The sequence below is a fragment of the Streptomyces sp. NWU339 genome (assembly GCF_003143855.1).
Taxonomy (GTDB): Bacteria; Actinomycetota; Actinomycetes; order Streptomycetales; family Streptomycetaceae; genus Streptomyces.
In genome coordinates this window covers 169,263-282,223 of record NZ_QFRK01000003.1, presented here as the reverse complement: position 1 = coordinate 282,223, position 112,961 = coordinate 169,263, and the positions used below count along the sequence as shown (strand labels likewise).

General features: G+C 71.3%; 102 protein-coding genes, 1 tRNA gene and 2 pseudogenes (2 of these 105 cut by a window edge). 37 read left to right on the top strand and 68 right to left on the bottom strand.

All coding sequences use genetic code 11. The features are described 5' to 3' along the window. The 7 genes from topA to bldG form a co-directional block, all read right to left on the bottom strand. A protein-coding gene (topA, locus tag DIZ27_RS06125) for a type I DNA topoisomerase (RefSeq protein WP_109377246.1) crosses the window boundary here: on the bottom strand, positions 1-2,789 show its 5' portion. 79 nt of this gene lie to the left of the window's left edge; only the first 2,789 of its 2,868 coding nucleotides appear in the window; the start codon lies at positions 2,787-2,789; its stop codon lies off the left edge, out of view. Between the two features lie 256 nt (positions 2,790-3,045). After that, on the bottom strand, positions 3,046-3,243 hold the full coding sequence (locus DIZ27_RS06120) for a hypothetical protein (RefSeq protein ID WP_109377245.1): 198 nt from the start codon (positions 3,241-3,243) through the stop codon (positions 3,046-3,048). Between the two features lie 298 nt (positions 3,244-3,541). Then, positions 3,542-5,107, bottom strand: a complete 1,566-nt coding sequence (locus tag DIZ27_RS06115) for a class I SAM-dependent methyltransferase (RefSeq protein WP_258308261.1) — start codon at positions 5,105-5,107, stop codon at positions 3,542-3,544. A gap of 69 nt (positions 5,108-5,176) precedes the next feature. Further along, the gene (locus DIZ27_RS06110; RefSeq protein WP_181383403.1) at positions 5,177-5,749 is read right to left on the bottom strand and encodes a small secreted protein; all 573 of its coding nucleotides are present in this window, start codon (positions 5,747-5,749) and stop codon (positions 5,177-5,179) included. A 214-nt stretch (positions 5,750-5,963) separates the two neighbouring features. Continuing rightward, on the bottom strand, positions 5,964-8,369 hold the full coding sequence (locus DIZ27_RS06105) for a sodium-translocating pyrophosphatase (protein ID WP_109377243.1): 2,406 nt from the start codon (positions 8,367-8,369) through the stop codon (positions 5,964-5,966). 345 nt (positions 8,370-8,714) lie between these two features. Further along, the gene (locus DIZ27_RS06100; protein WP_109377242.1) at positions 8,715-9,152 is read right to left on the bottom strand and encodes an ATP-binding protein; all 438 of its coding nucleotides are present in this window, start codon (positions 9,150-9,152) and stop codon (positions 8,715-8,717) included. A 111-nt stretch (positions 9,153-9,263) separates the two neighbouring features. Continuing rightward, positions 9,264-9,605 carry an anti-sigma factor antagonist BldG gene (gene bldG, locus DIZ27_RS06095; protein WP_109377241.1) on the bottom strand — a complete coding sequence of 114 codons (342 nt, stop codon included), beginning with the start codon at positions 9,603-9,605 and terminating at the stop codon, positions 9,264-9,266. Positions 9,606-9,684: 79 nt separating this feature from the next. Here bldG and DIZ27_RS06090 point away from each other — a divergent pair, with 79 nt between their 5' ends. Next, positions 9,685-12,213 carry a DEAD/DEAH box helicase gene (locus DIZ27_RS06090; RefSeq protein ID WP_181383402.1) on the top strand — a complete coding sequence of 843 codons (2,529 nt, stop codon included), beginning with the start codon at positions 9,685-9,687 and terminating at the stop codon, positions 12,211-12,213. Here DIZ27_RS06090 and DIZ27_RS06085 read toward each other — a convergent pair. The 7 genes from DIZ27_RS06085 to ssd all read right to left on the bottom strand — a co-directional run bounded on the left by DIZ27_RS06085 (position 12,128) and on the right by ssd (position 17,406). Next, entirely contained in the window at positions 12,128-12,577 is a 450-nt protein-coding gene (locus DIZ27_RS06085; RefSeq protein ID WP_109377239.1) for an Rv3654c family TadE-like protein, read from the bottom strand. The genes DIZ27_RS06090 and DIZ27_RS06085 overlap by 86 nt on opposite strands. After that, entirely contained in the window at positions 12,574-12,975 is a 402-nt protein-coding gene (locus DIZ27_RS06080; RefSeq protein WP_109377238.1) for a TadE family type IV pilus minor pilin, read from the bottom strand. Before DIZ27_RS06080 ends, DIZ27_RS06085 begins: the two co-directional genes overlap by 4 nt. Next, positions 12,962-13,171: a DUF4244 domain-containing protein gene (locus tag DIZ27_RS06075; RefSeq protein WP_109377237.1), complete on the bottom strand. Its 210-nt coding sequence runs from the start codon at positions 13,169-13,171 to the stop codon at positions 12,962-12,964. Before DIZ27_RS06075 ends, DIZ27_RS06080 begins: the two co-directional genes overlap by 14 nt. Positions 13,172-13,234: 63 nt before the next feature. Further along, on the bottom strand, positions 13,235-14,032 hold the full coding sequence (locus DIZ27_RS06070) for a type II secretion system F family protein (RefSeq protein ID WP_109377236.1): 798 nt from the start codon (positions 14,030-14,032) through the stop codon (positions 13,235-13,237). Continuing rightward, a complete protein-coding gene (locus DIZ27_RS06065; protein WP_109377235.1) occupies positions 14,029-14,886 on the bottom strand; it encodes a type II secretion system F family protein in 858 nt (285 codons plus the stop codon). Before DIZ27_RS06065 ends, DIZ27_RS06070 begins: the two co-directional genes overlap by 4 nt. Positions 14,887-14,965: 79 nt before the next feature. Then, positions 14,966-16,168, bottom strand: a complete 1,203-nt coding sequence (locus tag DIZ27_RS06060) for a TadA family conjugal transfer-associated ATPase (protein ID WP_109377347.1) — start codon at positions 16,166-16,168, stop codon at positions 14,966-14,968. Positions 16,169-16,299: 131 nt separating this feature from the next. Further along, positions 16,300-17,406, bottom strand: coding sequence for a septum site-determining protein Ssd (gene ssd / locus DIZ27_RS06055; RefSeq protein ID WP_109377234.1), 1,107 nt, complete (start codon positions 17,404-17,406; stop codon positions 16,300-16,302). A gap of 564 nt (positions 17,407-17,970) precedes the next feature. On the opposite strand from ssd, the gene DIZ27_RS06050 reads away from it, so the two are divergent. Then, positions 17,971-18,816 carry an HAD family phosphatase gene (locus tag DIZ27_RS06050; RefSeq protein ID WP_109377233.1) on the top strand — a complete coding sequence of 282 codons (846 nt, stop codon included), beginning with the start codon at positions 17,971-17,973 and terminating at the stop codon, positions 18,814-18,816. Between the two features lie 378 nt (positions 18,817-19,194). Here the strand turns inward: DIZ27_RS06050 and DIZ27_RS06045 are convergent, their stop codons facing one another. Both DIZ27_RS06045 and DIZ27_RS06040 read right to left on the bottom strand, forming a co-directional pair. Continuing rightward, positions 19,195-20,058: an oxidoreductase gene (locus DIZ27_RS06045; RefSeq protein ID WP_258308258.1), complete on the bottom strand. Its 864-nt coding sequence runs from the start codon at positions 20,056-20,058 to the stop codon at positions 19,195-19,197. 96 nt (positions 20,059-20,154) lie between these two features. Then, entirely contained in the window at positions 20,155-21,420 is a 1,266-nt protein-coding gene (locus DIZ27_RS06040; RefSeq protein WP_109377232.1) for a hypothetical protein, read from the bottom strand. Between the two features lie 368 nt (positions 21,421-21,788). Here DIZ27_RS06040 and DIZ27_RS06035 point away from each other — a divergent pair. From DIZ27_RS06035 to DIZ27_RS46875, 6 genes and pseudogenes are all read left to right on the top strand, one after another. Then, positions 21,789-24,273: pseudogene (locus tag DIZ27_RS06035) on the top strand (bifunctional SulP family inorganic anion transporter/carbonic anhydrase). 220 nt (positions 24,274-24,493) lie between these two features. Further along, positions 24,494-26,449, top strand: coding sequence for an acetate--CoA ligase (gene acs / locus DIZ27_RS06030; protein WP_109377231.1), 1,956 nt, complete (start codon positions 24,494-24,496; stop codon positions 26,447-26,449). A 247-nt stretch (positions 26,450-26,696) separates the two neighbouring features. Further along, complete coding sequence (nhaA, locus tag DIZ27_RS06025; protein ID WP_109377345.1) at positions 26,697-28,133, top strand: Na+/H+ antiporter NhaA; 1,437 nt, start codon at positions 26,697-26,699, stop codon at positions 28,131-28,133. A 220-nt stretch (positions 28,134-28,353) separates the two neighbouring features. Beyond that, a complete protein-coding gene (locus tag DIZ27_RS06020) occupies positions 28,354-28,848 on the top strand; it encodes a phage holin family protein (RefSeq protein ID WP_109377230.1) in 495 nt (164 codons plus the stop codon). Beyond that, on the top strand, positions 28,845-29,810 hold the full coding sequence (locus DIZ27_RS06015; protein WP_109377229.1) for an alpha/beta fold hydrolase: 966 nt from the start codon (positions 28,845-28,847) through the stop codon (positions 29,808-29,810). The genes DIZ27_RS06020 and DIZ27_RS06015 overlap by 4 nt, the downstream gene beginning before the upstream one ends. Before the next feature lie 123 nt (positions 29,811-29,933). Then, a complete protein-coding gene (locus DIZ27_RS46875; RefSeq protein ID WP_109377228.1) occupies positions 29,934-30,116 on the top strand; it encodes a hypothetical protein in 183 nt (60 codons plus the stop codon). A gap of 135 nt (positions 30,117-30,251) precedes the next feature. On the opposite strand, the gene DIZ27_RS06005 is transcribed toward DIZ27_RS46875, so the two are convergent. From DIZ27_RS06005 to nth, 3 genes are all read right to left on the bottom strand, one after another. Continuing rightward, positions 30,252-31,451 (bottom strand): MarP family serine protease, encoded by a 1,200-nt coding sequence (locus tag DIZ27_RS06005; RefSeq protein WP_109377227.1) that lies wholly within the window; start codon positions 31,449-31,451, stop codon positions 30,252-30,254. Between the two features lie 118 nt (positions 31,452-31,569). After that, a complete protein-coding gene (locus tag DIZ27_RS06000; RefSeq protein WP_109377344.1) occupies positions 31,570-32,265 on the bottom strand; it encodes a CoA pyrophosphatase in 696 nt (231 codons plus the stop codon). A gap of 118 nt (positions 32,266-32,383) precedes the next feature. Further along, positions 32,384-33,361 (bottom strand): endonuclease III, encoded by a 978-nt coding sequence (gene nth / locus DIZ27_RS05995; RefSeq protein ID WP_375231931.1) that lies wholly within the window; start codon positions 33,359-33,361, stop codon positions 32,384-32,386. Between the two features lie 273 nt (positions 33,362-33,634). Here nth and DIZ27_RS05990 point away from each other — a divergent pair, with 273 nt between their 5' ends. Next, positions 33,635-34,309 carry a Crp/Fnr family transcriptional regulator gene (locus DIZ27_RS05990; protein ID WP_109377225.1) on the top strand — a complete coding sequence of 225 codons (675 nt, stop codon included), beginning with the start codon at positions 33,635-33,637 and terminating at the stop codon, positions 34,307-34,309. A gap of 93 nt (positions 34,310-34,402) precedes the next feature. Here DIZ27_RS05990 and DIZ27_RS05985 read toward each other — a convergent pair whose 3' ends face one another. From DIZ27_RS05985 to DIZ27_RS05970, 4 genes are all read right to left on the bottom strand, one after another. Next, a complete protein-coding gene (locus tag DIZ27_RS05985; RefSeq protein ID WP_109377224.1) occupies positions 34,403-35,233 on the bottom strand; it encodes an MBL fold metallo-hydrolase in 831 nt (276 codons plus the stop codon). Next, positions 35,230-36,111, bottom strand: a complete 882-nt coding sequence (locus DIZ27_RS05980; RefSeq protein WP_109377223.1) for an NUDIX domain-containing protein — start codon at positions 36,109-36,111, stop codon at positions 35,230-35,232. Before DIZ27_RS05980 ends, DIZ27_RS05985 begins: the two co-directional genes overlap by 4 nt. Before the next feature lie 225 nt (positions 36,112-36,336). Then, positions 36,337-36,807, bottom strand: coding sequence for a RidA family protein (locus DIZ27_RS05975; RefSeq protein ID WP_109377222.1), 471 nt, complete (start codon positions 36,805-36,807; stop codon positions 36,337-36,339). Beyond that, a complete protein-coding gene (locus tag DIZ27_RS05970; RefSeq protein WP_019355547.1) occupies positions 36,804-36,965 on the bottom strand; it encodes a DUF4177 domain-containing protein in 162 nt (53 codons plus the stop codon). The genes DIZ27_RS05975 and DIZ27_RS05970 overlap by 4 nt, the downstream gene beginning before the upstream one ends. Positions 36,966-37,122: 157 nt before the next feature. On the opposite strand from DIZ27_RS05970, the gene DIZ27_RS05965 reads away from it, so the two are divergent. Next, on the top strand, positions 37,123-38,100 hold the full coding sequence (locus DIZ27_RS05965) for an ArsA-related P-loop ATPase (protein ID WP_109377221.1): 978 nt from the start codon (positions 37,123-37,125) through the stop codon (positions 38,098-38,100). 154 nt (positions 38,101-38,254) lie between these two features. Further along, on the top strand, positions 38,255-39,676 hold the full coding sequence (locus tag DIZ27_RS05960) for an ArsA family ATPase (protein WP_109377220.1): 1,422 nt from the start codon (positions 38,255-38,257) through the stop codon (positions 39,674-39,676). Positions 39,677-39,772: 96 nt separating this feature from the next. On the opposite strand, the gene wblA is transcribed toward DIZ27_RS05960, so the two are convergent. Next, the gene (gene wblA, locus DIZ27_RS05955) at positions 39,773-40,111 is read right to left on the bottom strand and encodes a transcriptional regulator WblA (RefSeq protein ID WP_181383401.1); all 339 of its coding nucleotides are present in this window, start codon (positions 40,109-40,111) and stop codon (positions 39,773-39,775) included. 418 nt (positions 40,112-40,529) lie between these two features. Here wblA and DIZ27_RS05945 point away from each other — a divergent pair, with 418 nt between their 5' ends. Beyond that, positions 40,530-42,863 carry a transglycosylase domain-containing protein gene (locus DIZ27_RS05945; RefSeq protein ID WP_109377218.1) on the top strand — a complete coding sequence of 778 codons (2,334 nt, stop codon included), beginning with the start codon at positions 40,530-40,532 and terminating at the stop codon, positions 42,861-42,863. Between the two features lie 133 nt (positions 42,864-42,996). Here the strand turns inward: DIZ27_RS05945 and DIZ27_RS05940 are convergent, their stop codons facing one another. Continuing rightward, the gene (locus DIZ27_RS05940; protein ID WP_109377217.1) at positions 42,997-43,461 is read right to left on the bottom strand and encodes a GatB/YqeY domain-containing protein; all 465 of its coding nucleotides are present in this window, start codon (positions 43,459-43,461) and stop codon (positions 42,997-42,999) included. 153 nt (positions 43,462-43,614) lie between these two features. On the opposite strand from DIZ27_RS05940, the gene DIZ27_RS05935 reads away from it, so the two are divergent. Both DIZ27_RS05935 and DIZ27_RS05930 read left to right on the top strand, forming a co-directional pair. Continuing rightward, complete coding sequence (locus DIZ27_RS05935) at positions 43,615-44,541, top strand: metallophosphoesterase (protein WP_109377216.1); 927 nt, start codon at positions 43,615-43,617, stop codon at positions 44,539-44,541. Between the two features lie 132 nt (positions 44,542-44,673). Next, positions 44,674-44,747: transfer RNA gene (locus tag DIZ27_RS05930), tRNA-Pro, on the top strand. A 703-nt stretch (positions 44,748-45,450) separates the two neighbouring features. Here DIZ27_RS05930 and DIZ27_RS05925 read toward each other — a convergent pair. Both DIZ27_RS05925 and DIZ27_RS05920 read right to left on the bottom strand, forming a co-directional pair. Next, on the bottom strand, positions 45,451-46,335 hold the full coding sequence (locus DIZ27_RS05925) for a CPBP family intramembrane glutamic endopeptidase (protein ID WP_109377215.1): 885 nt from the start codon (positions 46,333-46,335) through the stop codon (positions 45,451-45,453). A 480-nt stretch (positions 46,336-46,815) separates the two neighbouring features. Continuing rightward, on the bottom strand, positions 46,816-47,229 hold the full coding sequence (locus DIZ27_RS05920) for a YrdB family protein (protein ID WP_109377214.1): 414 nt from the start codon (positions 47,227-47,229) through the stop codon (positions 46,816-46,818). Positions 47,230-47,606: 377 nt separating this feature from the next. Here DIZ27_RS05920 and DIZ27_RS05915 point away from each other — a divergent pair, with 377 nt between their 5' ends. Continuing rightward, positions 47,607-48,911 carry a sodium:proton antiporter gene (locus DIZ27_RS05915; protein WP_109377213.1) on the top strand — a complete coding sequence of 435 codons (1,305 nt, stop codon included), beginning with the start codon at positions 47,607-47,609 and terminating at the stop codon, positions 48,909-48,911. Positions 48,912-49,063: 152 nt separating this feature from the next. On the opposite strand, the gene DIZ27_RS05910 is transcribed toward DIZ27_RS05915, so the two are convergent. Then, positions 49,064-49,342, bottom strand: a complete 279-nt coding sequence (locus DIZ27_RS05910; RefSeq protein WP_109377212.1) for a hypothetical protein — start codon at positions 49,340-49,342, stop codon at positions 49,064-49,066. A 76-nt stretch (positions 49,343-49,418) separates the two neighbouring features. On the opposite strand from DIZ27_RS05910, the gene DIZ27_RS45605 reads away from it, so the two are divergent. Together DIZ27_RS45605 and DIZ27_RS05905 are read left to right on the top strand one after the other, a co-directional pair. Then, positions 49,419-49,592 carry a hypothetical protein gene (locus DIZ27_RS45605; protein WP_181383400.1) on the top strand — a complete coding sequence of 58 codons (174 nt, stop codon included), beginning with the start codon at positions 49,419-49,421 and terminating at the stop codon, positions 49,590-49,592. Between the two features lie 102 nt (positions 49,593-49,694). After that, on the top strand, positions 49,695-51,380 hold the full coding sequence (locus DIZ27_RS05905; protein WP_109377211.1) for a PA14 domain-containing protein: 1,686 nt from the start codon (positions 49,695-49,697) through the stop codon (positions 51,378-51,380). Between the two features lie 269 nt (positions 51,381-51,649). Here the strand turns inward: DIZ27_RS05905 and DIZ27_RS05900 are convergent, their stop codons facing one another. Both DIZ27_RS05900 and DIZ27_RS05895 read right to left on the bottom strand, forming a co-directional pair. Next, positions 51,650-52,057 carry a PIN domain nuclease gene (locus DIZ27_RS05900; protein ID WP_109377210.1) on the bottom strand — a complete coding sequence of 136 codons (408 nt, stop codon included), beginning with the start codon at positions 52,055-52,057 and terminating at the stop codon, positions 51,650-51,652. After that, complete coding sequence (locus tag DIZ27_RS05895; protein WP_109377209.1) at positions 52,054-52,281, bottom strand: type II toxin-antitoxin system VapB family antitoxin; 228 nt, start codon at positions 52,279-52,281, stop codon at positions 52,054-52,056. The genes DIZ27_RS05900 and DIZ27_RS05895 overlap by 4 nt, the downstream gene beginning before the upstream one ends. Before the next feature lie 566 nt (positions 52,282-52,847). Here DIZ27_RS05895 and DIZ27_RS05890 point away from each other — a divergent pair. From DIZ27_RS05890 to DIZ27_RS05875, 4 genes are all read left to right on the top strand, one after another. After that, a complete protein-coding gene (locus DIZ27_RS05890) occupies positions 52,848-53,510 on the top strand; it encodes a DedA family protein (RefSeq protein WP_109377208.1) in 663 nt (220 codons plus the stop codon). 172 nt (positions 53,511-53,682) lie between these two features. Next, positions 53,683-54,795 carry a sensor histidine kinase gene (locus DIZ27_RS05885; protein ID WP_109377343.1) on the top strand — a complete coding sequence of 371 codons (1,113 nt, stop codon included), beginning with the start codon at positions 53,683-53,685 and terminating at the stop codon, positions 54,793-54,795. Beyond that, entirely contained in the window at positions 54,795-55,430 is a 636-nt protein-coding gene (locus tag DIZ27_RS05880) for a response regulator transcription factor (RefSeq protein WP_109377207.1), read from the top strand. The genes DIZ27_RS05885 and DIZ27_RS05880 overlap by 1 nt, the downstream gene beginning before the upstream one ends. 190 nt (positions 55,431-55,620) lie before the next feature. Beyond that, positions 55,621-55,959, top strand: a complete 339-nt coding sequence (locus DIZ27_RS05875; protein ID WP_109377342.1) for a DUF4396 domain-containing protein — start codon at positions 55,621-55,623, stop codon at positions 55,957-55,959. 65 nt (positions 55,960-56,024) lie between these two features. Here the strand turns inward: DIZ27_RS05875 and DIZ27_RS05870 are convergent, their stop codons facing one another. Further along, positions 56,025-57,578 (bottom strand): PH domain-containing protein, encoded by a 1,554-nt coding sequence (locus DIZ27_RS05870; protein WP_109377206.1) that lies wholly within the window; start codon positions 57,576-57,578, stop codon positions 56,025-56,027. A 166-nt stretch (positions 57,579-57,744) separates the two neighbouring features. On the opposite strand from DIZ27_RS05870, the gene DIZ27_RS05865 reads away from it, so the two are divergent. Further along, entirely contained in the window at positions 57,745-58,047 is a 303-nt protein-coding gene (locus DIZ27_RS05865) for a zinc-ribbon domain-containing protein (protein WP_109377205.1), read from the top strand. 36 nt (positions 58,048-58,083) lie between these two features. Here the strand turns inward: DIZ27_RS05865 and DIZ27_RS05860 are convergent, their stop codons facing one another. Both DIZ27_RS05860 and DIZ27_RS05855 read right to left on the bottom strand, forming a co-directional pair. After that, positions 58,084-59,037: a M56 family metallopeptidase gene (locus DIZ27_RS05860; RefSeq protein ID WP_109377204.1), complete on the bottom strand. Its 954-nt coding sequence runs from the start codon at positions 59,035-59,037 to the stop codon at positions 58,084-58,086. Between the two features lie 6 nt (positions 59,038-59,043). Beyond that, positions 59,044-59,445 carry a BlaI/MecI/CopY family transcriptional regulator gene (locus tag DIZ27_RS05855; protein WP_109377203.1) on the bottom strand — a complete coding sequence of 134 codons (402 nt, stop codon included), beginning with the start codon at positions 59,443-59,445 and terminating at the stop codon, positions 59,044-59,046. Positions 59,446-59,580: 135 nt separating this feature from the next. Here DIZ27_RS05855 and DIZ27_RS05850 point away from each other — a divergent pair, with 135 nt between their 5' ends. Continuing rightward, the gene (locus DIZ27_RS05850) at positions 59,581-59,841 is read left to right on the top strand and encodes a twin-arginine translocase TatA/TatE family subunit (RefSeq protein ID WP_109377202.1); all 261 of its coding nucleotides are present in this window, start codon (positions 59,581-59,583) and stop codon (positions 59,839-59,841) included. A 69-nt stretch (positions 59,842-59,910) separates the two neighbouring features. Here DIZ27_RS05850 and DIZ27_RS05845 read toward each other — a convergent pair whose 3' ends face one another. Continuing rightward, complete coding sequence (locus DIZ27_RS05845; protein WP_258308256.1) at positions 59,911-60,687, bottom strand: TIGR03943 family putative permease subunit; 777 nt, start codon at positions 60,685-60,687, stop codon at positions 59,911-59,913. Then, on the bottom strand, positions 60,684-61,706 hold the full coding sequence (locus DIZ27_RS05840; RefSeq protein ID WP_109377340.1) for a permease: 1,023 nt from the start codon (positions 61,704-61,706) through the stop codon (positions 60,684-60,686). Before DIZ27_RS05840 ends, DIZ27_RS05845 begins: the two co-directional genes overlap by 4 nt. Before the next feature lie 222 nt (positions 61,707-61,928). Between DIZ27_RS05840 and DIZ27_RS05835 the strand changes: the two are divergent. Further along, positions 61,929-63,892, top strand: a pseudogene (locus tag DIZ27_RS05835) (potassium channel family protein). 96 nt (positions 63,893-63,988) lie between these two features. Here the strand turns inward: DIZ27_RS05835 and DIZ27_RS05830 are convergent. After that, complete coding sequence (locus DIZ27_RS05830) at positions 63,989-65,842, bottom strand: prolyl oligopeptidase family serine peptidase (RefSeq protein ID WP_109377201.1); 1,854 nt, start codon at positions 65,840-65,842, stop codon at positions 63,989-63,991. A 208-nt stretch (positions 65,843-66,050) separates the two neighbouring features. Between DIZ27_RS05830 and DIZ27_RS05825 the strand changes: the two genes are divergently transcribed. Next, the gene (locus DIZ27_RS05825) at positions 66,051-66,869 is read left to right on the top strand and encodes an SURF1 family protein (protein WP_109377200.1); all 819 of its coding nucleotides are present in this window, start codon (positions 66,051-66,053) and stop codon (positions 66,867-66,869) included. Positions 66,870-66,921: 52 nt separating this feature from the next. On the opposite strand, the gene DIZ27_RS05820 is transcribed toward DIZ27_RS05825, so the two are convergent. From DIZ27_RS05820 to DIZ27_RS05790, 7 genes are all read right to left on the bottom strand, one after another. Further along, complete coding sequence (locus DIZ27_RS05820; RefSeq protein WP_258308255.1) at positions 66,922-68,484, bottom strand: hypothetical protein; 1,563 nt, start codon at positions 68,482-68,484, stop codon at positions 66,922-66,924. Then, positions 68,481-69,155 (bottom strand): SigE family RNA polymerase sigma factor, encoded by a 675-nt coding sequence (locus tag DIZ27_RS05815; RefSeq protein WP_109377199.1) that lies wholly within the window; start codon positions 69,153-69,155, stop codon positions 68,481-68,483. The genes DIZ27_RS05820 and DIZ27_RS05815 overlap by 4 nt, the downstream gene beginning before the upstream one ends. 392 nt (positions 69,156-69,547) lie before the next feature. Next, entirely contained in the window at positions 69,548-70,603 is a 1,056-nt protein-coding gene (locus tag DIZ27_RS05810) for an aspartate-semialdehyde dehydrogenase (protein WP_109377198.1), read from the bottom strand. Beyond that, complete coding sequence (locus DIZ27_RS05805) at positions 70,603-71,880, bottom strand: aspartate kinase (protein ID WP_109377197.1); 1,278 nt, start codon at positions 71,878-71,880, stop codon at positions 70,603-70,605. Before DIZ27_RS05805 ends, DIZ27_RS05810 begins: the two co-directional genes overlap by 1 nt. 381 nt (positions 71,881-72,261) lie before the next feature. Next, a complete protein-coding gene (locus DIZ27_RS05800) occupies positions 72,262-72,921 on the bottom strand; it encodes a DUF5063 domain-containing protein (RefSeq protein ID WP_109377196.1) in 660 nt (219 codons plus the stop codon). Continuing rightward, positions 72,914-73,513: a recombination mediator RecR gene (gene recR, locus DIZ27_RS05795; protein WP_109377195.1), complete on the bottom strand. Its 600-nt coding sequence runs from the start codon at positions 73,511-73,513 to the stop codon at positions 72,914-72,916. The genes DIZ27_RS05800 and recR overlap by 8 nt, the downstream gene beginning before the upstream one ends. A gap of 59 nt (positions 73,514-73,572) precedes the next feature. Then, positions 73,573-73,914 (bottom strand): YbaB/EbfC family nucleoid-associated protein, encoded by a 342-nt coding sequence (locus DIZ27_RS05790; RefSeq protein ID WP_109377194.1) that lies wholly within the window; start codon positions 73,912-73,914, stop codon positions 73,573-73,575. 279 nt (positions 73,915-74,193) lie between these two features. Here DIZ27_RS05790 and DIZ27_RS05785 point away from each other — a divergent pair, with 279 nt between their 5' ends. Continuing rightward, positions 74,194-74,940 (top strand): SLATT domain-containing protein, encoded by a 747-nt coding sequence (locus tag DIZ27_RS05785; RefSeq protein ID WP_109377193.1) that lies wholly within the window; start codon positions 74,194-74,196, stop codon positions 74,938-74,940. Between the two features lie 27 nt (positions 74,941-74,967). Here the strand turns inward: DIZ27_RS05785 and DIZ27_RS05780 are convergent, their stop codons facing one another. Beyond that, positions 74,968-76,992 (bottom strand): serine/threonine-protein kinase, encoded by a 2,025-nt coding sequence (locus DIZ27_RS05780; RefSeq protein WP_109377192.1) that lies wholly within the window; start codon positions 76,990-76,992, stop codon positions 74,968-74,970. Positions 76,993-77,291: 299 nt separating this feature from the next. Between DIZ27_RS05780 and DIZ27_RS05775 the strand changes: the two genes are divergently transcribed. The 3 genes from DIZ27_RS05775 to DIZ27_RS05765 all read left to right on the top strand — a co-directional run bounded on the left by DIZ27_RS05775 (position 77,292) and on the right by DIZ27_RS05765 (position 80,336). After that, complete coding sequence (locus tag DIZ27_RS05775) at positions 77,292-78,647, top strand: aspartate aminotransferase family protein (protein WP_109377338.1); 1,356 nt, start codon at positions 77,292-77,294, stop codon at positions 78,645-78,647. 149 nt (positions 78,648-78,796) lie between these two features. Then, entirely contained in the window at positions 78,797-79,522 is a 726-nt protein-coding gene (locus DIZ27_RS05770) for a GntR family transcriptional regulator (protein WP_109377191.1), read from the top strand. A gap of 163 nt (positions 79,523-79,685) precedes the next feature. Further along, the gene (locus DIZ27_RS05765; protein WP_109377190.1) at positions 79,686-80,336 is read left to right on the top strand and encodes a hypothetical protein; all 651 of its coding nucleotides are present in this window, start codon (positions 79,686-79,688) and stop codon (positions 80,334-80,336) included. A gap of 110 nt (positions 80,337-80,446) precedes the next feature. On the opposite strand, the gene DIZ27_RS05760 is transcribed toward DIZ27_RS05765, so the two are convergent. Next, positions 80,447-81,730: an adenylosuccinate synthase gene (locus tag DIZ27_RS05760; protein WP_109377189.1), complete on the bottom strand. Its 1,284-nt coding sequence runs from the start codon at positions 81,728-81,730 to the stop codon at positions 80,447-80,449. 185 nt (positions 81,731-81,915) lie between these two features. Between DIZ27_RS05760 and DIZ27_RS05755 the strand changes: the two genes are divergently transcribed. Then, on the top strand, positions 81,916-82,773 hold the full coding sequence (locus DIZ27_RS05755) for a diacylglycerol kinase family protein (RefSeq protein WP_109377188.1): 858 nt from the start codon (positions 81,916-81,918) through the stop codon (positions 82,771-82,773). 9 nt (positions 82,774-82,782) lie between these two features. Here the strand turns inward: DIZ27_RS05755 and DIZ27_RS05750 are convergent, their stop codons facing one another. Next, entirely contained in the window at positions 82,783-83,373 is a 591-nt protein-coding gene (locus DIZ27_RS05750; RefSeq protein ID WP_181383399.1) for a Uma2 family endonuclease, read from the bottom strand. 86 nt (positions 83,374-83,459) lie between these two features. Continuing rightward, positions 83,460-83,957: a GbsR/MarR family transcriptional regulator gene (locus DIZ27_RS05745; protein WP_109377187.1), complete on the bottom strand. Its 498-nt coding sequence runs from the start codon at positions 83,955-83,957 to the stop codon at positions 83,460-83,462. Between the two features lie 103 nt (positions 83,958-84,060). On the opposite strand from DIZ27_RS05745, the gene DIZ27_RS05740 reads away from it, so the two are divergent. Next, positions 84,061-85,059, top strand: coding sequence for an ABC transporter ATP-binding protein (locus tag DIZ27_RS05740; protein WP_258308254.1), 999 nt, complete (start codon positions 84,061-84,063; stop codon positions 85,057-85,059). Beyond that, on the top strand, positions 85,056-86,717 hold the full coding sequence (locus DIZ27_RS05735) for an ABC transporter permease (RefSeq protein ID WP_109377186.1): 1,662 nt from the start codon (positions 85,056-85,058) through the stop codon (positions 86,715-86,717). The genes DIZ27_RS05740 and DIZ27_RS05735 overlap by 4 nt, the downstream gene beginning before the upstream one ends. A gap of 493 nt (positions 86,718-87,210) precedes the next feature. On the opposite strand, the gene DIZ27_RS05730 is transcribed toward DIZ27_RS05735, so the two are convergent. Both DIZ27_RS05730 and DIZ27_RS05725 read right to left on the bottom strand, forming a co-directional pair. Further along, complete coding sequence (locus DIZ27_RS05730; RefSeq protein ID WP_109377185.1) at positions 87,211-88,431, bottom strand: cytochrome P450; 1,221 nt, start codon at positions 88,429-88,431, stop codon at positions 87,211-87,213. Positions 88,432-88,531: 100 nt separating this feature from the next. Continuing rightward, complete coding sequence (locus DIZ27_RS05725) at positions 88,532-89,425, bottom strand: aminoglycoside phosphotransferase family protein (RefSeq protein WP_258308269.1); 894 nt, start codon at positions 89,423-89,425, stop codon at positions 88,532-88,534. 100 nt (positions 89,426-89,525) lie between these two features. Between DIZ27_RS05725 and DIZ27_RS05720 the strand changes: the two genes are divergently transcribed. Beyond that, positions 89,526-90,068 carry an MOSC domain-containing protein gene (locus DIZ27_RS05720; protein WP_109377183.1) on the top strand — a complete coding sequence of 181 codons (543 nt, stop codon included), beginning with the start codon at positions 89,526-89,528 and terminating at the stop codon, positions 90,066-90,068. A 51-nt stretch (positions 90,069-90,119) separates the two neighbouring features. On the opposite strand, the gene DIZ27_RS05715 is transcribed toward DIZ27_RS05720, so the two are convergent. Together DIZ27_RS05715 and DIZ27_RS05710 are read right to left on the bottom strand one after the other, a co-directional pair. Further along, positions 90,120-90,299: a DUF397 domain-containing protein gene (locus tag DIZ27_RS05715; protein ID WP_109377182.1), complete on the bottom strand. Its 180-nt coding sequence runs from the start codon at positions 90,297-90,299 to the stop codon at positions 90,120-90,122. Further along, positions 90,299-91,150 (bottom strand): helix-turn-helix transcriptional regulator, encoded by an 852-nt coding sequence (locus DIZ27_RS05710; protein WP_109377181.1) that lies wholly within the window; start codon positions 91,148-91,150, stop codon positions 90,299-90,301. The genes DIZ27_RS05715 and DIZ27_RS05710 overlap by 1 nt, the downstream gene beginning before the upstream one ends. A gap of 226 nt (positions 91,151-91,376) precedes the next feature. Here DIZ27_RS05710 and DIZ27_RS05705 point away from each other — a divergent pair, with 226 nt between their 5' ends. Continuing rightward, positions 91,377-91,835 carry an ATP-binding protein gene (locus tag DIZ27_RS05705; RefSeq protein WP_109377180.1) on the top strand — a complete coding sequence of 153 codons (459 nt, stop codon included), beginning with the start codon at positions 91,377-91,379 and terminating at the stop codon, positions 91,833-91,835. On the opposite strand, the gene DIZ27_RS05700 is transcribed toward DIZ27_RS05705, so the two are convergent. The 9 genes from DIZ27_RS05700 to DIZ27_RS05660 form a co-directional block, all read right to left on the bottom strand. Continuing rightward, complete coding sequence (locus DIZ27_RS05700; protein ID WP_109377179.1) at positions 91,805-92,470, bottom strand: response regulator transcription factor; 666 nt, start codon at positions 92,468-92,470, stop codon at positions 91,805-91,807. The genes DIZ27_RS05705 and DIZ27_RS05700 overlap by 31 nt on opposite strands. Continuing rightward, positions 92,467-93,825 (bottom strand): sensor histidine kinase, encoded by a 1,359-nt coding sequence (locus DIZ27_RS05695; RefSeq protein ID WP_375231930.1) that lies wholly within the window; start codon positions 93,823-93,825, stop codon positions 92,467-92,469. Before DIZ27_RS05695 ends, DIZ27_RS05700 begins: the two co-directional genes overlap by 4 nt. A 109-nt stretch (positions 93,826-93,934) precedes the next feature. Then, on the bottom strand, positions 93,935-94,597 hold the full coding sequence (locus tag DIZ27_RS05690) for a response regulator transcription factor (protein WP_109377178.1): 663 nt from the start codon (positions 94,595-94,597) through the stop codon (positions 93,935-93,937). Then, on the bottom strand, positions 94,594-95,961 hold the full coding sequence (locus DIZ27_RS05685; RefSeq protein WP_109377335.1) for a sensor histidine kinase: 1,368 nt from the start codon (positions 95,959-95,961) through the stop codon (positions 94,594-94,596). The genes DIZ27_RS05690 and DIZ27_RS05685 overlap by 4 nt, the downstream gene beginning before the upstream one ends. After that, positions 95,954-97,156 (bottom strand): acyltransferase, encoded by a 1,203-nt coding sequence (locus DIZ27_RS05680; RefSeq protein ID WP_109377177.1) that lies wholly within the window; start codon positions 97,154-97,156, stop codon positions 95,954-95,956. Before DIZ27_RS05680 ends, DIZ27_RS05685 begins: the two co-directional genes overlap by 8 nt. Next, a complete protein-coding gene (locus DIZ27_RS05675; protein WP_109377176.1) occupies positions 97,149-98,105 on the bottom strand; it encodes an alpha/beta hydrolase in 957 nt (318 codons plus the stop codon). The genes DIZ27_RS05680 and DIZ27_RS05675 overlap by 8 nt, the downstream gene beginning before the upstream one ends. A 177-nt stretch (positions 98,106-98,282) precedes the next feature. Next, positions 98,283-99,152: an alpha/beta hydrolase gene (locus DIZ27_RS05670; RefSeq protein WP_109377175.1), complete on the bottom strand. Its 870-nt coding sequence runs from the start codon at positions 99,150-99,152 to the stop codon at positions 98,283-98,285. Between the two features lie 210 nt (positions 99,153-99,362). Beyond that, complete coding sequence (kynU, locus tag DIZ27_RS05665; RefSeq protein WP_109377174.1) at positions 99,363-100,577, bottom strand: kynureninase; 1,215 nt, start codon at positions 100,575-100,577, stop codon at positions 99,363-99,365. Beyond that, complete coding sequence (locus DIZ27_RS05660) at positions 100,570-101,400, bottom strand: tryptophan 2,3-dioxygenase family protein (protein WP_109377173.1); 831 nt, start codon at positions 101,398-101,400, stop codon at positions 100,570-100,572. The genes kynU and DIZ27_RS05660 overlap by 8 nt, the downstream gene beginning before the upstream one ends. Positions 101,401-101,570: 170 nt before the next feature. Here DIZ27_RS05660 and DIZ27_RS05655 point away from each other — a divergent pair, with 170 nt between their 5' ends. Continuing rightward, on the top strand, positions 101,571-102,755 hold the full coding sequence (locus DIZ27_RS05655; RefSeq protein ID WP_258308253.1) for a PP2C family protein-serine/threonine phosphatase: 1,185 nt from the start codon (positions 101,571-101,573) through the stop codon (positions 102,753-102,755). An 18-nt stretch (positions 102,756-102,773) separates the two neighbouring features. Here DIZ27_RS05655 and DIZ27_RS05650 read toward each other — a convergent pair whose 3' ends face one another. From DIZ27_RS05650 to DIZ27_RS05640, 3 genes are read right to left on the bottom strand one after another with little or no spacing between them, the layout of a single operon-like run. After that, a complete protein-coding gene (locus DIZ27_RS05650; RefSeq protein WP_109377333.1) occupies positions 102,774-104,198 on the bottom strand; it encodes a sugar porter family MFS transporter in 1,425 nt (474 codons plus the stop codon). Continuing rightward, positions 104,195-105,667 carry a glucose-6-phosphate dehydrogenase gene (locus tag DIZ27_RS05645; protein WP_109377172.1) on the bottom strand — a complete coding sequence of 491 codons (1,473 nt, stop codon included), beginning with the start codon at positions 105,665-105,667 and terminating at the stop codon, positions 104,195-104,197. Before DIZ27_RS05645 ends, DIZ27_RS05650 begins: the two co-directional genes overlap by 4 nt. After that, entirely contained in the window at positions 105,664-106,497 is an 834-nt protein-coding gene (locus DIZ27_RS05640) for an SMP-30/gluconolactonase/LRE family protein (protein ID WP_258308252.1), read from the bottom strand. Before DIZ27_RS05640 ends, DIZ27_RS05645 begins: the two co-directional genes overlap by 4 nt. Positions 106,498-106,664: 167 nt before the next feature. On the opposite strand from DIZ27_RS05640, the gene DIZ27_RS05635 reads away from it, so the two are divergent. Together DIZ27_RS05635 and DIZ27_RS05630 are read left to right on the top strand one after the other, a co-directional pair. Beyond that, on the top strand, positions 106,665-107,867 hold the full coding sequence (locus DIZ27_RS05635) for an aromatic acid exporter family protein (RefSeq protein ID WP_109377170.1): 1,203 nt from the start codon (positions 106,665-106,667) through the stop codon (positions 107,865-107,867). Between the two features lie 222 nt (positions 107,868-108,089). Continuing rightward, on the top strand, positions 108,090-108,512 hold the full coding sequence (locus tag DIZ27_RS05630; RefSeq protein WP_109377169.1) for a DUF3151 domain-containing protein: 423 nt from the start codon (positions 108,090-108,092) through the stop codon (positions 108,510-108,512). Here DIZ27_RS05630 and DIZ27_RS05625 read toward each other — a convergent pair. The 5 genes from DIZ27_RS05625 to DIZ27_RS05605 form a co-directional block, all read right to left on the bottom strand. Next, positions 108,509-110,041, bottom strand: coding sequence for an MFS transporter (locus tag DIZ27_RS05625; RefSeq protein WP_109377168.1), 1,533 nt, complete (start codon positions 110,039-110,041; stop codon positions 108,509-108,511). The genes DIZ27_RS05630 and DIZ27_RS05625 overlap by 4 nt on opposite strands. Before the next feature lie 92 nt (positions 110,042-110,133). Continuing rightward, a complete protein-coding gene (gene fbaA / locus DIZ27_RS05620) occupies positions 110,134-111,165 on the bottom strand; it encodes a class II fructose-bisphosphate aldolase (RefSeq protein ID WP_109377167.1) in 1,032 nt (343 codons plus the stop codon). Between the two features lie 179 nt (positions 111,166-111,344). Continuing rightward, on the bottom strand, positions 111,345-111,893 hold the full coding sequence (pyrE, locus tag DIZ27_RS05615; RefSeq protein ID WP_109377166.1) for an orotate phosphoribosyltransferase: 549 nt from the start codon (positions 111,891-111,893) through the stop codon (positions 111,345-111,347). Between the two features lie 20 nt (positions 111,894-111,913). Next, on the bottom strand, positions 111,914-112,729 hold the full coding sequence (locus DIZ27_RS05610) for an aldose epimerase (RefSeq protein WP_109377165.1): 816 nt from the start codon (positions 112,727-112,729) through the stop codon (positions 111,914-111,916). Between the two features lie 70 nt (positions 112,730-112,799). After that, positions 112,800-112,961: the end of an SRPBCC domain-containing protein gene (locus DIZ27_RS05605; protein ID WP_109377164.1), read on the bottom strand. It continues 702 nt past the right edge of the window; only the last 162 of its 864 coding nucleotides appear in the window; the start codon falls outside the window, past its right edge; it ends in the stop codon at positions 112,800-112,802.

The window sequence follows — 112,961 nt, the reverse complement described above, 5'->3', positions numbered from 1 at the left end:
TGCGCGGTCGTGGTCTTCGCCGCGGTCTTCTTGGCTGCCGCCGTCTTCTTCGCCGGAGCCTTCTTGGCGGCCGTCTTCTTGGCCGGGGCCTTCTTGGCGGCCGTCTTCGCCGTCTTCTTGGCGGGCCCCTTGGCGCGCTTCTCGGCCAGCAGCTCGAACCCGCGCTCCTGGGTGATCGTCTCGACGCTGTCACCGGAGCGTAGGGTCGCGTTGGTCTCGCCGTCGGTGACGTACGGACCGAAGCGGCCGTCCTTCACCACGACCGGCTTCCCGCTGACCGGGTCCTCACCCAGCTCCTTCAGCGGCGGCTTGGCCGCGGCCCGGCCACGCTGCTTGGGCTGGGCGTAGATCGCCAGTGCCTCCTCCAGCGTGATCGTGAAGAGCTGCTCCTCGGACTGCAGCGACCGCGAGTCGGTGCCCTTCTTCAGATACGGCCCGTAGCGGCCGTTCTGTGCGGTGATCTCCACGCCCTCGGCGTCGGCGCCGACCACGCGCGGCAGCGACATCAGCTTCAGCGCGTCGTCGAGCGTCACCGTGTCCAGGGACATCGACTTGAAGAGGGAGGCCGTGCGCGGCTTGACCGCGTTCTTGCCGGTCTTCGGCGTGCCCTCGGGGAGGATCTCCGTGACGTACGGCCCGTAGCGGCCGTCCTTGGCGACGATCGGGCGGCCGGTCGCCGGGTCGGTGCCCAGCTCGAAGTCGCCGCTCGGCTTGGCGAGCAGTTCCTCGGCGAACTCCACACTCAGCTCGTCGGGCGCCAGGTCCTCGGGGACGTCGGCCCGCTGGTGGCCCTCCGCGTCCTTCTCACCGCGCTCGATGTACGGACCGTAGCGCCCGACCCGCAGCACGATGCCGTTGCCCACCGGGAACGACGACACCTCGCGCGCGTCGATCGCGCCCAGGTCGGTCACCAGCTCCTTGAGGCCGCCGAGGTGGTCCCCGTCGCCGTTGCCCGCCTCGGCCGCGTCGCCGTTGCCGGTGCCGGTGCCGGTGCCCTCGCCGAAGTAGAACCGCTTCAGCCACGGCACGGACTGCGCCTCACCGCGCGCGATGCGGTCGAGGTCGTCCTCCATCTTGGCGGTGAAGCCGTAGTCGACGAGCCGGCCGAAGTGCTTCTCCAGCAGGTTGACCACGGCGAAGGAGAGGAAGGACGGCACGAGGGCCGTGCCCTTCTTGAACACATAGCCTCGGTCGAGGATCGTGCCGATGATCGACGCGTACGTCGACGGGCGGCCGATCTCCCGCTCCTCCAGCTCCTTGACCAGCGACGCCTCGGTGTAGCGGGCCGGCGGCTTGGTGGCGTGGCCGTCGACCGAGATCTCCTCGGCGGTGAGGGCGTCGCCCTCGGCGACCTGCGGCAGCCGGCGCTCGCGGTCGTCGAGCTCGGCGTTCGGGTCGTCCGCGCCCTCGACGTACGCCTTCAGGAAGCCGTGGAAGGTGATGGTCTTGCCGGACGCGGTGAACTCGACGTCCCGGCCGTCGGACGCGGTGCCACCGATCTTCACGGTGACGGAGTTGCCGGTGGCGTCCTTCATCTGGGAGGCGACGGTCCGCTTCCAGATCAGCTCGTAGAGCCGGAACTGGTCGCCGGTCAGGCCGGTCTCGGCAGGGGTGCGGAAACGGTCGCCCGAGGGCCGGATCGCCTCGTGCGCCTCCTGGGCGTTCTTCACCTTCGCGGCGTAGGTGCGCGGCTGCGGCGGCAGGTAGTCGGCGCCGTACAGCTGCGTGACCTGGGCGCGGGCGGCGGCGACCGCCGTGTCGCTCAGCGTCGTCGAGTCCGTACGCATGTAGGTGATGTAGCCGTTCTCGTACAGCTTCTGCGCGATCTGCATGGTGGCCTTCGCGCCGTAGCCGAGCTTGCGGCTCGCCTCCTGCTGCAGCGTCGTCGTACGGAACGGGGCGTACGGCGAGCGGCGGTACGGCTTGGACTCGACGGAGCGCACGGAGAACCGCGTGTTCTCCAGGGCGGCGGCCAGGGCGCGGGCGTTCGCCTCGTCGAGGTGGAGGGTGTTCGCGCTCTTGAGCTGTCCCAGGGAGTCGAAGTCGCGGCCCTGCGCGACGCGCCTGCCGTCGACGCTCTGGAGGCGGGCGACCAGCGACGACGGGTCGGAGACCTCCCCCGCCCGGCCCGTGGAGAAGGTGCCCGTCAGGTCCCAGTACTCGGCGGAACGGAACGCGATGCGCTCGCGTTCCCGCTCGACCACGAGCCGGGTGGCGACGGACTGGACACGGCCGGCGGACAGCCGGGGCATGACCTTCTTCCACAGGACCGGCGAGACCTCGTAGCCGTAGAGACGGTCGAGGATGCGGCGGGTCTCCTGGGCGTCGACCAGCTTCTGGTTGAGCTGGCGCGGGTTGGCCACGGCCTCGCGGATCGCGTCCTTGGTGATCTCGTGGAAGACCATCCGCTTGACCGGGATCTTCGGCTTGAGGACTTCCTGGAGGTGCCAGGCGATGGCCTCGCCCTCGCGGTCCTCATCGGTGGCGAGGAAGAGTTCGTCGGACTCCTTCAACAAGTCCTTGAGCTTCTTGACCTGGGCCCTTTTGTCGGCGTTGACCACATAGATCGGCTGGAAGTCGTGTTCGACGTCCACACCGAGACGGCGGACCTCACCGGTGTACTTCTCGGGCACCTCCGCGGCGCCACTGGGAAGGTCGCGAATATGCCCGACGCTCGCCTCGACGATGTAGCCAGGGCCGAGATAGCCCTTGATCGTCTTCGCCTTGGCAGGCGACTCGACGATGACGAGTCGGCGGCCGCCCTTCGCGGTCTCGCTGGTCGGGGACAACTTCGCTCTTCTCTCCGGTCGACACTGGGGCCTCCCCGGGCTCTCGTCCCGGGGTCGGGTCTGCATTCACGGCTCGTGACGCTGCGGAGTGTGACGGTACCTCCCGCCCCCGTGTCAAACGGGAAAAGCCCGCAACGGCCACTCGAACGGTAACCCGACTTGCACCGTTCCTGCCGCCCGGACTGTCCAGACCCGGCCCGCTCCCCTGCGGAGCGCGACCTCTCGATTACTCGAACCCCCAGTTCGCCCGCGGTCCTCAGAAGCGGATGAGACACCACACGCCGAGGACGAGAGAGATCAACGAGACGAGGCTCGCGACGCCGGCCGATGCGACGGGGTTCACACCCTGGGTCACGGGGCGACGCAGGCGGACGCGCGTCACGGTCCAGGCCAGCAACCCGCCCCCGAACAGGCAGAACACCAGCCCCGCGAAGATCGCCGGTCCGCTCTCCATGGTTCCCTGAACCCCTTCCCCCGGCCGCTGACGCCGGCCCGGGGATGAGGCTGGCACGCGCGAGCGGCGCGCAGGCGAACCGAAGGTGAACGCAGGGACGACGGGGGCGGGTGGGACGGCGGCCGGGTGCGGCCCGGCTCCCGGTGGGGGTGTCCGGAACGACTCGAAAGTTGGCGAACCGAACACTCTTCCGAGCACCTGCCGGGTGCGTTCCCAGCACCGCGCGCGCCGCACCACCGGCACCCGCCGCCCTCGCTACCGCGTCACGGCACCCGCCCGTCCTCGCGGCCGCGCCCCGTCACCCCACCGGTTCCAGGAACCCCTGTTCCACCAGCAGCCGGATCTGGGCGGGCGTGCGGTCGCGCAGCAGCACCGGGTCCTCGCCGAGGAGCTGGGCGATGGCGTCGAGGATGCGGCCCGCGCTCATCGTGCCGTCGCACACGCCCGCGAAGCCCGCGCCGATCGTGTCCACCCTGGTGGCCCGGCGCATTCCGCGGTTCTGGCGCAGCACCACATGCTCCGGGTCCTCCGCGCCGGGCAGCCCGACCTGCTCCTGCACGACCTCGTCGGCCAACCGGAAGCTCGCCTCGAGCAGCGCCGCGTCGTCGTGCGTACGGAGGTAGTCGAGCCGCTCGAAGTGGGCCCGCACCGTGTCCCCGAGCGGCTGCTCGACCGGATGCGGCCACTCCTCCACCGTGACCGACGGCAGGGCGGCGCCCGACTTGCGCAGGGTGATCCAGCCGAAGCCGACGGCCTTCACGTCGCGCGCCTCGAACTCGTCCAGCCAGGCGTCGTAGCGTGCCTGGTAGTCGGCCGCGTCGCCGCGGTGGTCGCCGGCGTCCCGCAGCCACAGCTCGGCGTACTGAGTGACGTCCTGCACCTCGCGCTGCACGATCCAGGCATCGCACCCGCGAGGCACCCATGACCTGAGCCTGTCCTGCCAGTCCTCCCCTTCGACGTGCTGCCAGTTGGCGAGGAACTGCGCGAACCCGCCTTCACGCAGTCGGTCCCCCGCCTCCTGAACGAGCGTGCGGCACAGATCGTCCCCGCCCATCCCGCCGTCGCGGTAGGTGAGCCGCGCGCCCGGCGAGATCACGAAGGGCGGGTTGGACACGATCAGGTCGTACGTCTCGCCCTCCCGGACCGGTGCGAACAGCGACCCCTCGCGCAGATCGACGGCCGGGGCCCCGGAGAGGGCCAGGGTGAGCGCGGTGATGTGCAGCGCGCGCGGGTTGACGTCCGTCGCCGTCACGCGCGTGGCGTGCCGGGTGGCGTGCAGCGCCTGGATGCCGGAGCCGGTGCCGAGGTCGAGCGCGGAGGCGGCGGGCGTGCGGACGGTGATCCCGGCCAGGGTCATGGACGCCCCGCCGACGCCGAGGACGACTCCCTCCTCCCGGCTGCCGATGCCGCCGGCGCCGCCGACCGCGCACCCCAGGTCGGACACGATGAACCAGTCCTCACCCGCGGGCCCGCCGTACGGCCGTACGTCCACGGTCGCGGTGAGCTCGTCCGCGCCGACACGCGCCAGCCACCCGTCCTCCAGGCAGGCGTCGACCGGCAGGACGTCCGCCACGCGCGCGCGAGGCACGGGTTGCTGCAACAGGAACAGCCGTACGAGCGTCTCCAGCGGCGTGTCCCCGCGAGTCGCCCGGAACGCGGGCACGGTCTCGCTGCGGGCCAGCGCCGCGTACGCGGGAGCGCCGAGCAGTTCGAGCAGGCCGTCGGCGGTGAAGGAGGCTCCGAGCAGCGCGTCGCGGAGACGGGCGGCGGTGTCGGAGCGGCCGGACGGAGGAGCCGAGGGGGCCGAAGGAGCCGAGGGGGACAGGGGCAAGGGCGGCAGACCGGTGTTACTCACACCCTCCATTGTGGCCGCCGCCCTCGCCCCACGCGTGCCGTGACCCCCACGGCCGCGACGGCCTCGGCTGCCGCGCCGTCAGCTCTGCGTGGCCTGCCCCGGAGCGGTGGCCGTCTTGCAGCTGGGCTGGCGGGCCATCGCCTTGCCGACCTCGCCCTCCTCCAGTGTCTTGAGGGCGTTGTTGCCGCTCTTGCTGAGCTTGTCCAGCTCGGTGGCGATGTCCTTGAGGCCGTCGGCGAACTTCGCCTGGTCGTCCGTGTCGAGCTCGTCAACCTGCTTCTTCAGGGAGGCGTACGACGCGGAGATGCCGTTGAGCTCCTTGACCGCGTCCGCCTGCTTCTTCTCGCCGTTCTCGACGTCCGGAGCCCCCGCCTTGTTCACGGCCGCGCCGATCGCCTTGTAGGCGTCGGACATGTCCTGGAAGGCCTTCGAGTCGGTCTTCTGGACATCCTCCGGCGTGCTGTTGTCCGAGGTCTCCTTCTGGATCGCGGCGTTGGCGGCCGCGATCTTCTTCGCCTGCGGCTGCACCGCGTCACAGACCTGGTTCGCCCAGGAATCCAGCTTCTCGTTGCTGTCGTCGCCGCCGCATCCCGTCAGCGCCAGTACCAGTACCGCACCGCCGGACAGTGCGGCCGCGAGCTTCTTGTTCACCGGATTGGCCCCTTCCTTGGCTCCCGGCCCCGGAACATACACGCCAGATGGGCGACATCCCCCCGCCGAACGTCCGCTAAGACAATTTTTGAAGCCATTTGCACCAAGCGAGAGAAGGCTCACGGCAAGGGGGCGCGCACCACACGGCGCGGGCGGGCGACGCCTCAACTCGCGTCGCCCGCCCGCGCCTTGAGCAGGCCTTCGGTGACTGGACCTACGAAACCACCGCCGGGTCGACCGACTTGTGATCAGGTTCGGAGTTGCCTTCGTCACCCATGGCTATACCGCGCCGTTTGGACACGTACACCGAACCGACGATCACGGCCAGTGCCAGGACCGCGATCAGTATCCGCACGGCGACGCTCTTGTCCGCGCCGTAGGAGAACTGGATGACCGCGGGCGCGATGAGCAGCGCCACCAGGTTCATCACCTTCAGCAGGGGGTTGATGGCCGGCCCCGCGGTGTCCTTGAAGGGGTCGCCGACGGTGTCACCGATGACGGTGGCCTCGTGGGCCTCGCTGCCCTTGCCGCCGTGGTGGCCGTCCTCGACGAGCTTCTTCGCGTTGTCCCACGCGCCACCGGAGTTGGCGAGGAACACCGCCATCAGCGTGCCCGCGCCGATCGCGCCCGCGAGGAAGGCGCCGAGCGCCCCGACACCGAGCGTGAACCCGATGAAGATGGGTGCCATCACGGCCAGCAGACCGGGTGTGGCGAGTTCGCGCAGGGCGTCCCTGGTGCAGATGTCGACGACCTTGCCGTACTCCGGTTTCTCGCTGTAATCCATGATCCCGGGCTTCTCGCGGAACTGTCGCCGCACCTCGAAGACCACCGAACCCGCCGACCGCGAGACCGCGTTGATCGCCAACCCCGAGAAGAGGAAGACGACCGCCGCGCCCGCGATGAGCCCGACGAGGTTGTTGGGCTGCGAGATGTCCATCATCAGGCTCATCGGCGCGCCCTCGCCGCTGAGCCGTTCGCCCACGTCTCTCGCGCCGGTGGTGATGGCATCACGGTACGAGCCGAACAGTGCCGCCGCCGCGAGCACGGCCGTGGCGATGGCGATGCCCTTGGTGATGGCCTTGGTGGTGTTGCCGACGGCGTCCAGGTCGGTGAGCACCTGGGCGCCCGCGCCCTTGACGTCGCCGGACATCTCGGCAATGCCCTGCGCGTTGTCGGAGACCGGTCCGAAGGTGTCCATCGCGACGATCACACCGACCGTGGTGAGCAGGCCGGTGCCGGCCAGCGCCACCGCGAACAGCGCCAGCATGATCGACGTGCCGCCGAGCAGGAAGGCCCCGTACACGCCGAGGCCGATCAACAGGGCGGTGTAGACGGCCGATTCGAGACCGAGGGAGATACCGGCGAGGACGACGGTGGCCGGGCCGGTGAGCGAGGTCTTGCCGATGTCCTTGACGGGACGCCGGGTGGTCTCGGTGAAGTAACCGGTGAGCTGCTGGATCAGGGCGGCGAGCACGATGCCGATGGCCACCGCGACCAGTGCGAGGATCCGCGGGTCGCCGTCCATGCCCTGGATCGCCTCGTCGGTGACGCCGTCGAGGTCGGCGTACGACGACGGCAGATAGGTGAACACGGCGATCGCGACCAGGACCAGTGAGATCACCGCGGAGATGAAGAACCCGCGGTTGATCGCGCTCATGCCGCTGCGGTCGGCGCGTCTCGGGGACACCGCGAAGATGCCGACCATCGCGGTGAGGACGCCGATCGCGGGCACCAGCAGCGGGAAGGCCAGTCCGGCGTTGCCGAAGGCGGCCGAGCCCAGGATCAGCGCGGCCACCAGCGTCACGGCGTACGACTCGAACAGGTCGGCCGCCATGCCCGCGCAGTCGCCGACGTTGTCGCCCACGTTGTCGGCGATGGTCGCGGCATTGCGCGGATCGTCCTCCGGAATGCCCTTCTCGACCTTGCCGACCAGGTCGGCGCCGACGTCGGCGGCCTTGGTGAAGATGCCGCCGCCGACACGCATGAACATCGCGATCAGCGCGGCCCCGAGCCCGAACCCCTCGAGCACCTTCGGCGCGTCGGCCGCGTACACGAGCACCACGCAGGTGGCGCCCAGCAGGCCGAGCCCGACGGTGAACATGCCGACCACGCCGCCCGTGCGAAAAGCGATCTTCATCGCTTTGTGCGAGACGGCGGTGAGATCCTTTTCCGGCTCGCCCTGAGCCGGTGTGGCCTCGCGGGCCGCCGCGGCGACTCGCACGTTGGTGCGCACGGCGAGCCGCATGCCGATATATCCGGTGGCCGCCGAGAACGCCGCTCCGATCAAGAAGAACACCGATCGTCCGGCACGCTGATTCCAGTCGTCCGCGGGCAGCAGCATGAGCAGGAAGAACACGACGACGGCGAAAACGCCGAGTGTGCGCAGCTGACGGGCCAGGTAGGCATTCGCGCCCTCCTGGACCGCTGCGGCGATCTTCTTCATGCTGTCGGTGCCCTCGCCGGCCGCGAGTACCTGGCGCACCAGGACGCCCGCGACCACCAGTGCCGCCAGTGCCACGACCCCGATGACCACCACGAGCACACGGTTTTCGTCGGTCAGCACGGCTGCTGCGAGAGAGATGGGTTGGCCCGGCTGATGTGAGATGGAAAGCCCCGCCATTCGTCCTCCTTGACGCTTGGGCTGAGCTCAAGATGTGGACGGGATTCTAGGTACCCGGAACCTGATCGAAACAGAGCGCGTTAAATGTAAATCGCCGCACATACTCTTCACGCCATGATCACCTGTAATGCCTCTGGAGCATTCACCGATCGCCCGATGGATCGTGAATGAATTCACGCGGTGAACCGCACGGGAACGGCGGAACAGAAACCACAGTAAGCGCGGGCGGTGACACCCGCACATGCCGAAGGGCCCCACGGGTGGGGCCCTTCGGAAAAGAAGTCGCTGTTCGGGTGACTCGGGTCGGGCGGCCGGGTGACCGGCCGGGGCGAGCGGTCGGGCGGATCAGCCGTGGAAGGTGGCCGGCGGCGTGGTGGACCACCTCATGCGGATCGTTCCGCCGTGTTCCCCGGAACTGACCTCGACGTCGTCGACGAGTCCGCTGATGACCGCGAGGCCCATCTCGTCCTCCTCGATCTCGGCCTCGGCGCCTCCCGGCCCGTCGCCGGGCGTCCGCCCGCCGGGAGCCGGATGGGGCGCCTCATCACCGACCTCGATGGAGAACTGCTTCTCCTCCTCGGTCAGCAGCACCTTCACGGGGGCCGGGATTCCACCGTTCTGGTGGAGCCCGACGGCCCTGGTGCACGCCTCCCCGACGGCGAGCCGGACCTCGTCGAGGACCGTCTCGTCCACTCCGGCCCTGCGCGCCACCGCCGCCGCCACCAGCCGGGCGGTCCTGACATGCTCGGGCAGCGCGCTGAAGCGGAGCTCAACGGTGGCCATGCATCCCCCTCGCAGACTTCGGGCGTGCGGTGGAGAGGCCGGGCTGTCGAAGAGCCCGGTCCTCCTGGTACTTCACTGCTCTGCCCGGACGCGGACGCCCGGGCCCGATGATCAGTCGGTGGCCGCCACCGCTTCCTCGACCGAGGTGTGAATCGGGAACACCTTGGTGAGGCCGGTGATACGGAAGATCTTGAGAATGCGCTCCTGGTTGCAGACCAGGCGGAGCGAGCCCTCATGGGCACGCACCCGCTTCAGGCCGCCGAYCAGCACGCCGAGTCCGGTTGAATCGAGGAAGTCCACACCCTCCATGTCGACGACAAGGTGGAAACTGCCGTCATTCACCAGCTCGACCAGCTGCTCGCGCAGCTTGGGCGCGGTATATACGTCGATTTCGCCACCGACCCTGACGATCGTGCGATCGCCCATGGTCTCGGTCGACAGGGACAGGTCCACGGATCCTCCAGCACCTAGCTATCGAGCGGTCGCCCTTGGGGCATCTCGGCTCAGCCCCCGGGACGGTTCGCCAGCCGCGATGGCATTCAATCACTTACCGGCAGGCGTGCACGACGCCTTGGTCCCATTGTCCGTCATGCCGGTGACACACTCGGTGCCGATGGCCAAGAATCTCCGACCCGATCGGCCCCTGACGGACAGCGCTTCCCAGCCCGCGCCGGGGGCGCTCCTGTCCCGGCTCGCCGCCGGGCCGAGCCGGGCTTCGCGCATCACACATACGGAGCACTTGCCCCCGCGAGCGGGTCGCCATGCCCTCTGGCCGGACCGGATTCGCCCGGAGGTGCTCGCCGCCGTGCGGGCGGCGGGCATCGACCACCCCTGGGCCCACCAGGCACGGGCCGCCGAGCACGCCCTGGACGGCGAGTCGGTCGTGGTCGCCACCGGTACCGCCTCCGGCAAGTCCCTGGCGTACCTCATGCCCGTCCTGTCGGCGCTCCTGGACGGCTCCGAGGCCCCGAACGGCCGGGGCGCGACCGCCCTCTACCTCGCCCCCACCAAGGCCCTCGCGGCCGACCAGTGCCGCGCCGTGAAGGAACTTTCACAACCTCTGGGCCATTCGGTGCGCGCGGCGGTCCACGACGGCGACACTCCGTTCGAGGAACGCGAGTGGATCCGCCAGTACGCCAACTACGTGCTGACCAACCCGGACATGCTGCATCGGGCCGTGCTCCCGTCCCATCCGCGCTGGTCCTCCTTCCTGAAGTCGCTGAAGTACGTCGTCATCGACGAGTGCCACACCTACCGGGGCGTCTTCGGCTCGCACGTCGCCCAGGTGCTGCGCCGGCTGCGCCGCCTCTGTGCGCGCTACGGCTCCTCGCCCGTCTTCCTGCTGGCCTCCGCGACCGCCGCCGAGCCCGCGGTCGCCGCCCGCCGGCTCACCGGACTGCCGGTGGTCGAGGTCGCCGACGACGCCTCACCGCGCGGTGAACTGGTGTTCGCCCTCTGGGAGCCCCCGCTGACCGAGCTGCACGGCGAGAAGGGCGCCCCCGTCCGCCGTACGGCCACCGCCGAGGCCGCCGACCTGCTGACCGACCTCACCGTGCAGGGCGTCCGCTCGGTCACCTTCGTGCGCTCCCGGCGCGGCGCCGAGCTCATCTCGGTGATCGCGCAGGAACGCCTCGCCGAAGTGGCATCAGCGGCCGGCGCCGCGGGCGACCGCTCACTGGCCCGGCGCGTGGCGGCCTACCGGGGCGGCTATCTCCCCGAGGAGCGCCGTGCCCTCGAACGTGCCCTGCACTCCGGCGAACTCCTCGGACTCGCCGCGACGAACGCCCTGGAACTCGGCGTGGACGTCTCCGGCCTGGACGCCGTCGTGATCGCCGGCTATCCGGGCACCCGGGCGTCCCTGTGGCAGCAGGCCGGCCGCGCGGGACGCTCCGGGCAGGGTGCCCTCGCCGTCCTGGTCGCCCGCGACGACCCCCTGGACACCTTCCTCGTCCACCACCCCGAAGCCCTGTTCGACCGGCCCGTGGAATCCACCGTCCTCGATCCCGACAACCCCTACGTACTCGCCCCGCACCTGTGCGCGGCGGCCGAGGAACTGCCCCTGACGGACGAGGACCTGGAACTGTTCGGACCCGCCACCGGGGAACTCCTGCCGCAACTGGAGGCCGCGAAGCTGCTCCGCCGCCGGACGAAGGCCTGGCACTGGACCCGCCGGGAGCGGGCCGCCGACCTGACCGACATCCGCGGGGAGGGCGGCCGACCGGTCCAGGTCGTCGAGTCCGGCACCGGACGACTGCTCGGCACGGTGGACGCGAGCGCCGCGCACACGGCCGTCCACGAGGGCGCGGTCCACCTCCACCAGGGCCGCACGTATCTCGTCCGCTCCCTCGACCTGGACGACTCCGTCGCCCTGGTCGAGCAGGCCGCCCCGTCCTACACGACGGTCGCCCGCGACACGACGTCCATCTCCGTGCTGGAGACGGACACCGAGATCCCGTGGGGCGACGGCCGCCTGTGCTTCGGCTCCGTCGAGGTCACCAACCAAGTGGTCTCCTTCCTGCGTCGACGGGTCGTCACCGGTGAGGTACTGGGCGAGACGAAACTCGACCTGCCGCCTCGTACGCTGCGCACCCGCGCGGTGTGGTGGACGGTCACCGAGGACCAACTGGACCGGGCCGGGATCAACCCGGAGATCCTCGGCGGTGCCCTGCACGCCGCCGAGCACGCGTCGATCGGCATGTTGCCCCTCTTCGCGACCTGCGACCGCTGGGACATCGGCGGTGTCTCCGTCCCCCTGCACCCCGACACCCTGCTGCCCACCGTCTTCGTCTACGACGGGCATCCGGGCGGGGCGGGTTTCGCGGAGCGTGCCTTCCACACCGCCGGCGACTGGCTCACCGCCACCCGGCAGGCCATCGCGTCCTGCGAGTGCGAGGCCGGATGCCCCTCCTGCATCCAGTCCCCCAAGTGCGGCAACGGCAACGATCCTCTGCACAAGCGGGGTGCGGTACGGCTGCTCACGGTGCTGCTGGAGGGGGCCCCGGCGTCGGCGGGGGAATCGCCGGCGGAGGAGGCGGACCGGCAGGCCCCGCCCGTGCCCTGACCTCCGCCGCGAACGGCTCTCGTCCCGCGGCCACCGACACGTCCGAGACCTCACCGTCGACCGCGCACCGCACGAGGCGGGTGTTCTGCGCCCGCGCCACCCGGTCGGCCCGTGCGCAGGCCGCCGCCTCGCCGTCCATCCACCGGTCCGCCGCCGCCAGCGCGGCGAGGTCCGCGCCCCCGGCCGCCCGGTGCCGGACCACGACGGCCTGGCCGAGGGCGAGGACGACGCCGAAGACGACACACAGCACGGCGATCACCCCGACGCTCCAGACGGTCGCGGACCCGCGGTCACGTCCGCGGCCGCCGCCAGGGAGCCGGCCGTTCGGCCACCGGCGCCGGTCACGGAATCCTCCGCTCTTCATGTGCCCGCCCCCGCCGTCTCCTCCACGGCGGCCACCGCCTCCTCCCGTACGTCGAAGGGCAGCCCGCGCAGCACCGGGGGCCTGGCCACGACGACCACACGGACCCTCGCCGCCTCCCGGCGCACGGTGACCTCCGCCCCGGACGGCGCCGCCCGGCGGGCCACCTCGACGACCGCGCCGGGGGGATCCTGCCGGGCCGCCGCACGGGCACCCGTACGGGCCGCGTCCACGCACAGGATCCGCACCGCCACCACCAGCAGCCCCCACACCAGCGCCATCGCGAACATCACCAGCACAGGCAGCACCATCGCCGTCTCCGCCGTCACAAACCCCCGGTCCGCACGACGCGCACGCCACGCACGGGGACCATCGTCCGTCCGACGCTCACATCCGGCCATCGAGCGCCTGCTCCACGATCCTCGTCAGCGCCGCGTCGACCGGACCGCTCGTCACCACCTTGTAGAGCACCACGGCGAACGCCACCGCCGCCACGATGCCCATCGCGTACTCGGAAGTGACCATTCCGGTGTCCCTCCGCGCCGCCCGCATCCTGCACACCAGGGCACGCAGCCGTGCCCGTACCACCTGATACATCCCAACTCCCCTACAGATCCCCTACAGAAAAGCCCTGTTGAAACCACTCGGCTGTTCGTCCACTCACCGCCCCAGCGACTCACCCCCTCCCAGCACCCCGCCGGCGAGCCCGATCACCACGGGCAGCACGCCGACCGCGATGAAGGCGGGCAGAAAGCACAGCCCCACGGGTGCGGTGACCATGACGGCCGCCCGCCGCGCCCGTGCCGTCGCCGCGCGTGCCCACTGCGCACGGGACTCCGCGGCGAACCGGGTGACGGGCGCGGCCATGGGAAGCCCGGACACGTCGGCCCGTTCCAGCAGCCGGGCCAGAGCGGCGGCTCCCGGCACGGAGGCCAGCCGCCGCCAGGCCACACCCGGTTCACCACCGAGCCGTACCTCTGCCGCGCCCCGCATCAGCGCGTCCCCGACCGGCCCGCCCAGGGCCTCACCGACAGCCTGCGCGGCCGGTACCGGACCGGCGCCCGCCGCGATGCAGGCGGCCAGCAGATCGGCGGCGAGGGGTAGTTGCCGTGCCGCACCGACCGCCTCGCGCTCCCGCACGTGCGCTCCGGCAGCCGTCTGCCGCAGTCGCCACCGCCACAGTCCGACGGCGCAGGCCAGCCCCACCAGCACTCCGGTGAGGCCGCCCACCAGCGCCCATCCCGCGCACGCCACGCCCAGCGGGGGCAACCAACGCCGTGCGGTTCCCGGCACGGCGAGGCGCGGCCGGGCGGCCGGCGGCTCCACGGCCGACATCCCGGCCAGCCTTCGTCGCACCCGGTGCTCGCACCGCGTCCGGCGCAGCCACCAGACCGGCCAGCCGACCACCAGCGCCATCCCCGCGAAAACCCCCAGCCTGTGGACGACCTCGCCGCTCATCGCGCTGCCTCCTCGGCTCCCCGCATGATCCGCAGCACCCACCACAGCCCCAGGCCCTCCAGAACCCCGCCGACCACGAGGCAGCCGAACCCCGACGCGGTGTGCAGCAGGATGTGCAGCGGATCGGCCCCGAGGGCCGCGCCGAGTCCGAGCCCCAGGGCCGGGAGCCCGGCGAGCATCACCGCGGTGACACGGGCACCGGCCAGCTGGGCGCGCAGGTCCCCGCGCTGGTCCCGTTCGGCACGCAGCGCCGCTTCCAGCCGGTCGAGTCCGGCCGCGAGCCCTGCCCCCTGGTCGACGGCGACCCGCCAGCACGCGGCGAGCCCTCGAAGCCCCTCGGCGCCCGGCTGCCGTGCCGCCGCCGCGAGCCCGTCCGGGACGTCCCCGCCGAACCGCGCCGCCGCCAGTACCGCCGCCTGCGCTTCGCCGAGCCCGCCGGAATCACGCGCGGCCGGCGACAGCGCCTCACCCGGCTGCCGCCCGGCACGCACCTCACCGGCGAGCGCCCCGCACAGCGCGATCACCGCGTCGGCCCGGTTCTCCCGGACCCGGCGCTCCCGAGCGGCCAACCGCACCCGCCGCAGCAACGGCACCCCGGCCGCCCCCGCGACGACCGGCAACACCGACGAACCCAGCAGCGCCAGCACCACTCCGGCGGCCGGCGCCCACCATTCGGCCCGCAGCCGTCCACGGACCCGCCCCCACTCGCGGGCCACCCGGGGCCACCCCGGGGGCCCGCTCCCGACGGTCCCTCCGCCGGCCAGCAGCAGGCGCACCCGCCTGGCTCCGGCCCGGCTGCCGCCCAGCAGCCACGCGGCACCTCCGAGGCACGCCGTGGCCGCCCCGATCGACATCCCGGCAGTCCCGCTCACCCTCGCTCCCCTCTCACCCTCGACCGCTCCCACTCGCTCACCGTCCACCGCTTCGACCCGCTCACCGTCCGCCGCCCCCGCTCCCGTTCCGGAGCAGCTCCCGCAGCCGCTCCCACCCCGGCTCATGGGCGAAGGCGTCCGGGCCCCACCGCAGCGCGGGCACCGTCCGCACCAGCCCCGACGAGCCCCGTTCCAGCACGTGCACCTCCGCGATCCGCCTCCGGCCGCCCCGGTCACGTACGAGGTGCAGCACCACGGACAGGGCGGCCGCCAGTTGGCTGTGCAGCGCGAACCGGTCGAGCCCGGCCGCCGTGCCGAGCGCCTCCAGCCGGGCGGGCACGTCCGCGGCGGCATTGGCGTGGACTGTCCCCGAGCCTTCGTGTCCCGTGTTGAGGGCGGCCAGGAGATGGACCACCTCGGGGCCGCGCACCTCCCCCACGACCAGCCGGTCCGGCCGCATCCGCAGTGCCTGGCGCACCAGGTCCTCGAGCGTGACGAGTCCGGCGCCCTCCTGGTTCGCGGGCCTGCTTTCCAGGCGTACGACGTGTGGATGGTCGGGCCGCAGCTCGGCCGAGTCCTCGGCGAGGACGATCCGCTCGTCCGGCCCGACCAGCCCCAGCAGAGCGCTGAGCAGGGTCGTCTTCCCGGTCCCGGTGCCGCCGCTGACCAGGAAGGACAGTCGCGCGTCGAGCAGTGCGCGCAGGATCCGGTCGCCGCCCGGTGGTACCGTGCCCGCCGCCGTCAGTTCGTCCAGGGTGAAGGCGCGGGGCCGTACGACCCGCAGCGACAGGCAGGTGCAGCCGACGGCCACCGGGGGGAGCACCGCGTGGAGCCGTGTCCCGTCGGGCAGCCGCGCGTCCACCCACGGCCGGGCGTCGTCCAGGCGCCGGCCGGCCACGGCGGCGAGCCGCTGGGCGAGCCGCCGTACGGCGACCGCGTCCGGGAAGGAGACGCGGGTGAGCTCCAGCCCGCCGCCACGGTCCACCCAGACCCGGTCCGGTGCCGACACGAGCACATCGGTCACCGACCGGTCGGCGAGGAGCGGATCCAGCGGACCGCTGCCGATCAGCTCGGACCGCAGGTGTTCGGCGGCCCCCAGCACTTCGGCGTCGCCGAGGACTCGCCCCTGCTCCCTCAGTGCCTGTGCCACCCGCGCGGGCGTCGGCTCGGATCCGCTCTCCGCGAGCCACCGCCGTACCCCGTCGAGCAGGCCTGGCGGCGCCCCCGACCCGCCCACCGGTGTGCCGGACGCCCCTCCCCTCATCGGCGCCCCGACCGAGGTGACGCCCCGCAGGCCCGTCGGCGGCGCACCGCGTGTTCCGCCGAGGGCCGCGCTCTCCGGGCCGCCCACCGGCACGTGACGCGGCTGCTCCGCCCTCCTGGTGCTCCTGATGCTCATGTCGCCCTCGCCTCCACCAGCGCCCGCTCCCAGAACTCCTTGCAGAAGCGGGCCAGCGGGCCCCGGCCGGATGCCGCAGGTGGTTCTCCCGCCCCGGACGGACGCTGCAGGGCGGGCTCGACGGGTACGTCGCCGGCGAGGGGCAGTCCGAGCAGCCGGGCGACCTCCCGGTCGTCGAGGCCGGGCATGTACGGGCCGCGCACCGCCACTCGCAGGTCGCGCAGGACCATGCCGACGGCGGAGGCGACCCGTCCGGCCGCCGCGACGGCGCGCAGTTCCGCGGGGACGACCAGGAGCCCGAGGTCGAGCTGCGCGAGGGCCTCGGCCACCCCGCTGTCGACGCGGCGGGGCAGGTCGACCACGACCGCGCCGCCCCCGCGCCGGGCCGCGGCGAGCACCGCCCGTACAGCCTGGGGCGGTACGGCGACGCAGTCGCCCCGGTCCCAGCTGAGCACCCGCAGCGAGTGCAGCTCGGGCAGCGACTCCTCCAGGGCTCCACCGCCGACCCGCCCCCGTGAGGCGGCGAACGCGGGCCAGCGCAGCCCTTCCGCCGTTTCTCCCCCGAGGACCACGTCGAGTCCGCCGCCCAGCGGATCCGCGTCCACCAGGAGGGTGCGCAGACCCTCCCGCGCCGAGGTGACGGCGAGTGCGCATGCCAGGGTGGAGGCCCCGGCCCCGCCCCGGCCGCCGAGGACGCCGACGGTCAGGGCCGGCCGGCCGACGCCCTCGGCCACGTCGGCGATACGGTCGACCAGCCACTGCTCGCCGTCGGGCAGCATCAGCACATGGTCGGCGCCGATCTCCACGGCCCTGCGCCAGACCCCCGAGTCGTCCTGGTCGCGGCCGACCAGCACCACTCCTCGCCTGCGCGCGGCACCGCGTACACGCCGAGCGGCGTCGTCGCCGACGAGGACGAGCGGCGCGGCCTCCCAGCTGCCCCTCGGTTCCGGAACTCCGTGGTGGACCTCCGGGGTGGCACCGGCCGCGGCGCACAGACGCAGCAGATCGTCGAGAAGTCCGGGGTCCTCGGTGACGATCAGCGGTCCGCCCTGCCTGCCTCCTCCGGCGGCGGGCGGTGGATCGTGTGTGACAGTTCCTGCCATTTTCGTCCCCCTTCGCTGCATCTCACGGCGCCCCTGCGGCCCCGCGATTCCCAAACGTGTGAAGAACCGGCAAGCGGTCTCCATATGAACGGCCGCCAGAAACCGGCCTACGCGACTCGCCGAAACAGAACCGGCCATGAACTCGCCGCGAGCGGGACGCGTTGAAATCACGGTGCAGCGATCCGGGAAATCATGTGGATCTTGGTCGAAAACTGTGGACGGACCAACGGTTGTGAATATCTCCGTCACCCATACCGGCGAGCCCGGCACACCCCCGGACGACCTCCACAGAGCGATCCCACGACTACGCAGAGTTGAGAATCATGCTCATGTCAAATACTGACCGGTCCCGGTCGACCGATCACGCCTCGGCCATGGAGGGAAGGGGAAAAACCCACCCGGACATGCGACGACCCCCGCCGGGGGGGAGAGCGGGGGTCGTCCCCACGTCCGACTCGGGGGGGAGGAGCCGGACCGGGTTAGCACGGTCGCGAACGATCCGTGACTTCCATGGTGTACCCGAGAGGCCTCTCAGGCAAACCCACGCGCCACACCTTACGCCGAATGGGCTGCGCCTATGCTCAAGGCGTGGAAAACCACTCACTGCCCCGCACAGCCGCCTTCTTCGATCTGGACAAGACGGTCATTGCGAAGTCGAGCACGCTCACGTTCAGCAAGTCGTTCTACCAAGGCGGCCTGATCAACCGCAGGGCAGCCTTGCGCACCGCGTATGCCCAGTTCGTCTTCCTGGCCGGCGGCGCAGACCACGACCAGATGGAACGGATGCGCAAGTACCTGTCCGCGCTGTGCCGCGGCTGGAACGTCCAACAGGTCAAGGAGATCGTCGCAGAGACCCTGCACGACCTGATCGACCCGATCATCTACGACGAGGCCGCCACCCTCATCGAGCAGCACCACACCGCCGGCCGCGACGTGGTGATCGTGTCCACCTCGGGCGCCGAGGTGGTCGAGCCGATCGGCGAGCTGCTCGGCGCGGACCGGGTCATGGCCACCCGCATGGTCGTGGGCGACGACGGGTGCTTCACCGGGGAGGTGGAGTACTACGCGTACGGCCCGACCAAGGCCGAGGCGATCAGGGAGCTGGCCGAATCCGAGGGCTACGACCTCGCCCGCTGCTACGCCTACAGCGACTCGGCGACCGATCTGCCGATGCTGGAGTCCGTGGGCCATCCGCACGCCGTGAACCCGGACCGGACACTGCGCCGCGAAGCGGTCGCGCGCGAGTGGCCGATCCTGGACTTCCACCGGCCCGTCCGGCTCAAGCAGCGCCTGCCCGCACTCTCCGTACCTCCTCGCCCGGCCCTCGTGGCGGCTGCCGCCATAAGCGCTGCCGCGGCCACCGCGGGCCTGGTCTGGTACGCGAGCCGACGCCGGGCACCGGTGGTCTGACCGGCCACCCCGCACGACGCACCGACAGGCCGGTTCCCCTTCGCCGGACGGGCGCCCGATTAGCGCATATTTGAACCTAAAAGTAAAGAAGCGGGTCCAGCACTTCCGCTTGCTTCGGACCTGGAGTACAAAGGACTCAACGGCCCGCGAGACCAAGGACATCCGAGAGGATCCCCTTCAGAACGCATTTGGCCCCACGGACCGAGCATGGCCACAGGGCACCCACGCGACGTCGACCCGTCGATTACGGGCCAGCCGCACCAGGGACGGGCAAATGTTCCCGACCTGATGGGCATATATCGAGGACGCTTGGTAACCAGGTGGACATGCCAGCGGCGGTACGAGTTCTCGTACCGCCGCATCTCTGCGCGACCGCGGCTATGCCGCCCCGCGCTGCAGCGCCTCGCACACCGCCGTGGACTCGCGTGCCCCCAGTTCGACCGCGCGTCCGCAGTGGGCGATCCAGGAGGCCATGCCCTCGGGGGTGCCCGAGACATAACCCTCCAGAGCGGCCAGATAGGCCTCCTGACCCAGTTCGGCATGGCCGACCTCGGCCGGGCAGACCGACTTCGGGTCCAGCCCGCTGCCGACCAGCACGATGCGTTCGGCCGTACGCGCGAGAAGGCCGTTGTGGGAGGTGAAGGGGCGCAGTGCGAGCAGTTCACCGTGCACGACGGCGGCAGTCACCAGCGCCGGGGCGGAACTGCCCGCGATGATCAGTTCCGACAGCCCCTCCAGTCGGCCGTGTGCCTCCGCCGCGGCGGGCAGCGGAAGCCCGATCAAGGGCTCGTCGACCGGCTCGCCCTCCTTCCGCGGGCGCCCGACCTGGTCGGCCCGGTCGGCCGCCGCGACCAGATGCAGCCGGGCGAGCACCCTCAGCGGCGACTGGCGCCAGATGGACAGCAGTTGCCCCGCCTCGGCGGACAGCCGCAGGGCCGCACCCATCGTGCGCGCCTCGTCGCCGCTGCCGAAGTCGCTGCGCCGGCGCACCTCCTCCAGGGCCCAGTCCGCCCCGGACAGCGCCGCCGAGCCACGGGCGCCGCGCAGGGCCGCCTCGGAGGTGATCTCGTTGCTGCGCCGCCGCATGACCCGGTGCTTGTAGACCCGGTCCACGGCCTTGCGGACGGATTCCACGGAGTCGGGCACACCGGGCAGCGAGCCCAGGGCCGCGAGGGGGTCCCCGCTGCTCGAACTCTTCCGAGAGCTCGGGGGAGGATCGGCGGTCGCGCCTGTCGTACTCATGAGTACGACATTACGCACCCTGGGCGCCCGCCCTGTGCAGGAGTGGTCTTCCTCACTCCGGACCGCCCGCCGGAGCCGCGGTGAAGGCCGCCCCGCTCACCCCCTCGCCGCGGGCGCCCCGGGCACACCCTTGGGGGCCGGGGCGGGGGCGCCGGACAGGAAGGACTTCCAGCCCTGCTTCGGGGCTTCGCCCACGGTCAGGGTGCGCAGTTTCGCCAGGGTCTTCGGGTCCTGGACATCCAGCCAGTCCACGAGCTGCCGGAAGGAGACACAGCGCACGTCGGATTTGGCGCACACCTCCTTGACGACCTCCTCGACGGCCCGCATGTAGGTGCCTCCGTTCCAGGACTCGAAGTGGTTGCCGATGATCAGAGGTGCCCGGTTGCCGTCGTAGGCCCGCTCGAAGCCCGCGAGCAGGCCGTCCCGCATCTCGTCACCCCACCGTCCGTGCTTGGCGGGGTCGCCCTGGGTTTCGGTGCCGGACTGGTTGACCATGAAGTTGTAGTCCATGGCGAGCTGCTCGAAGGAGTGCCCGGGGAACGGGACGAGCTGCAGCGACAGGTCCCACAGCCCCTGCTTCCTCTCCGGCCACACCTGGTTGTTGACACCACTGGTGTCGTAGCGGAAGCCCAGCTCTCTCGCCGCCTCCATGAAGTTCTCCTGACCCTCCAGACAGGGGGTGCGGGCGCCGATGAGCTCCTTGTCGTAGTCGAAGGGGAGGGGGGCCTCGTTCTTCATGCCGGTGTGGGTCCTCCATGCCTTCACGAACGATTTGGCCTGGGCGATCTCGTCCTTCCACTCCGCCACCGACCATTCGCCGACCCCGCCGTCGGGGCCGCAGAAGTGACCGTTGAAGTGGGTGCCGATCTCGTTGCCCTCGAGCCACGCCAGGCGCAGTTGCTCCACTGTGGCGGCGATGCCCTCGACGTCGTTGAAGCCGATGTCGGACCGGCCCGGTGAGTGCTGCGGCGGGCGGTACAGGTCACGCTTCTCCTCCGGGAGCATGTACACGCCGCTCAGGAAGTACGTCATGGTCGCGTCGTTCTCCTTGGCGACCTTGCGGAAGTGGGAGAAGAGCTTCTGGCTGTCCTCACCCGCGCCGTCCCACGAGAAGACGACGAACTGCGGGGGCTTCTCGCCCGGCTCCAGCCGCTCGGGCTCGGGCAGGTGCGGCTGGGCCCCGGTGTACGCGGTGGAGCCGTCGCCGATCAGCCGGACCACGTTCTTCGGCGCCGGCTCCGCCTTCTTCGGATCCTGAGATTCCTCGTCGAAACCGTCGGCGCCGGTTCCGCAGCCGGCGAGCGGGACGGCACAGACCGCGGCGATCACGGTGCTCACGGCGATCCTTCGGGTGGCGGCCATGCCCGCCCACCTTCTTCCTTCTCTCGGGCCGACCCCGTGGGCGGCGCTGTCGGGTGCTTGCCGGTCCGCGCCGACAGCGCCGCCAAAGTCGCATGGGACTGAGAAGGAATTAATACGACAAGCCGATAAAACACATACTTCACACGCGAGAAGTAATCATTAGACCGTTTGCCCTAAAAGGGAAGACTCGCCCTTTACTCTGAATTACGATTCGTTTACTACTGGTTGGGATTCTTGCCGTCGAGGCTCCTCGCCGCCGTTGACCGATCCCGCCGTTCTGACGCCGTGACCCACGGCCGCGACCGCCCCGCCGCCGAGCGAGTCACCCCCACTTCCGCGACCACGCAGCCCCGGAGGAGACGGGAAGCATGCCAACCTGTGTTCCCACCACCCACGCCAGCGACCCGAACCGAACCGGGCGTGCCCACCCGCCCCACAGCCCGCCGCCGGCCGGGCCCCGTCGGCTCCGTATCGCGGGCGCCGATCTGTCGGCCGCCGTCGCGGTCTTCCTGATCGCTCTGCCCCTGTCCCTCGGCATCGCTCTCGCCACCGGCGCGCCGCTTCAGGCCGGCCTGGTCGCCGCCGCCGTGGGCGGCCTCGTCGCCGGACGGCTCGGCGGCTCCCCGCTCCAGGTCAGCGGTCCGGCCGCCGGACTCACTGTCGTCACCGCCGACATCATCCAGCAGTACGGCTGGCGGACGACCTGCGCCATCACCGTTCTCGCCGGACTCTCCCAACTCGGCCTGGGCTGTCTGCGGGTGGCGCGCGGCGCACTCGCCGTCAGCCCCGCCATCGTGCACGGGATGCTCGCCGGTATCGGCGTCACCATCGCCGTCGCCCAGGTGCACATCGTCCTCGGCGGCACCCCGCAGAGCTCCGTCCCCGACAACCTCCGGGCGCTTCCCGCCCAGTTGGCGAACCTGGACCCCGCTGCCGTCGCGGTGAGCGTGCTCACCCTGGCCCTGCTCCTGCTGTGGCCCCGGATCCCCGGCGGGGCGGGGCGCGTTCTGCGCAGGGTCCCGGCCGCGCTCGTCGCCGTCACCGGGGCCACCGCGGTCGCGTCCGCGGCCGGCCTCGTCCTGGCCGAGGTCGACCTGCCGTCCTGGCGCAGCCACGCGCTGGCCGGACTGCCCGAGGGGCCCGTGCTCGGTCTCGTCGCCGCTGTGCTCACCACCACGCTGGTGTGCAGCGTGCAGTCGCTGCTGGGCGCGGTCGCCGTGGACAAACTGGTCTCCCGCCGCCCCGGTCCGGGCCACGGTCCACGCTCCGACCTGGACCGCGAACTGCTCGGTCAGGGCACCGCGAACATCGCCTCCGGCTGCCTCGGCGGACTGCCCGTGGCCGGGGTGGCCGTGCGCAGTTCCGCAAATGTGAACGCGGGTGCCGTGAGCCGGAACTCCACGATGCTGCACGGCGTTCTCGTAGTGGTCGCCGCGTTGCTGATGGTCCCGATCCTGGAGTTCATCCCGCTCGCCTCACTCGCCGCCCTGGTGATGGCTGTCGGCATCCAGATGGTGTCACTGCACCACATCCGTACGGTGACCCGACACCGTGAAGTCCTCGTCTACGCCGTGACCGCCCTCGGCGTGGTGTCCGTGGGCGTCCTGGAGGGCGTCGCCCTCGGCATCGCCGCGGCCGTCGGCGTGGCCCTGCACCGCCTCACCCGCACCCGGATCACGCATGAGGCGAAGAAAGGAGTCCATCACGTACATGTCCGAGGGCAGTTGACGTTCCTCGCCGTACCCCGACTCAGCCGGTCCCTGCATCTCGTACCCCAGGGGGCCACCACCGTCGTGGCGCTGGACGGGTCGTTCATGGACCACGCGGCGTACGAGGCCTTGCAGGACTGGCAGAACACGCACACCGCCCGGGGCGGTGCGGTCGAGATCACCGGCCGCCGGCCCGGGACCGGAGTCCGGATAGCCGAGCCCGCGGTCCTCGCCGCCGCACCCGCTTCGGACGGCACCGACGCGGCGGGCCCGGCCACCGGCGCCGGGTGCCGTTGCCGGCCCTGGACCGCCTGGCGCAACCACCAGTGCGAGCCCTCACGATCCACACCCGACGGCGAGTCCGCACCTGACGGCGACTCCGTACCGAACGACGACCGCAGCGTCCACGACGTCCCCGACGTCCCCGGGGCTCCCGACGCCCCCGGCAGCCTGGGGATCCACAGCGGCTCGGACACACGGGCGATCCTCTCCGGCGCAGGGAGCCCACCCGGTGAGGACCACGCGTCCCGTGCGGCCGACGCGTCCCGTGCGGCCGACGCGCGAGGGACAGCGTCCGACCCGGCTGTTCCTCACCTGTGCCGACTCCCGGCTGGTCACATCGATGATCACTTCCAGCGGTCCGGGAGACCTCTTCGTGGTCCGCAATGTCGGCAACCTCGTGCCGCCGCCCGGCGAGGAGAGCGGTGACGACTCGGTGGCGGCCGCCCTCGAGTACGCCGTGGAGGTGCTCGCGGTGCGGTCCATCACGGTCTGCGGGCACTCGGGGTGCGGTGCCGTGCGGGCCCTGCTCGACCCGGAGCCGGACGGTGCCCGCACTCCGCTGAGACGGTGGCTGCGGCACGGGCTGCCGAGCCTGGAACGGGCCGGCGACGGGCACGAGCCCTGGGCACGCCTCGACGGACGGGCACCGGCCGACCCGGCCGAGCGGCTCTGCCTGGCCAACGTCGTCCAGCAGCTCGACCATCTGCGCGCCCACGAGCCGGTGGCCCGTGCTCTGAAGGACGGGAAGCTGACGCTCCACGGCATGTACTTCCATGCGGGTGAGGCGCAGGCGTATCGCCTCACCGAGACGGCGGGAGAGGGCATGTTCGACCGGGTGAGGGCGGCGGACCCGGCGCGATGAGGGGCCGTCGCGGGTATGAGTGGTGTGACGGAGGCTGAACCGCGTGCCCTCGGCGTCCGTGGGTACGGATGACCCCCGGGCCACGGAAGCGATCGGTTGACCTCAGAGAGCTGACCTCAAAAGGTCTAAACCACTTTGCCATCGGCCCTTGTCAGCCCACCCTCGGGTCTGATGAGCTGTGGCCCGGGACACAACGGACACTCCGGGAAAGGCAGATGCCGTGAGCAACGAAAGCCTGGCCAACCTGCTCAAGGAAGAACGCAGGTTCGCACCCCCCGCCGACCTGGCCGCCAACGCCAACGTCACCGCGGAGGCGTACGAACAGGCCAAGGCTGACAGGCTCGGCTTCTGGGCCGAGCAGGCCCGCCGACTGACCTGGGCCAAGGAGCCGACCGAAACGCTCGACTGGTCGAACCCGCCGTTCGCCAAGTGGTTCAAGGACGGCGAGCTCAACGTCGCCTACAACTGCGTGGACCGGCATGTGGAGGCCGGGCACGGCGACCGGGTCGCCATCCACTTCGAGGGCGAGCCCGGCGACAGTCGCACGATCACCTACGCCCAGCTCAAGGACGAGGTCTCCCAGGCCGCCAACGCCCTGCTGGAGCTGGGCGTCCACAAGGGCGACCGGGTGGCGATCTACATGCCGATGATCCCCGAGACGGCGGTCGCCATGCTGGCCTGCGCCCGGATCGGCGCCGCACACTCCGTCGTCTTCGGCGGTTTCTCGGCGGACGCGCTCGCGACCCGTATCCAGGACGCCGACGCCAAGGTCGTCATCACCGCCGACGGCGGCTACCGGCGCGGCAAGCCGTCCGCGCTCAAGCCCGCCGTGGACGAGGCGGCCGACCGCGTCGACACCGTGCGGCACGTCCTCGTCGTCCGCCGCACCGGCCAGGACGTCGCCTGGACCGAGGGCCGCGACCTGTGGTGGCACGAGGTGGTGGGCCGCCAGAGCACCGAGCACACCCCGGAGGCGTTCGAGGCCGAGCAGCCGCTGTTCATCCTCTACACCTCCGGCACCACGGGTAAGCCGAAGGGCATCCTGCACACCTCCGGCGGCTACCTCACCCAGACCGCTTACACGCACTGGGCGGTCTTCGACCTCAAGCCGGAGACCGACGTGTTCTGGTGCACGGCCGACGTCGGCTGGGTCACCGGGCACTCGTACATCGTCTACGGGCCGCTCGCCAACGGCGCGACCCAGGTCATGTACGAGGGCACGCCCGACACCCCGCACCAGGGCCGCTTCTGGGAGATCGTGCAGAAGTACGGCGTGACGATCCTCTACACGGCGCCCACCGCGATCCGGACGTTCATGAAGTGGGGCGACGACATCCCCGCGAAGTTCGACCTGTCCTCGCTGCGGGTCCTCGGCTCCGTCGGTGAGCCGATCAACCCCGAGGCGTGGATCTGGTACCGCAAGAACATCGGCGCGGACCGCACCCCCGTGGTGGACACCTGGTGGCAGACCGAGACCGGCAGCATCATGATCTCGCCGCTGCCCGGCGTGACCGGCGCCAAGCCGGGCTCCGCCCAGACTCCGCTGCCCGGCATCGCCGCGACCGTCGTCGACGACGAGGCGCGCGAGGTGCCCGACGGCGGCGGTGGCTACCTGGTCCTCACCGAGCCGTGGCCGTCGATGCTGCGCACCATCTGGGGCGACGACCAGCGGTACATCGACACGTACTGGTCACGTTTCGAGGGCAAGTACTTCGCCGGCGACGGCGCCAAGAAGGACGACGACGGCGACATCTGGCTGCTCGGCCGGGTCGACGACGTGATGCTGGTCTCCGGGCACAACATCTCCACCACCGAGGTGGAGTCGGCGCTCGTCTCCCACCCGTCGGTCGCCGAGGCGGCCGTGGTCGGCGCGGCGGACGAGACGACCGGGCAGGCCATCGTCGCCTTCGTGATCCTGCGCGGTACGGCGGCGGAGACCGAGCAGCTGGTCGCCGAGCTGCGCGACCACGTGGGCGCCACACTCGGCCCGATCACCAAGCCCAAGCGGATCCTGCCGGTCAATGAGCTGCCGAAGACCCGCTCCGGCAAGATCATGCGCCGTCTGCTGCGGGACGTCGCGGAGAACCGCCAGCTCGGTGACGTGACCACGCTGACCGACTCCACCGTGATGGACCTGATCCAGGCGAAGCTGCCCCAGGCGCCCGGCGAGGACTGAGCACGTGCCGGCCGTCACGGGGCGGCCGGCCACAGGAACACGGGGGTGCCCGGCGCCGCGCACGCGCCGGGCACCCTCCCCGTGACATCCGTCACCGAAAGCCCTCGGTGCGGCCCGGAAGCACGTTGGTTAGAGTGGACACGAAGGTGGCCACTGCAGGCCACCCGCACACAAGTTGTCTCATGGAGCGCCGGGAAGTCTGGTCGGCACACGATTCGTGCTGCCCGACGACCAGAGGACCACCCCCGTGACCGCGCCCCGCACCCCCAGCCCCCGCAAGGCCCTCGGCCGTCTCTCCCTGCCCGAGCGGAACTTCGTCGCGGACGCACTGCGCACCGAGACCGTCGGCGGCATGCTGCTGCTCGTCGCCGCGATCACCGCGCTGATCTGGGCGAACGTGCCCGCCCTGCACGACAGCTACGAGAGCGTCAGCCACTTCCGCTTCGGCCCCGAGTCACTCGGCCTGAACCTGTCCGTCGCGCACTGGGCCACCGACGGACTGCTCGCGGTCTTCTTCTTCGTCGCCGGAACGGAACTCAAGCGCGAACTCGTCGCCGGTGACCTGCGCGACCCCCGGGCCGCCGCGCTCCCCGTCGTCGCCGCCCTGTGCGGCATGGCCGTACCGGCGCTCGTCTACACGCTCACCAGCGGCATCGGCGGCGGCTCACTGGCCGGCTGGGCCGTGCCCACCGCCACCGACATCGCCTTCGCGCTCGCCGTGCTCGCCGTCATCGGCACCTCCCTGCCGAGCGCGCTGCGCGCCTTCCTGCTCACCCTCGCCGTCGTCGACGACCTCTTCGCGATCCTGATCATCGCGGTCTTCTTCACCGCCGACCTGGACTTCGTCGCGCTCGGCGGTGCCGTGGTGGGTCTGGCCGTCTTCTGGCTGCTGCTCCGCAAGGGCGTGCGCGGCTGGTACGTGTACGTGCCGCTCGCCCTCGTCGTCTGGGGCCTGATGTACAACAGCGGCATCCACGCCACCATCGCCGGTGTCGCCATGGGCCTGATGGTGCGCTGCCACCGCCACGAGGGTGAGGAGCAGTCCCCCGGTGAGCGCATCGAGCATCTGGTCCGGCCCCTCTCCTCGGGTCTCGCCGTCCCGCTGTTCGCCCTGTTCAGCGCGGGTGTGGCGGTCTCCGGCGGTGCGCTCGCGGACGTGTTCACCACGCCCGAGACGCTCGGCGTCGTCCTCGGCCTCGTCGTCGGCAAGACGGTCGGCATCTTCGGCGGTACGTGGTTGACCACGCGCTTCACCAAGGCCTCGCTCAGCGAGGAGCTCGCCTGGGCGGACGTCCTGGCGGTGTCGACGCTGGCCGGGATCGGGTTCACCGTCTCACTGCTCATCGGTGAACTCGCCTTCCAGGGCGACGCGGCGATGACGGACAGCGTCAAGGCCGCCGTGCTGACCGGTTCGCTGATCGCGACCGTCGTGGCGACCGTGCTGCTGAAGATCCGGAACGCCAAGTACCGCAGGCTGTCCCAGGAGGAGGAGCGCGACGACGACCTCAGCGGCATCCCCGACGTGTACGAGGAGGACGACCCGGCCTACCACCTGCGCATGGCGGAGATCCACGACCGCAAGGCCGCCGAGCACCGCCGGCTCGCCCGGGAGAAGGCCGAACAACGGCGCGGGCTTGCCGAAGTGCCGGGCGGGGCAGGCGAGGACCACGACGGTCCGGCATGATCTGACGAGACGGTACAAAAGTCAGGACAGTCGGACGCCCGCGGACACACACGGACGCCCGCGGACACACACGACCGGACGCGCCACGCCCGACCCACGGGGCCGGCCACACGCGGTCGGACGTGGCGGCCGACCGGACGGGAACCGTCAGACGGCAGACTGAACCGTACGCAGCGACACACAGTGGCACGCGATACGTACGCAGAAGAGGGAGACCGCGATGAGCACACCCGACGGCAGCCCGGTCGGCGCCGAACGCAGCATCGGCGAACTGTTCGCCTCGGCGACGGAGAACATGTCGGCGCTGGTGCACGACGAGATCGCGCTGGCGAAGGCGCAGCTCAAGCAGGACGTGAAGCGGGGTGCGACGAGCGGCGGGGCGTTCACCGCGGCCGGTGTACTGCTCCTGTTCTCCCTGCCGATGCTGAACTTCGCCCTGGCCTACGGCATCCACACCTGGAGCGACTGGAACCTCGCCCTCTGCTTCCTGCTGTCCTTCGCGGCGAATGTGCTGATCGCGCTCGCCCTCCTGCTGATCGGCGTCGTCTTCGCGAAGAAGGCGAAGAAGGGCCGGGGCCCGCAGAAGGTCGCCGCCTCCATGAAGGAGACCGCGGGCGTGCTGCAGAAGGCCAAGCCGCACCCGCGTCCCGAACTCGACCTGTCCAAGGACCGGGCCCCCGCGGCGATCGAAGCTGTGGGACGCTCGTCCTCATGACGGGCTCCTCCCTCCCCTCGGGGCAACCTCCCTCGGCGCACCCCCTCTCGGCCGTACGCCTCGACATCCCGGGTGGCGCCGAGGTGACCCACCGGGACGTGGCCGCCAACGGCGCGCGCTTCCACATCGCGGAGCTCGGCGACGGACCGCTGGTACTGCTGCTGCACGGCTTTCCGCAGTTCTGGTGGACCTGGCGGCACCAGCTGACGGCACTCGCCGACGCCGGTTTCCGCGCCGTCGCCATGGACCTGCGGGGTGTCGGGGGCAGCGACCGCACACCGCGCGGTTACGACCCGGCCAACCTCGCGCTGGACATCACCGGGGTGGTCCGTTCCCTCGGCGAACCGGACGCCGCGCTGGTCGGGCACGACCTGGGCGGCTACCTGGCCTGGACGGCGGCGGCGATGCGTCCCAAGCTCGTACGACGGCTCGCGGTCGCGTCCATGCCGCATCCGCGGCGCTGGCGGTCGGCCATGCTGGCGGACGTCAGGCAGTCGTCCGCCATGTCCCACATCTGGGGGTTCCAGCGGCCCTGGGTCCCGGAGCGGCAGCTCACCGCCGACGACGGGGCGCTGGTGGCCGAACTCATCCAGGACTGGTCCGGGCCGCGTCCGCCCGAGGAGAAGGCGCTGGAGAACTACCGCCGCGCCATGTGCATCCCGTCCACGGCGCACTGCTCGATCGAGCCGTACCGCTGGATGGTGCGCTCCATGGCCCGGCCCGACGGCATCCAGTTCAACCGCCGGATGAAGCGGCCGGTGCGGGTGCCGACGCTGCATCTGCACGGCTCGCTGGACCCCGTGGTGCGCACCCGGAGCGCCGCCGGGTCCGGACAGTACGTCGAAGCGCCGTACCGCTGGCGGCTGTTCGACGGGCTCGGGCACTTCCCGCACGAGGAGGACCCGGTCACGTTCTCCACCGAGCTGATCAACTGGCTGAAGGACCCGGAGCCCGACCGCTGAACCAAGACATCCCGATCATCGGAATTGAACACCTGTCCTACGAACGGCCACTTGCCTGGCGCATAGGCCAATTGGCTGCCCCAGAAGCGGTTATCGACCATGAGGCGGGGGCACCGTCGGAATATGGGCTGGACGCACGACTACAGTGACGCAGGCCGCGACCGCCGCTCGGCGGGCGGCGGGGGATCCCACCAGCGAGGCGGTGCACCGCACATGGCGGGCACGGACCTCAAGGTGGGGATCCCCCACATCCTCCGCCGCCGGGCACGCTGGGTCTCGGTACGACTGCTTCACCCACGCGGGTGACCGGACGCGGCGCGACGGCCGTATCCCGCGCGCCGCGTCCCGCGCCGAGTTCACGCGCCCGGTTCACGCATCGCGTTGCCGCACCGCGCGTCACTCCGTAGGCAGCTCTCGCCGCCACCGTGGGCCTCGCGCCGCTCAGAGCGCGCAGCGGTCGCTGTCCACCTGCTGGTTCGCGGCACGGCCCTTGGTGATGTCGTCCTGGATCTCGTCCACGGTGAGCGCGTACCCCGTCTCGGCGTCGTCGAGGGACTTGGCGAACACCACGCCGTAGACCCGGCCCTCGGGTGTGAGCAGCGGGCCGCCGGAGTTGCCCTGACGGACCGTCGCGTACAGGGAGTAGACGTCACGGCGGACCGTGCCCCGGTGGTAGATGTCCGGGCCGTTGGCCGTGATCCGCCCGCGGACCCGCGCGGATCTGACGTCGTACGCGCCGTTCTCCGGGAAGCCGGCGACGATCGCGCTGTCGCCGCTGCCCGCGTCCTCGGTCGTGAACCGCAGCGCCGGCGCCTTCAGGTCCGGGACGTCGAGGACCGCGATGTCGCGCTTCCAGTCGTAGAGGACGACCGTCGCGTCGTACTTCCTTCCCTCGCCGCCTATCTGCACGGTCGGTTCGTCGACGCCGCCCACGACGTGCGCGTTGGTCATGACGCGGCGTTCGGAGAACACGAAGCCGGTGCCCTCCAGCACCTTGCCGCACCGCGGGGCGGTGCCCATGACCTTGACGATGGACCGCTGGGCCCGGGCGGCCACGGGGCTGCCGGCCAGGGCGGGGTCGGGGGGCTGGACATCGGTGATCGGCTCGTTCGCGAACGGGCTGAAGACCTGCGGGAAACCGTTCTGCGCGAGGACGGAGGAGAAGTCGGCGAACCAGGTGTCGGCCTGGTCGGGCAGCGCGCGGGAGACACCGAGCAGGACCTTGGAACCGCGGACCTCCTTGCCGAGCGTCGGCAGCGTCGTACCGGCGAGGGCGGAGCCGATCAGCCAGGCGACCAGGAGCATGGCGACGACGTTGACCAGGACACCGCCGGTCGCGTCGAGCGCTCGGGCCGGGGACCAGGTGATGTAGCGGCGCAGCTTGTTGCCGAGGTGGGTGGTCAGCGCCTGGCCGACGGATGCGCAGACTATGACGACGACGACCGCGGCGACGGCCGCGGTCGTGCCGACCTCGGCGTTGTCCGTCAGGACGTCCCAGATGACGGGGAGCACGTAGACGGCGACGAGACCGCCGCCCAGGAACCCGATCACCGACAGGATGCCGACGACGAACCCCTGGCGGTAGCCGACGATCGCGAACCAGACGGCGGCGACCAGCAACAGGATGTCCAGCACGTTCACTGCTTCCAGCCTCGCCTCGTCATTCCGGTCGCTCCCACTCGGCCGGAGTCCGGGGGCGTACGGCACGAACCGCCGTCGTCACCAGCCCCCCGTACCGCACGGCACGGCGCCCACCCTGTCATGACCTCTGGTCCAGCGGGACCCGCTTGTCCCGGTCCCAGGGCCGCTCCCACCCCGCGTAGTGGAGCAGCCGGTCGATGACCCCGGCCGTGAAACCCCAGACGAGAGCCGATTCGACCAGGAATGCCGGACCCTGGTGGCCGCTGGGATGGACCGCGGTCGCCCGGTTGTCCGGATCGGTGAGATCCGCCACCGGGACCGTGAAGACCCGGGCGGTCTCGTTGGGATCCACGACGCCGACCGGACTGGGCACCCGCCACCAGCCCAGCACCGGGGTGACGACGAAGCCGCTGACGGGGATGTAGAGCTTGGGCAGGACACCGAAGAGCTGGACACCGGCCGGATCGAGCCCGGTCTCCTCCTCGGCCTCGCGCAGCGCGGCCCACAGCGGCCCGTCGGCCAGCGGGTCGCCGTCCTCGGGGTCGAGGGCGCCACCGGGGAAGGCCGGCTGCCCGGCATGCGAGCGCAACGCCGTCGACCGCTCCATGAGCAGCAGTTCCGGGCCGTACGCGCCTTCGCCGAACAGGATCAGGACCGCGGACTGGCGCCCCGAGCCGTTCGCCGGCGGCAGGAAGCGGCTCAGCTGTCCCGGCGCGACCGTCTCCACGGCCCGTACCACCGGGTCCAGCCAGGTGGGCAGACCCTCCTGACTGAGCGTCGCCCGGCCACCCCGGATGTTGCCCGCCCGCGTCATCGCCACCCCCGTCGTCCTGCCCCCTGCCCGTCCGTCCCCGGCGACAGGTCCAACGCCCGGCGGCCCCTGGAACGTTCCATCAAAGATCGTTCCACCTGCGGCCGCCGGATATGCCCTGTCACCCGGCACCCAGCGGCGGGGCCGGTCGGCCGCCCGCGTCGAGGTAGGCCTGCGGGGGGTTCAGACGCTGGCCCGGGAAGCCGCCCTTCTCGTACTTCAGCAGCTTCCGCGCCTTCTCCGGGTCCGTCTCCCCCTCGCCGTACGCCGGGCAGAGCGGTGCGATGGGGCAGGCTCCGCAGGCGGGCTTACGGGCGTGGCAGATGCGGCGGCCGTGCCAGATCACATGGTGCGAGAGGTCGGTCCAGTCGCTCTTGGGGAAGAGCCCGCCGACGGCCGCCTCAATCTTGTCGGGGTCGGTCTCCTCCGTCCACTTCCAGCGGCGCACCAGGCGCTGGAAGTGCGTGTCCACAGTGATCCCCGGGCGGCCGAAGGCGTTGCCGAGGACGACGAAGGCCGTCTTGCGGCCCACGCCCGGCAGCTTGACGAGATCCTCCAGCCGACCCGGCACCTCGCCGGCGAACTCCTCCGCCAGCACCTTCGAAAGCCCTATCACCGACTTGGTCTTGGCCCGGAAGAACCCGGTGGGGCGGAGGATCTCCTCCACCTCCTCCGGGTCGGCGGCGGCCAGGTCCTCGGGGGTGGGGTACTTCGCGAAGAGGGCGGGGGTCGTCTGGTTGACCCGCAGGTCGGTGGTCTGGGCGGACAGGACCGTGGCGACCACCAGCTGGAAGGGATTCTCGAAGTCCAGCTCGGGGTGGGCGTACGGGTACACCTCGGCGAGCTCCCGGTTGATCCGCCGGGCCCGGCGGACCAGCGCGGTACGCGACTCGGCCTTGGGCTGCCCGGCGGCGGCCTTCTTCGCGGACGCGGGGCTCTTCACGGACGCCGCCTTCTTCGCGGGTGCGGAGCCCTTCGCGGACGCGGTCCTCACCTCGGCCGCCGCTTCGCTCGCACTCGCGGTCGAATCCTTCTTCACCGGTGCCTTCTTTGTCGGTTTCGCCGTTTCCCTGCCGCCGCCGGGACCCTGTTCGCCCACAGCGGAATCATGATGTACCGCCACCCGTGCAGCCCCTAGGAGCGTGCTCTCACCGGCGATTTGGACACCCGACCAGCCTACGGCTCGGCACCGACATCCGCCCCGGCCCCTGCGGATCGGCGCCCAATTGGACCCCTGCCGCTTACCCGGGCACGCCTGTGCGGCATCCTTGTGACAGATCACACTGTTTGGACTGTCCGGCAAAATGGGCACCTCGGTCCCCTGGTACGCGGGGAACAAGATCCCCTGAGCAGGTCGACAAGGAGAGAACACGTGGACGACGTTCTGCGGCGGAACCCGCTCTTCGCGGCGCTCGATGACGAGCAGGCCGCGGAGCTTCGCGCCTCGCTGAGCGAGGTGACCCTCGCACGGGGTGACTCCCTGTTCCACGAGGGCGACCCCGGAGACCGGCTCTACGTGGTCACCGAGGGCAAGGTCAAGCTCCACCGGACCTCCCCCGACGGCCGCGAGAACATGCTGGCCGTCGTCGGTCCCGGCGAGCTCATCGGTGAGCTGTCGCTCTTCGACCCGGGCCCGCGCACCGCGACCGCCACGGCGCTGACCGAGGTCAAGCTGCTCGCCCTGGGCCACAGCGACCTCCAGCCCTGGCTGAACGCCCGCCCCGAGGTGGCCACAGCGCTGCTGCGGGCCGTCGCGCGCCGGCTGCGCAAGACCAACGACGCCATGTCGGACCTGGTCTTCTCCGACGTCCCGGGCCGGGTCGCCCGCGCCCTGCTGGACCTCTCCCGCCGCTTCGGGGTGCAGTCCGAGGAGGGCATCCACGTCGTCCACGACCTCACGCAGGAGGAGCTGGCCCAGCTGGTCGGCGCGTCCCGCGAGACGGTCAACAAGGCCCTGGCGGACTTCGCACAGCGCGGCTGGCTCCGTCTGGAGGCCCGCGCGGTGATCCTCCTGGACGTCGAGCGCCTCGCGAAGCGCTCCCGCTGACGGGATTCCCGGCACGCGTGCCGACGGCCCCGGTGCCCCGCAGGCCTCAGCGCCTGCCGGGCCCCGGGGCCTTCGGGTGAGCCCGTGCCCCCGCTAGATGAGCCCGTGCTCCCGCAGGTATTCCAGCTGCGCGCGGACCGACAGTTCCGCGGCCGGCCACAGGGAGCGGTCCACGTCGGCGTAGACGTGGGCGACGACTTCGGACGGGGTGAGACGACCGTTCTCGACGGCCGTCTCCACCTGGGCGAGGCGGTGGGCCCGGTGCGCCAGGTAGTACTCGACCGCACCCTGGGCGTCCTCCAGTACGGGGCCGTGACCGGGCAGGACCGTGTGGACGCCGTCGTCGACCGTGAGCGAGCGCAGGCGGCGCAGGGTGTCCAGGTAGTCGCCGAGTCGGCCGTCGGGATGGGACACGACGGTCGTACCGCGTCCCAGGACGGTGTCGCCGGTGAGGACGGCCCCGTCGGCCGGCAGGTGGAAGGACAGGGAGTCGGCGGTGTGGCCGGGGGTGGGGACGACCCGCAGTTCCAGACCGCCCACGTCGACGACGTCCCCGCCGGACAGGCCCTCGTCCCCCAGCCGCAGCTTCGGGTCCAGCGCCCGTACCTTCGTGCCGGTCAGCTCGGCGAAGCGGGTGGCGCCCTCGGCGTGGTCGGGGTGACCGTGCGTCAGCAGGGTGAGGGCGACGCGCTTGCCGGCCCGCTCGGCCGTGTCGACGACGTTGCGTAGATGTCCCTCGTCCAGCGGGCCGGGGTCGACGACGACCGCCCGCGCGGAGTCGGGTTCCGAGAGGATCCAGGTGTTGGTGCCGTCCAGGGTCATGGCCGAGGCGTTCGGGGCCAGGACGTTGACCGCGCGCGCGGTGGCGGGTCCGGAGAGGACCCCACCGCGCGGTTGGCCGGGAAGGGCTGCGGCGTCCGTCATGCGGGTGCTCCACCGGTCGGGATGTGCTTGGTGAACTCGTCGTGCCCGGGCCAGGACAGCACGATCTTCCCGTCGTCCAGGCGCGCGGTGGCCAGTACCGGCGTGAGATCCCGCGCGGATGCCGCGTCGAGCGCCTGCGCCGCCGCCGGGTACGCCGTCAGCTGGCGCAGGGTCGCGATCGTCGGGGGCATCATCAGCAGCTCGCCCCGGTCGTACGCGGCAGCCGCCTCGCGCGGGGCGATCCACACCGTGCGGTCGGCCTCCGTAGAGGCGTTGCGGGTGCGCTGCCCCTCGGGGAGCGCGGCGACGAAGAACCAGGTGTCGTAGCGGCGGGGCTCGAACTCCGGGGTGATCCACCGGGTCCACGCGCCGAGCAGGTCCGAGCGCAGGACCAGCCCTCGACGGTCGAGGAACTCCGCGAAGGACGTCTCTCGCGCGACGAGTGCCGCGCGGTCCGCCTCCCAGTCCGCGCCCGTCGTGTCACCGACCACGGAGTCGGACGTCGGACCGGCGAGCAGCACACCGGCTTCCTCGTACGTCTCGCGTACGGCGGCGCAGACGATCGCCTGGGCGTCGGTCTCGTCGACGCCGAGCCGGTCCGCCCACCACGCGCGCGTGGGGCCCGCCCAGCGGACGTGGTGGTCGTCGTCCCGCGGGTCGACGCCACCGCCGGGGTAGGCGTAGGCGCCTCCGGCGAAGGCCATGGAGGCGCTCCGGCGCAGCATGTGGACGACGCAGCCGTCACCGGCGTCCCGCAGGAGCATCACGGTGGCCGCCCGCTTGGGCGGGACCGGGGTGAGGGTGCCCTCCGCGAGCGCGCGGATGCGGACCGGCCACTCGGATGGGTACCACTGCCCACCAGCCTGCGCATTCACCATGGCCGGAGGCTATCTCGGGACGGGCGGATGTTCGAGTGCCCAGCGGGAGAAGGCGGGCACAAGGGGACGCGCGACGCCGGGAAGCGGCAGGGGGACGCGGCGAGGAGAGGCGGCGGATCCGGCGGCCGGCACGGGCCACACGGCCCTCCGCCGAGCACCGGCCCGCCTCCGCCTCCGTCGGACGCCGACCGCTTCTGCCCGTCCGTGTCCGTCAGCGCGCGTCCGTCAGCCGGCGTCCGTCAGCTCCACCTGGATCTCGACCTCCACCGGTGCGTCGAGGGGCAGTACCGCGACGCCCACCGCGCTGCGGGCGTGGACGCCCTTGTCGCCGAGGACCTCGACCAGCAGCTCGCTCGCACCGTTGAGGACGCCCGGCTGGCCCGTGAAGTCCGTGGCCGAGGCCACGAACCCGACGACCTTCACCACGCGCGCGACGCGGTCCAGATCACCGGCGACCGACTTCACGGCGGCGAGGGCGTTCAGCGCACAGGTGCGCGCCAGCTCCTTCGCCTCCTCGGCCGTGACCTCGGCACCGACCTTTCCGGTCAGCGGAAGCTCGCCGCCCACCATGGGAAGCTGGCCGGCGGTGTAGACGTACCGCCCCGACAGCACGGCCGGACGGTACGCGGCCAGCGGCGGAACGACCTCCGGCAGGCTCAGCCCGAGTTCGGCCAGTTTGGCCTCGACCGCGCTCACGCCTGCTTCTCCCGCTTCAGGTAGGCGACCAGCTGCTCGGGGTTGTTCGGGCCCGGCACGACCTGCACGAGCTCCCAGCCGTCCTCGCCCCAGGTGTCCAGAATCTGCTTCGTGGCGTGGACCAGCAGCGGAACCGTGGAGTACTCCCATTTCGTCATGCGGCGACTCTAGCCGCTGCCGTCCCCCGCACGGGAAGCACGGGAAGCCATGAAAGCCGGGGAAACCCGGGAAGCCCGGGTACCCAGGAGCGCGGGAAGCCCGGCAACTCGCACCCGGAGCCGCCGGGGCGCACGGGGAGGAATTAGGCTCAAAGGCGTGAGCAGGCTTCAGGTGGTCAGTGGCAAGGGCGGAACCGGCAAGACCACGGTGGCCGCGGCCCTCGCGCTGGCCCTGGCCACGGAGGGGAAGCGGACGCTTCTCGTCGAGGTCGAGGGCCGCCAGGGCATCGCGCAGGTCTTCGAGACGGAGGCGCTGCCGTACGAGGAGCGGAAGATCGCCGTCGCTCCCGGGGGCGGGGAGGTGCACGCCCTCGCCATAGACGCCGAGCGGGCCCTTCTGGACTACCTCCAGATGTTCTACAAGCTGGGCAGCGCCGGGCGGGCGCTGAAGAAGCTCGGCGCGATCGACTTCGCGACCACCATCGCGCCCGGCGTGCGGGACGTCCTGCTGACCGGCAAGGCGTGCGAGGCGGTGCGGCGCAAGGACAGGAACGGGCGGTTCGTCTACGACTACGTCGTGATGGACGCCCCGCCGACCGGGCGCATCACCCGTTTCCTCAACGTCAACGACGAGGTCGCCGGGCTCGCGAAGATCGGCCCGATACACAATCAGGCCCAGGCCGTGATGCGGGTGCTGAAATCGCCGGAGACGGCGGTGCACCTGGTCACCCTGCTGGAGGAGATGCCGGTCCAGGAGACCGTGGACGGCATCGCCGAGCTGCGGGGGGCCCGGCTGCCGGTGGGGCGGATCATCGTGAACATGGTGCGGCCCGAGGTGCTGGACGCGATCGACCTGGAACTCATGGGGACGGTCGAGCGTTCCTCTGTCGCGCGGGCACTGTCGTCCTCCGGTCTCGGCGGCGCGCGGCGCGGCGGGCACGCCGAGCGGCTGGTGGACCCGTTGCTCGCGCAGGCGAAGGAGTACGCCGAGCGGTACACGCTGGAGGCCGAACAGCGCGCCGCGCTGGCCGAGGTGGGCCTGCCCCTGCACGAGCTGCCGCTGCTCGCGGAAGGCATGGACCTGGCGGGCCTGTACGAACTGGCCGAGGAACTCCGCGCACAGGGTGTGTCATGACCGGCGGAAACCTGCCCGTGTCCGTACCCGTGCCCGTGCCCGGCGGGAGCTTTCCCGCCGGGCGCGCCGCTCCCGGTGTTCCCGCCATGCCCGCCACCCCCATCAGGCCCGTCACGCCCGTCACGAGTCGGAAGTATCGGAAGCAGGGGATGTCATGAGTCGTCATCCGGAACCGGCGCACCCGCGCGCGCACGATCCGGCCCACCCGGCCCGCCACCACCTCTCCCCCGTGCGCACGCTCGACATCGACCCACTGATCGAGGACCGGACCACCCGGATCGTGGTGTGCTGCGGCTCGGGCGGGGTCGGCAAGACGACCACCGCCGCGGCCCTGGGACTGCGCGCGGCCGAACGGGGACGCAAGGTGGTCGTCCTCACCATCGACCCCGCCCGCCGGCTCGCCCAGTCCATGGGCATCGACTCGCTCGACAACATCCCCCGCCGGGTGAAGGGCATCGACGACTCCGCCGGCGGCGAACTGCACGCCATGATGCTCGACATGAAGCGCACCTTCGACGAGATCGTCGAGGCGCACTCGGACCCGGAGCGCGCCTCCGCGATCCTCGGCAACCCCTTCTACCAGTCCCTCTCGGCGGGCTTCGCGGGCACGCAGGAGTACATGGCGATGGAGAAGCTGGGTCAGCTGCGGGCCCGCGACGAGTGGGACCTCATCGTCGTCGACACACCGCCCTCCCGCTCCGCGCTGGACTTCCTGGACGCGCCCAAGCGGCTCGGGTCCTTCCTCGACGGCAAGCTCATCCGCGTCCTGCTGACCCCGGCGAAGGTCGGCGGCCGTGCGGGGATGAAGTTCCTGAACGTCGGGATGTCCATGATGACCGGCGTCCTGGGGAAGGTACTCGGGGGGCAACTGCTGCGGGACGTACAGACGTTCGTCGCGGCGATGGATTCCATGTTCGGCGGGTTCCGTACGCGCGCGGACGCCACGTTCAAACTGCTCCAGGCGCCCGGGACCGCGTTCCTGGTGGTAGCGGCCCCGGAGCGGGACGCGCTGCGCGAGGCCGCGTACTTCGTGGAACGGCTGGCCGCGGAGGACATGCCACTGGCCGGTCTGGTGCTCAACCGGGTCCATGGCAGCGGCGCCGACCGGCTCTCGGCCGAGCGGGCACTCGCCGCCGCGGAAAATCTTGAGGACTCCCGCATTGTGGATCAGGAGGACGGGAAAGCTGGAGTTCGTAACTCCAGCGACACACACGCCAGTTCAGACGTCCCTGCCGGAGGCTCCCCCGCCACCACGGACGACACGGACACGGACACCAGCACCACCGACACCAACGCAGACACCGACGGGGTGGGCGCGGAGCGGTCCGTCGACCAACTCACCGCGGGTCTGCTGAGACTGCACGCCGAGCGGATGCGGCTGCTCTCACGCGAGCAGCGCACACGTGACCGCTTCACCGCGCTCCATCCCGAGGTGGCGGTGACGGAAGTGGCCGCGCTGCCCGGTGACGTGCACGACCTCGCGGGCCTGCGGCAGATCGGCGACCGGCTCGCGACCAACAGGCCGGAGCTGCCCGAGACACCCGAGGCACCCGCTTCACCCGAGGCAACCGCCTGACGCACACCGACCTGACGCACACCGACACGGCCTGACGGACGAACAAGCAGTGCCGACACAGCCCGAGACGCCCCACCGAGGACCCCCCGAGAAACCTCAGCTCACCGCCGCGTAGTTCGCGTACACCTCGTCGTCGTCGAGGGGCACGACGCCCGTCCCCCGCTCGTACTCCGTGCGCGCGGTCTCCAGCAGCCGGCGCCAGGACGTCACGGTGGGCCGCCGGCGCAGCAGTGCGCGGCGTTCACGTTCCGTCATGCCTCCCCACACGCCGAACTCGACGCGGTTGTCGAGCGCGTCGGCCAGGCACTCCGTACGCACCGGGCATCCGGTGCACACCGCCTTGGCCCTGTTCTGCGCTGCTCCTTGAACGAACAGTTCATCCGGATCAGTAGTGCGGCAGGCAGCCTGCGCACTCCAGTCGGTAACCCAGCCCATACCGGCGCCGTCCTCTCCCGAATCGAGGCTCCCCCACGGCGGCAGCGGCATATTCACCGCCGCCAGTTGAGGACGTTACGGAAGGTGGGCACAACGCAACACCCCCAGCGGGCCCAATCTTGAATGGCCCGAACGGACTATGGGTAAGCGGCAGATCACCCGGGGGAGTGACCTGACGACATGTGCGACAATCCCGGCGTTTCGGGTCAGTTCCATTACGCCACAACGGACACCGAGTGACACACGAGGCGGATCCGGACACGCACCCACCACACCCCGACAAAGAAAGTCGAGAAGATCCGGAACGATTCGGGGTCACCGGACGTATTGATACGTGGCCTCACTGCTGTGACAGTTGTGAGCAGCTTAGGCCAAGGCCTGTACGCCTGTCCGGCAAACGAGAACGTAGGCTGCTCCCATGCCAAAGAAGCGCTCGGGCGGTGGTCTGTCGCCAACGCAGCAGGCCGCCAAGTTCCTCGGTGTCAGTGTCCTCGCGGGTGCCGTCCTGGCCGGTATCGCACTGCCCGCCGTGGGTGCGCTGGGCCTGGCCGCCAAGGGTTCGGTGGAGAGTTTCGACGAGCTCCCCGCCAACCTCAAGACGCCCCCGCTGAGCCAGCGCACCACCATCCTGGACGCGAAGGGCGGTCAGATCGCCACCGTCTACTCGCGCGACCGCACAGTGGTCGACCTCAAGGACATCTCGCCGTACCTCCAGAAGGCGATCGTCGCGATCGAGGACTCCCGCTTCTACGAGCACGGCGCGGTCGACCTGAAGGGCGTGCTGCGCGCGCTCAACCGCAACGCGCAGAGCGGCGGTGTCTCCGAGGGCGCGTCCACACTGACTCAGCAGTACGTGAAGAACGTCTTCGTGGAGGAGGCCGGCGACGACGCGACGAAGGTCGCGCAGGCCACCCAGCAGACGATCGGCCGCAAGATCCGCGAGCTGAAGTTCGCGATCCAGGTCGAGGAGGAGCTGGGCAAGAACAAGATCCTCGAGAACTACCTGAACATCACGTTCTTCGGCCAGCAGGCCTACGGTGTCGAGGCCGCCGCCCAGCGCTACTTCTCCAAGTCCGCCAAGGACCTCAACCTCCAGGAGTCCGCCCTCCTCGCCGGCCTCGTCCAGTCGCCGAGCCGGTACAACCCGGTCAACGACGAGACGGAGGCCACCAAGCGGCGCAATGTCGTCCTGGCGCGGATGGCCCAGGTCGGCGACGTCTCCGAGGAGGAAGCCGCCGAGGCGTCGAAGGCACCGCTGGGACTGAAGGTCAGCAAGCCGAACAACGGCTGCATCACGGCGGTCGCCGATGCGGCCTTCTTCTGTGACTACGTACGTGAGGTGTTCCTGAACGACCCGGTTTTCGGGAAGGAGAAGGAGGACCGGGCCAAGATCTGGAACCAGGGCGGTCTGACGATCCGGACCACCCTCGACCCGCAGGCACAGCAGTCGGTCCACACCTCGCTCAAGGGCCACGTCAACAAGAGCGACTCGGTCGCCGCGGCGATCACCCTGGTGGAGCCCGGCACCGGCAAGATACTCGGCATGGGCCAGTCGAAGCCCTACGGCTACGGCAAGAACGAGACCGAGATCAACTATTCGGTCAACCACAGCATGGGCGGCTCCAACTACGGCTTCCCGACCGGTTCGACGTTCAAGCCCTTCGTCGCGGCGGCCGCGCTCGAGGAGGGGCGACCGCCCTTCCAGGAGTACTCGTCGCCGTACGAGATGCCCTACCCCGACCCCGTCCAGACGTGCAGTGGCAAGCCCTGGATGAACCAGGAAGGCGCCACCGTCCCCAACGAGGACAAGTCGGAGGTCGGACCGTACCGCTTGAAGGAGGCGATGGCCCTTTCGGTCAACACCTACTTCGTGCAGATGATCGCCGACATCGGTCTGTGCCCGTTGGTGAAGATGACGGACGCCCTGCACGTCGTGGAGGGCAACGGCGAGAAGCTTCCGGAGGTCCCCGCCGTCTCCCTCGGTTCCAGGGGTGTCGCCCCGCTGACGATGGCGTCCGCGTACGCCGCCTTCGCCTCCCGGGGCATGTACTGCACGCCGGTCGCCATCGAGTCGATCACCCAGAAGATCGGCGACCAGCAGAAGTCGCTGGAGGTACCGAAGTCGACGTGCTCGCGGGCGATGAGCGAGGAGACCGCGGACACGGTGAACACCCTGCTGCAGGGTGTGGTCGACTCCGGTACGGGCCGGGCGTCCGGTCTCACGGACCGCGCCAACGCCGGCAAGACGGGCACGACGGACGAGCGCAAGAACGCCTGGTTCGTCGGCTACACGCCGAACCTGTCGGGAGCGGTCTGGGTCGGCAGCGCCACCCAGCAGGTCAAGATGGTCGACATCAACGTCGGCGGCGCCTACCACGCCAAGGTCTACGGTGGCTCGGTGCCGGGCCCCATCTGGCGGGACGCGATGACCGGCGCCCTCTCGGGCAAGGACTCCCCGTCCTTCAACCTCGTCGACATCCCCGACCCCGAGAAGCGCGACGAGGACCGTGACCGTGACGACGAGGACGGCGACGACCGTGGCGACGACAACCGCGGTGACAACGGCGGCAACGGCAACAACGGCGGTTTCATCGGCGGCCTGACCGGCGGCAACGGCGGCAACGGCGGCAACGGCGGCCAGGACGGCAATGGTGGCCAGAACGGCAACGGCGGAGCCGAACCGGACCCGACCTTCTCCCTCCCGGAGGGCTTCATCCAGGGCTCGGGCAACGGCCCCGGAGGACGGCGCTGACGGCCTGCGCCCCTGGTCGGACGAGAGTGGAGGGCCCCTCGATCCCAACGCGGGATCGAGGGGCCCTCCACTGTCGTCCGCCGTGTCCGAGCGACCAAACCGGTTGACCGGACCATCTGCCCGGACCGTCAGATCAGCCGGCGAGCAGCTTCTTCACCGCGGCGGCCACCCGGCCGCCCTCGGCCTGCCCGGCCACCTTGGGATTGACGATCTTCATGACCGCCCCCATGGCCCGCGGGCCCTCGGCGCCTGCCGCCTTCGCCTCCTCGACGGCCTGGGCGACGATCGCGTTCAGCTCCTCGTCGGACATCTGCTGGGGCAGGTACCGGGCCAGCAGCTCGCCCTCCGCCTTCTCCCGCTCGGCCTGCTCGGGACGCCCGCCCTGCGCGAAGGCGTCCGCCGCCTCACGGCGCTTCTTCGCCTCGCGGGTGATCACCTTGAGCACCTCGTCGTCGGAGAGCTGACGCTTCTCCTTCCCCGCGACCTCCTCCTTGGTGATCGCGGTGAGCGTCAGCCGGAGCGTCGAGGAGCTGAGCTCGTCGCGCTCCCTGATCGCAGCGTTGAGGTCGTCCTGCAGCTTCGACTTGAGCGTGGTCATGTCTTGATTGTCGCAGGAACAGGCGCAAAGGCGCCCGTACATTTAACCCCCGCCGCTCCAGGGGACGTTCGGACGAACCCTCAAGCCCCGCCGCATCACCGGGGAGGAGGGACCACGGGACACACCCTGCCCCGGATCTGACACGATGGGCGCATGCGCGCGCGATACGGAATCCCCCTGGGAATCACGGCGGCCGGCGCCGCCGGGCTGGTGTACGCGGCGGGCTTCGAGGCCCGCTCCTTCCGGCTGCGACGGGTGACGATCCCCGTCCTGCCCGCCGGGATGCGCCCCCTGCGTGTGCTGCAGGTCTCCGACATCCACCTGGTGAGCGGCCAGCGCAAGAAGCAGCGCTGGCTGCGCTCGCTGGCGGGACTGCGCCCCGACTTCGTGATCAACACGGGCGACAACCTCTCCGACCCCGAGGGCGTACCGGAGGTCCTGGACGCGCTGGGCCCGCTGATGGAGTTCCCGGGCGCGTACGTCTTCGGCTCCAACGACTACTACGGCCCCAAGCTGCGCAACCCCGCCCGCTACCTGATCGAGAAGGCCACGGGCCGGCACGGCCTGAACGGCAACGCCCCGGCCGTCGGCGTGATCCACAACCCGTGGGAGGACCTGCGGGACGGCTTCGACGGCGCGGGCTGGCTGAACCTCACGAACACCAGGGGCACCCTGAAGCTCGAGGGCGTCACGGTCGAGCTGACCGGCCTGGACGACCCGCACATCAAGCGGGACCGCTACACGGAGGTGGCAGGCGGCCCGTCGAACGCGGCGGACTTCTCGATGGGCGTCGTCCACGCCCCCTACCTGCGCGTCCTGGACTCCTTCACGTCCGACGGCTACCCCCTGGTCCTGGCCGGCCACACCCACGGCGGCCAGCTCTGCATCCCCTTCTACGGCGCCCTGGTCACCAACTGCGACCTGGACACCGACCGGGTGAAGGGCCTGTCCACCCACACGTCCGAGGGCCGCACGTCCTACCTCCACGTCTCCGCGGGCTGCGGCACCAACCGCTACACCCCGGTCCGCTTCGCCTGCCCCCCGGAGGCGACGCTGATGACGCTGGTGAGCCGGGAGTAGCGGAGCACGCGCGTCCCGCGGGGGCCGACCGCACCGGTCGGTGCCGTCTGCCTCCGCGGCACCGAAACCGGATTTCGCCTCCAGCCACCAGTGGGCTAAAGTAAACGTCGTCGCCGCGAGAGCAGCGACAATCGGGGTGTGGCGCAGCTTGGCAGCGCGCTTCGTTCGGGACGAAGAGGTCGTGGGTTCAAATCCCGCCACCCCGACAGCCGAAACACCAGGTGAGGCACCTACGGATATCCGTAGGTGCCTCACCTGTTTCTGCGTGCGTGTCTATCTGCGTGACCAACGTTTCCCGCGTGCCCACAGCCGCCGCTCCTGCGCCCAGAAGATGCCGTCCATGACGACGGTGCCGGTCTGGATCACGGGCCGGGTCTGCTTCCGGTTGAAGTTCCCCCTCTGAGCTGGACAGCCTGATACTGGGACGGAAGGTCCCGGAGGAAGCAGTCCAGGTAGTGAGGTTTTTCCAACCTCAGTTTGAGGTTGGAAAAACCTCAGGGTGCTGATGCCTATGTGCTCTGAGTCCGGCCCACGGGGCGGGGTGGAAGCCGGGTACCGAGGTGGAGAAGCCTGTAGAGGCTGTGACCAGTGGCGAGCGGTCTCAGTGGTGGTCTCAGTTGCCGTTCGTTCCGTGTATGTCCGCTCTGGTCCTCTGGGGTTCGGACGCTCTTCTGGCCAGGGGCGGAGCGTCCTTGGTGGACGCCCACGGACACTCCCGGACCAAGATCGGACAACTCGTAACGTGTAGGCCTACTGCTCTGACCTCGCCGGCGCAGGCCTGTCCGAGCATCAAGACTTGTGGATGAGAATTTTGTTCGGGGGCGGAGGGCGTGGGATTCGAACACGCGAGGACGTTGCTGCCCTGCCGGTTTCCAAGCCCACCGCCGGGATGCCTCGCATCAGGCAGGGTCACGCGCGGCGTCCGGGAGGCGTCAGGAACAACTCCCGATCGCGCCACACCACGATGACGGACAGCACCAGAAGCAGGACGGTCTGAATCACCTTGGTGTCCGGGTGCGTAAGGAACATCTCGTTGCCGAAGTTGGCGGCGAGGTGGAAGACGATCGCGACGAGGACGCTGCGGCCGGCGCGGTAGTAGAGCCAGTTCATCAGGATGACGAACGGTATCAGCGAGACACCGTAGTTGATGCTGTGGATCAGGCCCTCCTCGACGACCTCCGCCTGGTAGTTGCCCTTGATGAAGCCGAGCGGCACGTGCCACAGCACCCAGACGACACCGAACAGCAACGACGTCCACAGGACGTTCATCCGGGACGCGAGCGCATCCGTGCCGTAGGTTTTCCAGGCGACCTCCTCCAGGACGGGGGCCAGGAGGAGCGTGATCCACGCCGGCAGCAGGCCCGTCGCGAACGTGAAGCCGTTGCGAAGCTCGAACTGCGAGACGTCGTAGCCGAACGGGATGGTGATCGCGGTAGCGACGAGCAGGGCGCCGGGGAGCAGGGCGACGGCCGCCGGCCAGACCCAGGCGCGAGTGCCGCGTGGCGCGACCAGGCGAGCGAGGACGTCGCGGGTGAGCCCGTCCCTGCGGATGAACCAGATCGCCACGACGATCGGGGCGGCGAGACCGGCCAGGCCGAGGCCGGTCATGACGGCGACAGTGCCCTGGCTGGGATCGGGCTGGTACGACAGCCAGGCGGCGGTGAACCACAGCGCCCACGGGACGGCGGTGGCAAGGACGTAGAAGGCGAGGGGATGGCGGTAACGGCTGACGTTCTTCAGCTCCAGCGCACGACGCGCACTGTCAGGCCGGGTGGATTGTGCCGTGTGGGTCATGACCGCATCCTTTCTCTGCCGCAGAGCGATCACCACGGTTGGCAGGGTTAGTTCCGGGACGCGTCAGGGTCGCCTCAGGGTCGGCTGTCCTCCCAGTTTTGTCGATCACCTGACGGAGCGTCAGGACACACGGGATGTACGTCATCAGCGGAGGGAGGAACCTCTCATCGCTCGCCGTTCAGACCGGCACGGGGCCCAAAGAGGGGGCCAAACGGTGCAGCCACACAAGGACGGTGCCGAACAGCAGTGGACTGTACTGGAGGCGAACGAGCAGGTCAGCGGCACCAAGCCAAGGTCACAGAGGGCCCTGATCGCGTTCGGGACGAAGAGGTCGTGGGTTCAAATCCCGCCACCCCGACAGTGAAGTACCAGGTCAGGGGCCTGATCCGCAGCGCGGGTCGGGCCCCTGAGCGGTGTCGGGGGGCGTTTTGGGAGCCGTTCGGGTGCCGGCTTCATATTCCGGCACCCGAACGGCTCCCATCACCCCGTCGCAGCCGGTTCGGCGCCACGGTCGGCGGGGAGGGCGCGGAAGGTCTCGACCACCGTGGTGTTGGCGATCGTCACGACCGCCATGGCGCCTGCCGCGACGGGGTGTCCCACTCCGTACAGAGCGGCGGCGCCACCGCCGAGCACCAGTGCCTTCACCACCAGGACGAGCGGAAGCCGCGGCCGCCACCGCGCCCGGGGCGCGGCGAACAGCGCCCAGACCACGACGGCCAGCAGAGGTGTTCCCACGCCGAGCAGGATTCGGAAGACGCCCTCGGGACCCGTGTGGAATCCCCACCAGCCCAGGCAGCCCAACGCGGCAAGCTCCAACAGGAACGCCAGGGCTTCGTTCGCGGCATACCAGGGCCGGGCATCAAGCCCCGCCACACCACCGCTGCTCCCCGCCATCTGCCCCTCCCGCTGCTCCGGTGCACCTGGCATGACACCGCCCAGAGCGTAAACGCCGCGTTCACGGGACTGCGGCCAGGGCCTGCTTCAGACAGCGTTCACACCATCCACCGGTCCCGCCGCCCGGGTCGGTGCGGGACAGGTCGATGCCACACACAATCCGGTGGTCGAAAAAGGGGTGCCGTCGGTGACCGAAGTCCCTTTCCCCGGCTCTGCGTGCCAGGACCGAGGGTTCCCGGCCCGGCCGGATCGACACGTAGAGTGAGAAGTCGTGCCACTGTGTGACCGTGATGGGTGGTGTGGTCAGGCATGTGGTGAGTCGCCCCGGCACAGCTGCCCGGGCGGTCACCCTGGTCCCGGGCGGGTGAGGAGTACGGATGAGCCAGTGGGGTGTGGTGGTGGCCGGTGGCGTGGTCGTCGGCTACGGAGCGCTCTCGCGGCGGCTGTCGACGACGGTGCTGTCCGGGCCCCTGGTGTTCCTCGTATGCGGGTTGGCGATCGGGCCCCTGGGCCTGGACCTGCTGAACGCGGACCGGGATCCGGAGGTCATCCGGACGCTGTTGGAGAGCGCGCTCATCCTTGTGCTGTTCACGGACGCGGCGGCGATCAGGATCGAGGACCTGCGCAGGGAGGGGTTCCTGCCGTTGCGGCTGCTCGTGGTCGGGCTGCCCGTCACGATGGCGCTGGGGTGGCTGGTGGCCTGGCCCCTCCTGCCCGGTCTGGGGGTGTGGGAGCTGGCGCTGGTCGGCATCATCCTGGCTCCGACGGATGCCGCGCTCGGACAGCAGGCTTTCTCCAACAAGCGGGTCCCGGCGCTGGTCCGAGGCGGCCTGGACGTCGAATCGGGTCTGAACGACGGTCTGGTGCTCCCGTTCTTCGTGCTGGCGCTGGCGGCGGCGGGCGAGGGGGAGGGGCATCCGGGCGTCGTCGTGACGTTCCTGCGTGCGCTGCTGCTGAGCGGTGCGATCGGCCTTGCCGCCGGTTGGGTCGGGGCGGGCGTGTTGCGTCGGTCGGTCGCTCGGGACTGGAGCACTCCTGCGTGGCGGCAGTTCCTGACGTTCGCCGTTCCCGTGATCACCTACGCGCTGTGTGACGCGGCCGAAGGCAGCGGTTTCATCGGCGCCTGGGCCGCCGGTCTGGCCTTCGGAAGCCGACTGCGTGGCGCGCCGTCAGGACATGTCGCTCGCGCCGAAGGCCCGAGCCCCACGCAGAGCGCGAAATTCAGCGAGCGGCTCGGGCTCCTGCTCTCCTCGGTGAGCTTCCTGGTCTTCGGCGCGGTCATCCTGGGGCCGGTCCTTCAGCACCTGACGTGGCGGATGGTGGTCTACGCGCTGATCAGCCTGACCGTGGTCCGGATGCTGCCGGTCGCTCTGGCCATGGCCGGCACCGGTCTGCGGGCCGCATCCGTCGCCTACATCGGGTGGTTCGGTCCGCGCGGGCTCGCCTCCCTGGTCTTCGGCCTGCTGGCCTTCGGGGAGCACCTGCCCGGGACGACGCTGCTGAACGGCGTCATCGCCGTGACCGTGGGCCTGAGCGTTCTCCTCCACGGCGCCACGGCCCCGTTCCTGGGAAACCGCTACGGCGACTGGTTCACCCGGACGCTCCGTACCGAACCGGACCTGCGGGAGAACGCACTCAGCGCCGACAACACCCCGGGCACACGAGACCCCCACAGCCCCTGACGAACACGGTGACCGTGCCACCCGTGGCGTTCGAGCTCGCCGATGGCGGACCCGGGTCGTGCTGGACGGCCCCGCTCCGAGTGCTTCCGCAGGCGCCGGTGGTTGCAGCAGCTCTCCTTCCGCACCTCGCCCAGCCATGGGCTGGGCCTGGGCTAGGGGGCGAGCGACCCGTGCTGGTTGCCGGAAGCGGAGTGCCAGGCCTGCATGCCCGCTCGGGACGCCTCCTTGGCCTGCCGCCATTTCATGGCCGCCTGCTGGGCCGGAGGCACGTCCATGGCGCGGACCATGCGCCGGCCTGCGGCGAACACGGCGACGGCCGCGATGGCCATGCCGGTGCACGCCACCACGGCACCGGCCGCGGTGAGCACGGCACCGGTCGTGACGAGCCGGGTGTCGATGTCGATCGAGTGCAGGGGCTGGTGATGGTTCATGTCTCCACCATCCACCAGCAGGTGACCACCTCGCATCCCGGGCAACGGCACAAGAAGCAGGATCGCCCCAGTACTGGTGGGTGCGGCCCTGGCGGCAGGCGAGGGGTCGCCGGTGGCCGGGGCCGGTGGCGACGTGCTGCCGATCGTCGTGGTGCCGATCGTCGTGGTGCCGATCGTCGTGGTGCCGATCGTCGTGGTGCCGGACACCACCACCGGCGCGGTCGTCGCACAGGAACCCCGTCCGGCGTGAAGTACCGGTCGTCGGACCGCGAAGATCGGTACAACCTCATCCCGACCTCGCGTGTCGTGGTCATGAACGCCCTTCCGCGTCCTGATCCGATCAGAGGACCGAATGAACCCAGCCAGACGCACGACCCCCGCGGCCGCGACCGCGATCGTGCTCGCCACCGCGGGCGGCCTGCTCACCGCCGTCACCACGCCCGCCTCCGCCGCGACCAGCTGCGCCTCGCCGGTCTACAAGCGGCAGTTCTTCGCGAACACCACCTTCTCCGGCAAGCCGAAGAAGACCGACTGCGACTCCAAGATCGACCAGAACTGGGGCACGAAAGCCCCGGCTTCCGGCCTGCCGTCGAACCACTTCGGTGTCCGCTGGACGGTGACCCGCGACTTCGGCTCCGGCGGCCCCTTCTCCTTCCCGGCCGAATCGCGTGACGGCATCCGCGTCTACCTCGACGGCGTCCGCAAGGTCGACCTGTGGAAGGACGTCTCGACGACGGTGAAGAAGACGGTCAACGTCACCATTCCGTCCGGCAAGCACACCCTGCGCATCGACTTCGTCAACTGGACCGGCGCCGCCAACGTCAAGTTCAGCTACACGCCGCGGACTTCCTCCACCGTCGACAAGGTCAAGCCGCACACCCCGACGGGCACCACCGCCACGTACGACACGGCGACCGGCAAGGCCAAGGTCACCTGGTCCAAGAACAAGGAGATGGACCTCGCCGGCTACCGCGTCTACCGCCGCCTCAAGGGCAGCACGTACCCCGCCAAGCCGCTGGCGACCACGACCTCCACGTCCTACACCGACACCCCGCCGCCCACCGGCCAGACGTACTACTACGAGGTCCGCGCGGCCGACAAGGCCGGCAACGAGTCCACCGGCACCGCCGACCAGGCGGTCACCACCGTCGACCGCACCGCGCCGCCCGTGCCGACCGGAATGAGCACCGTCTCCGAACCGAAGGGTCTGCGGGTCGGGTGGAGCGCCGTCCAGGGAGCAGTGTCGTACCGGGTGTACCGGGCGGCCAGTGCGGACGGGGTCTACACCCGCGTGGGCAGTACCGAGCAGGTCTCGTACGTGGACGCCTCGGCCGCCGAGGGCACCACCTACCACTACCGGGTGACCGCTCTGGACGCCGCGGGCAACGAGTCCGCGCGGTCCGTCGCCGTCAGCGGCAAACGCCGGGACCTCACCCCGCCGTCCGCCGTCACCGGGGTGACCGTCACCCCGACCGAGTACGGCTTCGAGGTGCACTGGGACGCCAACCCGGCCGCCGACCTGGCGAGCTACGTGGTCCGACGGGGCGAGCTGCTGGGGGACGAGGAGGAGCAGATGTGCTCCCTCTACCCGGGCTACTACGTGTCGGCCCGCACCACCTCGTACGCGTACACCACCCTCCCGGACGGCGAGGAGTCCTGCTTCATCGTCGACGCCGTGGACGACGCCGGGAACTCCTCCTTCCAGTGGACCCGCGAGGCCCAGATCGTGACCGCGACCGAGCTCGACATGACGCCGAGCGTGGCGACGCCGGAGGGTTCGCCGGTCCGGCTGACGGCGACTTCCGGAGAGGCGGGCGTCGAGCTGTCCTGGTCCCCGGTGGCCGACGCCACCGGCTACCAGGTCTACGGCTGGAACCCGCACGCCAAGGCGTACGAGAAGCTGGCGGCCACGACGGGGTCCTCCTACGGGGACACCGGTGCAGCCAGGGGCACCACTCACTTCTACTGGGTGACCGCCCAGTACGCGGACGGCACCGAGTCCGCGCCCGACGCCGACTGGGTGGTCCTGGCGCCCTGACCTTGTTCGGGACGAAGAGGTCGTGGGTTCAGATGCCGCCACCCCGACAGTGAAGTACCAGGTCAGGGGCCTGATCCGCAGAACGGGTCGGGCCCCTGAGTGGTTGTGGGGCCTTTGGGGAGCCGAACTCGGAATGCGGCTCCCGGACGACTCTTGGGGCCCTCACAGGGTGGTCCCGTTGTGCCCTGCGGGAGGGCCTGGAGGGTGCGGCCATCGGAACGGCGGGGGTCAGGCCGCCTGCGGGGGCGGTGGCGCTCGGAGCTGGTCGGCTACTTGAGGTCGATCATTCGGACCGGCTGCCCGGTGGTGCGGGCGATGGTTTCGAAGTCGCGGTCGTAATGCAGCAGTGTGAGTCCCGCTTCTTCCGCGGCTGCGGCCACGAGAAGGTCGACGGCTCCGGCGCTGCGGTGCTCGCCCTTGGCCGTGAGCTCACGCTGGACGACGCGGGCGCGCCGGTAGATGCCGTCGGGCATGGGGCACCAGGTGAACTGGTTCAGTCGCCCCTGAATGGCCTCACGGTCTTTCTCGGAACGTGCGGAGTAGAGCATCTCCAGTTCGGTGAGGTCGCACAGGGCGACCAGGCCGGCGCCCATCCGCTGCTCCCATTCTTCGGTCGCCTGACGCAGCAGGACGCGAGCCAGGGCCGACGTGTCGACGAGGTAGTCGGCTACGCTCACCGGGCGGTACCACCTCGATAGTTGCGCTTGTCCAGGAGAAGCTCGACATCGAGCGCGCCTTCGTCCGCGAGATCCTGCAGTTCGTGCAGGGCGCGCAGACGACGGTTGCGGGCCACGATCTCGCGCAGGGCGGTGTTGATGGTGTCCCGCTTCGTGGAAGTGCCCAACTCCTTCGCTGCGGCTTCCAGGGCGTCGTCGTCGAGGTCGATGACGGTTCTGCTCATGAGCCCCACCTCCATATACATCGAAGAGTATATCAATATACATGATCGAATGTATCGCGGGACGGGGTGAACCGGTCCTGAAGCCTGCGGACCGAGGAACGTGCCACGGACAGCAGGAGACGCGCCGGAACTCGGCTCAGCCCCTGTGCAACGGGTCGCAGGGCGCGGTCCGTCACAGTGGGACGCCGGGACCCTCCCGTACGACTCCGGGAGCCGAGCCTCTCCTCGAGTCCTCCCCGCACCCCATTCGGGACGAAGAGGTCGTGGGTTCAGATGCCGCCACCCCGACAGTGAAGTACCAGGTCAGGGATCTGATCCTCGCAGCGGGTCGGGTCCCTGATCGCTTGCCGGTGATCGTTCGGGAGGGGACCCGGGAGGGTTCTGATCGAGTTCTCCCGGGTGTTCAGCCGCCGTTCCGCCCTGCGGAAAACCGCAGGGTGCGGGGTGTGGGGAGCCGTACTTGTTCGACGGCAACCCTCATACCGGCGCTGAGCTGCGATTTCTAGTGTGGTCGTGGAGCGCGGCGCCTGTCCGCGACGACCCGCCCCGCAGCCTGGAGACTTCGAATGGACCTCATGACCCTGGCTCTGCCCCAGGAACCCGCCGGCGGCATCGCGGGATGGGCAGCCGACCTGGTGGACACCCTGGGCGGCCCCGGCGCGGGCCTCGCCATCGCCCTGGAGAACCTCTTCCCACCGCTGCCCAGCGAGGTGATCCTGCCGCTGACCGGCTTCGCGGCCGGGCAGGGCGTCATCAGCCTGTTCTCGGCCCTGTTCTGGACCACGCTCGGCTCGACGGTCGGCGCCGTCGTCCTCTACTGGATCGGCATGCTGTTCGGCCGGGAGCGCATGCACGCGATCTGGGCGAGGTTGCCGCTGGTCAAGTCGTCCGACCTGGAGCGAACGGAGGAGTGGTTCACCAAGCACGGCACCAAGGCCGTCTTCTTCGGCCGCATGGTGCCGATCTTCCGCAGTCTCATCTCCGTGCCGGCCGGCCTGGAACGCATGCCGATGCCGGTCTTCCTGCTGCTCACCACCCTGGGCAGCCTGATCTGGAACTCCGTGCTCGTCCTGTCCGGTTACTGGCTGGGCGACCAGTGGGACCTCGTCGAGGCCTATGTCGGAGTGGTCAGCAAGGCCGTCCTCGTCCTGGTCGCCGCGGCCCTGGTCCTCTACCTCGTGGTCCGCCTGCGCCCCCGCAGCCCCGCCCAGCACCGCCGTACCTCGTGACCGGCCCCGTTCTCGCCCCGGTCGAACGATCTTGCCCCGGCTGTGCCGCGCGACTAGCCTCGGCGACCGTGCAGGGGGACCGGCGGACAGCACCACCCGGCCCCTCCCGAAGGCGCTCGGACCCGCGCAACCGGGAGGTGAGCCCCCGTCGACGCCGTCTCCGGCGTGGCCGCTGCGGATCGCCGGGGTCCTCCTCGGTTGCCTGACCGCTTTACCGGGACTGCTGTACTTCGCGGTCGTCGGCACCCTTCTCGGTACTCTTCTGCTGTGGCCGTACACCCGGCGACACGCCGTCGTCGTCCTGGCCTCCGGGGCCCGCCGGCTGACAGCACTCGAACGCCGGCGCCGCTCGGTCTTCTTCAGGGACCGCTTTCCCGACCGTCCCGTTCCCGACCGGCGGATCCTGCGCTACCTCGCCACCCGTACGTACGCCGGTCTGGTCACCGGCATCGTGGTCGGCCTGCTCGCCTTCGGCGTCGTCCTGGCGGGGCTGCTCCTCACAAGCCTCGCGCGGGGCACGCTCGGCTGGCGGGAACTGCTCACCCAGGGGCTGCTCGGCGGGGTACTGCTCTTCCTGAACGTGCAGGGCCTGTTGTCGTTGGAGGCGTTCGACGCACGTCTGGCCCGCCAGTGCTTCGGCCCGTCGGAACGCGAGCTGCTGCAGCAGCGCATCGACGAACTGGCCACCAGCCGAGCGGCGGTGCTGCGGGCAGTGGACACCGAACGGCGACGCATCGAGCGTGACCTGCACGACGGGGTGCAGCAGCGTCTGGTGGCACTGGCCATGCTCCTCGGGCGCGCCCGTCGGGGCCGTACGCCCGAGCAGGCGAAGAGCCTGCTGGAGCAGGCCCACAAGGAGTCACAGGACGTCCTGACCGAGCTGCGGGAAGTGGCCTGGCGGGTGTATCCGACGGCGCTGGACAATCTGGGGCTGGGGGAGGCGCTCGCCGGGGTTTCCGAGCGGTGCGGCATCCCCGTCCGGATGGACCTCGCCCTCACCGGACTGTTGCCCTCCTCGGTCGAGACCGCCGCGTACTTCGTCGTGTCGGAGTCCGTGACGAACGCCGCCAAGCACTCGGCCGCGACGGAGATCCTCGTGAGCGTACGGCGGTACGGGACCGTCCTCGTCGTACGCGTCGAGGACAACGGCGTCGGCGGCGCGGATCCGTCGGGCAGCGGACTGACCGGGCTGCACAGCCGGGTCGGCGCTCTGGACGGCCTGCTGCACATCCACAGCCCCTCCGGAGGGCCCACCACGATCACCGCGGAGCTGCCGTGCGCGTAATGCTGGCCGAGGACTCGACACTGCTGCGGGAGGGGCTGGTCCGGCTGCTCATCGAGGAGGGACACGAGGTCCTGGCCGCGGTGGGCGACGCCGTCACCCTGCTGCGGGAGGTCGAGGTCCGGCCGCCGGACATGGTCGTCCTGGACATCCGGATGCCCCCCACCCACACGGACGAGGGGCTGCGGGCCGCACTCGAGATCCGCAAGCGGTGGCCCGGGGTCGGCGTCCTGGTGCTGTCCCAGCACATGGAGCGCAACTACGCGGCGCAGTTGCTGACCCCGAACGCGGAACGGGTCGGTTACCTGCTCAAGGACCGGGTCGCCCAGGTCGAGGAGTTCCTCGACGCGCTGAAGCGGATCCAGGCAGGCGGTGCCGCCATCGACCCGGAGGTCGTACGGCAGTTGGTGATCCGTACGACGCACAGCGACCCGCTGGCCCGGCTGACCTCCCGCGAACGCAGCGTCCTGGAGGCCCTGGCCGAGGGACACACCAACGCAGCCATCGCGGAGAAGCTGCACATCTCCATGAGCGCGGTCGAGAAGAATCTCAACACGATCTTCGACAAGCTCGAACTCGCGCACACGACGGGCTACAACCGCAGGGTCCTGGCCGTACTGCGCTACCTGGAGTCGTGACGACAGCCGCGCCTGCCGCGGTGAGCGACCGCACCGCCCTCGACCTGATCCGCCGGACAGGCCCTCACCCGCTGGGCGAGTCGTCAGGCGGTCGGCCGGCCGGGCGACTGACCGCGGGTACCCCTGTGGGGTACCCGGTGGATCGTTGGAGCCACCAGGGCCCCCGTGGCACACGAACGGGGTGAAGTTCATGGGCCACGGCGGCCACGCGAGCGCCGCGTCCTGGGCGATGGCGGTGAGGGCGACGCTGCACTGCCTGACCGGGTGTGCCGTCGGCGAGATCCTCGGCATGACCATCGGCACCGCCCGGCTGTGGGGCAACGTGCCGACCATGGTCCTCGCCATCGCCCTGGCCTTCGTCTTCGGCTACTCCCTCACCCTCTTCGCGGTGATGGGACTGGTCGACAACGCCGTCGTCGCGCTGACGCCGGGAGCGATGGAGGCGCAGCTGTCGGACGGGTTGTTCTGGTACGCGCTGCTCGGTGGCTTCGCCGTGGCGTTCGTGATCACCACGCCGGTGAACAAGTAGATGATCGGCCGCGGCGAGGGCCACGCCGTGGTCCACGCCCACCACTGACCTGCGGCGGACGCGGTTCAGTTCTGCCCGAGCACTCGTGGTGGTGTTCCCGGCGAGGGCCGGCCCGGGGCCAGGTGGCGGAGGATCCGGGGCAGGTCCTCGGGGGCCGCGGTGAGGCGGACCGGGGTGCCGGCGTCGTCGAGTTCGGCGACGTGCCAGGTGCTGGGGACCAGCTCGCCGTCACTGCCCTGGGCGAGGCGGACCTTCTTGAGGGTGAGGCGTCCCACGGGGATCGGCTTCGCCGCGAAACGGTCCGGGTGCGGGACGACGGCGGGCGGGCCGCCGCCCAGGGCGATGTGGGTGCCGAACTGGTGCGGGTTGTAGTCGGTGGCCTCCAGGAAACGGGCCGGGAGGAACACCTCCTCGTCACCGTCCGGACCGACGGACTCCGCCCCCTCCTCGGGCACCCGGACGCGGGTGGCCCGCCATGCCCAGGCGAAGAGGGCCAGCGATGCCGCTGTGCCCGCGACCGGCCACCCGGTCGTCAGCGGTGAGGTGAACAGCGTGGTGGGGTGCAGGTAGCAGAGCGGGATCAGCCACAGGGCCGTACCGACGAGGACCACCACGAAGGGCAGGGCCGTGGGAAGGACCTCGCCGTCGGGGCGCCGACGGCTCCGCAGCGTCAGCAGCACCCGGGCGGCCGGGTATCCCGCGACGAAGGCGACGACGGCCGCGGCGACCGTCACGCTGCCGGCGGTCGGGATGTGCTCGCGCCAGACGTGGCGCTCACCGGCGACCTCCATCACCCTCCCGTGCCAGAAGGTCAGTTCGACCTCGTCACCGGCGCGGAACGCCTGCGCGGCCTCCGAGGAGACCTGCAGCCGCTCCAGCGGGCGGGCGTCGGTGAAGTACAACCAGCTGCCCTGCTTGGGGCGTTGCACCTCGGTGTGCTCGATCACCGCCGGGAGCGTCGTCAGGCACGCCTCTCCGCGCTCCGCGGCGGGGGTGTCGGCGGTGCACGGTGCGGCCGAACTCCAGGCCTGCCGGTCCTCCTCGGCACTCGGGACGAACGACGCGACCAGGCCCGCGGCCGCGAGCAGCAGCACACTCGCGAGGAGGGAGCCGGCAAAGCCGCGTCCGGCGGTCCGGGACGAGATGACGACGAGGTGACTCGACTCCGGAGTGCCGTACTGACGGTGCAGCTCCCGGAACGCCTCCAGCGCCTCGTCGAAATCCGGGTCGGAGGTGGTGAAGCCCATCGGCAGGGAAAGAGTCCACTTGCGCCCACCACGCGGTACCACGATGAGGCGACGGACGTCCTGGACCCGTGAAGAGTTCGCGTACTTCAGGCGCACGCGCAGATCGGCGATGTCGCTCCAGTGCACGCTCCTGCGGTGCAGCAGGCTGCGGGAGTGCACCCCGTGGGCGTCGGCGCGGACCCGCACGGTGACCTTGTGGAGTGCCGTGACCGTGGCCAGGGCGGGCAGCAGGGCGATGCCCGCCCATACGGCCAGGCCCGTGAGAACCCACATCAGCAGGGCCGCGGCCGTTCCGGCCGCGCTGAGTCCGACGAGGGTCCACCGGAAACCCGTCCACTGGGGCCGACAGGTCACTTCCCGGGGATCGCTCATGTCCGGAATCCTGCCCGCCGCCCGGCCGTGCCCGCCGGGGTGGAGCCCGGCAGTTTTCCGGCGTGGCACATTGCCGATCGCTCACCGGGGCAGCCGGTGACATGGTGGCAGCAGAAGCAGCGACGACAGCAGCGGCAGCGAACATCGTTCACGGAAGGGGCACTACATGATCATCTTCGGTACCAAGGGATACCTGTACCAGCTCGCGATACTGACCCTGGTGTGTACCCAGTGCGGGAATCCCTCAGCGCACGCGCTCAGGAAGCGGGTCACGAAGTTCACCCTCTTCTTCGTGCCGCTGTTCCCGGTCTCGACGAAGTACTCGACCCAGTGCACCTTCTGCGGCGCGGAGTCGAAGGTATCCCAGGAGCAGGCCGAGCAGTTGCAGGCGCAGGGCGCGGGCGGTCCCGGCGGCGGGCAGCCGTACGGGCAGCCGCCCCAGCAGCACCAGCAGCCGTACCGGCCGTGAGGGAGTCGGAGAACGCGAAGGCCAGGGCCGGCGCGCTCACAGCGGTGTCGCCGTGCGGAGGATCCAGAACAGGGTGACGGCCGCGTTGGCCGAGGACATCGCCGACACGGCCGTACCGGCGGCCGCTCCCCAGGCGGCCAGGCCCACCGAGGTGAACACCGTCGGCCAGGGACCCGTCGCCGGAGCCGGGGCGAGCAGCGCGGCCACCCGGCGGGGAACCGGTCCCGGCGCCGCGAACGGCGCTCCGGACGCCGCGAACGCCGGCGGGGGCGGGCCGGACCGGGAGGCGAGCGCCGCCTTGCCGATGGCGGTGGCGACGGTACGGCGGTCACCGACCGTACGGGCCGCCTCCTCGTCCGCCCAGCGTTCCGCCGCGTACGACACCGCCGTGCGCAGCGGGCGCAGGAACGGGTTGGCGTGCGCGGCCAGCCGGACGGCCAGCAGGAAGCGGTGGTGGCGCGCGGTCAGGTGGGCGCGCTCATGGGCGAACAGGGCACGGCGTTCACCGGAGTCCAGACGGTCGAGGAGAGCGGTGGTGACCACGACCCGGTCCCGGCTCGGTCCGCCGCCCGGGAGCGCGTACGCGTACGGGGTGCCGTCGGGCAGGACCGCCACCTCCGTGTCCGGCAGGCCGGCCAGGGCGCGGTGGGCGCGCCGACGGGCGCGGCCGTGCCGCCACAGCGTGCGCGCACAGACCAGCAGGACCACGCACAGGGCCGGAATGGCCGCCTTGCCCACGACCTCGTCGTAGGGGACCGCCGCCCGCACCTCCGGGTCCGACCAGCCGTCGGGCAGCGGATTGCCGGGCAGGGTGGCGGTGCCGACCACCATCACCAGGCACAGGCACACCGTGCTGCACACCGCCATCACCGCCGCGACCCAGGTCAGCATCCGGGTCGCGGTCCGCGGGTGCAGATGCTGTTCGGCGAGCCGGGCGATCGGCCACGCCGTCAGCGGCAGGACGAGCGGAAGGAAGACGAACACCCCCATGAGGTTTCAGTCTTCCCCGTCGCCCCGGGGCTGACCCAGCAGTTCCCGCAGCAGCCGTTCGTCGTCCGGGCCGAGACCGGTGACGAAGCTGGCCAGGACCGCCTCCCGGTCGCTCTCGGCGTCCAGCACCCTGCGCATCCGGTGCGCCGCGAGGCCGGCGTGGTCGGAGGCGGGCGTCCAGGCGAAGGAACGGCCCGCGCGTTCACGGGTGACCGCGCCCTTGGCCAGCAGCCTGGTCAGGATCGTGATGACCGTCGTGTAGGCGAGGTTCTGGCCCAGACGCGCCTGCACCCAGCCGGCCGTCGCCGGGCCGTCCGCCTCCCGGAGCGCCGACAGCACGAGTGCCTCCAACTCGCCCTGTCCCCGACGCCGGTGGCGCTGACCGCGCCCCTGCTCGCCCTCGACCACGGCCCGTCTCCCTTCCGCCGCCTTCCCGTTCCCGGGCGGTCATCGTATAGACGCGTGGACGCCGTCAAATTCTCTACATTGCTGTAGATTCTACGGGCGGCATCCGGCAGCGGCTCACGAGAAGGACGGACCCCCATGTTCGGGTTGAGCGAACTCGCGATCATCCTCATCGTCGTCATAGCCGTTCTCGGTGCGAAGAAGCTGCCCGAGCTGGCCCGCTCGGCCGGCAAGTCCGCCCGCATCCTCAAGGCCGAGGCCCGCGCGGCCAAGGAGGAGGAGCGGGAGGAGCAGGCGCGGGAGCAGGGCCGGCAGCCGGATGCCCCCCGCGTCATCCAGGGCGAGACCGTCACCCGGGACACGGCCGCCGACGGCCACACTCGGCAGCACCGGCCCTGAGCCAGAGCCCTGCGCCGGAGCCTGCGAGTCCGCTGAGTCCTCTGCGTCCGCTGAGCCCGCTGAGCCCTCTCAGCCGTTCCAGACCTCGTCGTACGGGTCGCGCGGGGTCGGGACCGGCTTCGCGGCCGTGACCTCGAAGTAGGGGACGGGACCGTCGTTGACCGGGTCCTTCGTCCGGCGCGGGGTGTAGGTACCGCTGATCTCCAGCCAGGCGTCCGGCCGCAGGACCGGGGGGACCTCGCCGGTCAGGGCGATCTTGACCGGCTGGGCGTCCGCGGCGCAGCAGCTGAGGGACATCCGGACCAGCTGGGGAGCACCGGCCGGGTCCAGGGCGACGAAACCGGTGATCCTGATGGTGCGGTCGCGGAGGTGGCGGCCGTCGTCGTAGACCGCGCGTGCCGCGTACTCCCCGACCCCGAGCCGGAGCGTGTCCCCGGCGGGAAGGTCCGGGAACCCGAACGGCTTCTGCAGCGCCGTGCCCGTGTGGGTGGCGCTGTACGAGCCGAGGGGCGGCGGCGCCACCAGGATCAGGGCGAGGACGGGGAGGGCCAGGAGCCAGGCGACACGAGGCTCCCGATGGGCGTGACCGTAACCGTCTTCCCGGTCCTGGTCCCTGTCCCGTTCCCGGCCCCGGTCGTGCCGTCGGCGGGTGCCGCGCCACTCGTACCAGACCGTCGCCGCCGCCGTCACGACGAGTACCGCGCCGGACAGCAGGAGCAGCGGGCGCAGGCCCGCCTTGACGTAGCGCAGGTGGAGATCGGTCAGGCCCGCGTGCAGCACGGTCGCGCCGAGGAGGAAGAGGAGAGCCGCCTGGGCCTGGCGGTTCGGGTTCAGGTTCGGGTTCACAGCAGGACCGCTCCGGTCAGGGCCGAGACCGCCACCGCCAGGACGAGGGTCACGGGGGCGAAGCGCAGGGCAAAGCCGCGGCCGAACGTGCCCGCCTGCATGGCGAAGAGCTTGAGGTCGACCACGGGACCCACCACGAGGAAGGTGAGCCGGGCCGTCAGCGAGAACTGGGTCAGGGAGGCGGCCACGAACGCGTCCGCCTCCGAGCAGATCGACAGGAGGACCGCCAGCACCGCCAGCACCAGCACCGACAGCACGGGGTGGTCGGCCGCCAGCCGCAGCCAGCCTGCCGGGATCACCGCCTTCAGCGTCGCCGCGGCCATCGCGCCCACCACCAGGAAGCCACCGGCGTGCATCACGTCGTGCCGGACCGACCCCCAGAAGGCGGCGCCCCGGCTCTGCCCCTCGTAGGACGAACGGGACGGCGGACGCAGCCAGTCCGCGCGGCCGTGACGCTGCCACAGCCAGCCCATCGCACACGCCACCAGCAAGCTCGCCACGAAACGGGCGAGCACCATCATGGGGTCGTTCGGAAAGGCGACCGCCGTCGCCGTCAGCACGATCGGGTTGATCGCGGGGGCGGACAGCAGGAACGCCAGCGCCGCCGCCGGTGCCACTCCCCTGCGCACCAGCGCCCCCGCCACCGGCACGGACGCGCACTCACAGCCGGGGAGCACCGCGCCCGCCGCGCCCGCGACCGGGACCGCCAGGGACGGGCGTCCCGGCAGGGCCCGGGCGAAGAAGGACGGCGGGACGAACACGGCGATCGCCGCGGAGAGCAGGACACCGAGCACCAGGAAGGGCAGGGCCTGGATCAGCACCGCGACGAACACCGTCATCCAGCTCTGCATCACAGGTGCGGCCAGGGCCCGACGGACGGAGTCCTGGAACATCACGGCGAGAAGCAGGAACAGGACGAGGAGGAGAGGGGAGTTGACGTGGCGGGTCTCCCCCGACGGCCCGGTCTCTCCTGAGGGCCCGGACTCCCCTGACGGCCCGGACTCCCCGGCGGCGGGCAACTTGACGGCCACGGGCCGGGTACCTCCCACATCGCACGCGAGGGCGGAGCGGGGCCGCTCCCACCCCACCCCGCCTTCTTGCCCCCTTGGTACGAAGCGAAGTGCGGCCCTGTTCAACGCCGTTCGCCGAACGCTCCTGGAACCGTCTGCGTGTATACGGCAGTCTTTCCTCTCGTGCTGAGCCTTCCGAATCAGACCCCGCCGGACGATCCCCCCGCGCACATGGTGGTGTGCGGGGACGACGGACTCGCGCATCGGCTCGCCGCCGAACTGCGGGGCGTGTACGGCGAGCAGGTCACCCTCGTCGTGCCGCCGTCCGGACTCCGGGTGCGGGAACCCGTGGTCGGGCGGGCCCGCGCGGCCTCCGCCGCCCTGCTCGACCGGTTCGTGAACGCCACCGTCAACCGCGGCAACGGCAACGGCGGTTCCGACGGCGCGTCCGACCAGCGGCTGGTGGAGGCCGCCGAGCCGACCGACGCCGTGCTCGCCGAGGTGGGCGTGGCGCGGGCCGCCGCACTGGCCCTGGTGTACGACGACGACGAGACCAACATCCGCGCCGCCCTCACCGCCCGCCGGATCAACCCCCGGCTGCGCCTCGTGCTGCGCCTCTACAACCGCCGCCTGGGTCGGCACATAGAGGAACTGCTCGACCAGGCGGCCGGATTGGCCGGCGGTGACCCGTACCCGTCGTCGACACGTCCACCACCGTGCTGTCCGACGCCGACACGGCCGCGCCCGCCCTGGTCGCCACCGCGCTCGTCGGCACCAGCAAGATCGTCGACACCGACGGGCTGATGCTGCGCGCGGTGGAACGGCGCCCGCCGCGCCCGGGCGAGGTGGCCGATCCCGGGCTGTGCACCCTGGCGTTGCTGTCCGCGACGAGCAACGACCCGGGCGGGTCCGAGGGTTCGGAGGACAGCGGCGACCAGGGGCCGCAGATGCTGCCCGACGCGGACGCCGTCGCGGCGGCGACCGGACGCGGCACGGTGGTGCTGGAGCAGGTGTCGTACTCCGGACCGCCGTTGCCGGTGGTGCGGGCCCAGGTGCCGCCCCTCGCCTCCCTGTTCTCGCGGCGGCTGCGGTGGTCGCTGGCGGGGCTGGCGGCGGCCGTGGTGGCGCTGGCGGTGACCCTGACCCTGGTCACGAAGGACAATCCGCTGCACGCCACCTACGTCACCCTGCTCGACCTCTTCTCGATCAACGATCCCGCGCACAACGCGTCCAGGAGCGAACAGATCCTGCAACTGCTGTCGGGGATAGTCGGGTTGTTGATGCTGCCGGTGATGGTGGCGGCGGTGCTGGAGGCGCTGGGGACGTTCCGTACCGCCTCCGCGCTGCGGAAGCCGCCGCGCGGGCTGAGCGGGCATCTGGTGCTGCTGGGGCTCGGCAAGATCGGCACCCGGGTGCTGACGCGGCTGCACGAGTTGCACATCCCCGTGGTGTGCGTCGAGGCCGACCCGGAGGCACGGGGCATGGCCACGGCGCGGCGGCTGGGCGTGCCGGTGGTCCTCGGGGACGTCACGCAGGAGGGCGTGCTGGAGGCCGCGAAGATCCAACGGGCCGACGCGCTGCTCGCGCTGACCAGCGCCGACACCACGAATCTGGAGGCCGTGCTGTACGCGCGGTCCGTGCGGTCCGATCTGCGGGTCGTCCTGCGGCTGTACGACGACGATTTCGCGACGGCCGTGTACCGCACCCTGCGGGCCGCGCACCCCGATGCGCTGACCCGGAGCCGCAGCGTCTCCCACCTGGCCGCGCCCGCGTTCGCGGGGGCGATGATGGGTCGGCAGATCCTGGGGGCGATACCGGTCGAGCGGCGGGTGCTGGTGTTCGCGGCACTGACCGTGGGCGGGCATCCGCAGCTGGAGGGCAGGACGGTCGGTGAGGCGTTCCGGGCCGGGGCGTGGCGGGTGCTGGCCCTGGACACGGCGGCCACGGCGGTACGCGCGTCGGGCACGGGCGGGGACGGAAGCCGCGACGGAAACGGACCCGGAAACCCCGGCACCCCCAGAACTTTCGGAACCCCCGGAACCCTCGGACCGGCGGAGGCGGGACCGTCGGGGCTGATCTGGGACCTGCCCGACACGTACGTCCTGCGCAGCGAGGACCGGGTGGTGCTGGGCGCCACCCGGCGGGGGCTGGCGGAACTGCTCCGGCGCAGGGGAAGGGAGCGGACCGGGGCGTGACGTGAACGGGGGGGCGGCCGGTGCTCCCCGGGCCGCAGCCCGGGAAGCGCCTCCCCCCTCAGCCGCCCCAGCCCTCCCAGTCCTCTCCCTGCCTGCTCAGCCCTGCTTCCCCAGGTACCGTTCCGCGAAGTCCAGCTCCAGGCGTACCTGCTTGATCCGCTCGTCGACCACCAGGGAGCCGTGGCCCGCGTCGTAGCGGTAGACCTCGTGGGGGGCGTCGCGGGACTGGAGGCGGTGGACGTAGTTCTCGATCTGGCGGATCGGACAGCGCGGGTCGTTCACCCCGGCCGAGATGTAGACCGGTGCCTTCACCCGGTCGACGTAGGTGATCGGGGAGGACGCCTCGAACCGCTCGGGAACCTCCTCGGGGGTGCCGCCGAGGAGCGTGCGGTCCATGGCCTTCAGCGCCTCCATCTCGTCGTGGTACGCCGTGACGTAGTCGGCGACCGGGACCACCGCGATGCCCAGGGTCCACGCGTCGGGCTGGGTGCCCAGGCCCAGGAGGGTGAGGTAGCCGCCCCAGGAACCGCCGGTGAGGACGAGGCGGTCCGGGTCCGCGAGGCCCGAGCTGATCGCCCACTCGCGGACCGCGGCGATGTCCTCCAGCTCGATCAGGCCGACCCGGTGCTTCAGCGCGTCGGTCCAGGCACGGCCGTACCCCGTGGAACCGCGGTAGTTGACGCGGACCACCGCGTAACCGTGGTCGACCCAGGCGGCCGGGCCCGCGGCGAAGGAGTCGCTGTCGTGCCAGGTGGGACCGCCGTGGATGTCGAAGACCGTGGGCAGCGGGCCGCTCGCGCCCGCGGGCTTCTGGACCAGGGCGTGGATCCGGCCGCCGGGGCCCTCCACCCACACGTCCTCCACCGGCACCGAACCGGGCGACTTCATGCCCGGCGGGTCCAGGACGACCCCGCCGGCCGTGGAGCGGACCGCCGACGGCTCCGCCGACGACGACCACAGGTACTCCACGCTGCCGTCCGGGCGGGCCGTCGCGCCCGAGACCGTGCCGGGCGGGGTGTCGATCTCCAGCAGCTCGGGGCCCGCCAGGTCGTAGCGGAACAGTTCGCTGCGGGCCTCGAAGCTGTGCGCGATCAGCAGGCCCGTGCCGTCCGGGAACCACTCGGCGCTCACGTCACCCGGCAGCTCCAGGGCGAGGTCCGTCTCCTCACCCGTCGCCACGTCCCACACCAGGGGCTCCCAGCGACCGCGCCGCTGGTGACCGATGAGCAGACGCGTGTCACCGTCGAGCGGGGCGAAGCCCAGCACCTCCAGGCCCAGCTCCTCGGTGCCGCCCCTGGTGTCGTCCAGCTCGGCGACCGGCGTGCCGTCGGGGCGCAGAACGCGCAGCGCGGAGTGCATCGCGTCGCCGTGCTCCGTGTGCTCGACGGCGATGAGCGAGCCGTCGTGGGAGAGGTCGCCGACGCCCGCCGACTCGCGGTGCCGGTAGATCTCCACGGGCTCCTCGCCGGTGCGCACGAGGTGGATCGTCGTACCGTCCTCGTCCGTGGAACGGCCCACGACCGCCGTGCGCCCGTCCCGGGCGAGGGCGAGGCCGGCCGGGTACGAGGCGTTCAGGCCCTCGGCGGCGAGTTCGTCGGCGCCGCCCGCGAACCGCTGTCGGCGCCAGACGCCGAACTCGTCGCCGTCCTTGTCGTCGAACCACCAGATCCACTCGCCGTCCGGCGAGAGCACGCCGTCCGTGGTGCCGTTGGGCCGGTCCGTCACCTGACGCTGCTCACCCGTCGACCGGTCCCAGGCATACAGCTCGTACGTCCCCGTCGCGTTCGACACGAACAGGGAACGGTCGGGGGCGTCCTCCGCCCAGTCGGGCAGGGAGACCCGGGGCGCCCGGAAGCGCTTCTCCCAGTCGGGCATCCGCTCGCCCTGTTGTACTCGCTCGGTCCGGTCCGTCCGCCGCTCCGGTGCGCCGGACTCGTTGCTCTCAGTCATGGCCCCATACTGCCCGCCCCGAAGGGTGTCGCGCCGCCGAGGTCCCCAGCCTGTGGACAACCCGCACCGGATCTCCCACCGGGGCCGACACCACCGCTACCACCACGGGTCACCCGGGCCTCTCCCGCCCCAGTGACCACGGGGCCACGGGGGCCGCGAGGACCGCCCCGCGAACCGGTCTTTCCACGCGGCCCCGTACCGTGGGAGCGTGTACCGGTTTCTGCTGACGCCCCGATGGTGGGGGATCAACGTCTTCGTGCTGCTCGCCATCCCCTTCTGCATCTTCATGGGTTCCTGGCAGCTGAGCCGCTTCGAGGACCGCGTCGACAACCACCGCGGCGCCGAGGAACAGGCCGCCTCCGCCCAACGGGAGGAGGCTCGGCCGCTGGACACATTGCTGCCGGTGACCAAGGCGACCTCCGGCAAGCAGGCCACCACGAGCGGCCGCTACGAGGAACAGCTCCTCGTGCCCGACCGGGACCTCGACGGCGAACCCGGCCACTACGTCCTGACCCTGCTGCACACCGACAACGGCAAGGTGCTGCCCGTCGTCCGCGGCTGGCTGCCCGGCGAGCCCGACCCGGCCGGGGCGCCCGCGCCGCCGGACGGCGAGGTCACCGTCACCGGGGCGCTCCAGGCGTCCGAGACCCCCGGCAGCCACGGCGTCAGCAGCCGCAGCGGCCTGCCGGAGGGGCAGACCGCCGCGATCAGCGCGGCGTCGCTGGTGAACCTGGTCCCCCACGACGTGTACGAAGCGTGGATCACCCTCAACAAGGGCGATTCGGGGATGCGGGCGGTGCCCGCGGTCGCGCCGGGCGGTACCGGGCTGGACCTCAAGGCGTTCCAGAACCTCGGCTACACCGCCGAGTGGTTCGCCTTCGTGGGCTTCGTCGTCTTCATGTGGTTCCGCCTGCTGCGCCGCGAGGTGGAGCTCGTCCGGGACGCGGAACTGGGCCTGGCCCCGGAGGAGGGGCGGGAGCGCGAGCCGGAACCGGACGGGAAGCGGTCCAGCCCGTCAGGGGTGTGACCGGGACCGGGACTCCCGTCCCGGTCGGCCCGCCGGCACCGGCTCGTCGGCGTCAGCTCGTCAGCGTCGGCAGCAGTCCCGTCCAGTAGACGGTGCCCGCGCAGGCGTTGGCCACCGTGACGGTCGCCGTGCCCCCCGTCGCCGCGGTGTACGTCACGGTCACACTTCCCTCGGCCGGGCCGTCCGCCCTGAGGAGCTGGGCCGCCGTTCCGATGTCGCCGCCCGTGGACGTGCCGCTGTTGGTCGTGCCGCTGTTGGTCGTGGGGTCTTCCTGCGAGGGGCTCGGGTCGGGTGCGGGCTCCTCGGTGCCGCCCCCCGTCTCGCCGCCGGTTCCACCGCCGGTTCCGCCGTCCGTGGGACAGGTCTCGGAAGGCACCCAGGCGAACTTCACGTCGTACGTCTCACCCGGCTTGAGCACCAGCGGCGCGGACTCCAGGGACGGGTCGGGCAGGCCGGCCGCCGCGTCCCCCGCCACATGCCGGGCCGAGTCCACCTTGGCGGGGTCGGCCGCACCCAGCGGAGTCACGCTCACGCCTCCGGGCCCGCCGACGGTACAGCTCGCCGTGGACACGTTGCCGACCCGGAAGGAGCCGTAGACCGCGCCGGTCGAGTCGGGGGCGACGCTGCTCGCGACGGCCGGTCCGAGCTGCGCGGCCGTGCAGGCGGTCACCCCGGCCGCCGCGCTCGACGAGGGGCCCGCCTTCTCGGGCTCGCCCGTGCGCGAGCCGGGCTCCGAGGTCTTCTCCTTGTCCTCCTTGCCCTTGCCGTCCTTGTCGGTCCCCTCGATCCGGTCCGAGGTACCGCCCGCGGTGGTCTCGCCGCCGCCGGTCTTCTTGTCCTTGCCGGTGCTGCCCTCCGTCTCCGAGGCGTGGCCGATGGCGAACGGGTTGGCGTCCGAACCGGTGACGTTCGCGACGTGCACGAGGGCCGGGACGGCCGTGCCGAGGAAGAGGGCCGCGGCCGCCGCGCCGACGAGGAGCTGCCGCTTGCGCGCCCGGCGGGCGGGGACCGCGCGCTGCAGGTATTCCAGCGAGCCCTCGCGCGGCTCCATCTCGCCCACCGAGCGGTGCAGCAGGCTCCGTACATCAAGCTCGTCCGGCTCGGCCGAGTCGGACGACTCGGACGACTCGGACGGCTCAGCGGGCTCGACCGACTCGGTCGACTGGTCCGACTCTGCCGACTGGTCCGACTCTGCAGGCTCGGTCGACCGGTCCGACTCTGCCGGTCGGTCCGACTCGGCCGACTCGGCCGGCTGGTCCGGCTGGTCCGGCTGGTCCGAGTCCGTCAGCCGGTCCGGGCCGGCCGGCTCATCGGAGTCGAACCGCTCCGCGCCCTGGTCGGGCCCCTGGTCGTCCAGGCCGTCGTTCACAGTTCCGTTCCCAGCGTGCGATTGGTTCGACTGCTGCCCGGTCGGGGACACCAACCCACGCAGTACGCGCAGGCCGTCACCGTCGGACGGACCCGGGCCATCGGCCCCGGACACACGTTCGTCGGGCTCACGTTCCTCAGTCTCGGCCGCGCTCTCCTCGGCCACGTGCTCTCCGGCCGCGCGCTTCTCGGGCCCATCCTCCTCCGGCCCGCGCTCCTCGCCGCGCGTGTCCCTGTCGCCGCTCATACCGGCGCCTCCATGGCCACTCGCAGCGCCGCGATCCCGCGCGAGCCGTACGCCTTCACCGAGCCCAGCGAGATGCCGAGCGTCGCCGCCACCTGCGCCTCGGTCATGTCCGCGAAGTACCGCAGCACCAGCACCTCGCGCTGACGGCGCTGCAGCCCTTTCATCGCCTTGATGAGGGAGTCGCGCTCCAGCTGGTCGTAGGCACCTTCCTCCGCGCTCGCCATGTCGGGCATGGGCTTGGAGAGCAGCTTCAGGCCGAGGATGCGGCGGCGCAGCGCGGAACGGGAGAGGTTGACGACCGTCTGACGCAGATACGCCAGGGTCTTCTCCGGGTCCCGGACGCGTTTACGGGCGGAGTGGACGCGGATGAACGCCTCCTGGACGACGTCCTCGCAGGAGGCGGTGTCGTCGAGGAGCAGCGCCGCGAGACCCAGCAGCGAGCGGTAGTGCGCGCGGTAGGTCTCGGTGAGATGGTCGACGGTCGTGCCGGCCGCCACGATGTCGTCGGCACCGCCGTCACGCTGACTCGGTATGCGGGCGGGCCGCGCTGCTGGCATCGGCGCGATCACCGGCATGCCACCGGACGCACCGGCCTTGCGGGGTCGGAGAATTTGGCGGGGCGGGCGTAGAGCCGTGCCACGCGGCGTTGCGAAGTCGAGTACCTCAGCCACGCCAGTTGGACACGCTTCCCCCCATGAGGGTTGTACGTGCCGCGCGTCACGTTTGCCGCGCCCGGCGCCGGCCGACCGCCGTCCGTGCCGGGCAGGACTCTCGACAGCACACCGAATACCCTCATGTGTCTGCTCTTCCCCTATGTCTCATATGAACGGACGTCCCCACGTCCGGTTCCAGACGTCCCCACGTCCGGAAAGACCACCGCGTCCCCACGCGCCCAACAACAGGGGTGACCGCGAAGACGCTTCCCGCCCCACGCTCGGTTGCGTGGGGCGGGAAATTAAATCTTCGACTGCCGACCGGGCAGGATCAAGAGATCTGAGCCATCCTGGCCGGATCGCATGGTTCACGAAGATCCTACAAACTCATCCCCGTGACCAAGGATTATTTACGCCTCGGCCACCACCAGTTCGGCTGTCTGTGCGCTGTTGAGCGCGGCGCCCTTGCGCAAGTTGTCACCGCAGACGAAGAGTTCGAGCGCCGTCGGGTCGTCAAGCGCCCGCCGTACCCGTCCCACCCACGTCGGATCGGTGCCGACGACGTCGGCGGGCGTGGGGAACTCGCCCGCGGCGGGGTTGTCGTACAGCACGACGCCGGGTGCCGTGGCGAGGATCTCGCGGGCCGCGTCGACGGTGACCTCGTCCTCGAAGCGGGCGTGCACGGTGAGCGAGTGCGTGGTGATCACCGGCACCCGTACGCAGGTCACGGCGACCGGGAGCCGCGCCAGGCCGAGGATCTTGCGGGACTCGTCGCGGACCTTCATCTCCTCCGAGGACCAGCCGTCCTCGCGCAGCGACCCGGCCCACGGCACGACGTTCAGCGCGACCGGCTCCGCGAAGGGACCCGTGTTGTCCCCCACTGCCCGCCGTACGTCACCGGGGCCGGTCCCCAGTTCCGTACCCGCGACCAGGGACAGCTGCTCCCGCAGGGTGCGCACGCCCTCGTGTCCGGCGCCGCTGACCGCCTGGTACGAGGAGACGACCAGCTCGCGCAGCCCGAACTCGGCGTGCAGCGCGCCCACCGCGACGATCATCGACAGGGTGGTGCAGTTCGGGTTGGCGACGATCCCGCGCGGGCGCATCCGCGCGGCGTGCGAGTTGACCTCGGGGACCACGAGCGGCACCTGAGGGTCCATCCGGAAGGCGCCGGAGTTGTCGACCACCACCGCACCCCGTGCGACGGCGACGGGCACCCACCGCTCGGCAACCTCGTCGGGGACGTCGAACAGCGCGACGTCGATCCCGTCGAAGGCCTCCTCGGTGAGCGCCACGACCTCGACCTGCTCACCGCGCACGGCCAGCTTGCGGCCGGCCGAGCGCGGGGAGGCGATCAGTCGGATCTCGCCCCAGATGTCCGCCCGCTGGGACAGGATCTGGAGCATGACCGTGCCGACGGCCCCGGTCGCTCCCACGACCGCGAGCGCCGGCCGTCCGGACCGCCCCATCAGCGGCCGGTGCCCCCGTAGACGACGGCCTCGTCGCTGTCGGAGTCCAGCCCGAAGGCGGTGTGCACGGCGCGGACGGCACCGTCCACGTCGTCCTTGCGGGTGACGACCGAGATACGGATCTCGGAGGTCGAGATCAGCTCGATGTTCACGCCCGCGTCGGACAGGGCGGTGAAGAAGTCGGCGGTGACCCCGGGGTTGGTCTTCATACCGGCACCGACCAGCGAGATCTTGCCGATCTGGTCGTCGTAGCGCAGGGACTCGAAGCCGATGGCGCCCTTGTTCTTCTCCAGGGCGTCGATGGCCTTGCGGCCCTCGGTCTTCGGCAGCGTGAACGAGATGTCCGTCAGGCCCGTGGAGGCCGCCGACACGTTCTGCACGACCATGTCGATGTTGATCTCGGCGTCGGCGATCGTACGGAAGATCGAGGCCGCCTCGCCCGGCTTGTCCGGCACACCGACGACCGTGACCTTGGCCTCGGAGGTGTCGTGCGCGACACCGGAGATGAGCGCCTGCTCCACCTTCTTGTCCCCTCGCTGAATCGGCTCTCTGCTGACCCACGTGCCCGGCAGTCCGCTGAAGGACGAGCGGACGTGGATCGGGATGTTGTACCGGCGGGCGTACTCCACACAGCGGTGGAGCAGCACCTTCGACCCGGAGGCCGCCAGTTCGAGCATGTCGCCGGTCGAGATCCAGTCGATCTTCCGGGCCTTCGGCACCACGCGCGGGTCGGCGGTGAACACGCCGTCGACGTCGGTGTAGATCTCGCACACCTCGGCCTCGAGGGCGGCCGCCAGGGCCACCGCGGTGGTGTCGGAGCCGCCGCGGCCGAGCGTGGTGATGTTCTTGCCCTGCTGGCTGACGCCCTGGAAACCGGCGACGATGGCGATGTTGCCCTCGTCCACCGAGGCACGGATCCGGCCGGGTGTGACGTCGATGATGCGGGCTTTGTTGTGGACCGAGTCGGTGATGACACCCGCCTGGCTGCCGGTGAAGCTCTGGGCGTTGTGGCCCAGGTTTTTGATCGCCATGGCCAGCAGGGCCATGGAGATCCGCTCTCCCGCGGTCAGCAGCATGTCGAGCTCGCGCCCGGCAGGCATCGGGGAAACCTGCTCGGCGAGATCGATCAACTCGTCCGTCGTGTCGCCCATCGCGGAAACCACGACGACCACCTGGTGGCCGTTCTGCTTGGCTTCCACGACCCTCTTGGCGACGCGCTTGATGCCTTCGGCATCGCCTACGGAGGAGCCTCCGTACTTCTGCACGACAAGGCCCACGTGCGCTCCTCGCTCAGTCCGTCGTTGTCCCACGTTTTGCGCACATGTGTGCACACCGTGGTCGGCTCATTCTATCGGGCACCCGAAAAACGCCTCGTCGATACCGCATCGTGAGATTCCCGGACGCCCCTGCAGGAGGGCTCATGCCCAGCCCGAAGCCGACCACTCGGAAAAGCGACCTGCGTCACACGCCGGAACATCGGACGTCTCGTTCTTCCGGCACGCAGCCGTCCGTGCCGCGCACCCGTCCCGAAAACCGTGAGCACTTCGGCCGGAGCTGTTCGCAGGTGCTCATGCGGGCGCCGAAGTGACACCGGACTGCCGACTGCTCACGTATTCGCCGAAGGGGCCCCGCCCGCCGTTTCGGGAAAACCGGTGCCGTCAGATGACCGGGCGCATGCCCAGGGGGGTGCCTATTTCCTCCGCCATGACCTTGCCCGCCTCGAATTCGAGGGTGTCGTCGCCCATGCCCTGGTCGGTGTCGAGGCCGTCGAGGGCGGCCAGGGGCTGGTTGAGGCGGACGTGGGCGACGACGGACTGGAGGGCGCGCAGGGTCGCCGACGCGGTGGGGCCCCAGTTGGAGAAGTAGGAGAACTGCCACCACCACAGCGCTTCCGTGGTGCGGCCGGCCCGGTAGTGGACCATGCCGTGGCGGAGGTCGGTGATGACGTCGGTGAGGTCGTCGGAGATCCGGGCCGGGACGGGCGCCGTGCGGGGCTCGTAGGGGTCGAAGACCTCGGAGTAGACGTCGACCGGCTCCAGCAGCCGGGCGAGGTTCTCGCGGAGTTCGTCCACGTCGGCCTCCGGGCCTCCGTCGGGCTCGTACCGCTCCTCGGGGACGATGTCCTCGTGGGCGCCCAGCCGACCGCCGGCCAGCATGAGCTGGGAGACCTCCAGCAGGAGGAAGGGGACCGTCGAGTCGGGCTCGTCGCCCTTGGCGACCTCCGTGACGGCGACCAGGAAGCTCTCGATCTGATCCGCGATCTGGACCGAGAAGTCGTCCGGGTTCCGGTTGGTCGCGTGCAGCGTGGCATCAGACATCTAGGAGTCGTCTCCCCTCGAAGGCGCGCCCGAGGGTGACCTCGTCCGCGTACTCCAGGTCGCCGCCCACCGGGAGGCCGCTGGCCAGACGGGTGACCTTGAGACCCATGGGCTTGATCATGCGGGCGAGGTACGTGGCCGTGGCCTCGCCCTCCAGATTCGGGTCCGTGGCCAGGATCAGCTCGGTGACCGTGCCGTCGGCCAGCCGGGCCAGCAGTTCCCGGATGCGCAGATCGTCGGGGCCCACCCCGTCGATCGGGCTGATCGCGCCACCCAGGACGTGGTAGCGGCCCCGGAACTCGCGGGTGCGCTCGATGGCCACGACGTCCTTGGGTTCCTCCACGACACAGATGACCGCGCGGTCGCGGCGGGTGTCACGGCAGATGTTGCAGAACTCCTCCTGCGCCACATTGCCGCAGGTCGCGCAGAAGCGGACCTTCGCCTTCACTTCCATCAGGGCGTGGGCGAGACGCCGTACGTCCGTCGGCTCCGCCTGGAGGATGTGGAAGGCGATCCGCTGGGCGCTCTTCGGACCGACGCCGGGCAGCCGCCCGAGTTCGTCGATGAGATCCTGCACCACGCCTTCGTACAACGGACTGCCGTCCTTCCTGGATTTTCTTCAGTACGTACCGTAGAGGCCCGCGCCCCGTCTTAGAAGGGCAGACCGGGAATGCCGCCGCCGCCCAGGCCCTGGGCCAGCGGGCCGAGCTTCTGCTGCTGGAGGGTCTGAGCGTTCTCGTTGGCCGCCTGGACGGCCGCGACGATCAGGTCCGCGAGGGTCTCGGTGTCCTCGGGGTCCACCGCCTTCGGGTCGATCTTCAGCGCCCGGAGCTCGCCACCGCCGGTGACGGTCGCCGTCACCAGGCCGCCGCCCGCCTTGCCGTCGACCTCCGTCTGCGCGAGTTCCTCCTGCGCCTTGGCCAGGTCCTGCTGCATCTTCTGGGCCTGCTGGAGCAACTGCTGCATGTTGGGCTGGCCACCACCGGGGATCACGATTCAGCTCCTTGGTCGGTCCGTCCGTACGGGATTTTCCCGTTCGGCACGAGCCTACGTGGTCCGGGCGGCCGTCGCCCCAGCACTCTTTCGAGTGAGTCTCGGTCGGGCCCTCCACCTGATCACGGCCCTCTTTCGGGCGGAAGAGGAGCCGAACCCCCGACGCCCCCACCCGTTGGGCGGTAGGAAGGGCCGGACACGTCCGCGCCGACCGTCGAGCAGACGTCGCGCAGACGTCGAGCAGGAGTCGGTAGGGGTCAGGTCAGTAGGGAGTACGGGGTGGGTCAGCCGGAGATGCAGCCCGAGGGCCGTCCGCAGGACGGCCCCGGCGAGGGGGCGACCGGGCTGCGGCCGGGCGATCTGGCCGGGCGGGTGTTTCCCCTCGGGGACTGGGGCGAGCCCGCGCTCCGGCTGGACGAGCTGTACCGGTGGGTGGAGCGGGGGGCGTTGGACACCGCCGCCTGGTATCTCGCGGACCGGGTGTGGAAGCGGCGCTGCGCACGGGCCCTGCGCGCCGGGACCGCGGCGGGGGCGGTCACCGGGGCGGCGCTGCTGCTGCTGGATCTGACCCGGGTGGCCGTCGGGGCCACCCCCTGGGGGTACCTGGCGCTGCTGCTGGCGGTCGTGTGTGCGGTCGCCGACCGGTTCTTCGGAGTGACGTCCGGCTGGATGCGGGACGTGGCGACCGCACAGGCGGTGCAGCGGCGGCTCCAGGCGTTCCAGTTCGACTGGGCGTCGGAGTGCGTCCGCGAGGTGCTGGGCCCGGCCGAGGGCACCGCGAGCGAGGCGACCGAGCGGTGCCTGTCGGTGCTGCGGCGGTTCTCGGAGGACGTGAGCGAGCTGGTGCGGGCCGAGACGGAGGACTGGATGTCGGACTTCCGCGGCGGGATCGTGCCGTTGGGCGTCCGGGGGGCCGCGGCGGGCGCGGGCCGCCCCGATGCGGCCGCGCCATACGGCCGCTTCCCCGCCCCTCCGGGCGCGGCCCGCCCGAACATGCCCCGGCAGCGCCCGCCGGAGCCGAGGTAAGCCGAGGCAGGGGGACGGCCGGGTGTCTCAGTCCCGGGTGTAGGTGAGCTGCTCGCCGTTGCTGGTGGTCACACGCTGGAGGGAACCGTCGGGGCGGAGGGTGATCTCGGTGGCGGACCCCGGGGTGCAGGCGCTGCGCGGCTGGCCGACCGTCACGCTGGACGGGCCGATCCGCAGCCGGTCGCCGGAGCCCGGGGTCTCGGAGAGGCCGGCCTCGAACACGCAGTGGTAGGTGCCGTCGCCGGTGGGCCCGTCGGCGACGAGGGACATGACCGTGTCCCCCACCTCGCCCTGCTGGATGGTCAGCGTGCGGGTGTGCAGGCCGCTCGCGTTGTCGATGGTCGTGGACCAGCTGCCCAGGTAGCCGGTCGGGATCACCCCGTCCGTCGGCGCGGGGGTGCCGGACCGGGCCGGGTCGCCCGTGTCTCCCGTACCGCCTGCACCGCCCGATCCGTCCGGCCCGGTCGAGGCCTTGCCGTCGGCGGTCGGGGCGGTGCCCTGGGACGTGCCGTCGGTCGCCGTGGCCGTGGGATCGCCGTCGGCGCTGTCGCCGCCGTCGCCGCTGCTCATGAGCGCGTACACCGTGCCGCCGGCGGCGATCGCGACGACCAGCGCGATGACGACGAGCAGCGCGGTGGAACGGTCGCCCCGCGGTGTCCGCGCCGGGCCGTGCGGGGGCGGGTTCGAGCCGAAGGGCGGCGGGCCGTAGGGCGGGGTGGAGCCGGCGGCCCCGTAGGCGTTGTACGGGTGGCCGTAGCCGGGGGGCTGGGCGTGCGGCTGGGGATGGCCGTATGCGGCGGGGACCTGCCCGGCCGCCGGGCTGCCCGGGGCGGGGCCCGGGGGCGGTGTGGTGCTCTGGCCGGCGACCAGGGTGGGCAGGTGGTCCACCGGCGCACCGGCACCGGGGGTGCCCGGCGCGGGCGGGGCGGGCGCGTGGGGCGGGGGCTCCGGTGGGGCGGAGCCGTCGGGGGCGGGGGCGTGTTCGGGGGTGGCGGCGGGCGCGGAGCCGTCCGGTCCGGGGAGTGCGGGCGGCGTGGGCGGTACGGGTTGCCCGGCGGCCCCTGCCGCACCCCCCGCCCCCGCCGCCGCTGCCGGGGGCGCCTCCGGGGCCTCCGCGTCCAGCAGCCGCACGGCGTGCCTACCGAGCTGGGCGACCAGGACACTCGGCAGCCAGGGATCGCGGGAACGGCCGTCGACGACGGTGTCCTCGGCGCCGGTGCGTTCCAGGATCCGGTCGAGCGTGGGCCGCTGGGCGGGGTCCTTCTTCAGGCAGTCCCTCACCAGGTCGGCGAGACCCTCGGGGACCCGGCCGAGGTCGGGTTCCTCCTGGGCGATGCGGAACATCAGGGCGTGCACCCCGCTGTTGGCGGTGCCGAAGGGAAGCTCGCCGGTGGCCGCGTAGGCGAGCACCGAGCCGAGGCAGAAGACGTCGCAGGCGGAGGTGACGCGGTCGCCGCGCACCTGCTCCGGCGCCATGAACCCGGGCGAGCCGACGAGCGCGCCGGTGCGGGTGAGTCCGCCGTCGGTCACGGTCTCCATCGCCCGCGCGATCCCGAAGTCGATGACGCGCGGCCCGTCGATGGTGACGAGCACGTTGGACGGTTTGAGGTCGCGGTGCACGATGCCGGCGGCGTGGATGTCCTTCAGCGCGTGCGCGAGACCGGCGGCGAGGATGCGTACCGAGCGCTCGGGCAGCGCGCCGTGGTCCTGCCCGACCACCTGCTGGAGGCTGGGCCCCGCGACGTACCCGGTGGCGACCCACGGCACCGGGGCCTCGGTGTCCGCGTCCAGCACCGGCGCGGTCCAGGCACCGCCGACCTGCCGTGCGGCCTGCACCTCCTGGCGGAAACGGGCCCGGAACTCCTCCTGCCGGGCCAGCTCCTCCCGGACCAGTTTGACGGCGACGGTGCGTCCCCGGTCGGAACGGGCCAGGTAGACGCACCCCATCCCGCCGGCCCCGAGCCGCGCGAGCAGCCGGTACGCGCCGATCCTCCCCGGGTGCCGGCCGCCCGGCGCCCCCGGCGCGTCGCCCCCCGGCCCGTGCATCTCCATCGTTGCGCCGCCTTCCCCCCACAGTGAGCAACAGCCCGAGGATAGACCGGGCTTGGTCCGGGGTGACCAGGGCTTCGTCCACTGTTCCGTAACAGATGGGCCGAGTCCGTCGAGCACGGTGAACAGGCGTTCAGCAAGTGGACCACCTGTCCGAACTCCGCCTCACCGAACGCCTTCACCGGTCGTCGGCGACGGGCTTCCCCGTCGCGACGGCGGTCGACATCCTGTCGCGGAAAGCGGCGGACCGCAGACAGGCCGCCGATGTCGGGCGGCCGGTGCCACGGCCTACCCTCACCCCCATGACTCCTCAGCCGAACCCCGAGGTCGGGGCCGCCGTGAAGGCCGCCGACCGTGCGCACGTCTTCCACTCCTGGTCCGCGCAGGAGCTCATCGACCCGCTCGCCGTCGCCGGGGCGGAGGGGTCGTACTTCTGGGACTACGACGGCCGGCGCTACCTCGACTTCACCAGCGGCCTCGTCTACACCAACATCGGCTACCAGCACCCGAAGGTCGTCGCCGCGATCCAGGAGCAGGCCGGGCGGATGACGACGTTCGCGCCCGCGTTCGCCGTCGAGGCGCGGTCGGAGGCGGCGCGGCTGATCGCCGAGCGGACGCCGGGGGACCTCGACAAGATCTTCTTCACCAACGGGGGCGCGGACGCCGTCGAGCACGCCGTGCGCATGGCGCGGCTGCACACCGGGCGGCCCAAGGTGCTCTCCGCGTACCGCTCGTACCACGGCGGCACCCAGCAGGCCGTGAACCTCACCGGTGACCCGCGCCGCTGGGCCTCCGACAGCGGCACGGCCGGGGTCGTGCACTTCTGGGCGCCCTTCCTGTACCGCTCCCGCTTCTACGCCGAGACCGAGGAGCAGGAGTGCGCGCGGGCGCTCGAGCACCTGGAGGCGACGATCACCTTCGAGGGGCCGTCGACGATCGCGGCGATCATCCTGGAGACCGTTCCGGGTACGGCGGGGATCATGCCGCCGCCGCCCGGCTACCTCGCCGGGGTCCGCGAGCTGTGCGACACGTACGGCATCGTCTTCGTCCTGGACGAGGTCATGGCCGGGTTCGGCCGGACCGGCACGTGGTTCGCGGCGGACCTGTACGACGTCGTGCCGGACCTGATGACCTTCGCGAAGGGCGTGAACTCCGGGTATGTGCCGCTCGGCGGCGTCGCGATCTCCGGGGCGATCGCCGACACGTTCGGGAAGCGGCCGTACCCGGGTGGGCTGACGTACTCCGGGCATCCGCTGGCCTGTGCCGCGGCCGTCGCGACGATCGGCGTCATGGCCGAGGAGGGCGTCGTCGAGAACGCCTCGCGGCTCGGCACGTCGGTGGTCGGACCCGCGCTGCACGAGCTCGCGGAGCGGCACCCCAGTGTGGGCGAGGTCCGCGGGGTCGGCATGTTCTGGGCGCTGGAACTGGTGCGGAACCGGGAGACCCGGGAGCCGCTGGTGCCGTACCACGCGACCGGCGAGGCGAACGCCCCCATGGCCGCCTTCGCGGCGGCCGCGAAGGCGGGCGGGCTGTGGCCCTTCGTGAACATGAACCGCACCCATGTGGTGCCGCCGTGCAACACGACCGAGGCCGAGCTGAAGGAGGGCCTGGCGGCACTGGACTCGGCCCTGTCGGTGGCGGACGAGTACGTGGAGTGACCCGGCGCCCCGTGCCCGTTGGGGGCCCGCCGGGGGTTGCCGACCCCGGCGGGCACTCGAACAGGCCGGGCAGGGTGAACGCGTAAGGTGGCGGCACCGTGGACAGATGTGTGCACGTCATTCGAACGCGATGAGGGAGACGCCCGACCATGCCCGGCACCAGCGGCAACGGCGCGGTGACCCGCAGCACGCTGCGGCAGCAGATCGCCGACGCGCTCCGTGACGAGGTGCTGGCCGGGCGGCTCCAGCCGGGGCAGGAGTTCACCGTCAAGGAGATCGCCGACCAGTACGGGGTCTCCGCGACCCCGGTGCGGGAGGCGCTGGTCGACCTGTCGGCGCAGGGACTGCTCGACGCCGACCAGCACCGGGGGTTCCGGGTGCACGAGTACTCCGTCGACGACTTCCGCGGCATGATCGAGGCCCGCGGCCTGGTGGTCGACGGGATGTTCCACGCCCTGACCGACCCCGAGGGACGCCTGGCCTCCCTGCGGCCCGAGGAACCCCGGGTCGCCGCCGCGCTCGCCGGGGTCCGTCGGCGCGGCGAGGAGGCGCAGCGGTCGGCCCTCGCCGGGGACCTCACCGTTCTGATCGGCTACGACCTGCGCTTCTGGCGCGAACTCGGGGCCCTGTTCGGCAACCCCTACCTCACCGCCTTCCTGCACCGGCTCCGGGTGCAGACCTGGGTGTGCGCGGTGCAGCATCTGCGTCGGCTGCCCGATCTACGGGGACGGCTGTGGTCCGAGCACACCGATCTGGTCGATTCCCTGTCGCGCCGTGACACCGATTCCGCTCGCGCGATCATCGAGTCGTACAACGCCCACTCCCTGACCCTCATCGAGCGGCTCCCCCCGGACCGACCGGACCGACCCGACTGACCCGACCGACCGGAGCCCCGGGCACGGAGTCCGGGGCGCGGCGCCCGCGTCGTCCGTGTTCGTATGGGTAGGGGACCTGCACGAGGGGAGCCGCTCTCGCCTCGCGCCGATACCCTTCTCTGACCTACGTATCTTCGACCCACGTGCTGTGCGAGGAGCCCTCTTGGCCTGTGACCTGTGGCTGGTACCGCTCGTCGACGTGTTGTGCCACACGCCCGACAATCCGTTCGCCGAGGAGATCGCGCAGTACGACAAGGTGCTCGCCGAGGCCGGGCTGCCGCCGGTGCCGGTGTACCAGTACATGCCGGGACTGTCCGGCGAGGTCGCCCCGGTCGCGGGCTTCGACTACGACGCGCTGCACTTCCTGCGGCGCACGTACCTGCTCCAGGTGTGCGGGCTGCCGGTCACGCCGGTGGGCGAACTGGGCGGTGACTACGAGCAGTTGCTGGAGATGTTCGAGGCGACGGCCCAGCAGTCGCACCTGGTCTGGCACTACGACCACGCCGGGGCGTACGTCCCCGTGGACTTCCCGACCCCGCTCTCCAGCGACGAACTCCTCGCCGGTGGCGGCCCGCTGGGCTCCTCCCACGCACTGCTGCGGGAACTGGAACTCGTCGCCCCGGCCCTCGGCATCGACCCCGCGAACCCCCCGGCCGCGCCGGAGCCCCCGCAGGGACCGACCGAGCTGGAGGAACCCGCCGTCCCGCCCCCGTACGACCCCAGCCCCTTCGCCCGCGAACGCCACGTCTGGCTCGGTCTGCACGCGGCGGCGACCCGGAGCCTGGCCCAGGGCTCGATGATCGTCTTCAGCTGACCCCCGGGCGGGTACGGACTCGCCCCGAAAGCCCCGAACGCCCCGGAGACGAGAACGTCCCGGTGACCCTGGACGGGTCACCGGGACGTCGGGGTGCGGCAGGGCCGGCCCTACAGGAACGAGTTGATCTCGATCGTCTCGTCGCGGCCCGGGCCCACGCCGATCGCGGAGATCGGGGCGCCGGACATCTCCTCCAGGGCCTTGACGTAGGCCTGGGCGTTCTTCGGCAGGTCGGAGAAGGACTTCGCCCCGGTGATGTCCTCGGACCAGCCGGGGAGCATCTCGTAGACCGGCTTCGCGTGGTGGAAGTCCGTCTGGGAGTACGGGAGCTCCTCGACGCGCTTGCCGTCGATCTCGTAGGCCACGCAGACCGGGATCTGCTCCCAGCCGGTGAGGACGTCGAGCTTGGTGAGGAAGAAGTCGGTCAGGCCGTTCACGCGGGTCGCGTAGCGGGCGATGACCGCGTCGAACCAACCGCAGCGGCGGTCGCGGCCGGTGGTGACGCCCCGCTCGCCGCCGATGGTGCGCAGCGCCTCGCCGTCCTCGTCGAACAGCTCGGTCGGGAAGGGGCCGGCGCCGACGCGGGTCGTGTACGCCTTGAGGATGCCGATGACCCGGCTGATCTTCGTCGGGCCCACGCCGGCGCCCGTGCAGGCACCGCCCGCGGTCGGGTTGGACGAGGTGACGAAGGGGTACGTGCCGTGGTCGATGTCGAGCAGGGTGCCCTGGCCGCCCTCGAAGAGGACCACCTTGTCCTGCTCCAGGGCCTGGTTGAGGACCAGGACGGTGTCGGTGACGTACGGCGCCAGCTTGTCGGCGTAGCCCAGCAGTTCCCCGACCACCTGGTCCACGGCGATCGCGCGCCGGTTGTAGAGCTTGGTGAGCATCTGGTTCTTGACGTCGAGGGCCGCCTCTACCTTCTGGGTGAGGATCGACTCGTCGTACAGGTCCTGGACCCGGATGCCGACGCGGTTGATCTTGTCGGCGTAGGTCGGGCCGATGCCGCGACCGGTCGTCCCGATCTTGCGCTTGCCGAGGAAGCGTTCCGTCACCTTGTCGACGGTCACGTTGTACGGCGTGATGATGTGCGCGTTACCGCTGATCAGGAGCTTGGACGTGTCGACGCCCCGATCGTTCAGCCCACTCAGCTCGGAGAGCAGGACGGAGGGGTCGACGACGACGCCGTTGCCGATGACCGGCGTGCATCCGGGGGACAGGATTCCGGAAGGGAGCAGGTGGAGGGCGTACTTCTGGTCACCCACGACTACCGTGTGGCCGGCGTTGTTGCCGCCTTGGTAGCGCACCACGTAGTCGACGGAACCTCCGAGCAGGTCCGTCGCCTTTCCCTTGCCTTCGTCACCCCACTGAGCACCGAGCAGCACAAGTGCGGGCACGCGCGTACACCCCTTCCGGGCGGGGCATGTCCAGGGTCAGGGGCGTACGCGGTGGATCTCCGCCGCGTGCACCGCGACCACCGTTGGCCGCCAACCGTCGGACCGGGTGCCCCGGAATAGACGAAGCCCCTGCGCAAAAGTGCAAAGGGGCTCTTGCACAAAGATGCTACCCGAGGAAGCGAGGCATGGCCGAGGTGGCGACTTCCCCGACGTCCGATCAGCTCCTGGTGGTCATCGATCCGGTCGCCCGCCGCAGGGACGGCGAGTCCGTGCGCATCGCGAAAGACGTGCTCAGCGGGGGTGCGAGCACGAAGGTCTGCCTGCCGGACGGGCCGGAGGAGTTCGCCCGCGCGCTGGCCCGGCTGGGTTCCCGGCGGCCGGTGGTGATCGGCGACGACCGGGCTCTGACGCGGGCGGTGGGGGTGCTGCACCGGCAGCGCGAGCTGACCGGCTGCGCGCTGTCCCTGGTTCCGGTCGGCGGCGCGCTGTCCCTCGCCCGGTCGCTGGGGGTGCCCACGGGGACGGTGGCGGCGGCGCGGGCCGTGCTGGACGGCGCCGAACGGCGGATGGACCTGCTGGTGGACGACAGCGACGGGGTGGTGCTCGGCGCGGTGCGGATCCCGCCGGTCGGGGGTGTGACGCCGGTACGGGAGACGGTCGGCGGGGTGGGGCGTCCCTGGCTGCAGACGTGCCGGTCCCTGGTACGGACCCTGGTGCCGGCCCGGCCGTCCGAGATCGCTCCCGTCACCGAGGCGCATCCCTCCCGGCTGCGGGTGGAGGTCGACGGAGAGACCCTGGTCGACCTGCACCAGCCGGTGGAGGCCGTGTCGGTCGTCCCGGGCACCTCCGGGGCGGCCAGGGTCGAAGTGCGTCCGGCGTCGGTGGGCGCGGAGGCGTCCCCGCTGCTGGCGGAGGGGCGGGCGGTGACGGTGTCGGGCGCCCACTTCCGGTACCGCGCGGACGCGGTGGTGTCGGGGCCGGTGCTGACCCGGACGTGGGTGGTGCTGGAGGGGGCCCTGGGGCTGACTCTGCCGAAGAGCTGACCGACCGGCTCAGGGGGCGCTGAAGCCGGTCGTGTCCAGCAGGCAGTCGAACGGCTCGGGAATCGGGAGCTTCTCACCGAACGGCCTGGTGCAGTGCGACTCGTAGCCCTTGGCGGAGGGCGTCCACAGGACGGTGGCCTGCTCCTCCTGCATGTCGAGGATCAGGTAGACGGGGATACCGGCTCGTCCATAGACCTCGACCTTGTCCGTCAGGTCGTCGTCCCGGGTGGAGGAGGAGGTCAGTTCGGCAACGAAGGAGAGGGCTTCCCCGTCCAAGTGGTTGTCGGCTGTCTCCATGGCCTTCGCATGCGCCGCGTGGATATCCGGCCCGTACGCCCGCTCAACGTTCGGGAAAACGTACAGATTCGGCGCCCGCTCGATCTGGTGCCCCTCAGGAAGGTGCGGTTCCAGCTGCTGGCATACCAGGCGCATTACACGGGTGTAGTACCCCCTCGACCACGGCGACACGACGATGTTCCCCCTGATGATCTCGGCTTTGTAGCCGTCGGGCACGTCCAGCTCGTCGAGGGTGTCCAGCAACTCCTCGAAGTCGTAGGGCTCGGTGCCGCTTATCGTCGGTCGCTCTGCCATGGCTGCCATGATGCGCCCTCCCCTTGATGCGGACCAGTAGCAACCCAGAGCAGCCGACCAATCACACACGCGTGACCGGCTTCTGCGACCGCCCCTCACCCCCGCCCGAAGCGCTCCTCGCGGTGGGTCCGCCAGCGCGCCATCATCCCCTCGATCTCCTTCTCCACGAACTCGAAGAAAGCCAGGGTCTCCGCCAGCCGGCGGCCCGCCGGGGTGTCGGACCCCAGGCTGGTGACGCCCTCGCGCAGGGCGTCCTCCCAGCGCCGGATGACGGTCTCGCGGTTGGTGAGGGCCTCGTACCACTGGTCGCCGCGCACCCGGTACCGCTCCCGGCGCGAGCCTGGCTCGCGCTCGCGGGAGACCATGTGCTGCTGCGCCAGATAGCGCACCGCGCCGGAGACCGCGGCGGGCGAGATCCGCAGCCGCTCCCCCAGTTCGGCGGAGGTCATGACACCGGTGTCGGAGGAGAGCAGCGCGGCGAAGACCCGGGCGGGCATGCGCGGCAGTCCGGCCTCCACCAACTGCGCCGCGAAGTGCTCGACGAACCGCGAGACGGCCTCCGGATCCCGGTTCGTCACGCTCGGTTCCGCCATGACCCGATCATCTCCCCTGCTCAAACACCGTTCGCCAGTCTAGCCGCCGTTCATACGATTCCTTAACTTCACAAAATTCTGAAAGAAATGTACGTTCGCCATCATGACGAAGGCAATCAGCGTCTCCGGACTCCACAAGTCGTTCGGTCGCACGCGCGCACTCGACGGTCTCGACCTGGACGTCGAGTCCGGCGAGGTGCACGGCTTCCTGGGCCCGAACGGCTCCGGCAAGTCGACCACCCTCCGCGTCCTGCTCGGTCTGCTGCGTGCCGACTCGGGCGCCGCCCGGGTGCTCGGCCGCGATCCGTGGGCGGACGCCGTGGAGCTGCACCGCCGCCTCGCCTATGTCCCCGGCGACGTCGAACTGTGGCCGGGCCTCACCGGCGGCGAGGCCATCGACCTGCTGGCGCGGCTGCGCGGCGGCCTGGACAGGAAGCGGCGCACCGAGCTCATCGAGCGCTTCGACCTGGACCCGACCAAGAAGGGCCGCGCCTACTCCAAGGGCAACCGGCAGAAGGTCGCCATCGTCGCCGCGCTCGCCTCCGACGCCGAGCTGCTGCTGCTCGACGAGCCGACCGCGGGACTGGACCCGCTCATGGAGGTCGTCTTCCAGGACGTCATCGGCGAGGCCAAGGCGGCGGGCAAGACCGTCCTGCTCTCCAGCCACATCCTGGCCCAGGTGGAGAAGCTCGCCGACCGGGTGAGCATCATCCGGCTGGGCCGCACCGTCCAGTCCGGCACCCTCGGCGAGCTGCGCCACCTGACCCGCACCACCATCGAGGCGGAGACCGAGCGACCCGCCACCGGTCTCGCCGAGCTGCCCGGCGTGCACGACCTGCGGACCCTCGACGAGGCCACCGGCCGGGTCCGTTTCGCCGTCGACGGCGGTCAGGTCGACGGAGCGGTCCGCAGGCTCACCGAGTTCGGCATCCGCAGCCTCGTCAGCCACCCGCCGACCCTGGAGGAGCTGATGCTCCGCCACTACGGCGGCGAGCTCGCCGCCAACGGGCACGACACCGGGCAGGCCGGACGGTACGAGCAAGACGAACGGGTCGGGCGGGCCGGACAGGCCGGACAGGGCACGAACGGAGATTCGCGATGACCACCGCGACCGCCGCCCCCGAGGCGCCGGCCCCCGCCGGACCGGTCGCGGGCGGCAACGCGCTGGCCGGGACCCGGACGCTGATCCGCTTCGCCCTGCGCCGGGACCGGATCCGGCTCCCGGTGTGGATCCTGGCCCTGTTCCTCGGCACGCTCTCCACGGCGAACAGCTTCAAGACGCTGTACAGCTCCCCGGAGGACCGGGCGAACGCCGTCCGGAGCATGGACAGCCCGGCCGGCCTCGCCATGTCCGGCCCCCGCCACTACCTCGACGACTACGGCTTCGGCTCCATGCTGAGCCACCAGATGCTCGGTTTCATGGCCGTCCTCGTCGGCCTCATGAGCGTGCTGATCATCACCCGGCACACCCGCGCCGAGGAGGAGACCGGCCGCGCCGAGCTGGTGCGCTCGACGGTGGTGGGCCGCCACGCCCACCTCGCCGCCGCCCTCTCCGTCGCGGTCCTGGCCAACCTCGCCCTGGCGCTGCTGCTGGCCTTCGGCCTGGCCGGCATGGGGCTGGAGGACGGCGGCACGGCGGGCTCACTGCTCTACGGCTTCGCCCACGCCGCCGTCGGTCTCGTCTTCGCCGCCGTCGCCGCGGTCACCGTCCAGTTCACCGCGCACACGCGCGGCGCGTCCGGCATGGCGCTCGCGGTCATCGGCGTCGCCTACGTGCTGCGCGCCGCCGGCGACAGCGGCGAGAACGGCGCCCTGTCCTGGCTGTCCCCGATCGGCTGGGTACAGCGCAGCTACCCGTACGTCGACGACCGCTGGTGGCCGCTGCTGCTCTGTCTGGCGTTCGCGGTGGTGTGCGCGGCGGCGGGTTTCGTGCTCTCCACCCGGCGGGACGTGGGCGCGGGTCTGCGTCCGGAGAAGCTGGGCAGCCCCACGGCCTCCGACGCGCTCGCCACACCGGTCGGCCTCGCCCTGCGACTGCACCGCGGCATGCTGATCGGCTTCGGCGCGGGCCTGTTCCTGATGGGCGCGATGTACGGATCGATCCTCGGGAACGCCGAGGAGATGCTGAAGGGCATCGACGAGATCCAGGAGGCCCTGGACCGCATCGGCGGGGCGGGCGTCGCCGAGTCCTTCGCCTCCATGGTCATGGTCGTCCTCACGGTCGTGGCGGCGGTGTACGTCGTCATGGCGGCCCTGCGGCCCCGCTCCGAGGAGACGGCGGGCCGTGCCGAGCCCCTCCTCGCCACCGGCCTCTCGCGCACCCGCTGGGTCGGCGGCCACCTGGCCGTGGCCATGGGCGGCGGTACGTTCGTGCTGCTGCTGGCCGGGCTCGGCTTCGGCCTCGCGGGCGCGGCCTCGACCGGTGACGGTTCACTGCTCCCGAAGCTGGTGGGGGCGGCCCTCGCGTACGCGCCCGCCCTGTGGGTCACGGTCGGCGTGGCCGTGGTGCTCTTCGGCTGGTTCCCGCAGGCGAGCCAGGCGGCCTGGATCGTGCCGGTGTACGCCTTCGTGGTCGGCTACCTCGGCCAGATCCTCCAGTTCCCGGGCTGGATGAACAACCTCTCCCCGTTCGGCCATGTCCCCCGGCTCCCCGCCGCGGACATGGACTGGCTCCCCCTGATCCTGCTCTCCCTCGTCGCCGCCGGCCTGGTGTGGCTGGGCCTGGCGGGCTTCCGAAGGCGGGACCTGGAGACGAAGTAACCGCGCCGCGGCCCCGCCCGGCGGGACGCGCCCCCGGCGGGCGGGGCAGGGCCGGCGCGGCATGGGCCGGTGCAGGGGTGTCCCTCCGGAGGGGACAAGGGTTCTGAAGGTGGCGTCGCGGGTCGGGGCCGGCGGTGCTGCCCGGCGGGCGTGGGATCGAGTGACGGCGCATCGGGCCTTGCCGGGGCGGTCGGCTGTTCGTGCGGACGGTGTTCCGCAACCGCCCGCGGGGTGCGGCCTCGACGTGGCGATGCCGCAACACTCGCCCACGCCCCGGGGAGGACACACCGTTCCGAAACCGTGAGCACTTCGGCCACTGTTGTCCTGATCCCGCTCGTTTGAGCGCTTGGGTGACACATGCCCACCGACTGCTCATGGTTTTCGGCACAGCACCCGTCGCCGGGCCCGCAGCCCCGGGACCGCGGAGGTCCCCTTTGCGGAGCGGGCCCGGTGCCCCGTCCGCCCAGGGGCGACGCGGTTCGGGGCGGTGGACTCAGACCTCGACCGCCAGCCCCTCCAGACCCCGGATCACGAAGTTCGGCTTGCGCTTCGGCTCCTCCGCCAGGGCGAGGGTCGGGGCCTGCTCCAGCAAGGCCGTCATGGACGCCGCGAGTTCGATGCGGGCCAGGGGTGCGCCGATGCAGTAGTGGATGCCGGCGCTGAAGGAGATGTGCGGGTTGTCCGCGCGGGTGAGGTCCAGGCGGGCGGGGTCGGTGAACACGGCCGGGTCGTGGTTGGCGGAGCCGAAGAGCAGGGCGATCTCCGCACCCCGGGGGATCACCGTGCCGTCGATCTCGATGTCCTCCAGGACCCAGCGCTCGAAGAGCTGGAGCGGGGTGTCGTAGCGCATCAGCTCCTCCACAGCCGTGGGGACCAGGGAGTGGTCCGCGCGGAGGGCGGCCAGCTGGTCCGGGTTCCGGAACAGTGCCCACCAGCCGTTGACCGTGGAGTTCACCGTCGCCTCGTGGCCCGCGTTCAGCAGCAGCACGCAGGTGGAGATCATCTCCTGCTCGGTGAGCCGGTCGTCGTCCTCGTCGTGGGCCGCGATCAGCCCCGAGATCAGGTCGTCGCCGGGCTTCGCGCGACGCTCGGCGATCAACTCCCGCAGATAGTCCGAGAACTCGACCGACGCCCTGACGGCCTTCGCCGCCGACTCCTCCGACGGGTTCAGCTCGTACATCCCGCAGATGTCCGCCGACCAGGGGCGCAGCGGGGCCCGGTCGGACTCCGGGATGCCCAGCATCTCGGCGATCACCGCGACCGGCAGCGGCTCGGCGACGTCCGTCAGCAGGTCACCGCCGCCGGCGTCGACCAGCGCGGCCACCAGGTCCGCCGCCAGCCCCTCGACGTACGGCTTCAGTCGCTCCACCGTGCGCGGGGTGAACGCCTTCGACACCAGGCGCCGGATCCGGGTGTGGTCCGGCGGCTCCAGGTCGAGCATGCCGTGGTCGTTGAGGGTGTGGAACGGCTCCTGCTCCGGTGGCGGGGCCGTCCGGCCGAACTCCTCGTGGGTGAAGCGGTGCTGGTACGTCCGCCCCAGTCGCCGGTCGCGCAGCAGCGCCGAGACGTCCGCGTGGTGCGGCACCAGCCACTGGTTCGTCGGCTCGAACCAGTGCACCCTCCCCCGTTCCCGCAGCTCGGCATAGCCGGCATACGGATCGGCGACGAACGCCGGGTCCCAGGGTGCGAACACGAGGTCGGTTTCAGCCATCATGCCCGGACCATAGAACGCCGACCGTCCCTGTGCCCAGAGCCCTCATGGAAAGCGGCTTCCCCTGGCTGCGGTACGGGGACTGCCCCGGTCGGCGGCCGGATCAGCCGCCGGCCAGGGTCATGAGGAACCGGGTTTCCGCGTCGTCCCGCCCCTCGCACACCCTGGGGACCGCGACGAGGGCGGACAGGGCCCCGCACCAACCCAGCACGCGCTCAGGGGACATGCCGGGAACCAGCGCCGCCAGCCTCTCGACCCTCCGCTCCAGCACGGCCGGATCCGCAACCCCGTCGAGCGCCCAGTCCACGGCGTCGAAGTCCGGGTCGCCCCACGCCGGCCTCGGGTCGATCGCCACCATGCGGGCACCCGGACCGGACAGCACGTTGGCCGGATGGAGATCACCGTGCACGAGTGCCACGGGGCCGCCGGCGGCAAGTTCCAGGGCGCTCGCGCGGGCCCGCCCCAGCACCGCGGAGGCATCCGGGCCGTTCACGCGGGCCACCGCCGGCCTGCGGTCGACCAGGTCGAACAGGAAGCCGATCCGGTGCGAGAGAGGACGCAACACCGAGCGCTCCCCCGGCCCGGGAGGCGCGACCCGCAGGTCTCGCAGCAGGGCCGCGACCTCGGGCAGATTCCAAGCCGACTGCCGCACGGGTGCTCCCGGCTCCACGTCCTCCAGCAACAGGGCCCCGGCGGCCACGTCTTCTGCCAGCAGCGTGACGACCGACGGCGTCCCTGCCCAGGCCCGCAGCGCTTCGGCCTCCTCGCGGGCGAGCGCGGACTCCGGCGTGAGCTTCAGCCACACCGAGGTACCGGCGTCACGTCTCACGCAGCGGAACACCCGCGAGGTGCCTCCGCCACCCGCCGCGACCGGCTCCAGATTCCAACGCGCAGCGAGTTCGCCGACGAGGTCGGGCAACTCGTCACACCAACCGAGCACCTCGGATCCGAACCGGACGACGAGCCGCTCCCGGACCTCCGGAGCGACGTAGGCCACCTCTCTCAACGCGCCTCCCGCGGATGATTCCGGGCCGCTGTGCTCGGGTGGCCCAGGAGTTAGGGTCGTGGCTCAGCATTGTCACCAGGGGGATCCGAGGATGCGCGGGACGGTCACGGCAGTCAGCAGCAACGGCGAGTACTCGTTCACCAAGCCGAACCGGGACAGCATCACGCTGCTCGCCGGGCTCGGGGTCGAGGGGGACGTGCACGCCGGCGTAACGGTCAAGCACCGCTCACGGGTCGCGCAGGACCCCACCCAGCCGAACCTGCGCCAGGTCCACCTCATCCATGAGGAGCTCTTCGCCGAGGTCGGGGCGGAGGGGTTCAAGGTGGTGCCCGGTGACCTCGGCGAGAACATCACCACCCGGGGCATCGATCTGCTCGGTCTGCCGGTCGGCACGCTGCTGCGCATCGGTGACGACGCGGTGCTGGAGGTGACCGGCCTGCGCAATCCCTGCCTGCAGATCGACACCTTCCAGGACGGGCTGCTGAAGCAGGTGGTCGGCCGCGACGAAGCCGGGAACCTCGTGCGCAAGACGGGAATCATGAGCATCGTGAAGGAGGGCGGCGTGGTGCGCCCGGGCGACGCGATCGAAGCGGAGCTTCCCAGCGGACCGCACCGGCCTCTGGAGCGGGTCTGACGTACGGGCCGCCACACCCACACCGCGGTCGGCCTGCCCCCGCCCACCCGCCTATCCGCGCGACCTCTTGACCGATTCGATGAAGGCGCTGAAGGAGCGGGCGGGGAAGGAGAGAGTGGCTCGGGCAGGGGCCTTGGAGTCGCGGATGGCTATGTGAGTGGAGAGGGCAGCGATCTCGACACAGGTGTTGCCTTCGCCGCCGCCGGAGTAGGTGGACTTCCGCCAGTTCATCAAAGCTCCTTCGTCAAGCGGTGAACGAAGTCCCGTGACTCCGAGGGGTTCAGCGACGACTTCTTCACCGTGCAGAAAAGCGTTCGGAGCCGATCCAAGTGGGCTGCCGCATCGATGAACAGGGTGCCCGTGGGTGAGTCGAGGAGCCCCGTGTCCAACTTGGGTACCGGCCCACCCAGGTACATCATCGATGCGTCAGCACCAGCGAAGCCGTCCCGGTCGACCGGGATGATCCGCACGGTGGCGTGGCCCTCTTCGATCTCGTCCAGGATGAGCCGAAGCTGAGACACGGCCGTCTGGCGGTCGGCCACACGAATACGCAGGGCGAACTCGTGAATCACCGTCTCGTACGGGGTCGGCCTGTCACCCTCGATCGCCTTGCGTCGTCTCATCCTGTGCTCCACGCGCGGCGCCAGTTCACTCTCGGGCAGATCAGGGCGCATGTACCTGAAGACCGCCCGAGCGTAGTCCGGGGTCTGGAGAAGCCCGGGAACGTGCGTGATCACAACCTCCCGCAGGAAGGTCGCGTGATGTTCCGCCTCGGCCACATCCATGTTCACCTGCGGCAGGACTCCTCGGTAGTCGTCCCACCAGCCGTGTGACCGCTCACTGGCCAAGGACGCCAGAGCGTCGATGAACGCCTCGTCCCCGCAGCCGTAATGAGCTGCCAGCCGGCGAACGCGCTCCGCGCTGACGCCTGAGATGCCCAACTCCACCTGACTCATCTGCGCCGAAGTCGAGTTCAGGAACGTCGCCACCTCGCGCGCCTTCATGCCCGTCGCCTCGCGCAGCTTGCGCAACTCAGTCCCCAGCCGCACCTGCCGAGCGGTGGGATTACTTCTCGGCGCCATACGTTCTCCGTCCCCAACGCCTCTGCGTACGTGCCACGTTCGAGTGCCAAATTATGGCAACAGCTTGCGAGAGGAGAAATTACTCCTCTACCGTCAGTGACGCGACGCACACGCTGCGAAACACCGGGGCACCGGAAGCGCACCGCTTCGTCCTGTCATGACGGCTGCGGCAATGACACCGCCCGGTGGCTGCGACGCCCCTCACCTCACCGAACGGAGTCGACGCATGCCCGAAGACGAGCCCTGGGAGTACTCCCTGTACATCCCGAACGACCTGCGCGCCGTCACCATCAGTCGCCGCACCCTCCGGCTCATCCTCACGATGCACGGCCTGATCCGCCTGGTCGACGTCGCCGAACTGCTGGCGACGGAGCTGATCACCAACGCCGTGCGGCACACCAAGGGGCCCGCCGCGCTGCGGGTGCGGTGGTCGGCCGGCGTGCTGCGGATCGGCGCGTGGGACGCGGACCCCGAACCGCCGCTCGCCCCTGCCGGGTTGAACGGAAACGTCACCGACGAGGACGGCCGGGGGCTTGCCCTGGTCAGGGCCTGCTCCGACCTGTGGTGCTGGCATCCGCTCTCCAGGTTCGGCAACCGGGGCAAGTACGTGTGGTGCGAGCTCTCCGGTCAGCCCGGTCAGCCCGGTCAGCCCGGTCAGCCCGGTGTCACCAGCCGGGCCTCGTAGGCGAAGACGGCTGCCTGGGTGCGGTCGCGGAGGCCCAACTTCACCAGGATGCGGCTCACATGGGTCTTGATCGTCGACTCGGCGACCACCAGGCGTCCGGCGATCTCCGAGTTCGACAAGCCCTGCGCGATGAGGACCAGGACCTCCGTCTCCCGTTCGGTCAGGTCGCCGTAGGCCGCGTGCGCGGACGGCATCAGTCGCGGGGCCTCGGACAGTTTGGAGAACTCCGTGATCAGGCGTTTGGTCACCGTGGGGGCGAGCAGCGCCTCTCCGGACGCGACGATCCGCACCCCGTCGGCGAGTTGGCGGGCCGAGGCGTCCTTGAGGAGGAAGCCGGAGGCGCCCGCGCGCAGCGCCTGGTAGACGTACTCGTCGAGGTCGAAGGTGGTCAGCACCAGCACCTTCGCGGTGCTGTCGGCGGCGACGATCTCGCGGGTCGCTTCGATGCCGTTCAGCTCGGGCATGCGGATGTCCATCAGGACGACGTCGGGGGCGAGTTCGCGGACCCGGTCCACCGCCTCCCGGCCGTTGACGGCCTCGCCGACGACCTCGATGCCCGGCATCGCGTTCAGCAGCACCGAGAAGCCCTCGCGCACCATCATCTGGTCGTCCGCGATCAGGACGCGAATGGTCATGCCTCTCCCTCGTTCACCGAGGCGACCGGCAGGAACACCGCGACCTCGTAGCCGCCGTCGTCGGTCGGGCCGGCCGTCATCTCGCCGTTCAGCATGGTGACCCGCTCGCGCATGCCGGTGACGCCGTGCCCGGCGCCGGGCGAGGGTTTGACCAGGTTCGGTGCGGGGACCGGGCCGTTGACCACGCGCAGGCCGAGGCCGCCGAGGACGTACCCGATCTCGACCCGGGCGCTCGCTCCCGGCGCGTGCCGCAGGCTGTTGCTCAGCGCCTCCTGCACGATCCGGTACGCCGACAGCTCCACGCCCTGCGGCAGCTCGCGCACCGCCCCGGTCACCACCTTCTCCACGTCCAGACCCGTGTCCCGCACATTGGCGAGCAGGGCGTCCAGGTCGGCGAGGGTGGGCTGCGGGGCGTCGGGGGCCTCGTAGTCCTCGGCTCGGACCACGCCGAGGACCCGGCGCAGCTCGGTGAGCGCGGCCACCGCGTTCTCGCGGATGGTGGCGAAGGCGCGCTCCAGCTCGGGCGGCGGGTTCTCCACCCGGTAGGGGGCGGCCTCGGCCTGGATGGCGACCACCGACATGTGGTGGGCCACCACGTCGTGCAGCTCGCGGGCGATGGTGGTGCGCTCCTCGAGGAGCGTGCGCCGGGAGCGTTCGTGCGCGGTGACCGTCTGCTGGGCGGTCACCTCCTGTTGGGCGGTGTGGCGGACGTGCCAGAGGGAGACCACGAGCAGGGCGATGGCGGAGGTCACCGTCATGGGCGCGCCGTTCGTGTAGTAGTACGGGCCGCCGAACACAGCGTTCGAGAAGAAGGCGTACAGGGCGGTCAGGACCCACATCCAGGCGGCAGTGCGGGGCCGGGTGCGGAGCGCCACGACGACCAGCACCACCAGGTGGCTGATGAACGCGCCGGGCACCCACGGCCATTCGCCCCAGCCTCCGTTCAGTACCGCGGTCACGGGGGTCGCCGCCATCGACAGCCAGAACGCGCCGACCGGCCGGATCAGGGTGGCCAGCACGGGGAGCGCGCAGATCAGGCCGATCAGCAGGGACAGCGGACCGTTGTCGGTGTCGCCGCCCGCCGCACCGACCCACAGGACGAACAGGGCGGCCAGGGCCACCACCGTGTGCGGAAGCTGCTCCGCGGCGGACCGCAGCCGGCCGGGCAGTCGGCGGGCGATCGGCCCGGACGCGTCCGTGCGCGGCAGCGGACGGTAGGCGAAAGCATCGTGGAACAGGTCCTGGCGCAGCCCGCCCAGGGCTTTCTGGGCCAGCCGGTACTCCGGGCTGCGCGATGTCCCGGCCCCGCCCGCGGTCGGCGGCTTCAGGTGAGTCGTCGTCTCGGTCACGCTCACACGGTAGGCCGCTCGGGCGACCGCGGTCGTCCCCGCTGAGACGGGTTCCCGGGCGTCCGTCTCAGGTACTACGCGGGCCGCGCTGACGGCCTCCCGGCCCCCTGGAGGATCAGTACCCCGAGGGACGGACCAGCCCCGACTCGTAGGCGAAGACCGCTGCCTGGGTGCGGTCGCGCAGGCCCAGTTTCACCAGGATGCGGCCGACGTGCGTCTTCACGGTCTGCTCGGCCACCACCAGTCGCCGTGCGATCTCCGCGTTCGACAGGCCCTGCGCGATCAGCGAGAGCACCTCCGTCTCGCGTTCGGTGAGGTCGCCCACGCGGTCCCTGAGCGGGGGGCGGGGTCTGGCGTCCAGCCGGGAGAACTCGGCTATCAGGCGGCGGGTGATGCCGGGCGCGAGCAGGGCGTCTCCGGATGCCACCACCCTTACCGCCTCGGCGAGTTGGTCGGCGGAGGCGTCCTTCAGCAGAAAGCCGGAGGCGCCGGCCCGCAGTGCCTCGTACACGTACTCGTCGAGGTCGAAGGTGGTCAGCACCAGCACACGGATGTGCGGGGTGGCCGTGGTGATGCGGCGGGTGGCCTCGATGCCGCCGAGTTCGGGCATGCGGATGTCCATCAGGACGACGTCCGGGGCGAGTTCGGCGACCTGGGCGACCGCGTCCAGTCCGTCCACCGCTTGGCCGATCACCTCGATGTCGGGCTGGGTGTTCAGCAGCACGGTGAAACCCTGCCGGACCATCTGCTGGTCGTCGGCGACGAGTACGCGGATCATGCGGGGCCGTCCTGTGGAGGGGGGTCGGAAGCGTGCGGGGCGGAGAGCGGGAGGTGGGCCTCGACCTTGTAGCCGTGGCCGGTCCAAGGGCCGGCCGTGAGGGTGCCGCCGAGCATCGCGGCCCGTTCCCGCATCCCGAGCAGCCCGTGCCCGGCGCCCGAGGACAGCGGTGCCTCACGGGTGGGGCGGCTGTTGAGGACCTCGACCCGCAACCCGCCCCGGTCGTAGGCGAGGCGGACCTGGGCGGTGGCGCCGGGTGCGTGGCGCAGGACGTTGCTCAGCGCCTCCTGCACGATCCGGTACGCCGACAGCTCCACACCGGGCGGCAGCGGCCGTCGCTCGCCGGTGATCTCCGTGGTCACGGCCAGTCCGGCGGTCCTGGTGTTCTCCACCAGCGCCCCCAGCCGGTCCAGGGTGGGCTGCGGGGCGTGGGGCGCGGTGACGGAGCCGTCCGGATGCGGGCCGGGTACGCCCTCGTGATCGCCGGTGCCGCCGGGGTGTTCGGAGCGCAGGACGCCCAGGACGCGGCGCAGTTCGGTCAGCGCGTCGACGGCGTTCTGCCGGATGCCGGCCAGGTTCTCCTTCAGCTCCTCGGACGGGTTCTCCACCAGGTGCGGGGCGACCTGGGCCTGGATGGAGATGACCGACATGTGGTGGGCGACGACGTCGTGCAGCTCGCGGGCGATCCGGCTGCGTTCCTCCAGCAGGGTGCGCTGGGAGCGTTCCTCGGCGGTGAGCGTGGTCTGCTCCACGAGTTCGGCGCGGGCCTCGCGACGGCCGCGCAGGGCGACGCCGAGGACGACGGCGACGGCGAACAGGACGACGGCGGTCTGGCCGGTGGGCGAGTAGTTCCACGCGCCCCAGAGTCCCTGGATGACATAGGTGAGCAACGCCGTCAGAGCCAGCGCCGCGACGGAGACGCGGGTGGGCACGCGCAGGGCGAGCAGCAGCAGGACGAGCAGGTGGGCCGCGATCCCCCAGCCATGCCAGGGCCACGGGAATCCGTCGATCTGGCCGGCCATCAGCATGCGGCGCAGCAGGGCGGCACCCGCCAGCGAGGAGTTGATCGACAACCACAGCGCCGGAACCGGACGCCGCAGCGCGAGAACAGCCGCCCCGCACTGTCCGCCAGCAACCAGCAGGGAGTCACCGTGGCCCAGTTTCCCGTACCCCTGGAGCTGGTTCAGGTCGCCGAGGAAGAGGCCGAACGCGGCCAGGCACACGAACCCGTGCGGCACCCAGCGCAGCCACACCGACGGGGGCAGCGGGTCCGAACGCGCCGTCAGCAGGTCGCCCCGCAGCACCCGCAGCCACCGCAGGACAGTCTTCGCCCCCTTGTCCGCCACACGGTTCAGCCTAGACATGACGTGCTCCCTTCGGTGTCGGGCGGTGGGCGCGGACCACCCGGGACCGTCCGCGTCGCCGCCCGACACCGCCCTGTTCCCAGGACCGGAACGCGGCCCAGCAGACCGCGAGCGCTCCGGCGAGCACCGGCAGCCAGGCAAGCCGGGCCGCGACCCAGCCGAGGTCGTCGGGGCGGGTGTGCAGGCCGGGAAGGCGGCCGAGGAGAAGTCCGGTGGCGGTGGTCGCCATCAGGGCCGTCTGGTGCCAGAGGAAGATCGTCATCGCGGAGAGGTTGACCAGCGCCACCGCCGCCCAGGCGACCGGACGCCGCATCACGGCCCGCAACCGCTCCCGCAGCAGCAGCGCCAGTCCGCACTGGGCGAGGCCGAAGGTGACGGCGGCCAGCGTCGGCGGGTTGAGGTTGGACACCTCGGCGCCCGGCACGCCGACCATCGACGCCGGGTAGCCCGCCCAGGCGACGAGCCCGGCCGTGGCCGCCGTACCGCCGGCGAGCAGGAGCAGGCCGGAGCGGCGGCGTTCCAGCTCGCCCCGGGTCCAGGCGGCGCCCAGGGCGTAGGGGACCATCCAGCCGGCCGCGAGGTTGCTCCAGCCGAGCCGGTCGGGGCCGTCGAGCCCGAAGCGCAGCAGGTCCACGTGCAGGACGACGGCGAGCGGCCACAGCGGGTGGAGCCGGGCCAGCAGCGGGGTCGCGGCGGTGAGGACGGCGAAGACCAGCAGGAACCAGAGCGGGGACAGGGCGAGCTTCACCAGCGTGCGGACGGTCGCGTACTCGGTTCCGGAGAGCAGGAGCGCGACCGCGACGGCCGTCCACAGGCTGAGAACGGCGGCGACCGGCTTGAACAGCCGGGCCAGACGGGTCCGCAGCCAGCGGTGGTACGGGATGCCGCGGGCGCGGGCGGAGGCGTAACCGCGCGTGGCCACATGCCCGCCGACCAGGAAGAAGACGGCGAGCGTCTGGAACAGCCACGACACGGGCGCCAGCCACGGCAGGTGCTGCAGCGGGCTGGCCGTGCGCAGGGTGCCGCCGTCCGCGACGAGGGCGGTGACCAGCCAGTGGCCGAGGACGACACCGAGGACGGCGAGGGCGCGCAGGGCGTCCACGGCGCGGTCGCGGTGGGCGGGGGTGGCGGCGTCGACGCGGGCGACGGCCTGCCGCATGACGTCGCGTACGGCGTTGGGGCTCAGGTCAGTCATGGGTCACCGCCGTGGTCCGGCCGAGGACGATCCGGGTCAGGTTGGTCAGGGAGGGGGAGCCGGGCGCGAAGTAGTCGCTGTGGCCGCCGTCGCCGGCCGTGAAGACCCGGGCACCGAACTCCGGCGCGACGGGATCGGTGCCGAAGCCGACGGTGGTGCCGAACAGATCGGCGCTGAGGTGCGGGACGTTCGCCACCCAGTCGTCGGCACCCCGAGCCGCCCAGATCCGGGCCCGGGTGCGCAGCGCGGCGGCGGTGTCGGTACCGGTCCCCGGGCTGCCGACGACCGCGATGTCGTCGACGTCCAGTCCTGCGGCGGCGCGGGCGCACACGACCGAGCCGTAGGAGTGGCAGATCAGGGAGATCTGGGTGCGCGGACCGGAGACGACGCGCAAGTCGTCGACGAGAGACCGCAGTTCGGGAGCGGCCCGGTCGGCCCGGTCGGTGGTGGCGACGGCGACGGCGACCGTGCCGGGCGTCTCGTAGCCGAGCCAGGCGACGACCGCCGTCCGGATACCCGCCGGGGCCTCCCGGGTGAGCCGCGCGTGCAGGGCCTCGGCGGCGGCGCGGAACCGGCCGTAGGTGTCGAGGCCGGTGTCGGAACCGGGGACCAGGACGGCGACGCGGTCGGCGTGCGCGAGGTCGCCGAGCACCTCGGTGACCCGTCCGGGGCCGCGGCCGTCGAAGGCCAGCAGCTGCCGGGCGGGACCCGCCAGGGCGCGGTCGGCCGCCGCGCGCCGTCGGTCGCCGTGGTCGGCGGCCATCCGCGCCGCGGCCTCGGCGTTGGCACGGTTGGCGGCGTAGGCGGCGTCGAGGGTGGCCGCGGTCGGCGGGGCGAGCCTGGCGGGGGCCGGGGCGGGAACCCGGGGCCGGGCCGCACCGGCCACGGGCAGGGTCACGGCCGAGGCGATGAGAACGGCGAGTGCGGTACGGCGCCACCGGAGCCCCATGGTCGTCTTCCCTCCCTGTTCGCCCGGGTCATCGGGCTTGTCAGGCAAGGAAGTTACGGATCGGCGCAGGTAACCCGCGTCCCGCCGGGGGACTCACCTGGAACGTAGCTCTCAGGTATCACGGGTATGACGGTTCGACGGGGACGACGGGTGTGACCGGTCGCCCAGCGGCCCGACTCACCAGGCGAGTTGGGCGATCTCCTCCGCCACCACCGCGCAGGCGTCCGCCGCCGGGTCGATCAGCGGGAAGTGACCGGCGTCCGCCAGCAGCGTCAGGCCGACCACCTCGCCGGCCTTCGCCGCCGCTTCCGCGTAGGACTCGGCGACCACCTGCGGGACGTCGACGTCGTCCCGGCCCTGGACGAGGACCGTGGCGATACCGGTGGGCAGCAGCAGCGCCGGGTCCGCGTACGGTTGACGCTCCGCGAACCCCTCGTCACCGCCGAGGAGTTGGCGGGCAGCACCGCCGCAGACGTCCAGCTTGTCGGCGACCGCGAGGTCGGCGATCGGGGCGAGCGCGACGACCCCGCGCAGCGGGGCGGGACGGTCGGTGCGCCAGGGGCTGTCGGCGGGCAGGACGTGCCGGGCGGCCGCCCACAGCGCCAGATGGCCGCCGGCCGAGTGGCCGGTGAGCACGATGCGGCGCGGGTCGGCCGCGGGCAGGTGCTGCCGGGCCAGCTCGGGCAGGACGTCCAGCGCCGCAGAGACGTCGTCGAAGGTGTCGGGCCATCGGCCCGCGACCGGGTCACCGCCGCCGGACTCCCCCGCACCGCGCCGGTATTCGACACTGGCCACGGCGAAGCCCCGGCCGGCCAGGAACGCGGCGAACGGGCTGATGTGGCGACGGTCGTAGGGGGCGCGCCAGGCGCCGCCGTGCAGGACGACGACGACCGGCGCGGGTCCGCCCTCACCGCGCGGCGCGTAGAAGTCGATCAGCTGGTCCGGGTGGTCGCCGTAGGCCGCGGTGGCGTCGGGGCCGACGGGCGGATGGGAGAAGGCCGACTCCTCCTCGGCGGCGGCCCGGGCGGCTGCGGAGTCGTCCGTCATGCTCCAACCTCTCAGCGGTGAAACGTACTTGGCGGACGAGAGAAGACTTCGGCCGTTGGCCGGGACGGTATCAGCCCGACGACAGGCGTGGACATGGGGATATCACGCTCGGTGAACACCCTGCGGAGCGGTTCGGCAGCACACCGTGCCGTACCGGCCTCCGCCCGTCCACACCCGCCCGCACGGGCACCGTCCCGGCCGGGCCGTCGCCTAGGTTCCGGGCTCCGCCAGGACGTCCGCCAGGACCCGCGCCGCCCGCTCCACGTCCGCGAAGCCGACGTACAGCGGGGTGAAGCCGAAGCGGAGCACGTCCGGTCGGCGGAAGTCGCCGACCACGCCACGCCCGATCAGCCGCTTCATCACGTCACCGGCGTCCCGGCAGCGCAGGGCGATCTGGCTGCCCCGCTCCCGGTGCGCACGCGGGGTCACGCACTCGACCCGGCCCTCGGGGACGTACGCCTCGACGCACTCCAGGAAGAAGTCCGTCAGCGCGAGGGACTTGGCTCGCACCGCCTCGACCGTGACGCCGTCCCAGACCTCCAGCGCCGCCTCCAGGGCGAGCGTGGAGAGGATGTCCGGGGTGCCGACCCGCCCGCGCAGCGCGCCCGGCGCCGGTTCGTAGTCCGGGCGCATCCCGAAGGGATCCGCGTGGGAGTTCCAGCCGGGCAGCGGGGAGTCGAAGAGGTGCTGCAGGCCCTCGCGCACGTACAGGAACGCCGGTGAACCGGGGCCGCCGTTCAGGTACTTGTAGGTACAGCCGACCGCCAGGTCCACACCGTGCGCGTCCAGTCCGACCGGCAGCGCGCCCGCGCTGTGGCACAGGTCCCATACGACCGGCGCCCCAGCCATGTGCACGACGGCCGTGAGCGAGGGGAGGTCGTGCAGTCGGCCGGTGCGGTAGTCGACGTGGTTGAGCAGTACGGCGGCGGTACGGGTGCCGAGCGCGCCCGCCACCTCGGACGGCGGTACCGGGCGCAGGGTGCAGCCGGTCATCCGGGCCGCCGACTCGGCGATGTAGCCGTCCGTGGGGAACGTGGTCGCGTCGACCACGATCTCGTTCCGCCCCGGGTCCGTCAGCCGCGCCAGTCGTACCGCGCCCACCAGTGCCTTGAACACGTTGACACTGGTCGAGTCGCCGACCACGATCTGCCCGGCCGCCGCGCCGACCAGCGGTGCGATGCGGTCGCCGATCCGCTCGGGCGCCGTCCACCAGCCCTCTTCCGTCCAGGACCGGATGCGCAGCTCGCCCCACTCCCGGCGGACCACGTCCTCGATCCGGCCGGGGACGGTGGCGGGCAGCGCGCCCAGCGAGTTGCCGTCGAGGTAGACGGTGCCTCCGCCCTCCTCCAGAACGAACTCGGCCCGTTTGACCGCCAGCTCGTCGGCCGCGTCCAGTTTCTCTGCCTTCATCACCAGTTCAGACATGGGATCGCGCCGTCCACAGCTCGGGGAACACGTTCTTCTGCGCCCGCTTCTCCAGCCAGGCCACCCCGGCGGAGCCTCCGGTGCCCGCCTTGGCGCCCATCGCGCGGCGGGTGGCGACCAGGTGGTCGTTGCGCCAGCGCCACACCAGCTCGGCGACATCGGTCAGCGCCTCGCCGAGGCGGGCCACCTCGTCCCGTTCGTCACCCGAGTAGACGGCCGCCCAGACCGACTCCACCTCCGGCGACGGCTCGTACCGCCGGGACACGTCGCGCCGCAGCACGTCCTCGGGGATCGCGTGCCCGCGCCGCGCGAGGAGGCGCAGCACCTCGTCGTACAGGCTCGGCTCGTGCAGCGCCTTCTCCAGCTCGGCGTGCGCACGGGGCGCGCCCCGGTGCGGGACCAGCATGGACGCGGACTTGTCGCCGAGCAGGAACTCCAGGCGCCGGTACATCGCCGACTGGAAACCGGAGCCCTCGCCGAGCGCGCCGCGGTAGGCGTTGAACTGGGCGGGGGTGAGCTGTCCGAGTGGCTTCCAGGAGGCGTTCAGCGCCTCCAGCTCCCGCGCGGACCGCTTCAGCGCGTCGATCGCGGTCGGTACGTCGTCACCCCGCAGCGCGTTCGCCGCCGTCTCCCACTCGTGCACGATGACGGTGAACCACAGCTCCATCACCTGGGTCGTGACCAGGAAGACCATCTCTCCGGGATCGTCGGAGAGGGTGTGCTGGAGGTGGGTGAGGACATCCGCCCTGACGTAGTCCTCGTAGGGGGTCGTGCCCTCGAAGTCGAGATGCGGGGTCTCCGGCTCACAAGCCTCATGGGACATCGCTGTCTCCTGAAATGTACTCCGGGTAGCGGTCCGCCCCTGCCGTTACCGACACGGGGGCCCCGGTCCCCACGGTGCATCCTGCTCATGGTCCCCCACGACCGCAAGGTCCGCCCGGCGGGAACCTCGCCGGGCCTGCCGGGGGTCCGATTCCCTGAGACGATCGGGTCATGGGCGGCGGAATGCGCAACGGTCGCAGGAAGTCGGGCGGCCGCGAGGAGCCGACGGAAAGGGAGCGGCGGCGGCTGCGGCTGCGGTGGCTGCCCGCCGCGATGATCGTGGCCGCGCTCGTCGTCAGCTTCGTCACCCGGGGGGCCTTGAACACGTTCCCCTTGCTCGCAGCCGCCACGGTGGTGGCCGCGCCGCTTCTTTCCCTGCGCGGGACGTGCGCCATCGGCGTGGTGGCGAACCTCTTGGGGCTCAGCATCGTGATCCTGAAAAGAGAGCCGGGCATCGACGAGGCCGTCCCGTTCAGCAGCCTGGTCCTGCTCACCGTCGTCGCGGCATTCCTCAATGTGGTGCTGGCCCGCGACCGGGCGCAGTTGAGGACGAGCCGCGAAGTGGCGGCGGTGCTGCAGCGCGCGGTGCTCCCGGATCTGCCCGACCGGGTGGGACGGCTGGCGGTGGCCACCCGGTACGAGGTCGCCCACAAGGAGGCCGCCATCGGAGGCGATTTCTTCGCGATCAAGGAGACCCCGCACGGCATCCGGATGCTCATCGCCGATGTACGCGGCAAGGGGCTCCAGGCGATCCGTACGGTCAACGCCCTGCTCGGCTCCTTCCACGAGGCCAGCCAGCACCGGCCGGATCTGCCGGGCGTCGTCCGGCAGCTGGAGAACAGGATGCAGGAGGTCATCAGCGAGTCGAGCGGGGAGGACGCCGAGTCGTTCGCCACGGCCGTCGTCGCGGAGCTTCCCCCCGACTACTCCGTGCTCCGCATCGCCAACCGGGGCCACGAGGCGCCCCTGCTGGTCCACGACGGCAAGGTGCTCCCGCTGGAACCGGCCACGCCGGCGCTGCCACTGGGCCTTGACCTTCTCGACGCCGACGACGAGGTCCCGGTCGACCTGTTCGACCTGCCCGTCGGGGCCACCCTGGTGCTGTACACCGACGGCATCAACGAAGCCCGCGACGCGGACGGGGTCTTCTTCGACCCCGTCCCGGCGCTGTCCCGGCACTTCCCGCCCGATCCGGACGCGGTACTCGACGCCGTCCTCTCCGCCGTCTCCCGGCACACCGGGGGGAACCTCCAGGACGACGCCGCCCTCTTCGCCGTCACACTGGAAGACGCCGTTTCCGGGGCGGACCGACTGCGGCCCGCCCCGGAAACGGGCCGTCCGGAGCACGGCGCGTAGCCCGGCCCCGGCGTTCGTTCACGCCGTCGGCACGTGCCACCGCCGGCGCAGATCCGCACCCACCTCGTCGGCGTGACGGCTGCGCGTCTCGGGGACGAACCGGGCGACGAACCCCACGCCGAGGACGCAGATCGCGGCGAAGATCCAGAAGGTGGGCCCTTCCCCGATGGCCGAGATCAGGGGGAGGAACACCAGGCTCACCGCGAAGTTGGAGAGCCAGTTCACGGTCGCACCGGCGCTGGATCCCTCGGCGCGTTGGGCTGGGGGGAAGAGCTCGCCGAGCAGCACCCAGAAGACCGGGCCCAGGCCGACCCCGAACCCGATGATGTACAGCAGCATGAACACGAGCATGAGCACCGGGGGCAGCTTCACGGCGAACGCCACACCCAGCAGCGCGATGGAGACCGCCATCGCCGCCAGGGAGCCGAGCAGCAGGGGGCGGCGGCCGAGCCGGTCGACGAGGTTGAGCGAGACCACGGTGATGACGACGTTGATGACGCCGATGAAGACCGAGTAGAAGATCGCGTTCGAGGCGGACAGGCCGGCCTTTCCCATGATCGTCGGCGCGTAGTAGAGGATCGTGTTGATCCCGGAGAACTGCTGAAGGGCGGCGAGGATCACGCCGACCAGGAGTGCGGGGCGGACCGCCGGGGCCAACAGCGCCCGCAGGTTCCCGGAGCCGCTTCCGGTCCTCTTACGACGCTGCTCGCCCTCCTGGTCGGTGCTGCCGAAGCGCGCGACGACCAGGTCTGTACCGCCAGGCTCGGTGACCTTGTCGAGCGTCCTTCGGGCTTGGTCCGTCCTGCCGTGGGTGAGCGACCACACCGGGGATTCGGGCAGCCACAGGCACGCCAGGACGAGGAGCGCGGACGGGATGCCACCGACCCAGAACATCCCGCGCCAGTTCTCGGACCCGGAGAAGGCCCAGTTCACCAGGTAGGAGGCGAGCAGACCGGTGCTGATGAGCAGCTGGTTGAGGCTGAGGACGCGGCCCCGGACCTGAGCCGGTGCCATCTCACCGAGGTAGGTCGGCACCGTGGCCGACACACCGCCGACGGCGAGGCCCATGATGACGCGGCCGAGCATCAGCACCCCGTAGCCGCCTGCGAGGGCGGCGGCGACGATCCCGAGGAAGAACAGGACACCGAGGCCGGCGAGGAGCGGACGCCGTCCGTAGCGGTCCGCGATCCTCCCGCTGGTCAGCGCGCCGACGACCGCGCCGAGCAGCAGGACGCTCACCACCGAGCTCTGCTCGAAGGAGTTGAGGTCGAAGTCCTCCCGGATGAACAGCAGCGCGCCCGAGATGATCCCGGTGTCGAAGCCGAACAGGAAGCTGCCGAGGGTGATGGACATCGCCCAGCGGCGGACACGGTGCACCCCCTGCGGGGTGAGGTGGACGAACTGGCTCTCCTCTCCGGGTCGCGTGTTCAGCGCTTCGCTCATGGCGTCCTGGCCTCCCATGCCGCCGGACCGGAACTCCCCGCCGGGTACTCCTCGAGCGGGACCCGGCCGTCGCGCCACGCGTCCAGCACCGGCTGGACGATGCGCCACGACTCGACCGACATGTCGTCGCGCACCGACAGGGGCTTCTCGTCCTCCAGGACGCCCCGCAGCACCTCGCCGTACTCGAAGAGCTCGCCGGGGCCGAAACGCGTGTCGAGCGTGACCGGGGAGATGGTGGACGGGTCGCCCGGCCCGTTGATGTTGATGTCCATCTGGAGGCGACGCGGGCCGAGGCCGATGTGCAGCCTGTTGGCGCGGGCCTCGCCGGTGAGCCCGTCCGGGACGTGCTGGGGGGCCTTGAACCAGAACGTGACCTCCTGCCGGGGCGAGCCGATCGCCTTGCCCGAGCGGACGCGGAACGGCACACCGGCCCACCGCCAGGTGTCGACGGCGAACACCACCTCGGCCAGGGTCTCCGTCCCCCGGGCGGGGTCGATGCCCTCCTCGTCGACGTACGACGGGAGTGAACGGCCGTCGATCGTGCCGGCGGTGTAGCGGGCACGACGGCTGAACCGCTCGGGACGGTCGTCCCAGACCCGGGTCGCCCGGAGGATGTGCGCCTTGGAGTCCCGCACCTCGAGCTGTTCCAGCGTGCTCGGCGGGGGCATCGCCGCGATCGCCAGCACCTGGAGCAGATGGCTCTGGATCATGTCGCGCAGAGCACCCGTCACGTCGTAGAAGCCGGCCCGGCCCTCGAGGCCGAGCGTCTCGTCGAACACGATGTCGACCGCCTCGACGTGCTCCGCGGAGAGCAACGGTTCGACCACCCGGTTGGCGAACCGGACGCCGAGGATGTTGAGCACCGTCGACATGCCGAGGAAGTGGTCGACGCGGTGCACGTGGTCCTCGGGCACGAAGCCGTGCAGCAGCTCGTTCAGCGCGGTCGCACTGGCCGCGTCGGTGCCGAAGGGCTTCTCCAGCACCAGGCGCGTACCGTCCGGCACGCCGATCCGGGCCAGCACCCGGCAGGCCTCGACCGTCACGGCCGCCGGCAGCGCGAAGTACAGCGTGAGGCGACCACGGCGGCACTCCAGCAGGCGGCGCAGGTCACCCTCGTCGGTGGCGTCCGCGGCCACATAGCGCGCGTTGCGGACGACGGTGTCGACGGCCGGTCCGCTCGCCTCACCGGCCGCGAACGCCTGCGCGACGACCGCTTGCCACGCCTCCTCGCCTTCCTCGCCCCGGTCGCTGCCGACGAGGAAGAGGTCGGTCAGCGAGGACGAGGCGACCAGGCCGCCCAGCCCCGGAAGGAGCAGCCTGGCCGTCAGGTCGCCGCGTGCGCCGAGGATGAGCAGGGTCTGCGTCTGCCCGGACCTGCCCTCGGACTTGGCCTCGGGCCCGGCCTGCTTCCCGACCTGCCCGGTCCACTCACTCTTCGAGCCGCCCGCGGGGGCGTCGGCGCCGCTCATCCGGCGTACTCCCGGACGGGCACACCCCGGACACCGGGTGTGCAGGTGAACAACGCGCCCGCCTCCGGCTCGGCGCCGGGTTCCAGGTGCTCGCGGGAGGTCGTGATGAACAGCCGGTCCAGCTCCGGTCCGCCGAAAGTGCACGCCGTCACCTTGGTGACCGGGAGGTTCACGACCTCGTCCAGGGTGCCGTCCGGCGCGTACCGGCACACCGAGCCGCCGCCGTACAGGGCGACCCACACCCCGCCCTCCGCGTCGACCGTCAGTCCGTCCGGGCTGCCCGGACCGCTTGGTGCGGCGGCGAACGGGCGCCGTCCGCTCAGCCCGCGCTCACGGTCGTAGTCGAAGACGTCGACGCGGTCCGTCGCGGTGTCGGCGTAGTAGGCGCGGTCGCCGTCGGGGCTCCACTCGAGACCGTTGGAGATCGTCACTCCGTCGAGGACGGTCGTCGTCGAGCCGTCGGGGTCCAGGCGGTGGACCGATCCGGCTCCCTGCTGACCGCCGTAGGCCATCGAGCCGCAGTAGAACCGCCCGTCGGGATCGCATCCGCCCTCGTTCATGCGGACGCGCTCATCACTCCACAGGGAATCCAAGAGGGTCACCTTTCCGTCCGTGTCTTCGAGGGCGAACCCACGGGTGACACCGATGACGGCGCCACCTCGTCGTCTGGGCCGGACCGCGGCCACCACGGTGTCGATGTGCCGCCGCGTCACGGTCCCGTCCGCGGCGAGCGACAGCACGTCCCCCGCCAGCATGTCCAGCCACCGAAGGCCGCCCCACGCCTCGGACCAGACCGGCCCCTCACCGTGGTACGCGATCGGTTCGGTCACCTGCTCGACCTTCACTGTCGCCACCTCCCTTCCGGCGCGGGCGTGAGCACAGGCACAGGCGTGGCTCGCCGGGGGCGGTCGGCGCCCGGCGGGCGGGGTGGCCGGCTGGCATGATGAGCCGGGTGAGCGCGCCGCGGTCCCGCAGAACAGCCCGCGGAGCCGGCGCGGTGGCACGTCGGGCGGTGTCGGGGCTCTCGGTCGGCGGCCGCCGGGTCGCCCTGGACGTGTGGCTGCTCCTTCAGGCCACCGCCAGCGCCACAGCGGCGTGGCTGGTGGCCCGCTACGTGTTCGGCCACCCCGCCCCGTACTTCGCGCCCATCACGGCGATGGCCGCGCTGACCGCGAACCTCGGCGAACGCGGTCTGCACGCGGTCCGGCTCCTCCAGGGTGTGCTCCTCGGTCTGCTGGTCGGCCAACTCGTGCTCGCCGCCCTGGGAACGGGTCCGGGCACGATGGCACTCGCCGTCTTCGTCTCGCTCGCGACCGCCCGCGCCCTGCGGAGCGCACAGGTCGTCGTCGTCCAGGCCGCGGTGAGCTCCATCCTGGTGGTGGCGCTGGGCAACCAGGCGAACGGTGTCCAGCGTCTGGTGGACGCACTGACCGGCGCAGGCATCGCTCTCGTGTTCTCGCAGCTCCTCTTCCCGCCCGAGCCCCTGGCGCTGCTGCGTCGCGCCGAGACAACCGCGCTCAACGCGATCGCCGACGGCCTGACCACCCTGGCCGACTCCATCGACCAGGACGACGACGGGCTCGCCCGACAGGCGGTCGGGGAACTCCGCGAGGTGCTGGACCACCTGCTGGAGCTGCGCCGGGTCGGGCGGACCAACACGCGTGTCACACGTCGTGTGCTGACCTGGCGGGCGAAAGTCGTCGTGCGCGAGAAGGAGAACGCGGAACACCTCGATCTGCTGGGTGCCGACTGCCTCGTGCTCGCCCGCCTCGTCGCGTCGGCCGACTCCGACACCCGTGGCCGGCTCCAGGAGCCGGTGCGCGACCTGACGGCCGTCATCGCCTCGCTGGCCGACGGGCTCGACGACCGCGACATGCGCCGGCGCGCCGCGGACCGCTCGCTGGAACTCGCGACGCGGATCACCGCGGAGGCGACCGGGCCCGTCGACGCGGACCGCGCCTTCCTGGCCCACAGCCTCCGCACGGTCGCGACCGACGTCATCACGTTCGCGGGAGTCGACCTCGCCGACGCGCGCGAGGCGATCCGCACGGGCGCGCTGGACCGGCGCGTGCACCCCGCCAGGATGCCACCCGGCCGACTGCACCGCTGGGCCGTCCGGCTCGTCGACCGGTCGGGACGGCTCTGGGGCAAGGCCCGCCGGTCGTCCTCGCGAGGCGGGACCTCGAAAGGGCGATCGTGAGGGAGGTCGTCGGGCTGTGCGGGCAGGCTGTGCCCCGCCGTTCCTGGGCATGGCAACTCCGTCCGGGAGAGTGGCGCCCGTGGGGCGGCCGCAGGCGGCAGGGCACGGTCTGCGGTCGACGCGGGACCGCCGTCGGTCCGATGCTCGCCCGCGCCCTGACCGCCCGCATCTTCACCGCACGGCCCCGGAAGGACGCCTTGCCGTAGATGGCAGACTGGCGGCATGACCACTCAGAAGAACCTGCTCGGCGGCCCTGACCCCACGCATCTGCCGGAGAACGAGGAGGCGTACCGCCTGCTTGCCGAGGACTCCCTGCCGCCGGCCGAGGTGGTGGCGAAGTTCCCCACGTTCTCGCTGGCCTGGGCCATGCTCGCCGACGACGCCTTCGAGGCGGGGCGAGTGGTGGAGTCGTACGCGTACGCCCGAACGGGTTACCACCGAGGGCTCGACGCGCTGCGCCGGTCCGGCTGGAAGGGCCACGGCCCCATCCCGTGGAGCCACCGCGCCAACCGCGGCTTCCTGCGCTGCCTCGCCGCCCTCGCCCGCGCCGCCGAGGCGATCGACGAGAAGGACGAGGCGGAGCGGTGCCGCCAGTTCCTCCAGGACAGCAGCGCCGAGGCGTACGAGGAGTTGAGGCGGGCTTAGGTTCCGGAGTCCCGGGGCCCGGGCGGCGGTGGTGTTTCACGTGAAACACCACCTTTCCGCCCCCTCTCGGGCTCAAGCTCGGTCTCGGGTTCCAGCGGGGGTACGGCCACGCTGCCGTGGGTGTGGCATTCCGGGCGCCGGCAGCCCGGCGCGGGACGTCGTACGGTCGCGAAGGCGAGGGCCGAGCCGACCACCAGGACCCCGGCGCACAGCACCATCGCCCGCCGGAACGCGTCGTTGAAGGCGTCCGGCTCCCGGTACGCCTCCGGCCCCATCCCGACCAGCAGCGGCAGCGCGGCCACCGCCACCAGGCCGGCCGCGCGGGCCGCCGCGTTGTTGATGCCGCTGGCCAGGCCCGCCCGCGCGGTGTCCACGGCGGCGAGGACGGTCGCGGTCAGCGGCGCCACCAGGGTGACCATGCCCAGGCCCAGCACCAGCAGCGCCGGCAGCACATCGGTGAGGTACGAGGCGCCCGGCCCCACCCGCGTCATCAGCAGCATCCCGGCGGCACACAGCAGCGGTCCGACGGTGAGCGGGATACGCGGCCCGATACGTTCGCCGAGTTCACCGGAGCGGGCGGAGAGCAGCAGCATCATCGCGGTCGTGGGGAGCAGGGCCGTACCGGCGGCGAGCGCGGACCAGCCCACGGCGACCTGGAGCTGGAGCGCGGCGAGGAAGAAGAAGCCGCCGAAGGCCGCGTACACGCACAGCGTGACGAGGTTGACCGCCGTGAACTGGCGGGAGGCGAAGATGTCCAGCGGCACCATCGGGTGCTCGCGGTGTTTCTCGACGGCCACGAAGGCGACGGCGGCGGCCAGTCCGGCGACGGCGGCGACCGCGACCACGAGGGAGCCCCCACCGGCCTCGATCAGCGCGTACGTCACCAGGGCGAGAGCGAGCGCGCCGAGGACCGCGCCGAGGACGTCGAAACGGCCGGTGGCCTGCTGTCCGCTGTCCGACTCCGGTACGTGGCGCACGGCGATCGGGGCGCACACCACGGCCAGCGGCACGTTGATCAGGAACACCCAGCGCCAGCCCGGCCCGTCCACCAGCCAGCCGCCGAGGAACGGGCCGACCGCCGCGCCGATCCCGCCGAAGCCGGACCACAGGCCCACCGCCCGGCCCCGGTCGTCGGGGTGGAAGGACGCCTGGATCAGGGCGAGCGAGCCGGGCGTGAGCAGCGCGCCGCCGACGCCCTGCAGTGCGCGGGAGGCGATCAGCACACCGGTGTTCGGGGCGATACCGCACAGCAGGGAGGCCGTCGCGAACCACAGCACCCCGACGACGAACACCTTCCGGCGGCCGAACCGGTCACCCAGCGCACCACCCAGCAGGATCAGCCCGGCCAGCGTGACCAGGTACGCGTTGACCGTCCACTGCAGGGCGGCGAGGCTCGCGTCGAGGTCGCGGCCGATGCGCGGAAGGGCGACGTTGACGACGGTGGAGTCCAGCAGGGCCATGCTGGAGCCGAGCACCGTGGTCAGCAGAATCCACTTGCCCTGCGGGGAGGCCAGCCGGACATCGGGCATGCAGGGAGCATACGGAAACGGGTCGGGCCCGGCACCATGGGTGCCGGGCCCGACGAACGCGTACGAGCGACGTGCGAACGCGTACGTGCGACCTACTTGATCCGGGTGCCCGTGGAGCGCAGGTTCTGGCAGGCCTCGACGATGCGGGCGGACATCGACGCCTCGGCCAGCTTGCCCCAGGTACGCGGGTCGTAGGTCTTCTTGGAGCCGACCTCGCCGTCGACCTTCAGGACACCGTCGTAGTTCTTGAACATGTGGTCGGCGACCGGACGCGTGAAGGCGTACTGCGTGTCCGTGTCGATGTTCATCTTGACCACGCCGTTCTCCAGGGCGGTCAGGATCTCCTGCTCGCTGGAGCCCGAGCCGCCGTGGAAGACGAAGTCGAACGGCTGCGAGCCGGCCGGCTTGCCGTACTTGGCGGCGGTGCCCTCGTTGAGCTCCTTCAGCAGCTCGGGACGGAGGACCACGTTGCCCGGCTTGTACACACCGTGCACGTTGCCGAAGGACGCGGCCAGCAGGTAGCGGCCCTTCTCACCGAGGCCGAGCGCCTCCGCCGTACGGATCGCGTCCTCGACCGTGGTGTAGAGGGAGTCGTTGATCTCGTGCGAGACACCGTCCTCCTCGCCGCCGGTCGGGGTGATCTCGACCTCGAGGATGATCTTCGCGGCGCGGGCGCGCTCCAGCAGCTCCTGGGCGATGCTCAGGTTGTCGGCGAGCGTCTCGGCGGAACCGTCCCACATGTGGGACTGGAACAGCGGGTTGCGGCCGGCCTTGACCCGCTCCTCCGAGACGGCGAGCAGCGGACGGACGTACCCGTCGAGCTTGTCCTTCGGGCAGTGATCCGTGTGCAGGGCGATGTTGACGTCGTACTTCTCGGCGACGATGTGCGCGAACTCGGCCAGGGCGACCGCGCCGGTCACCATCTCCTTCTTGTGCTGGCCGCCCAGGAACTCGGCGCCGCCCGTGGAGATCTGGACGATGCCGTCGCTCTCCGCCTCGGCGAAGCCGCGCAGTGCCGCGTGCAGGGTCTGGGACGAGGTGACGTTGATGGCCGGGTAGGCGAACTTTCCTGCCTTCGCCCGGTCCAGCATCTCGTTGTAGACCTCGGGAGTTGCGATGGGCATCTGTCCGCTCCTTATGCGTGCGGTGTGGCGTACTGGGTGCTGTCGGCCCTGACCTGGAACCTTGGATGCGACGTCATTGTCGGCCCCATCCTCCCAGACTTGCCCGGCTGGTCGACGGCGCAGGTCAAGTCGTTATGCCGGATGATGCCGGACGGAGAACCGGCCGGCCGGTCGCGACCTCAGTCCAGGCCGAGCTGGTCCTTGCCGAAGGCGAACAGGTACGGCACCCCGGCGCCCTCCTGGATCTTCTCGGCGGCGCCGGTCGCCCGGTCGACGATGGTCGCGACGGCCACCACCTCGGCGCCGGCCTCGCGGACGGCCTCGACGGCGGTGAGCGGGGAGCCGCCGGTGGTGGAGGTGTCCTCGACGACCAGGACCCGGCGGCCCCTGATGTCCGGACCTTCCACGCGCCGCTGCAGGCCGTGCGCCTTGGCCGCCTTGCGGACCACGAAGGCGTCCAGCCTCCGGCCGCGCGCGGCGGCGGCGTGCAGCATGGCGGCGGCCACCGGGTCGGCGCCCATGGTCAGCCCGCCGACCGCGTCGAACTCCAGCCCCTCGGTGAGGTCCAGCAGCACCTGGCCGACCAGCGGGGCGGCCTCACCGTCCAGGGTGACTCGGCGCAGATCGACGTAGTAGTCGGCCTCGAGACCCGAGGAGAGGGTCACCTTGCCGTGCACCACGGCCTTGTCCTTGATCTGCTGCAGCAGTGCGCTACGTACCTCACTCATGGCAGCCAGGGTAGACGGCTTCAGAGCCTGCGCCAGGTCCAGGTGGTCGTGGCCTCCAGCGGCTCCAGTGGGGTGACCAGGCGCGGGTGTGTGTTCAGCCCGTCGGGCGGGCCGGTCTGCGGCTCCACGCAGACGGCCTCGCGCTGCTCGTCGTAGACCACCACCCACTCCTCGCGGCTGGTCACCTTCAGCTCCAGCCGCCCCGGCCAGGTGAGGGTGACGTCGACGCCGCCCGGCATGCCGAAGCAGTCGTCCCAGGGGCCGGGCTTCGGATCGATCCGGTGGCCGGTGGGCAGGTGGTCGTCGCCGCGCTCCTCCTGCCACGCGGGTGTGAAGTCGATGCGTACGTCCGCCGCGTCCGCCGTGCCCGCTGCGTCCGTGCCGCCGAGGGCGCGGTTGAACCAGGGGTGCCAGCCGATCTGCGCCGGGAAGGAGGACTCGTACGTCTCGACTGCCATGGCCAGGGTCAGGGAGTCCGCGCCGAGCGTGATCACCTGCGTCACCTGCCCGGAGTACGGCCAGGGCTCCCCGAGGTCGTACGTGATCACGGCCTCGTTCCCGCCCGCGCGGGCGGTACGCCAGGCGGTGTCACGGGCGGTGCCGTGGATGGCGTTCGGCGGGGCGTTCAGCGGCATCTGGTGGACGGTGGCGCCGTTCCGGAACCGGCCGTCCCGGATCCGCCCGCACCAGGGAACCATCGGGAAGCACCCGTAGCGGTCGCCCTGGCGCAGCAGCTCGACGCCCCCGACCCGCAGTCCCGAGACCCGCCCGCCGTTTTCCGGCCGCACGGTGACCTCCGCGTCGCCCGCGGTCAGAGTGATGTCCTCGTTGCTCACGGGACGACCCTACTGGGGTGATCAAGAGGGCCTCCCGAGGTCCGGCCGGCCCGCGTGCCCCGGGGCGGGGTCAGCGGCGTCTGCGCAGTGCCCGCACGGCGACGACCGCCGAGGCCACCGCCAGGGCGGCCGCCGGGGCGGCCCAGCGCAGGGGGGTGGCCGTGGAGACGGTCTGCGGGGCGGGGACGGGGGCGTAACGGCCCCGGGGCGGGGCGTGGTCCACTTCCTCGGC

Bases quoted from the DNA above. Each gene is read 5' to 3' on its own strand.
- DIZ27_RS05710 (WP_109377181.1), bottom strand. From the start codon at position 91,150: ATGGCGCCGAGAAGTAATCCCACCGCTCGGCAGGTGCGGCTGGGGACT.
- DIZ27_RS05685 (WP_109377335.1), bottom strand. From the start codon at position 95,961: ATGTCTAGGCTGAACCGTGTGGCGGACAAGGGGGCGAAGACTGTCCTG.
- DIZ27_RS06085 (WP_109377239.1), bottom strand. From the start codon at position 12,577: ATGAAGAGCGGAGGATTCCGTGACCGGCGCCGGTGGCCGAACGGCCGG.
- ssd (WP_109377234.1), bottom strand. From the start codon at position 17,406: ATGGCAGGAACTGTCACACACGATCCACCGCCCGCCGCCGGAGGAGGC.
- DIZ27_RS05905 (WP_109377211.1), top strand. From the start codon at position 49,695: ATGAACCCAGCCAGACGCACGACCCCCGCGGCCGCGACCGCGATCGTG.
- DIZ27_RS05735 (WP_109377186.1), top strand. From the start codon at position 85,056: ATGACCACCGCGACCGCCGCCCCCGAGGCGCCGGCCCCCGCCGGACCG.
- DIZ27_RS05755 (WP_109377188.1), top strand. From the start codon at position 81,916: ATGGCCGAGGTGGCGACTTCCCCGACGTCCGATCAGCTCCTGGTGGTC.
- DIZ27_RS05940 (WP_109377217.1), bottom strand. From the start codon at position 43,461: ATGACCACGCTCAAGTCGAAGCTGCAGGACGACCTCAACGCTGCGATC.
- DIZ27_RS05910 (WP_109377212.1), bottom strand. From the start codon at position 49,342: ATGAACCATCACCAGCCCCTGCACTCGATCGACATCGACACCCGGCTC.
- DIZ27_RS06050 (WP_109377233.1), top strand. From the start codon at position 17,971: ATGGGCTGCGCCTATGCTCAAGGCGTGGAAAACCACTCACTGCCCCGC.
- DIZ27_RS05820 (WP_258308255.1), bottom strand. From the start codon at position 68,484: ATGAGCGGCGACAGGGACACGCGCGGCGAGGAGCGCGGGCCGGAGGAG.
- DIZ27_RS06090 (WP_181383402.1), top strand. From the start codon at position 9,685: ATGGCATTCAATCACTTACCGGCAGGCGTGCACGACGCCTTGGTCCCA.
- DIZ27_RS05655 (WP_258308253.1), top strand. From the start codon at position 101,571: ATGGGCGGCGGAATGCGCAACGGTCGCAGGAAGTCGGGCGGCCGCGAG.
- DIZ27_RS05925 (WP_109377215.1), bottom strand. From the start codon at position 46,335: ATGACCCACACGGCACAATCCACCCGGCCTGACAGTGCGCGTCGTGCG.
- DIZ27_RS06070 (WP_109377236.1), bottom strand. From the start codon at position 14,032: ATGAGCGGCGAGGTCGTCCACAGGCTGGGGGTTTTCGCGGGGATGGCG.
- DIZ27_RS05970 (WP_019355547.1), bottom strand. From the start codon at position 36,965: ATGACGAAATGGGAGTACTCCACGGTTCCGCTGCTGGTCCACGCCACG.
- DIZ27_RS05860 (WP_109377204.1), bottom strand. From the start codon at position 59,037: ATGGGGGTGTTCGTCTTCCTTCCGCTCGTCCTGCCGCTGACGGCGTGG.
- DIZ27_RS05690 (WP_109377178.1), bottom strand. From the start codon at position 94,597: ATGATCCGCGTACTCGTCGCCGACGACCAGCAGATGGTCCGGCAGGGT.
- DIZ27_RS05715 (WP_109377182.1), bottom strand. From the start codon at position 90,299: ATGAACTGGCGGAAGTCCACCTACTCCGGCGGCGGCGAAGGCAACACC.
- DIZ27_RS05875 (WP_109377342.1), top strand. From the start codon at position 55,621: ATGGGCCACGGCGGCCACGCGAGCGCCGCGTCCTGGGCGATGGCGGTG.
- DIZ27_RS06105 (WP_109377243.1), bottom strand. From the start codon at position 8,369: ATGGCGGGGCTTTCCATCTCACATCAGCCGGGCCAACCCATCTCTCTC.
- DIZ27_RS05730 (WP_109377185.1), bottom strand. From the start codon at position 88,431: ATGATGGCTGAAACCGACCTCGTGTTCGCACCCTGGGACCCGGCGTTC.
- DIZ27_RS06000 (WP_109377344.1), bottom strand. From the start codon at position 32,265: ATGACGCGGGCGGGCAACATCCGGGGTGGCCGGGCGACGCTCAGTCAG.
- DIZ27_RS06080 (WP_109377238.1), bottom strand. From the start codon at position 12,975: ATGGCCGGATGTGAGCGTCGGACGGACGATGGTCCCCGTGCGTGGCGT.
- DIZ27_RS05680 (WP_109377177.1), bottom strand. From the start codon at position 97,156: ATGACTGACCTGAGCCCCAACGCCGTACGCGACGTCATGCGGCAGGCC.
- DIZ27_RS05770 (WP_109377191.1), top strand. From the start codon at position 78,797: ATGCCCGGCACCAGCGGCAACGGCGCGGTGACCCGCAGCACGCTGCGG.
- DIZ27_RS05895 (WP_109377209.1), bottom strand. From the start codon at position 52,281: ATGAGCAGAACCGTCATCGACCTCGACGACGACGCCCTGGAAGCCGCA.
- DIZ27_RS05705 (WP_109377180.1), top strand. From the start codon at position 91,377: ATGCCCGAAGACGAGCCCTGGGAGTACTCCCTGTACATCCCGAACGAC.
- DIZ27_RS05945 (WP_109377218.1), top strand. From the start codon at position 40,530: ATGCCAAAGAAGCGCTCGGGCGGTGGTCTGTCGCCAACGCAGCAGGCC.
- DIZ27_RS05700 (WP_109377179.1), bottom strand. From the start codon at position 92,470: ATGACCATTCGCGTCCTGATCGCGGACGACCAGATGATGGTGCGCGAG.
- DIZ27_RS05670 (WP_109377175.1), bottom strand. From the start codon at position 99,152: ATGACGGACGACTCCGCAGCCGCCCGGGCCGCCGCCGAGGAGGAGTCG.
- DIZ27_RS06120 (WP_109377245.1), bottom strand. From the start codon at position 3,243: ATGGAGAGCGGACCGGCGATCTTCGCGGGGCTGGTGTTCTGCCTGTTC.
- DIZ27_RS05985 (WP_109377224.1), bottom strand. From the start codon at position 35,233: ATGACGGACGCCGCAGCCCTTCCCGGCCAACCGCGCGGTGGGGTCCTC.
- DIZ27_RS05850 (WP_109377202.1), top strand. From the start codon at position 59,581: ATGTTCGGGTTGAGCGAACTCGCGATCATCCTCATCGTCGTCATAGCC.
- DIZ27_RS05750 (WP_181383399.1), bottom strand. From the start codon at position 83,373: ATGGCAGCCATGGCAGAGCGACCGACGATAAGCGGCACCGAGCCCTAC.
- DIZ27_RS05780 (WP_109377192.1), bottom strand. From the start codon at position 76,992: ATGGAGATGCACGGGCCGGGGGGCGACGCGCCGGGGGCGCCGGGCGGC.
- DIZ27_RS05650 (WP_109377333.1), bottom strand. From the start codon at position 104,198: ATGAGCGAAGCGCTGAACACGCGACCCGGAGAGGAGAGCCAGTTCGTC.
- DIZ27_RS05935 (WP_109377216.1), top strand. From the start codon at position 43,615: ATGCGCGCGCGATACGGAATCCCCCTGGGAATCACGGCGGCCGGCGCC.
- DIZ27_RS05870 (WP_109377206.1), bottom strand. From the start codon at position 57,578: ATGAGCGATCCCCGGGAAGTGACCTGTCGGCCCCAGTGGACGGGTTTC.
- DIZ27_RS05920 (WP_109377214.1), bottom strand. From the start codon at position 47,229: ATGGCGGGGAGCAGCGGTGGTGTGGCGGGGCTTGATGCCCGGCCCTGG.
- DIZ27_RS06015 (WP_109377229.1), top strand. From the start codon at position 28,845: ATGACGGGCTCCTCCCTCCCCTCGGGGCAACCTCCCTCGGCGCACCCC.
- DIZ27_RS05740 (WP_258308254.1), top strand. From the start codon at position 84,061: ATGACGAAGGCAATCAGCGTCTCCGGACTCCACAAGTCGTTCGGTCGC.
- DIZ27_RS05660 (WP_109377173.1), bottom strand. From the start codon at position 101,400: ATGTCCCATGAGGCTTGTGAGCCGGAGACCCCGCATCTCGACTTCGAG.
- pyrE (WP_109377166.1), bottom strand. From the start codon at position 111,893: ATGAGTGAGGTACGTAGCGCACTGCTGCAGCAGATCAAGGACAAGGCC.
- DIZ27_RS05960 (WP_109377220.1), top strand. From the start codon at position 38,255: ATGAGTCGTCATCCGGAACCGGCGCACCCGCGCGCGCACGATCCGGCC.
- DIZ27_RS06020 (WP_109377230.1), top strand. From the start codon at position 28,354: ATGAGCACACCCGACGGCAGCCCGGTCGGCGCCGAACGCAGCATCGGC.
- DIZ27_RS06045 (WP_258308258.1), bottom strand. From the start codon at position 20,058: ATGAGTACGACAGGCGCGACCGCCGATCCTCCCCCGAGCTCTCGGAAG.
- DIZ27_RS05915 (WP_109377213.1), top strand. From the start codon at position 47,607: ATGAGCCAGTGGGGTGTGGTGGTGGCCGGTGGCGTGGTCGTCGGCTAC.
- DIZ27_RS05810 (WP_109377198.1), bottom strand. From the start codon at position 70,603: ATGGGGCGGTCCGGACGGCCGGCGCTCGCGGTCGTGGGAGCGACCGGG.
- DIZ27_RS05625 (WP_109377168.1), bottom strand. From the start codon at position 110,041: ATGCCCGATGTCCGGCTGGCCTCCCCGCAGGGCAAGTGGATTCTGCTG.
- DIZ27_RS05830 (WP_109377201.1), bottom strand. From the start codon at position 65,842: ATGACTGAGAGCAACGAGTCCGGCGCACCGGAGCGGCGGACGGACCGG.
- DIZ27_RS06100 (WP_109377242.1), bottom strand. From the start codon at position 9,152: ATGGCCACCGTTGAGCTCCGCTTCAGCGCGCTGCCCGAGCATGTCAGG.
- DIZ27_RS06065 (WP_109377235.1), bottom strand. From the start codon at position 14,886: ATGTCGATCGGGGCGGCCACGGCGTGCCTCGGAGGTGCCGCGTGGCTG.
- DIZ27_RS06075 (WP_109377237.1), bottom strand. From the start codon at position 13,171: ATGTATCAGGTGGTACGGGCACGGCTGCGTGCCCTGGTGTGCAGGATG.
- wblA (WP_181383401.1), bottom strand. From the start codon at position 40,111: ATGGGCTGGGTTACCGACTGGAGTGCGCAGGCTGCCTGCCGCACTACT.
- DIZ27_RS05880 (WP_109377207.1), top strand. From the start codon at position 54,795: ATGCTGGCCGAGGACTCGACACTGCTGCGGGAGGGGCTGGTCCGGCTG.
- DIZ27_RS05775 (WP_109377338.1), top strand. From the start codon at position 77,292: ATGACTCCTCAGCCGAACCCCGAGGTCGGGGCCGCCGTGAAGGCCGCC.
- DIZ27_RS05980 (WP_109377223.1), bottom strand. From the start codon at position 36,111: ATGGTGAATGCGCAGGCTGGTGGGCAGTGGTACCCATCCGAGTGGCCG.
- DIZ27_RS05630 (WP_109377169.1), top strand. From the start codon at position 108,090: ATGACCACTCAGAAGAACCTGCTCGGCGGCCCTGACCCCACGCATCTG.
- DIZ27_RS05745 (WP_109377187.1), bottom strand. From the start codon at position 83,957: ATGGCGGAACCGAGCGTGACGAACCGGGATCCGGAGGCCGTCTCGCGG.
- DIZ27_RS05675 (WP_109377176.1), bottom strand. From the start codon at position 98,105: ATGGGGCTCCGGTGGCGCCGTACCGCACTCGCCGTTCTCATCGCCTCG.
- DIZ27_RS46875 (WP_109377228.1), top strand. From the start codon at position 29,934: ATGGGCTGGACGCACGACTACAGTGACGCAGGCCGCGACCGCCGCTCG.
- DIZ27_RS06115 (WP_258308261.1), bottom strand. From the start codon at position 5,107: ATGGAGGGTGTGAGTAACACCGGTCTGCCGCCCTTGCCCCTGTCCCCC.
- DIZ27_RS06060 (WP_109377347.1), bottom strand. From the start codon at position 16,168: ATGAGGGGAGGGGCGTCCGGCACACCGGTGGGCGGGTCGGGGGCGCCG.
- DIZ27_RS05800 (WP_109377196.1), bottom strand. From the start codon at position 72,921: ATGTCTGATGCCACGCTGCACGCGACCAACCGGAACCCGGACGACTTC.
- DIZ27_RS05720 (WP_109377183.1), top strand. From the start codon at position 89,526: ATGCGCGGGACGGTCACGGCAGTCAGCAGCAACGGCGAGTACTCGTTC.
- DIZ27_RS06040 (WP_109377232.1), bottom strand. From the start codon at position 21,420: ATGGCCGCCACCCGAAGGATCGCCGTGAGCACCGTGATCGCCGCGGTC.
- DIZ27_RS05865 (WP_109377205.1), top strand. From the start codon at position 57,745: ATGATCATCTTCGGTACCAAGGGATACCTGTACCAGCTCGCGATACTG.
- DIZ27_RS05890 (WP_109377208.1), top strand. From the start codon at position 52,848: ATGGACCTCATGACCCTGGCTCTGCCCCAGGAACCCGCCGGCGGCATC.
- fbaA (WP_109377167.1), bottom strand. From the start codon at position 111,165: ATGCCCATCGCAACTCCCGAGGTCTACAACGAGATGCTGGACCGGGCG.
- kynU (WP_109377174.1), bottom strand. From the start codon at position 100,577: ATGTCTGAACTGGTGATGAAGGCAGAGAAACTGGACGCGGCCGACGAG.
- DIZ27_RS05645 (WP_109377172.1), bottom strand. From the start codon at position 105,667: ATGAGCGGCGCCGACGCCCCCGCGGGCGGCTCGAAGAGTGAGTGGACC.